Origin of the sequence: Dyadobacter beijingensis DSM 21582, assembly GCF_000382205.1 — a bacterium.
In the GTDB taxonomy this organism is placed as follows: Bacteria; Bacteroidota; Bacteroidia; order Cytophagales; family Spirosomataceae; genus Dyadobacter; species Dyadobacter beijingensis.
Genome location: NZ_KB907792.1, coordinates 115,344 through 230,686 on the forward strand (window position 1 = coordinate 115,344; position 115,343 = coordinate 230,686).

The 115,343-nt window shown below is 53.2% G+C and carries 94 protein-coding genes and 4 riboswitches (2 of these 98 cut by a window edge); of the genes, 63 read left to right on the top strand and 31 right to left on the bottom strand.

The annotated features are described in order from the left end of the window. The 4 genes in view from H144_RS0128860 to H144_RS0128875 are tightly spaced (at most 28 nt apart) and all read left to right on the top strand, a layout consistent with a single transcriptional unit that may run on beyond the window. Positions 1 to 383: the final stretch of a PQQ-dependent sugar dehydrogenase gene (locus H144_RS0128860; protein WP_229208027.1), read on the top strand. 2,293 nt of this gene lie to the left of the window's left edge; 383 of the gene's 2,676 nt are visible here — the last part of the coding sequence; the start codon falls outside the window, past its left edge; it ends in the stop codon at positions 381 to 383. 25 nt (positions 384 to 408) lie between these two features. Next, positions 409 to 1,626 carry a n-acyl-d-glucosamine 2-epimerase gene (locus tag H144_RS0128865; protein ID WP_019945612.1) on the top strand — a complete coding sequence of 406 codons (1,218 nt, stop codon included), beginning with the start codon at positions 409 to 411 and terminating at the stop codon, positions 1,624 to 1,626. Then, a complete protein-coding gene (locus tag H144_RS0128870; RefSeq protein ID WP_019945613.1) occupies positions 1,626 to 2,849 on the top strand; it encodes a sugar MFS transporter in 1,224 nt (407 codons plus the stop codon). The genes H144_RS0128865 and H144_RS0128870 overlap by 1 nt, the downstream gene beginning before the upstream one ends. Positions 2,850 to 2,877: 28 nt before the next feature. Further along, positions 2,878 to 4,083 (top strand): ROK family transcriptional regulator, encoded by a 1,206-nt coding sequence (locus H144_RS0128875; RefSeq protein ID WP_019945614.1) that lies wholly within the window; start codon positions 2,878 to 2,880, stop codon positions 4,081 to 4,083. A 137-nt stretch (positions 4,084 to 4,220) separates the two neighbouring features. Here the strand turns inward: H144_RS0128875 and H144_RS0128880 are convergent, their stop codons facing one another. Together H144_RS0128880 and H144_RS34990 are read right to left on the bottom strand one after the other, a co-directional pair. Continuing rightward, entirely contained in the window at positions 4,221 to 6,611 is a 2,391-nt protein-coding gene (locus H144_RS0128880) for a hypothetical protein (protein WP_019945615.1), read from the bottom strand. A 67-nt stretch (positions 6,612 to 6,678) separates the two neighbouring features. Next, on the bottom strand, positions 6,679 to 6,804 hold the full coding sequence (locus H144_RS34990; protein WP_019945616.1) for a hypothetical protein: 126 nt from the start codon (positions 6,802 to 6,804) through the stop codon (positions 6,679 to 6,681). A gap of 63 nt (positions 6,805 to 6,867) precedes the next feature. Between H144_RS34990 and H144_RS0128890 the strand changes: the two genes are divergently transcribed. Then, positions 6,868 to 7,674 (top strand): hypothetical protein, encoded by an 807-nt coding sequence (locus tag H144_RS0128890; protein ID WP_019945617.1) that lies wholly within the window; start codon positions 6,868 to 6,870, stop codon positions 7,672 to 7,674. A 10-nt stretch (positions 7,675 to 7,684) separates the two neighbouring features. Continuing rightward, positions 7,685 to 9,241, top strand: a complete 1,557-nt coding sequence (locus H144_RS0128895) for an alkaline phosphatase family protein (protein WP_026351078.1) — start codon at positions 7,685 to 7,687, stop codon at positions 9,239 to 9,241. Between the two features lie 32 nt (positions 9,242 to 9,273). Here H144_RS0128895 and H144_RS0128900 read toward each other — a convergent pair whose 3' ends face one another. The 4 genes from H144_RS0128900 to H144_RS0128915 form a co-directional block, all read right to left on the bottom strand. Further along, a complete protein-coding gene (locus H144_RS0128900) occupies positions 9,274 to 9,786 on the bottom strand; it encodes a molybdopterin-dependent oxidoreductase (RefSeq protein ID WP_033403434.1) in 513 nt (170 codons plus the stop codon). A gap of 1 nt (position 9,787) precedes the next feature. After that, the gene (locus tag H144_RS0128905; RefSeq protein WP_019945620.1) at positions 9,788 to 10,906 is read right to left on the bottom strand and encodes a cytochrome-c peroxidase; all 1,119 of its coding nucleotides are present in this window, start codon (positions 10,904 to 10,906) and stop codon (positions 9,788 to 9,790) included. 4 nt (positions 10,907 to 10,910) lie between these two features. Further along, positions 10,911 to 12,893, bottom strand: a complete 1,983-nt coding sequence (locus H144_RS0128910) for a TonB-dependent receptor plug domain-containing protein (protein WP_019945621.1) — start codon at positions 12,891 to 12,893, stop codon at positions 10,911 to 10,913. 81 nt (positions 12,894 to 12,974) lie between these two features. Continuing rightward, the gene (locus H144_RS0128915) at positions 12,975 to 13,319 is read right to left on the bottom strand and encodes a winged helix-turn-helix domain-containing protein (RefSeq protein WP_026351080.1); all 345 of its coding nucleotides are present in this window, start codon (positions 13,317 to 13,319) and stop codon (positions 12,975 to 12,977) included. Positions 13,320 to 13,410: 91 nt separating this feature from the next. Next, positions 13,411 to 13,669: riboswitch (cobalamin riboswitch) on the top strand. 4 nt (positions 13,670 to 13,673) lie between these two features. On the opposite strand from H144_RS0128915, the gene H144_RS0128920 reads away from it, so the two are divergent. Together H144_RS0128920 and H144_RS0128925 are read left to right on the top strand one after the other, a co-directional pair. Then, positions 13,674 to 15,842 (top strand): TonB-dependent receptor, encoded by a 2,169-nt coding sequence (locus H144_RS0128920; RefSeq protein WP_019945623.1) that lies wholly within the window; start codon positions 13,674 to 13,676, stop codon positions 15,840 to 15,842. A 7-nt stretch (positions 15,843 to 15,849) separates the two neighbouring features. Next, on the top strand, positions 15,850 to 17,322 hold the full coding sequence (locus H144_RS0128925; protein ID WP_019945624.1) for a PepSY domain-containing protein: 1,473 nt from the start codon (positions 15,850 to 15,852) through the stop codon (positions 17,320 to 17,322). Between the two features lie 303 nt (positions 17,323 to 17,625). Here the strand turns inward: H144_RS0128925 and H144_RS0128930 are convergent, their stop codons facing one another. Beyond that, on the bottom strand, positions 17,626 to 20,394 hold the full coding sequence (locus H144_RS0128930; RefSeq protein WP_019945625.1) for a TonB-dependent receptor: 2,769 nt from the start codon (positions 20,392 to 20,394) through the stop codon (positions 17,626 to 17,628). A gap of 4 nt (positions 20,395 to 20,398) precedes the next feature. Further along, positions 20,399 to 21,175: a GLPGLI family protein gene (locus tag H144_RS0128935; RefSeq protein WP_019945626.1), complete on the bottom strand. Its 777-nt coding sequence runs from the start codon at positions 21,173 to 21,175 to the stop codon at positions 20,399 to 20,401. Positions 21,176 to 21,407: 232 nt separating this feature from the next. Between H144_RS0128935 and H144_RS0128940 the strand changes: the two genes are divergently transcribed. The 4 genes from H144_RS0128940 (at position 21,408) to H144_RS0128955 (ending at position 26,823) form a co-directional block, all read left to right on the top strand. Then, positions 21,408 to 23,051, top strand: coding sequence for a hypothetical protein (locus H144_RS0128940; RefSeq protein ID WP_019945627.1), 1,644 nt, complete (start codon positions 21,408 to 21,410; stop codon positions 23,049 to 23,051). An 82-nt stretch (positions 23,052 to 23,133) separates the two neighbouring features. Continuing rightward, entirely contained in the window at positions 23,134 to 24,519 is a 1,386-nt protein-coding gene (locus H144_RS0128945) for a sensor histidine kinase (RefSeq protein WP_019945628.1), read from the top strand. A gap of 3 nt (positions 24,520 to 24,522) precedes the next feature. Further along, positions 24,523 to 25,197, top strand: a complete 675-nt coding sequence (locus H144_RS0128950) for a response regulator transcription factor (RefSeq protein WP_019945629.1) — start codon at positions 24,523 to 24,525, stop codon at positions 25,195 to 25,197. Between the two features lie 87 nt (positions 25,198 to 25,284). Then, positions 25,285 to 26,823, top strand: a complete 1,539-nt coding sequence (locus tag H144_RS0128955; protein WP_157505237.1) for a carbohydrate-binding domain-containing protein — start codon at positions 25,285 to 25,287, stop codon at positions 26,821 to 26,823. A gap of 4 nt (positions 26,824 to 26,827) precedes the next feature. Here H144_RS0128955 and H144_RS0128960 read toward each other — a convergent pair whose 3' ends face one another. Genes H144_RS0128960 through H144_RS34670 form a run of 3 tightly spaced genes read right to left on the bottom strand, consistent with a single transcriptional unit; the run spans position 26,828 to position 30,462 of the window. Next, positions 26,828 to 28,543, bottom strand: a complete 1,716-nt coding sequence (locus H144_RS0128960) for an arylsulfatase (RefSeq protein WP_019945631.1) — start codon at positions 28,541 to 28,543, stop codon at positions 26,828 to 26,830. A 57-nt stretch (positions 28,544 to 28,600) separates the two neighbouring features. Continuing rightward, positions 28,601 to 29,353 carry a T9SS type A sorting domain-containing protein gene (locus tag H144_RS0128965; protein WP_019945632.1) on the bottom strand — a complete coding sequence of 251 codons (753 nt, stop codon included), beginning with the start codon at positions 29,351 to 29,353 and terminating at the stop codon, positions 28,601 to 28,603. A 29-nt stretch (positions 29,354 to 29,382) separates the two neighbouring features. Beyond that, entirely contained in the window at positions 29,383 to 30,462 is a 1,080-nt protein-coding gene (locus H144_RS34670) for a phage tail-like protein (RefSeq protein ID WP_019945633.1), read from the bottom strand. A gap of 129 nt (positions 30,463 to 30,591) precedes the next feature. Between H144_RS34670 and H144_RS0128975 the strand changes: the two genes are divergently transcribed. Beyond that, a complete protein-coding gene (locus tag H144_RS0128975) occupies positions 30,592 to 30,963 on the top strand; it encodes an iron chaperone (RefSeq protein ID WP_019945634.1) in 372 nt (123 codons plus the stop codon). A gap of 34 nt (positions 30,964 to 30,997) precedes the next feature. Here the strand turns inward: H144_RS0128975 and H144_RS32755 are convergent, their stop codons facing one another. Continuing rightward, complete coding sequence (locus H144_RS32755) at positions 30,998 to 31,318, bottom strand: antitoxin Xre-like helix-turn-helix domain-containing protein (RefSeq protein ID WP_019945635.1); 321 nt, start codon at positions 31,316 to 31,318, stop codon at positions 30,998 to 31,000. 120 nt (positions 31,319 to 31,438) lie between these two features. Between H144_RS32755 and H144_RS0128985 the strand changes: the two genes are divergently transcribed. Together H144_RS0128985 and H144_RS0129000 are read left to right on the top strand one after the other, a co-directional pair. After that, positions 31,439 to 34,303, top strand: coding sequence for a PVC-type heme-binding CxxCH protein (locus tag H144_RS0128985; protein ID WP_019945636.1), 2,865 nt, complete (start codon positions 31,439 to 31,441; stop codon positions 34,301 to 34,303). Between the two features lie 438 nt (positions 34,304 to 34,741). Next, positions 34,742 to 35,191, top strand: coding sequence for a low affinity iron permease family protein (locus H144_RS0129000; RefSeq protein ID WP_229208028.1), 450 nt, complete (start codon positions 34,742 to 34,744; stop codon positions 35,189 to 35,191). Positions 35,192 to 35,197: 6 nt separating this feature from the next. On the opposite strand, the gene H144_RS0129005 is transcribed toward H144_RS0129000, so the two are convergent. Further along, positions 35,198 to 36,370, bottom strand: coding sequence for a DUF748 domain-containing protein (locus H144_RS0129005; RefSeq protein WP_019945640.1), 1,173 nt, complete (start codon positions 36,368 to 36,370; stop codon positions 35,198 to 35,200). Positions 36,371 to 36,625: 255 nt separating this feature from the next. Between H144_RS0129005 and H144_RS0129010 the strand changes: the two genes are divergently transcribed. From H144_RS0129010 to H144_RS0129060, 11 genes are all read left to right on the top strand, one after another. Continuing rightward, the gene (locus H144_RS0129010; protein ID WP_019945641.1) at positions 36,626 to 39,103 is read left to right on the top strand and encodes a glycoside hydrolase family 95 protein; all 2,478 of its coding nucleotides are present in this window, start codon (positions 36,626 to 36,628) and stop codon (positions 39,101 to 39,103) included. 23 nt (positions 39,104 to 39,126) lie between these two features. Then, positions 39,127 to 41,358 carry a DUF7133 domain-containing protein gene (locus H144_RS0129015; RefSeq protein WP_019945642.1) on the top strand — a complete coding sequence of 744 codons (2,232 nt, stop codon included), beginning with the start codon at positions 39,127 to 39,129 and terminating at the stop codon, positions 41,356 to 41,358. 30 nt (positions 41,359 to 41,388) lie between these two features. Then, a complete protein-coding gene (locus tag H144_RS0129020) occupies positions 41,389 to 43,635 on the top strand; it encodes an outer membrane protein assembly factor BamB family protein (protein WP_019945643.1) in 2,247 nt (748 codons plus the stop codon). A gap of 14 nt (positions 43,636 to 43,649) precedes the next feature. After that, a complete protein-coding gene (locus H144_RS0129025; protein WP_019945644.1) occupies positions 43,650 to 45,014 on the top strand; it encodes an enolase C-terminal domain-like protein in 1,365 nt (454 codons plus the stop codon). A 154-nt stretch (positions 45,015 to 45,168) separates the two neighbouring features. Further along, positions 45,169 to 45,732 (top strand): RNA polymerase sigma factor, encoded by a 564-nt coding sequence (locus H144_RS0129030; RefSeq protein WP_026351083.1) that lies wholly within the window; start codon positions 45,169 to 45,171, stop codon positions 45,730 to 45,732. A 52-nt stretch (positions 45,733 to 45,784) separates the two neighbouring features. Then, a complete protein-coding gene (locus H144_RS0129035) occupies positions 45,785 to 46,795 on the top strand; it encodes a FecR family protein (RefSeq protein WP_019945646.1) in 1,011 nt (336 codons plus the stop codon). Between the two features lie 36 nt (positions 46,796 to 46,831). Continuing rightward, positions 46,832 to 50,230, top strand: coding sequence for a SusC/RagA family TonB-linked outer membrane protein (locus H144_RS32760; RefSeq protein ID WP_169409442.1), 3,399 nt, complete (start codon positions 46,832 to 46,834; stop codon positions 50,228 to 50,230). A 30-nt stretch (positions 50,231 to 50,260) separates the two neighbouring features. Next, entirely contained in the window at positions 50,261 to 51,793 is a 1,533-nt protein-coding gene (locus tag H144_RS32765; RefSeq protein ID WP_019945648.1) for a RagB/SusD family nutrient uptake outer membrane protein, read from the top strand. Beyond that, the gene (locus H144_RS33615; protein WP_019945649.1) at positions 51,780 to 53,834 is read left to right on the top strand and encodes an SGNH/GDSL hydrolase family protein; all 2,055 of its coding nucleotides are present in this window, start codon (positions 51,780 to 51,782) and stop codon (positions 53,832 to 53,834) included. The genes H144_RS32765 and H144_RS33615 overlap by 14 nt, the downstream gene beginning before the upstream one ends. A gap of 61 nt (positions 53,835 to 53,895) precedes the next feature. Then, the gene (locus H144_RS0129055) at positions 53,896 to 54,123 is read left to right on the top strand and encodes a UPF0175 family protein (RefSeq protein WP_019945650.1); all 228 of its coding nucleotides are present in this window, start codon (positions 53,896 to 53,898) and stop codon (positions 54,121 to 54,123) included. After that, positions 54,107 to 54,565, top strand: a complete 459-nt coding sequence (locus H144_RS0129060; protein ID WP_019945651.1) for a PIN domain-containing protein — start codon at positions 54,107 to 54,109, stop codon at positions 54,563 to 54,565. Before H144_RS0129055 ends, H144_RS0129060 begins: the two co-directional genes overlap by 17 nt. A gap of 32 nt (positions 54,566 to 54,597) precedes the next feature. Here the strand turns inward: H144_RS0129060 and H144_RS0129065 are convergent, their stop codons facing one another. Next, positions 54,598 to 55,116 (bottom strand): hypothetical protein, encoded by a 519-nt coding sequence (locus tag H144_RS0129065; protein WP_019945652.1) that lies wholly within the window; start codon positions 55,114 to 55,116, stop codon positions 54,598 to 54,600. A 218-nt stretch (positions 55,117 to 55,334) separates the two neighbouring features. Here H144_RS0129065 and H144_RS0129070 point away from each other — a divergent pair, with 218 nt between their 5' ends. The 6 genes from H144_RS0129070 (at position 55,335) to H144_RS0129095 (ending at position 63,099) form a co-directional block, all read left to right on the top strand. Beyond that, entirely contained in the window at positions 55,335 to 56,183 is an 849-nt protein-coding gene (locus H144_RS0129070) for a CHRD domain-containing protein (RefSeq protein WP_019945653.1), read from the top strand. A gap of 395 nt (positions 56,184 to 56,578) precedes the next feature. Continuing rightward, positions 56,579 to 57,508: a nuclear transport factor 2 family protein gene (locus tag H144_RS35260; RefSeq protein WP_157505238.1), complete on the top strand. Its 930-nt coding sequence runs from the start codon at positions 56,579 to 56,581 to the stop codon at positions 57,506 to 57,508. A gap of 126 nt (positions 57,509 to 57,634) precedes the next feature. Beyond that, positions 57,635 to 60,850 carry a SusC/RagA family TonB-linked outer membrane protein gene (locus H144_RS0129080; protein WP_063826431.1) on the top strand — a complete coding sequence of 1,072 codons (3,216 nt, stop codon included), beginning with the start codon at positions 57,635 to 57,637 and terminating at the stop codon, positions 60,848 to 60,850. Positions 60,851 to 60,861: 11 nt separating this feature from the next. Next, the gene (locus tag H144_RS0129085) at positions 60,862 to 62,346 is read left to right on the top strand and encodes a SusD/RagB family nutrient-binding outer membrane lipoprotein (RefSeq protein ID WP_019945656.1); all 1,485 of its coding nucleotides are present in this window, start codon (positions 60,862 to 60,864) and stop codon (positions 62,344 to 62,346) included. Between the two features lie 58 nt (positions 62,347 to 62,404). Further along, positions 62,405 to 62,890 carry a GNAT family N-acetyltransferase gene (locus H144_RS0129090; RefSeq protein ID WP_019945657.1) on the top strand — a complete coding sequence of 162 codons (486 nt, stop codon included), beginning with the start codon at positions 62,405 to 62,407 and terminating at the stop codon, positions 62,888 to 62,890. 8 nt (positions 62,891 to 62,898) lie between these two features. Then, positions 62,899 to 63,099 (top strand): hypothetical protein, encoded by a 201-nt coding sequence (locus tag H144_RS0129095; protein WP_019945658.1) that lies wholly within the window; start codon positions 62,899 to 62,901, stop codon positions 63,097 to 63,099. 11 nt (positions 63,100 to 63,110) lie between these two features. Here the strand turns inward: H144_RS0129095 and H144_RS0129100 are convergent, their stop codons facing one another. Together H144_RS0129100 and H144_RS0129105 are read right to left on the bottom strand one after the other, a co-directional pair. After that, entirely contained in the window at positions 63,111 to 65,300 is a 2,190-nt protein-coding gene (locus H144_RS0129100) for a TonB-dependent receptor plug domain-containing protein (protein ID WP_019945659.1), read from the bottom strand. A 2-nt stretch (positions 65,301 to 65,302) separates the two neighbouring features. After that, the gene (locus H144_RS0129105) at positions 65,303 to 65,962 is read right to left on the bottom strand and encodes a hypothetical protein (RefSeq protein WP_019945660.1); all 660 of its coding nucleotides are present in this window, start codon (positions 65,960 to 65,962) and stop codon (positions 65,303 to 65,305) included. A 103-nt stretch (positions 65,963 to 66,065) separates the two neighbouring features. Next, a riboswitch (cobalamin riboswitch) is annotated at positions 66,066 to 66,248 on the bottom strand. A 75-nt stretch (positions 66,249 to 66,323) separates the two neighbouring features. Further along, positions 66,324 to 66,451, top strand: a riboswitch (cobalamin riboswitch). Between the two features lie 144 nt (positions 66,452 to 66,595). On the opposite strand from H144_RS0129105, the gene H144_RS0129115 reads away from it, so the two are divergent. The 6 genes from H144_RS0129115 to cbiB are packed head-to-tail and all read left to right on the top strand — an operon-like array spanning position 66,596 to position 77,586. Beyond that, positions 66,596 to 67,960 (top strand): cobyrinic acid a,c-diamide synthase CobB, encoded by a 1,365-nt coding sequence (locus tag H144_RS0129115; protein WP_033403482.1) that lies wholly within the window; start codon positions 66,596 to 66,598, stop codon positions 67,958 to 67,960. Next, positions 67,950 to 72,254, top strand: a complete 4,305-nt coding sequence (gene cobN, locus H144_RS0129120) for a cobaltochelatase subunit CobN (RefSeq protein WP_229208029.1) — start codon at positions 67,950 to 67,952, stop codon at positions 72,252 to 72,254. The genes H144_RS0129115 and cobN overlap by 11 nt, the downstream gene beginning before the upstream one ends. Positions 72,255 to 72,277: 23 nt before the next feature. Beyond that, positions 72,278 to 74,167: a magnesium chelatase subunit D family protein gene (locus H144_RS0129125; protein WP_019945664.1), complete on the top strand. Its 1,890-nt coding sequence runs from the start codon at positions 72,278 to 72,280 to the stop codon at positions 74,165 to 74,167. A gap of 4 nt (positions 74,168 to 74,171) precedes the next feature. Beyond that, a complete protein-coding gene (locus H144_RS0129130) occupies positions 74,172 to 75,647 on the top strand; it encodes a cobyric acid synthase (RefSeq protein WP_019945665.1) in 1,476 nt (491 codons plus the stop codon). A gap of 2 nt (positions 75,648 to 75,649) precedes the next feature. After that, on the top strand, positions 75,650 to 76,672 hold the full coding sequence (locus H144_RS0129135) for a pyridoxal phosphate-dependent aminotransferase (RefSeq protein WP_019945666.1): 1,023 nt from the start codon (positions 75,650 to 75,652) through the stop codon (positions 76,670 to 76,672). Further along, a complete protein-coding gene (gene cbiB, locus H144_RS0129140) occupies positions 76,651 to 77,586 on the top strand; it encodes an adenosylcobinamide-phosphate synthase CbiB (RefSeq protein WP_026351087.1) in 936 nt (311 codons plus the stop codon). Before H144_RS0129135 ends, cbiB begins: the two co-directional genes overlap by 22 nt. Here cbiB and H144_RS0129145 read toward each other — a convergent pair. Beyond that, positions 77,570 to 77,857, bottom strand: coding sequence for a hypothetical protein (locus H144_RS0129145; protein ID WP_063826428.1), 288 nt, complete (start codon positions 77,855 to 77,857; stop codon positions 77,570 to 77,572). The genes cbiB and H144_RS0129145 overlap by 17 nt on opposite strands. A 50-nt stretch (positions 77,858 to 77,907) precedes the next feature. Then, positions 77,908 to 78,088: riboswitch (cobalamin riboswitch) on the top strand. Between H144_RS0129145 and H144_RS0129150 the strand changes: the two genes are divergently transcribed. From H144_RS0129150 to H144_RS0129180, 7 genes are all read left to right on the top strand, one after another. After that, positions 78,088 to 79,290 carry an ABC transporter substrate-binding protein gene (locus H144_RS0129150; protein ID WP_229208030.1) on the top strand — a complete coding sequence of 401 codons (1,203 nt, stop codon included), beginning with the start codon at positions 78,088 to 78,090 and terminating at the stop codon, positions 79,288 to 79,290. It overlaps the preceding riboswitch by 1 nt. Further along, entirely contained in the window at positions 79,291 to 79,875 is a 585-nt protein-coding gene (locus H144_RS0129155) for a cob(I)yrinic acid a,c-diamide adenosyltransferase (RefSeq protein ID WP_019945670.1), read from the top strand. Next, a complete protein-coding gene (locus tag H144_RS0129160) occupies positions 79,872 to 80,384 on the top strand; it encodes a bifunctional adenosylcobinamide kinase/adenosylcobinamide-phosphate guanylyltransferase (RefSeq protein ID WP_019945671.1) in 513 nt (170 codons plus the stop codon). The genes H144_RS0129155 and H144_RS0129160 overlap by 4 nt, the downstream gene beginning before the upstream one ends. Before the next feature lies 1 nt (position 80,385). After that, positions 80,386 to 81,411: a nicotinate-nucleotide--dimethylbenzimidazole phosphoribosyltransferase gene (gene cobT, locus H144_RS0129165; RefSeq protein WP_019945672.1), complete on the top strand. Its 1,026-nt coding sequence runs from the start codon at positions 80,386 to 80,388 to the stop codon at positions 81,409 to 81,411. 24 nt (positions 81,412 to 81,435) lie between these two features. Then, the gene (locus H144_RS0129170; protein WP_019945673.1) at positions 81,436 to 82,242 is read left to right on the top strand and encodes an adenosylcobinamide-GDP ribazoletransferase; all 807 of its coding nucleotides are present in this window, start codon (positions 81,436 to 81,438) and stop codon (positions 82,240 to 82,242) included. Beyond that, entirely contained in the window at positions 82,227 to 82,760 is a 534-nt protein-coding gene (cobC, locus tag H144_RS0129175) for an alpha-ribazole phosphatase (RefSeq protein WP_019945674.1), read from the top strand. The genes H144_RS0129170 and cobC overlap by 16 nt, the downstream gene beginning before the upstream one ends. Positions 82,761 to 82,802: 42 nt before the next feature. Continuing rightward, complete coding sequence (locus tag H144_RS0129180) at positions 82,803 to 83,366, top strand: DUF1572 domain-containing protein (protein ID WP_019945675.1); 564 nt, start codon at positions 82,803 to 82,805, stop codon at positions 83,364 to 83,366. Positions 83,367 to 83,372: 6 nt separating this feature from the next. On the opposite strand, the gene H144_RS0129185 is transcribed toward H144_RS0129180, so the two are convergent. After that, positions 83,373 to 83,717 carry a hypothetical protein gene (locus H144_RS0129185; RefSeq protein WP_019945676.1) on the bottom strand — a complete coding sequence of 115 codons (345 nt, stop codon included), beginning with the start codon at positions 83,715 to 83,717 and terminating at the stop codon, positions 83,373 to 83,375. Between the two features lie 31 nt (positions 83,718 to 83,748). Continuing rightward, positions 83,749 to 84,051, bottom strand: a complete 303-nt coding sequence (locus H144_RS0129190; RefSeq protein ID WP_019945677.1) for an RNA polymerase sigma factor — start codon at positions 84,049 to 84,051, stop codon at positions 83,749 to 83,751. Between the two features lie 242 nt (positions 84,052 to 84,293). Here H144_RS0129190 and H144_RS0129195 point away from each other — a divergent pair, with 242 nt between their 5' ends. Then, positions 84,294 to 84,698 carry a DoxX family protein gene (locus H144_RS0129195; RefSeq protein WP_019945678.1) on the top strand — a complete coding sequence of 135 codons (405 nt, stop codon included), beginning with the start codon at positions 84,294 to 84,296 and terminating at the stop codon, positions 84,696 to 84,698. Between the two features lie 79 nt (positions 84,699 to 84,777). Here H144_RS0129195 and H144_RS0129200 read toward each other — a convergent pair whose 3' ends face one another. Next, positions 84,778 to 87,285 carry a phosphocholine-specific phospholipase C gene (locus H144_RS0129200; RefSeq protein WP_019945679.1) on the bottom strand — a complete coding sequence of 836 codons (2,508 nt, stop codon included), beginning with the start codon at positions 87,283 to 87,285 and terminating at the stop codon, positions 84,778 to 84,780. A gap of 175 nt (positions 87,286 to 87,460) precedes the next feature. Beyond that, positions 87,461 to 88,429, bottom strand: coding sequence for a 3-keto-disaccharide hydrolase (locus tag H144_RS0129210; protein ID WP_019945681.1), 969 nt, complete (start codon positions 88,427 to 88,429; stop codon positions 87,461 to 87,463). Positions 88,430 to 88,621: 192 nt separating this feature from the next. On the opposite strand from H144_RS0129210, the gene H144_RS0129215 reads away from it, so the two are divergent. Beyond that, on the top strand, positions 88,622 to 89,356 hold the full coding sequence (locus H144_RS0129215) for a metallophosphoesterase family protein (protein WP_019945682.1): 735 nt from the start codon (positions 88,622 to 88,624) through the stop codon (positions 89,354 to 89,356). Positions 89,357 to 89,512: 156 nt separating this feature from the next. Beyond that, positions 89,513 to 90,121 carry a c-type cytochrome gene (locus H144_RS0129220; RefSeq protein ID WP_019945683.1) on the top strand — a complete coding sequence of 203 codons (609 nt, stop codon included), beginning with the start codon at positions 89,513 to 89,515 and terminating at the stop codon, positions 90,119 to 90,121. Positions 90,122 to 90,126: 5 nt separating this feature from the next. Here the strand turns inward: H144_RS0129220 and H144_RS0129225 are convergent, their stop codons facing one another. Beyond that, positions 90,127 to 90,423: a hypothetical protein gene (locus tag H144_RS0129225; RefSeq protein ID WP_019945684.1), complete on the bottom strand. Its 297-nt coding sequence runs from the start codon at positions 90,421 to 90,423 to the stop codon at positions 90,127 to 90,129. Positions 90,424 to 90,609: 186 nt separating this feature from the next. Here H144_RS0129225 and H144_RS0129230 point away from each other — a divergent pair, with 186 nt between their 5' ends. Continuing rightward, complete coding sequence (locus H144_RS0129230) at positions 90,610 to 91,266, top strand: T9SS type A sorting domain-containing protein (RefSeq protein WP_019945685.1); 657 nt, start codon at positions 90,610 to 90,612, stop codon at positions 91,264 to 91,266. A 769-nt stretch (positions 91,267 to 92,035) separates the two neighbouring features. After that, complete coding sequence (locus H144_RS0129235; protein WP_019945686.1) at positions 92,036 to 92,800, top strand: oxygenase MpaB family protein; 765 nt, start codon at positions 92,036 to 92,038, stop codon at positions 92,798 to 92,800. Here H144_RS0129235 and H144_RS0129240 read toward each other — a convergent pair whose 3' ends face one another. Next, entirely contained in the window at positions 92,801 to 96,028 is a 3,228-nt protein-coding gene (locus H144_RS0129240; RefSeq protein WP_019945687.1) for an error-prone DNA polymerase, read from the bottom strand. A gap of 54 nt (positions 96,029 to 96,082) precedes the next feature. Further along, positions 96,083 to 97,594, bottom strand: a complete 1,512-nt coding sequence (locus H144_RS0129245) for a Y-family DNA polymerase (protein WP_026351090.1) — start codon at positions 97,592 to 97,594, stop codon at positions 96,083 to 96,085. Positions 97,595 to 97,864: 270 nt separating this feature from the next. Between H144_RS0129245 and H144_RS0129250 the strand changes: the two genes are divergently transcribed. The 5 genes from H144_RS0129250 to H144_RS0129270 all read left to right on the top strand — a co-directional run bounded on the left by H144_RS0129250 (position 97,865) and on the right by H144_RS0129270 (position 100,803). Beyond that, positions 97,865 to 98,206, top strand: coding sequence for an ArsR/SmtB family transcription factor (locus H144_RS0129250; protein ID WP_033403440.1), 342 nt, complete (start codon positions 97,865 to 97,867; stop codon positions 98,204 to 98,206). Between the two features lies 1 nt (position 98,207). Further along, positions 98,208 to 98,717 (top strand): SRPBCC family protein, encoded by a 510-nt coding sequence (locus H144_RS0129255; RefSeq protein WP_019945690.1) that lies wholly within the window; start codon positions 98,208 to 98,210, stop codon positions 98,715 to 98,717. A gap of 128 nt (positions 98,718 to 98,845) precedes the next feature. Then, entirely contained in the window at positions 98,846 to 99,454 is a 609-nt protein-coding gene (locus H144_RS0129260; RefSeq protein ID WP_229208031.1) for an HI_0983 family protein, read from the top strand. A gap of 7 nt (positions 99,455 to 99,461) precedes the next feature. Next, positions 99,462 to 99,851 (top strand): VOC family protein, encoded by a 390-nt coding sequence (locus H144_RS0129265; protein ID WP_019945692.1) that lies wholly within the window; start codon positions 99,462 to 99,464, stop codon positions 99,849 to 99,851. Between the two features lie 79 nt (positions 99,852 to 99,930). Beyond that, a complete protein-coding gene (locus H144_RS0129270; RefSeq protein ID WP_019945693.1) occupies positions 99,931 to 100,803 on the top strand; it encodes a CE1 family esterase in 873 nt (290 codons plus the stop codon). Here the strand turns inward: H144_RS0129270 and H144_RS0129275 are convergent. The 3 genes from H144_RS0129275 to H144_RS0129285 form a co-directional block, all read right to left on the bottom strand. Continuing rightward, on the bottom strand, positions 100,781 to 101,539 hold the full coding sequence (locus H144_RS0129275; protein ID WP_019945694.1) for an ImuA family protein: 759 nt from the start codon (positions 101,537 to 101,539) through the stop codon (positions 100,781 to 100,783). The genes H144_RS0129270 and H144_RS0129275 overlap by 23 nt on opposite strands. Before the next feature lie 104 nt (positions 101,540 to 101,643). Then, positions 101,644 to 102,429 (bottom strand): ATPase, encoded by a 786-nt coding sequence (locus H144_RS0129280; protein ID WP_169409443.1) that lies wholly within the window; start codon positions 102,427 to 102,429, stop codon positions 101,644 to 101,646. Continuing rightward, positions 102,377 to 102,628 carry a hypothetical protein gene (locus tag H144_RS0129285; protein WP_019945696.1) on the bottom strand — a complete coding sequence of 84 codons (252 nt, stop codon included), beginning with the start codon at positions 102,626 to 102,628 and terminating at the stop codon, positions 102,377 to 102,379. The genes H144_RS0129280 and H144_RS0129285 overlap by 53 nt, the downstream gene beginning before the upstream one ends. Positions 102,629 to 102,730: 102 nt before the next feature. On the opposite strand from H144_RS0129285, the gene H144_RS0129290 reads away from it, so the two are divergent. Continuing rightward, positions 102,731 to 103,144 carry a hypothetical protein gene (locus H144_RS0129290; RefSeq protein ID WP_019945697.1) on the top strand — a complete coding sequence of 138 codons (414 nt, stop codon included), beginning with the start codon at positions 102,731 to 102,733 and terminating at the stop codon, positions 103,142 to 103,144. A gap of 24 nt (positions 103,145 to 103,168) precedes the next feature. On the opposite strand, the gene H144_RS0129295 is transcribed toward H144_RS0129290, so the two are convergent. Next, a complete protein-coding gene (locus H144_RS0129295; protein WP_019945698.1) occupies positions 103,169 to 103,891 on the bottom strand; it encodes a 3-keto-disaccharide hydrolase in 723 nt (240 codons plus the stop codon). Between the two features lie 105 nt (positions 103,892 to 103,996). On the opposite strand from H144_RS0129295, the gene H144_RS0129300 reads away from it, so the two are divergent. From H144_RS0129300 to H144_RS0129315, 4 genes are all read left to right on the top strand, one after another. Next, positions 103,997 to 105,085, top strand: a complete 1,089-nt coding sequence (locus H144_RS0129300; protein WP_019945699.1) for a sensor histidine kinase — start codon at positions 103,997 to 103,999, stop codon at positions 105,083 to 105,085. Continuing rightward, on the top strand, positions 105,082 to 105,834 hold the full coding sequence (locus H144_RS0129305) for a LytR/AlgR family response regulator transcription factor (RefSeq protein WP_019945700.1): 753 nt from the start codon (positions 105,082 to 105,084) through the stop codon (positions 105,832 to 105,834). Before H144_RS0129300 ends, H144_RS0129305 begins: the two co-directional genes overlap by 4 nt. Positions 105,835 to 105,959: 125 nt before the next feature. Further along, positions 105,960 to 106,760, top strand: a complete 801-nt coding sequence (locus H144_RS0129310) for a cupin domain-containing protein (RefSeq protein WP_157505240.1) — start codon at positions 105,960 to 105,962, stop codon at positions 106,758 to 106,760. A gap of 109 nt (positions 106,761 to 106,869) precedes the next feature. Continuing rightward, complete coding sequence (locus tag H144_RS0129315) at positions 106,870 to 109,695, top strand: vWA domain-containing protein (RefSeq protein WP_026351094.1); 2,826 nt, start codon at positions 106,870 to 106,872, stop codon at positions 109,693 to 109,695. Positions 109,696 to 109,698: 3 nt separating this feature from the next. Here the strand turns inward: H144_RS0129315 and H144_RS0129320 are convergent, their stop codons facing one another. Then, positions 109,699 to 111,111, bottom strand: coding sequence for a TlpA family protein disulfide reductase (locus tag H144_RS0129320; protein ID WP_019945703.1), 1,413 nt, complete (start codon positions 111,109 to 111,111; stop codon positions 109,699 to 109,701). Between the two features lie 231 nt (positions 111,112 to 111,342). Here H144_RS0129320 and H144_RS0129325 point away from each other — a divergent pair, with 231 nt between their 5' ends. Continuing rightward, positions 111,343 to 112,755: a carboxylesterase family protein gene (locus H144_RS0129325; protein ID WP_033403484.1), complete on the top strand. Its 1,413-nt coding sequence runs from the start codon at positions 111,343 to 111,345 to the stop codon at positions 112,753 to 112,755. A 78-nt stretch (positions 112,756 to 112,833) separates the two neighbouring features. Here H144_RS0129325 and H144_RS0129330 read toward each other — a convergent pair whose 3' ends face one another. Beyond that, positions 112,834 to 113,262, bottom strand: coding sequence for a VOC family protein (locus tag H144_RS0129330; RefSeq protein ID WP_019945705.1), 429 nt, complete (start codon positions 113,260 to 113,262; stop codon positions 112,834 to 112,836). Between the two features lie 215 nt (positions 113,263 to 113,477). Between H144_RS0129330 and H144_RS0129335 the strand changes: the two genes are divergently transcribed. Both H144_RS0129335 and H144_RS34930 read left to right on the top strand, forming a co-directional pair. Then, positions 113,478 to 113,810, top strand: a complete 333-nt coding sequence (locus H144_RS0129335; RefSeq protein WP_033403444.1) for an ArsR/SmtB family transcription factor — start codon at positions 113,478 to 113,480, stop codon at positions 113,808 to 113,810. Beyond that, positions 113,800 to 115,020, top strand: coding sequence for an alpha/beta fold hydrolase (locus H144_RS34930; RefSeq protein WP_019945707.1), 1,221 nt, complete (start codon positions 113,800 to 113,802; stop codon positions 115,018 to 115,020). Before H144_RS0129335 ends, H144_RS34930 begins: the two co-directional genes overlap by 11 nt. On the opposite strand, the gene H144_RS0129350 is transcribed toward H144_RS34930, so the two are convergent. Continuing rightward, positions 115,021 to 115,343, bottom strand: the end of a protein-coding gene (locus H144_RS0129350; protein WP_026351096.1) for an NmrA family NAD(P)-binding protein. The gene runs 583 nt beyond the window's last position; only the last 323 of its 906 coding nucleotides appear in the window; the start codon falls outside the window, past its right edge; its stop codon occupies positions 115,021 to 115,023.

The following is a 115,343-nucleotide window of genomic DNA, read 5'->3' on the forward strand; positions in this document are numbered from 1 at the left end:
AAGATTACCAGGAAGGCAATGTAGGCGTGGTGGTAGCGACGCAGAACACCGGCTTTGCTTCCTACATCGCCAACATCACCAACGGAAAATTTACCCGGTTTAACCAGATAGACCTTTCGCACGTCAAAAACATCCGGTTACGCGTGCAGGAACATGGCACGGGCGGGACGATCGAGCTAAGGCAGGATAGCCGGGAGGGGGCGCTGCTGGGAAAAGCAGCTATTCCGGGCGGACGATTGGAAGATCTCAAAACCGGCTGGAAAGAAGTTCTCCTGCCCGTCAGCGGCGCTGCCGGCGTTCATGACCTGTTCCTGGTTTTTAAAAACGACAAGATCAAAGGCTCCATGTTCCACATCGACTGGATGTATTTTGAAAATGACTAATCCTGAATCCTTAACCTACCTTTTAATGCAACCCGAAAAGTATATTGACCAGTACCGCCGCGCGCTGTTGAACGATGTGATCCCGTTTTGGATGAAAAATTCGCCCGATCACGAGTCGGGAGGCTTTTTTACCTGCCTCGACCGCGAAGGAAAGGTGTTTGACACCGACAAATTTATGTGGCTCCAATGCCGGCAGGTCTGGTGCTTCGCTATGCTGTACAACCAGGTCGAAAGGCGGCAGGAATGGCTCGATATGGCACTTTCAGGGGCGGCATTTTTGCAGAAGCACGGGCAGGTAGGGCACGGAGGGGAAGGGCACGAACGGGACGTTCGCGCCAACAACTGGTATTTCTCGCTCGATCGTTACGGCAACCCGCTCATGCAGCCGCACAGCATTTTTTCCGACTGTTTCGCGACGATGGCTTTCGGGCAATTGTACAAAGCCACGGGTAATGCGGAGTTCAAGGACATTGCGACCGACACATTCCAGAATATCCTGAAAATGCAGGATAATCCGAAAGGCATTTACAGCAAAGCCGTGCCGGGCGCGCGGCCGCTGGAAAGTTTCGCCCTGCCGATGATCCTCTGTAATCTGGTGCTGGAAATCGAGTCGCTGCTTGACCCTGCATTGGTGAACGAAGTCATCGAACGCGGGATCGATACGGTAATGAATAAATTTTACAAACCCGAACTGGGCGTGATCCTGGAAAATGTGCGTCCCGACGGGTCTTTCTCGGATTCCTTCGAAGGGCGGCTAGTGAACCCCGGACACGGCCTGGAATCGATGTGGTTTATCATGGACCTCGCCCAGCGGACAAGCGACGAAAAGCTCGCGCAGCGCGCGGTCAACATGGCCATCCAGCTCATTGAATATGGCTGGGACCACGAGCATGGCGGCATTTTCTACTTCATGGATGTGCAAGGCAATCCGCCCCAGCAGCTCGAATGGGACCAGAAACTATGGTGGGTGCATATGGAAACGCTCATTACGCTGCTCAAAGGCTACCTGCACACGGGCGACGAGCGGTGCGCGCAATGGTTCGAGCGCATGCATGAGTACACATGGAGCCACTTTCCCGATCCTGAATACGGCGAATGGTTCGGCTATCTCAACCGCCAGGGCGAGCCACTGCTGACGCTGAAAGGCGGTAAATGGAAGGGCTGCTTCCACGTGCCGCGCGGGCTGTACCAATGCTGGAAAACGCTGGAAGCCATTCAATCCAAAATAACCCTGAACGTCTGATGGCACTGGCACCCGTCACGCCCGATGCTTCCACGGAAGCCGGGCCGCAGCAGCATTACCGCCCTGCGCTGATTACCCTCGCGGTTTTGTACTTTATGATGGGATTCATCACGTGCATGAATGATACCCTCGTCCCGTTTTTCAAGGATAGTTTCGAGCTAACCTACGCCCAGTCGGCGCTGGTGCAATTTTACTTCTTCCTGACCTATGGCGTAATGTCCATTCCAGCGGGGATACTCGTGGGTAAATTTGGATTTAAGCAAGGAATGGTCGCAGGCTTCGCGGTGGCGGCGGTGGGCGCATTGCTGTTTTTCCCGGCCTCGGTATTTCATCAGTATTACCTGTTTCTGGCCGCATTGTTCGTGCTGGCGATCGGGATCGTGCTCTTGCAGGTGGCGGCCAACCCGTATATAACCCTGTTGGGCCCGGCCGAAACGGCTTCTTCGCGATTCAACCTCATTCAGGCCGTCGGATCGCTGGGCACCACGGTGGCACCGGTTTTCGGGAGTTTTTATATTTTGTCCAAATCGGATGAACTCGCGCGCAGCAGCGAGCCCGTGCGCATGCCTTACCTGGCGCTGGCGGGATTGCTGATATTGATCGCCCTGGTCGTGAGCAGGCTCAGGCTGCCGGTGCCGGTAATGCGTCCGGCCGCCGACGGTGGTCAGTCGCTGTTTGCATTCCGTAACCTTCGTTTTGGCATTGCGGCATTGTTCTGCTACGTGGGTGCCGAGGTTTCCGTCGGGTCATTTCTGGCCAGCTACATTGTGGATGTATCGGAGGCGTCGCTCAACGATGCCGGTACGATGGTCGCATTGTATTGGGGAAGCATGTTCGTGGGCCGGTTTATCGGCGCGGCGATCCTGAAAACGGTAAAAGCGTCCCGCGTGCTCAGTGTGGCAGCTATTGCGGCCATTGTATTGATTATCATCTCCGTGAGCAGCGCAGGGCCGTTGGCGGTGTGGACGATGATCGCCGTCGGGTTGTTCAATTCCATTATGTTTGCCACCATTTTCTCCCTATCCGTCGTTGGGCTGGAATCTTATGCAACCCGCGCATCCGGCTGGCTTTCGACGGCCATCGTGGGCGGCTCCATCGTCTCATTCGGTCAGGGCTGGCTGATCGATCATTACAATTGGCCCGTCGCGTTTATGCTGCCGCTGCTTTGTTATGTCGTCATTCTGTTTTTTGGTTTAAACGGCTATAAAACAAAATGTCCTTAATTTAGCCGCCCCATTTGTTTGAAACTCCATGAGCAGACCCCTTCGCGTTGCCGCCGATTATAAAACCAAAGACCCCGCGGAGATTATCCTCGGTTACCTGGCCAATCATGGCAGCATGACATTGCCGGAGCTGGGAAAGCGGCTGAATATCAGCGTTCCGAAGGTGACCGTTCTGGTGAACGAGCTTCGGAATGAGGGCTTTGTGAACGATTATGGCAAAATAGAATCTTCGGGCGGCCGGAAGCCGAGCCTGTACGGGGTTGTGCCGGACGCGGCCTATTTCATCGGTGTCGACGTCAAGCAGAGCCATGTGACGATCGGCCTCCTGGACCTGGACAAAACATTGATCCTGAATTCCGGCAAATTGCCCTATGAACTGGCGAATACCGTCGAATCCCGCGATCAGCTATGTACCCATATTCTCGACTTTATCAATAGCCTTGCCGTTCCGAAAGACCGCGTTAAGGGGGTGGGTATCAACCTTTCAGGTCGGGTAGATTTTCGTACGGGTCACAGTTACAGTTACTTCCATTTTGATGACCGCCCGCTGAGTGAAATTGTCGGTGAAAGAATAGGTTACCCGGTTTTTCTCGAAAATGACACGCGTGCAATGGCCTACGGGGAGTTTTGCCTTGGCGCCGTGGAAGAGGAAAAAGATGTACTTTTCCTGAACCTCGACTATGGTATTGCGGTCGGTATTCTGATGGAGGGAAAGTTATATTATGGTAAATCGGGCTATGCGGGTGAATTCGGGCATATGCCTGTTTTTAACAACGAATACATTTGCCGTTGCGGGAAAAAAGGCTGCCTCGAAACCGAAGCCGCCGGCTGGGCCCTCGAACGCATGTTTCGCGAGAAAGTCCTCGAAGGCTCCTCCTCCCTGATCACCGCCAGAGTCCCCGACCCCAACCGCATTACGATGGACGACATTATCGAAGCCGCCATCTCGGACGACGTCCTCGCGATAGAGCTCATTGCCCGATTAGGCGACAATATCGGCCGCGGCATTGCGTCGCTCATTAACGTGTTCAACCCCGAGCTGGTAATCCTTGGCGGCAGCCTGCTCGCAACGGGCGATTACATCGGGCTGCCCATTCAAACCGCCATCAACAAATATTCGCTAAGCCTGGTAAGCAACGACACGCAGCTCGCGCATTCAAAACTAGGCGGGGAAGCCGGGTTGTTGGGTGCCTGCCTCCTCGTACGTAACCGCTTCCTCGGCATTCACGATTAGGCCACAGCGTGGCCTCCTGTTTCTTGCAAAAGCGCGTCAGGCACTCATTGCCGACTCCGATAGGAGTCTCCGTCAGGAGACTAAACACCTGGTACAATCATTGTTGCTATAAACAGAACGCTCCTCCGGAGCTGACATTACGGCTGTTTCAGTAACCAGATGTCCGAAATTTTGGACTGCTTCCGCCAGTTCAGCTGCGACTCTTCCGGCCCGTCGAAGGTTACCGAAATTTTCCCGTCCTGCGTCAGCGACAGCGGTACGATCCATTCCTTAAATGTCTCAGGTTCTTTACTATAAATGACCGGAGAAAGGCGGTATCCATCCACGCGCAGGAGCGCATCGCCCTCGCCCGCAACGCGTATCGTGTAGCGCGCACGGGGGTCGAGGTTATCGTAGTCCAACGCAGGCTCCCGCTGGAATAGCTGTGTGGACAGCCGTTTGCGGCTCATCCCATTGTCCCACCAGGCCACGTCGGTCGCGTCGTCCGAAACGGTTTTCACGCGCGGGCCTTTCGCTACGCTGGAAACATCGTCATAATAACTCCCCGGCCCCGGATTTTCCCAGGATGCGATCGTTTTCAATCTTGCCAGCTGTTCGTCAGGACTGGTCATTTTTTTGATCTTCTCGAATTCATCAGCCAGCCACCAGCGGTTGTTGAGCGGGTAGTTTATAAAGTCCATAACCACACCACGTTCCGGGTTACGTGGTGTGTGCTTTTGAGTACTCGTTTGAAGGCCAATGGATTTGTAGAGCGCGTCACTTAGATCAACAATCTCCTTGTAAAGATCGCGATCAACGACATGGTTATTCGCTTTGTTGACGATCGCTAATGCCGTGTCCATTACCTGAATAATATTACCGCGGTTAGCTGCGTCGAGGACTACGTTTGCTTGCTTTTCCAAGTCTTGCTCGTAGATAAGACGAAGGCGGGTATACTGGTCATAGTAGGCCCGGAATACGAGCATTTGCCAGCGCCAGTTGTTTTCCAATCCCTCTTCAACTCTGCGTAACACTCGCCAGTGCAGGTAAGTCATTTCCACAGCACCATTTTCAGCCAAAGGCCCTTTCCAGTTTTGTTCTAAACCCTCGATGGCACTCGCAGCGATTGAGGGCGCTCCTAAGCTGGCAGAAAAGAAGAAATTTGCGTATTCCTCCATAATCCGGTGCACATCCATCTGCGGGTCCCAGCCGCGCATACTCCACAAAACTTTGTTCACATCGTCATGGCTGCCGTCGGAATAGGATACGAAACCGTCCGTAAACGGCGCGTATTTCGCGTGGATTTTGGCAAATGCGTAAGGCCGCGGGTTCACCGACTCGCGCCCGAGCGTCAATGCGTACGCCTGGTCGAATTTTTCGACCGGAAACTCGCAGCGGACCTGATGGGTGATATCGGGGTACTGGCGATGCTGGTATTGTTTCGGGAGGCGGTACCGCGTTTCGGCCATCGGCGGACTACCCGGCCCGGACACGACGCCTTGCAGCCACGTTGGTTTTTCGGTTTCGAGGTATTTGTAAAAATAGTCGATCTGCTCCGTGTCAAATCCTTGCAGCGAGATCCACATCTTGGCTTTTGGATGGTATTTTACCAGTTTGGCCTGCAATTCTCTGAGGAATGGCAGCACCTCCGACGGATGGTTATCGCCAGGGTCGCCACCGGGGAAGAAAATGTGATTGAGGCGGGGGCATTCCTTGTAAAACTGCTCGTGCAGGTCGAGTTCGGCCTGGCGTTTGGCAGGGTCTTTCAATTCAAAAGTAGCGGGTGTCCACACCCAGTAGTCCATGTCATACTTGCGGCAAATCTCGCTCATCCTGATGCGCATTTCCCTGGCCGGAATTTTGAAATGCGGACTCGGCTTGTCGTCCTCGTGAAAGGGAATGCCTTCCACGGCATTGCTCCCGAAAATCGCCAGTTCACGAATGTACTGGTCAAACTGCGCCACGGACCAGGCGTCGTACGTGTTCGCGGTGGAGCGGTACCCGAGCTGATGCCCGCGGATCGCATACGCCGGCGACGATGCCACATTCAACGGCCCGGCCAGTTCGAGCAGCGGCTTGCCCATGAATGCCTGACTCATTTTCAGTTGCCGAAGCAAATACCCCGTCCCGAAAAGGATACCCCGCGCATCCGCACCGATGATCCAGATCGTTTTAGCCCCATTATTTACCTCAGTAACAATGCGGAACCCCTCCGGTTTTGTTTCCGGTCCGCTGCTATTGACAGCAGGTATGTTTCTGTTAAACAGCGTCTTATCAGAAGCCAGCGCAATGGCGATCACCGGTACATTACCTTTCGGCCAGCTATTGCCATTTTTGATTCTAATGCCCGTACGTTTGGCAATCTCCTCCGTCAGCACCGCCGGGGCAGTTTCCTTCATGGGCGAAGGCACGTTAGGAGAAATGATCCAGGAAGCAGTTTTTAAGTCGATATGCTGTGCGATGCTCTGTGCGGAAGATATAGCAATGAGGAGGAAAATGAAGCAGAATGCGTATTTCAATTGCGGGACAAAACGGGTTCGGGCATGCATGACAAATACAATCTTAAATGTTGTATTGGTAGTACTGGCATTCGAATATTATGGGCCAGTACAAGCATCATTTATCCGAAGAAGCAATCCCGAAAAACGCGTCGCGGATCAGCTCGTGATGCGGATTATGGTTATGAATGAGAATCGAACCATAACCTTCACCTGCGAAAGTGCTGTCAAACCCATTGATCACACTCCCGTAAAGTAGAAAATAGCCCGTTTTCCTACTTTTAGCATTTAAAACTTTTGTAACCTCATGTCATTTCGTAAATCGCTGGTTCTCTTTATCTTTTTGGTGCTGCTGAATGCAGTGCAGCCGCTGCGCGCGCAGTCGCTGGCGCCTTTGAAGGAGTTTGATGTAAAAGAGGCGAAACAGGCTGTGGCGGTGGATGCGCAGCATTTTTATGTGATCAATAACAGCACCATTACAAAACATAGCAAGGCCGATGGCAAGCTCGTGGCGACATGGGACGGGACCAGGGAAGGGATCGTGCATCTCAACAGCGGCGTGGTGATCAAAGGGAAAATGTATTGCGCCAATTCCAACTACCCCGAGATCCCGATGACGAGTTCAGTGGAGATTTTTGATGTGAAAACGCTGACGCACGTCGGGACGCATAGTTTCGGCATCGCGCAGCACGGGTCGCTTACCTGGCTCGACCAGCGCGACGGGCATTGGTACATTGGTTTCGCGCACTATGCGGGTAAGGAAGCGAGCGAGGGGCGGGATGTTCGGTGGACGTCGCTTGTGAAGTATGATCCGGAATGGCGGCAGGTCGAGGCGTGGGTGTTTCCGAAGAACCTGATCGATTTGTTTACACCTAAAAGCAACTCCGGCGGCGCCTGGGGAAGTGATGGCTTACTCTATTGTACCGGTCACGATCGGGGTGAAGTGTATGTGTTGAAAATACCAAAATCGGGCTATACGCTGGAATATATACGCACACTTCCGGCACCGATCGAAGGGCAGGGCATTGCGATCGATCGTACGGTGCCGGGCAAGTCGTTGCTGTACGGAATCCGCCGCAGTAAACACGCCGTCACCGTTTCTGAAATTCGCTAATTGATTGGATATGATAAAGTTTAGATTGATTTTGTTGGGCCTTTTGTCATCGGTTTTTACGGCTGTGAACGGGCAGGATACTACTTCCAGGGTAAATCATCGCTTTCGTTTCAAAACGCTGATCGTATTTTTCGACGGCTTGCGGCCCGACTATATCACCGAAGCGCAAATGCCTAACCTTTTCGCATTCAAAAAAGCGGCGGCGTGGGGCAAGCACCATCACAGCGTATTTCCGACGGTGACACGCGTCAATTCGGCTTCCTATGCCACCGGCGCTTATCCCGGAACACACGGGTTGCTGGGCAACTCGATTTACATTCCGGAAGTGGCCGCTAACAAGGCGATCGGTACCTCCCACAGCGATCTGAGCAAAATCCCCGGCGCAACTTCCGGCCCGTTGCTGACCGCGAAATCCCTCGGCGAAGTGCTCGCAGATGCGGGCCAGCGGATGATGGTATTCAGCTCCGGCACGACCGGACAGGCATTTTTGCAAAACCACACCGTAAACGGCGCGGTCGTGAATCCCGACCTGATTCTGCCGGAAGCATTCAAGGCGCAGGTATTGAAGGAGATAGGAGAGGTTTCGAAAGCCGAGCCCGAAGATAATGGCCGTCACAAGTGGATCACCGACGCTCTTTTGAAATATGGCCTGGTCAAAAACGGGCCGCTGGTGAGCGCCATCTGGTTTTCCGACCCGGACGGCGCAGCGCATGAACACGGGATCGGTTCGCAGCAGGCGGTGGATGCGATCAGGTATGTCGATGGGCAGTTCGGCCGGATTATGGCTGCATTGAAGGACAAAGGCCCCGATGAGCAATACAATGTTATCATTTCCACCGATCACGGTTTCGTGACCCACACCGGAAAGCAGGGGCTGGCCGATTTCCTGATCAAACGAGGTTTTAAAAAAGACAAGGATTCGGATGATGTGGTGGTGGCCGAAGGCGCTATTTATGTCAAAAACCATGAGGCCAAAACGATCAAATCCATCGTAGCTGCATTGCACCAGGAGGAATGGGTAGGCGCGGTTTTTACCAAAGGCAGGAACAAAGGCGACATGCGAGGCTGGGTAAAAGGCACGCTTTCCTTCGACGCCATTCATTATAACCATCCCGAACGCACGGGCGACATCCTCGTAGCCCCCGACTGGAACGACGCGAAAAACGACAAAGGCTACGCCGGTACCGACTATTCGGGAGGCGTAGCAGGCCACGGCGGGTCGAGCCCGTACGAAATCAACATCGCATTGCTGGCAGCAGGTCCCTACATTCGCAAAGGTGTGGATTCGACGGCATTACCTACTTCCAATGTAGACATTATGCCTTCCGTGCTGGCTATATACGGGCTGCCGGTACCGGCGAGCGCCGACGGCCGGGTCGTTTACGAAATTTTTCAGGACTTCCCGTACAGGGTCATGAAGCGGCCTGCGCCGAGGTTCAGAAAACGGATCGTCAGCGCCGAAGCCAGATATTCCTGGGGAACCTACCGGCTTTCCGCCGAAATATCCCAGCTGGATTCGAGGCGGTATGTCAATTATGCCAAAACCCAAAGAACGCCGGCCCATTAATGGACCGGCGTTCTGGAATGAGCATTCTAAAATCAGTTTTTGGCAAATGCGATTTTAATACTCCTTACCTCGCGAATCCATCGCGCCGGTTTTTTGTCTTTCGGGGCGATGATGCGGAACGGGCCTTCGCCGGCGGGTAACGGCTGTCCGTCCTTTTCGGTCGCCAGCAAGATCACCTGATCGGCAAATTCCGGGTCGATTTCGGCCAATGCGTAAAGCACCTCGTAGCCGTCCGCTGCGGTGATCAGGGCATATTTGGCCAGATTTTCACCGCGGAGTTTAGCGCCGGTCGTCACGCCCGCTTTTTCCAGCAGTTCGATGAGCGCTACGCCTTTGAACTCGTGCTCCTTGCCGTCGCGGTCCTTCACTTTGTGGCTGATCTGTTTCATCGCGGCCAGGTCCTGCATTTTCAGTTCGAGTGGCGTGGCAACCTCGCCGGAAATGCTGAGGGTGGTTGCGGTTTGCGCGTGCGTGTGCATCGCGAGCCCGCATACAAGCGTCGCGCACAATAGGATTTGACTAGTGAATGTCTTGATTTTTAGCATCTTATTGAGCTTTTGAAATAGGGTTTGAAAATGCAGGATTGGTCATGAATGTCGAATCGGTGAGCATACCGAGGAATGCGATAATGTCCTTTTTGTCTTGCGGCGCAAGGCCTAGGCTTTTGCCGTCCGGCTCATTGGAGATATCCTGTAAAAAGCTGCTCAGCGTCGGACTTTGGCGAATGTGGTCGCTGTAATGGTCGAGCACGGCTTCGATGGTTTTGAACCGGCCGTCGTGCATGTAGGGTGCCGTGAGCAGGATATTGCGCAGGGTAGGGACGCGGAAACGACCCTTATCCATGATTTGTCCTGTGATCTTTTCACGGCCCGCGTCCTCGAACGTGCTGTCGAGGCCGTTGTTGTGAAACAGCTCCTTGAACGTTTTAGGGCCGCCGTGACAGTGTCCGCAATTAGCCCCGCGAATACCTTTTTGCGGGTCGGGGTTGTTTTCGAAGAGCAGCATGCCCCGCATTTCGGCGGCGGTAGGCCGGTATTTTCCGGCCAGGTAGCGGTCGTAAGGCGAGTCGGCTGAAATGAGCGTTCTTTCGAACTGTGCCAATGCTTTTAAAATGTTCTGTTCCGAGATACCCTGTGGGCCGAATGCGCCTTGAAAAAGAGCGGGGTAGGGTGCCGTTTGTTGCAGTTTTCGCACCGATTCCGCCAGCGATTGTCCCATTTCATGTGGGTCTGTGAGCGGGAATGCAGCCTGCGTTTCAAGGCTTTGCGAACGGCCATCCCAGAAAAAATTGCGCACCCACAGCAGGTTGGCGAGCGACATCGAGCTGCGGGGCGTAAAGCTGCCGTCGACGCCGGGGCTCACGGGCCGGCCATCGGTGAATGCCAACCTTTGTTCATGGCAGCTCTCGCAGGAAAGCAGGTTGTTCGCCGATAGTTTTTTCTCGTAGAACAGCATCCGCCCCAGGTATACGCCTTCCTGCGTCGTCGGGTTATCGGCGGGGATCGTGAAACGCGAACCGAAATTTGCCGGGTATTTCAGTTCGTAAGGCGCCGGAGTTTTGCGCGCTATCAGCCCGGCGAAAACGCAAAAAGCGGCCGTCAGGATGGTAACTGCCCATCCCGACGGCCATTGGTGCCCCGTCCGTTTCCCGCGACGTTCCGACATTTGTTTAAAAATAATTGAATACCAGGTTCACGAAGAAATTCCGGCCGGCTTCGGGAAAGCCCTCCACCAGGCTGTAATTCCTGTCGAAAATGTTGTTGATACCTGCTTCCGCGGAAATGAATTTATACAATTTTACAGAAGCTTTCGCATTCACCAGCGTGTATGCGCCCGACCTGGTACCGTAGCTCGTGCTGTAACGGCTGCTGTTGTTCTCCACGCTCGCCAGGAGGTTGGCCACTTTCAGGAACGAGAAATCGGCGTAGGCGAATACCTTGTGCTCAGGCACGTTCGTGAAAAGGATCGCCGGGTTCGTCTTGTTTTTCCGTTTGATAAACGAATAGTTCGAACCGAATTTCAGGCCGTTGATGATCTGATAGTCAAAACCGGCTTCCGCGCCGTAGAAACGCGCTTTCCCTGCATTTTGCAACTGGAAACGGCCCGGCTGTACATTGTCCACCTGCTGGATAATGTCGTCGATGTTGCTTTGGAAAATGCTGGCCTGCAAAGCGAGTTTTTCGGCCACCTTGCCGGAATAGCTCAGATCGTAGTTCAATGCTACTTCCGCATGCAGGTCGGGGTTGGGGATGGCCTGGCCCATCCGGTAGGAATAGCGGTCCTTGATGGTGGCGAAGCGTGTCTTGCGCGCAACGGTACCACGGAGCGAATGGTTGGCTGTAATATCCCAAAACAGGCCTACCTGCGCATTCACGGCATTGTTTTTACTGTCGGCAAAATCTGTCAGTTCCTTCGTGGTCGCATTGTACTCCTGCGCCTGGCTGGCATTACGGACATTGAAGCTCACGCCGGGTACCACGGCCAGCGACGGCAGGATCTGGTATGCATTCTCGATACCGATGGAAAGCGTGTTGTCGACGTACGACTGCACCGGCTCGCCCTTGTCATGCTCGCGGTGGATATCGCGCTTATATTGTACGTTAAATTTGAATACGTTACGATCCCAGCTGCGGGATTCGAACTCCACGTTGCCGCCCAGTGTATAATCGTCGTAAAAGCTCTGAAATGCGTAGCCTTTCGTTTGCGTGGTGTAGGTAGTGTCGTCGTAGCTGAACAGCGCGTTCACGAAAGTGTCGTAGTACAGCCTCGTTTTTAGCTTATTTTTTTCTCCCAAAGCCGTGTTTGATATAAAATACAAGCTCTGCTTGTTCCATTTCGGCCATTTCCAGAAGCGTGTCGTGATTTTGGAATCATTGCCTACGTATGGCGGCGTACCTTTTTCGCCATGCTGGTTCACGTAACCGATCACGTATTCGTCGGTCGCATTGGGCGTGAAACCGGCTTTTACGCTGAATTTCAGATCGTCGCGATGGGCATTCTCCCGGTCGTCGGTCTGCTGGTATTTGCGGGGTTTGAAATCCGCCGAAAGCGGGTAGGTGTCCTGTTTGAGCTGCGAAGCGCCGACCTGGTAAAAGAATTTACCCCATCTCGAACCCGCATTCACATTCCACCGATAGCCGTCGCCGCTGAAAATACCGGCTCGGCCATTGATCTCGAACTTGCTCACGGGCTTGCGCGACACGAGGTTAATGGCCCCGCCCATCGTGTTGGCACCATATAAAATGGATGCGAAACCTTTGGAGACATTCACCTCGGCGAGGTCGAAAGTCGTGAAGCGGCCCATATCCACATAGCCGTCGTAAGGCACGTACACAGGCACGCCGTCGATGTAAACAGGCACCTGGCGCAGGTCGAACCCGCGCACGTATACGACGGACTCGTTACGGGCTCCTACATTGGCGATGCTCACGCCGGGCAGGATATTCAGTGCACTGGACAGGTCGTTCCGGTTGAACTGCTCGATGGTACGGTACGAAAGCCGTGCGGCGAGGCTGTCGCGGTTGCTGATGCCGGACACGCGCACTTCTCCCAGCTGAAAGGTGCGATCGGTGAGGGAGGGCGTTTCCTGGGTTTGCTGTCCCAGGGCGGCAAATGAAAGACCGGTGAGTAGGGGTAATAGAACTTTTCTCATCACAAAGCGATATGTATAAGCAGATATATCGCAAAGATAAAGAGTGCGGGCTTACAGACGCGAAAAAATTGACGATCTGCGTCAGATGAGTGACAAAAGCTCAGGTTCTTCGGCCATTACGGCGAGAAGTTTGTCGTTCAGGCGCTTGTAGGCGTCCATCACATTTCGGGCGGTGTCGGTGAGTACCGTGCCCCCGCCTTTGGTACCGCCTTTCTGCGTCACCACGTAAGGGCCCTTGCCGAGGGAATTGAGGGCATCGACCATCGCCCAGGCTTTTTTATACGACAAACCCATTTCCTTGGCGGCCTGCGCGATAGAGCCGGTTTCAGCAATGTGTTGGAGCAATTCGTAGCGGCCAGGCCCGAAAAATTTCACCTCGTCGACAAACACCCAATGCCTCACCCGCATCTCTACATGTCTTTCCATAAACCGATTTCTTAAATGATGAATCTTCCGTTTTCGATGCTGCAAACTATGATTAAATCATAACTTTGCGCCCCAAACAAGTTCTTTAATTTATTTTCCACCTGGAAAAGGTTTCACATTCAGTGAATTAATAGGGAATCGTGTGCAAATCACGAACTGTCGCGCAACTGTAAGTAACGAGTATAGTTCATGCCGATTGATGTCCACTGGTACTGTAATGTTGAATCATTGAATGACCGAATGACCGAATATTTTATTCAATCATTCAGTCATTCGATCATTCAAAAGGTACTGGGAAGGACGGTATGAATGTTACAAGTCAGGAGACCTGCCTTTTCTGTAAAATGATTTATTATGTTCATTTTTACGACCCGCTGCCCGCGGTATGGCAGAATCGGGGAGGCTTCTCTTTGTGCCCTGCTGGCAGTGGCACTGGTATCTCCTTTAAGCAGTGCTTTGGCACAAACCGCACCTGTACATGCTGCCGACAGCGTCAGAACGCACCATTTGTCGGAAGTAACCGTATCCGGCGCCCATCGCAATGCATTTTCGTCCGTCAATAAGATCGATGTGCCGTTGCGCGACATGCCGGTGACGACGTCGGCTGTTTCGGCCCGGACGATCGAGCAGCGCGGGATCGACGATTTGCAGGAAGCGATGAAAAACACGACCGGTGTGCGTGCTAACAACACCTACGGCGGTTTCCAGCATTTCACGATCCGTGGTTTTTCCAATTTTGTACTCATGGTCGACGGTGTGCGCGACGAGCGGCACAACATCTCCACCAGTGCGCCTAGTACCAACCTCGCCAACGTCGAAAGCGTGGAGGTTTTGAAAGGCCCGGCGTCGGTGCTGTTCGGGCATTCCGCATTGGGCGGCATCATTAACATTGCCCGCAAACGGCCTTCTGCCGATTTCAAAGCCGATTTTTCAGCTGCGTACGGTACTTTTAACACGCGCCGTATCCGAGCGGGCGCCGGCGGACCGATCAACGACAAGCTGCGCTACCGCGTCGATTTCGGCATGTCGGATACCGATGGTTACCGGCATTCGGGCTCGAACACCAACAATGGCTACCTTGCATTGGAATACACCCCCACGGAGCGCGACCTGTTTTACCTCACCATCGGCGCCAATAAGGACATTTACGACACGGACACCGGCCTGCCGATGCTCGAAGGCAGCAAACTGGCCCCCGGCATGGACCGCGGCACGCGCTACAACGATCCCGCCGACTTCCTGAAACATACGCGCTACGACTATCAGCTCAAATATGTGCACCGCTTCAACTCCGGCCTCACGCTTTCAGACCAGCTGTCGTATTATAACGATAATATCAATTACTTCTCGACCGAGGAGCTGTCATTCAACGCCACGCTCGATTCGCTGAACCGGTCGTTTCCGTTCTATTTCAACCACCTCACCAAGCCGCTGCAAAACCAGCTGGAACTGACTTACGAGTTTGATACCAAAGGTATTTCGCACAAACTGCTCGCGGGTTACTCGCTGAGCCTCCTCGATCGGAAGACGTACAACGGCGACGTTTTCGGGCCGGGCAAGAACGCGTCGGTTTCGGTACGTAACCCGATCCTGAACCAGGGTTATATTGATTTCAAAGACACCTACTACCGCGCTACCATGGAAAATGTGCATGGTATTTATGTGCAGGACTGGATCAAAATCAGTGAAAAACTGAAAGGGTTGGTCGGCTTGCGTTACGACATTTTCCGCGGCACCTATTTCACCGACGAGGTGGATACCGACCGGAACGTCACTTCCGAAGGGCCGGAATCGAAAATTTCGAAATCGGCATTGACCTACCGTGCCGGGTTGGTTTACCAGCCATTGGAGGCATTGTCGGTATACGGTTCGTATTCCACCTATTTCAAACCCGCGCGCCGGGTGGCTCCGAACGGCGAAACGTTCGATCCGGAAACGGGTTACCAGGGAGAAATAGGTTCACGACTGGAAATGAATGCCCGCTGGACGGCGAGCCTGGCCTTGTATTATATGCGTAAAAACAATCAGCTCGAAGCATTGCCGGGTGGTGTTTACAAGCGCATCGGCTCCGCGGAATCGAAAGGTTTCGAAGCGGAGATCAACGGGTCGCTGCTGCCCGGGCTGGATTTGACGGCCGGGTATACGTTCTCCAAAGCGGAGTATTTGCCTTATGAAAGTCAGGAAATCAACCCTGTTGCGGGCAAACGCGTCGCTTTTGCGCCTCAAAACATGGTGAATGTGTGGCTGAATTACGAAGCGCAGGGCGGCGCATTGAAAGGCACGAGCATCGGTGCGGGTGTCAATTCTATGGATGAGACATTTACCAACAGCGCAAACACGTTCGTCATGCCTGCCTACACGGTGGCTGATCTTGCATTGGGGTACCGCATCGGTCGTGTTGGTATCAGGTTGAATATCAATAACCTGTTCAACGAGCGCTACTATGCCAACGCCATTTATGCGAACCAGTTTTCGCCCGGCGCGACGCGGAATTTTCTCGTTAGTTTGAGGTATAGTTTGTAGGTATTTGATGAAGAATGTCACCAAACTGACCCTGCTCATTCACCGCTACCTGGGTTTCGCCCTGAGCCTGCTTTTTGTCATCTGGTTCCTTTCGGGTTTTGCAATGATGTACGTGAAGTACCCGACCATGCGGTATCACGAACGGCTACAACGTCTTCCGGCCCCCGATTTCAGCCAGGCAAAGCTGACGGTCACGCAGGCGCTCGGCAGTGCAGGCGTGAAGGATACTTTGCGTTCCGTCCGGCTGGGAATGATGCTGGACCGACCCGTGTACCGCATTGCCACGACCAACGGCGCTCACAAGGCTATATTTGCCGACGACGGAACATTGTTCCAGGGAGCGGATTCGGCATTGGCGGCCAGGCTTGCCATCCGTTTTACCCAAATCACAAAAATCAAAAACGCCGGACTACTCACCGAAATCGACCAGTGGATGGCGGCCGCGCGCTCGCAGGGATACGGCACACCCGTGTACCGCATGCACATGGACGATCCCGCGGGCACGTACGTATACGTAGCCGCGCAAACGGGCGAGGTCGTGCAGATGGTGAATGCGAAGCAGCGCTTCCTGGCCTGGCTGGGGCCGATACCGCACTGGATTTACCCGACGGTATTGCTTCGGAACCGGCCGCTCTGGAACGATATCATCGTATGGTCGTCGACCATCGGCAGCATCATGTGTGCTGCCGGCATTGCGATGGGCTTCATTCGTTACAAGCGCAATCGCGGACTGACATTCAGTCCGTATAAAAAGAAATGGTTCCGCTGGCACCATTATACGGGTTTCGCATTCGGACTCTTCGTATTCACCTGGATTTTCAGCGGATTGCTGTCGATGACACCCTGGGACTGGGCACCATTTACCCGACTGGAACCGGAGGAATCGCTGCAATGGACGGGAGGTATGTTCGACACCGGGAAATTTACGGTACCGCCTGTTGCTGTTGCGGCAAATTGGGGTATTGAAATAAAGGAAATCCAGCTGGTTCAGTGGAATGGCAAGCCTTTTTACCTGGGCTACGCCGACGAGCACCATACGCGCATGATGCCGGCGGATAACGGCGCCGGCGCATTTGAAAGGTTTCCCGTCGCGCCCTTTATTGCCAAACTCAAAGCAATGAATCCTGTTGTACCTGTGAAAGAGGCGGTCATGCTCACTGGGTACGACGATTACTACTATTCCAAAAACCACGAAAAACGGCTACCGGTGCTGCGTGTAAAAATGGCTTCCGTAGATGAGCGATGGTACTACATAGATCCCGCGACGGCCCAGGTGGTGCTGAAACACCAGGATCTGAGCCGCCTGGAACGATGGCTTTACCACGGGTTGCACAGCTTCGATTTCCGGTTCCTGGTTTACAAGCGACCGCTTTGGGATATTGTAGTGCTCATCTTAATGGTAGGAGGGACGGCCGTGAGCATTACCGGGCTGGTTTTGACCTGGGAATGGATTATCAGAAAAGCCGCATTCAACAAATAGCCCGGCATTCTCGTCCATGAAGCAGGGAAATAGCCAGTATGCCCGTCATATCAAAAATTACCATTCAAAGTATTTTTTATTCACATTATAGAACTAATTTTACGTTTAGGCGAATACGTTGCGGACAAGGTTATTTATCTGATGGAAAGGACTATCGCGACTAATAACGGCGCCGGGATGCTGGCGACTCATTCACTGAAACGAAAAGAATAATAAGCCGATAAACGAACAGTAGTGCGGAAGCGTGTTGTGGGCTGCCATGACACGCTTTTTGTTTGGAATAGCCCAACCTGCTCCTCATTCCTACACGCCGAATTTCCGGATATTGTATACCAAACTAAGGAGAAAATACCGTGTCAGCACCCGGCTGCGCACATCCTCGATATAGGCGTCGCCGGCATTGCGGACCAGGCTGCGGTTCTGGTTGAGCAGGTCGAAAACCTGTAACCGCACTTCGGCCTGCCGCGTGCGCAGGAACTGCCGGGCCACCGAAGCATTCCATAGCAGAAACTGCTGATTATAACCCTCCGCGCGGCCGGTATTGCCATTGTAGGTAAGGTCCGAGGTGATCACGACATGGCCGGGTAGTTGCACATGCACATCGGCCGTGGCATATTGCGACCAGTACTGCAAATTTTGTTGGGGCAAAAGCGAATACCGCGCCTGCTGCCATGTAATGCGCGCGCTCAGCCCGTAATCGATCCGCCCATTGTAATCCGATTGCAGCCGCAAGCCCTGCCCGAGCGCCGTGGAAGTCGTTACATTTTCCGCGGAGTTGACCAGGTTGGTATTGCGCGCCAGGCTCCCGTGGCTTGTCAGATTGACCGACAGCCCCCACGGCTGGATCTTTTTCCCTACGGACACCACGCCATTGGCATACACAAAACCGCGCGTATTGATGGGCGTCGTCACCTGTGCGCCGGAATCGTCGGTGACGGTCGAGAGGCCGATGCGGTTATTACTCCGGTTCACGCTTACGAATGCGAACAGGTTATCGTTGCCGCCGCGGGCCGAGGCGTTGAACGTGAGCGTCAAATTGTGGTAGTATTCGGGTTTGAGCCAGGGGTTTCCGGTGTTGATATTCAATGGATTGGAATTGTCGGCAGCCGGAATGAGCTGGGTAATGCCGGGCGGCGTAATGCGTGTCCGGTATTGCATACGCAGGCTCCGGTTGCCCCGGAAAGTGTAGGCTAACAGTGCATTAGGCATGAAATAATGGTAATTCCGCTGGTAATCGATGCCCGTCGAACGGTCGATAGGGCGGAGCGAGCCGCGCTGCAAATCGGCCCCTAATGCGATTGTGTACCTCAACCGCCGCGTTTGAAAAGTGGCGCCGAGCCGGTTCGTCTCGAAGGTGCTGGCGAAGTTCCTGCTCAACAGGCTGTCGGGCTGGTCGTAGGCGTTGGTTTCAATGCGTTTATCGGCCACGTCGCGGATCAGTTTGCCGAAATTATTGCCGTAAGCGTAGCGGAATTCCAGTTTTTGGGTAAATGAAAGCGGCTCCGTGAAGGAAACATTCACCGTGTTCTGGAATGCGAACTGGTCCTGCGCATTGCGCTGATCGATGTTTTCCGAGGTCGTGAGCGTGTCGAAGAATACATTTTCAGACCGGTTGTAGGCTGTCGTGTTCCCGGTAGTGAGGATGGAATTGAGGTTCGCGGAAATGGCGCGGCCTTCTTTTCGGAACTTGCGCATAAACAGGAGGTTATTATAGCCATTTACCCCTTTCCCATTCAAATCGTAATGGGTTAATCCACGGTTCAGCGAGTCGGCGGGCGGCCGGTACGAGCTGCTGTTGGTTTTGTTCAAAAAATCTTTGGTCTGAAAGCTGATATTGGGCGTCAGCCGGAAGCTGGTCAGCGAATCCACCGGGATATCGAACCGGCCGTTGATGCGATGGGTCGTCATGGCATTCCGGGAATAGTTGTTCTGGTCGGTGATGAACGAGCGGCCCGGGAGCACGTTTTCCCGCCGGCTTTGCTGCGCTGTCGTCGTGACGGCGCGGTTGACGAAATAACTGGCCGCTATTTCTGCGCGTTTGCCCCATTTCACAGTATTGCTTTCCGTCCGGTAGTTAATTCCGACAGCGCCAACTTCCGTCACACTGGCCGGCATCGCAGGCCCGCCATCATCGCCGCCACCCGGCTGGCCGATCATCTGCGGCCCGCCCGAGCCCGGCATGGGGAGGTTTCCATTGGGCATCGTGAAGTTCTGCTGGTTCAGGTTGTTGGCCTGGCCGATCAGCGAAATCTGCTTTGCAGGGCCGCCATTCCGGTTGTTGAAGCGGTTCACATTCAAACGTGCCTCATAGCGGGCACTTTGCCCGCCGGCGGAAGGCCCGGCACCCAGCGCATTCTGCCCGAAATAGCCCTTCCCCTTGTCTTTTTTAATGGTAATGTTAATCGTCCGCTCACGGTCGCCGTCGTCCACCCCGGAAAATTGCGACTGGTCCGATGACTGGTCGAACACCTGCACCTTGTCCACAATGTCGGCCGGGAGGTTGCGCGTCGCCATTTTAGGGTCGTTACCAAAGAACGGTTTACCGTCCACCAGCACCTTGCCAACCGACTGCCCATTGGCTTTGATAGATCCGTCCCGCGCTACCTCCACGCCCGGCAATTTGCGCAGCAGTTCCTCGACCTGCGCATTCGGCTGCGTTTTAAAAGAGCCCGCATTGAATTCCAGCGTATCCTGCCTAATCGTCACCGGCGCACGTTCCTGCCGGATGACGACTTCGTTCAGATCGGTGCCTTGCTGCGCCATCCGGATCGTATCGACGTTTGCATCTGCGCCCTGGCGCACGCTCACAGGCAGGGAGCCATTTTTGTACCCTACAAAAGTGATGAGCAAACGGTAAGTGCCCGGCGCGGTTTTGCGAAATATGAAATGGCCGTCGCCGTCCGTGATCGTCGCGGTGACATAGGCGGAGTCGCGCGCTTGCAGGAGCGATACGGAGGCCATGCGCAGGGGCTTTTGCGTCGCCGAGTCGAGGACGGTGCCGGTGATTTCGGCGCCAGCGGGTGTTTTTTGTGCCAATGCGGGCAACTTCGCGAGCAGCAGCAGGCACAGCATGCATTTAAATACCGCCGCCACCGGGACCCATTTTTTGGTGAAAATCAGCCATTGCTTTCTGGCGAATGTCTATCAGTTGTTCGGGTTTTACGGTTTCTGCTTTCACGTCGGGCATTACCGTCGCGGCGTCGACTTTGCCCAGGCTCACCTTCGTGGCGCGGAACTGTTCGCGGGTGCCCTCGATCAGCAATACGGCACCTTTTTCGGGCGTCAGCGCAGGCACGGGTGCGTAGCGGATCGGCAGCTCGGTCGTGAACCAGACGGTGTATGGTTCGTTTTTGTAACTAACGATGGCTTTTTGGCACAGGTAACCGGCTATTTTCTTCGTTTGCTGTGTAAGCTGCCAATCGCCGACAGGCTCGATAGGCGTTTCGCTTTTGTAGGTACGGGCCTCCTGGTCGTGGCCCACCGTCACAAATGTTACGATCTTTTTCCCCGCAATATCGGTCACGAGGTATTCCTCGAACGGCCGGCCGGCATTGGTCGTCTGCGGTACGCCGCCGGGTGTTTGCATGACCTTGATCATCATATTTTCCTCGTCGCGGTTTTCGCGTACGAAATTGCCGGCGAAGAGCACTTTCTGCCCGACGGTGCGTGTGTCGGGCACGTCGGTCGGAAAGTTCGGGTCGCCCTGCCGCACTTCCTCGCCATTGACCATGAAGCGCAGTCGCGACTGGTCGATTTTCCGCACGATTTCATAGTTGATTTGTCCCGACTGCTGTGCGAACGAAAGGGCATTTGCCGCGAAAAGCAGCACGATACTTAGCATAAGCTTTTTCATGTTGTCGCCTTGGTTTGATTGACAGCTCAAAGGTCTGGCGGCGCTTTGTAAGGTTCTGCTATTTAATGTTAAGTAGTGTTAAAATGCAGCTTCCCGGCAGAGTTCAAAAAAACATGTCCCAAATGCCACATTTGGCCCGGAAACTAAAAAAATCACATTCCGCGATGTCTTGGCGAAAACCTTGCTTATCTTGTTTCAACTAATACTATACTCAATAACCCTCTGTTTGCTAATGGTTTATAACTTTTACTTCAAAGCGTTTCTCTTTATTATCTTTTTCCTGTCGAGCTTATGGGTTTACAGGGGTTATATTCAAAACCCTGACCGCAAGCTTTCCGGGCAAAACGCGGCGCTCGGCCTGGTGGCAATGCTGCTGATGGTGTGGGCCGTGAGGCTCCCGTTCCTGCGCGAAAGAGAACACGATATCGATACCAGCACATGGCTCAGCGCCGTCATCGCCATTAACCATTACCCTGATAAACTCTGGACGTTATTGAACTATACCGACGCGCGTCCGCTGACCGTGTTCCCGTTGCTGGCCGGTTCCTGGGTGGGCATGCCCGTCGGCTATGGCAGCGCGGAGATCATCGGGCTCGTGCTGTGGACCGGGACGGTTTTACTGTTATTTCAAATCTGCAAACTCGTTGGCGGGCGCAGTCTGGGCCTTGTGGTCACGTGGAGCCTCGCCGTGTTTCTGGCTACGATCTGCCACATTTTTGCCGCCTATAACTCCGAGCATAGCAGTATTTTCATGGTAACGGCGGGCGTCACGTTGTTTTTCCTGTACATCTACCGGCGATGGACGAGCCGGGCCGTAGCGGTGGCCACCGGTATTTTGCTGGGAAGCCTCATTTACGCCAAGTTCCAGAATGCCCCCATGGGATTACTCACGGGGGCATTTTTATTGTTCAGCATGGCCGGTCGGAAAGACTGGGCGAACGCCGGTGCATTGCTGCTCGGCTGCCTGCTGCCGACGCTTTTCGTGAATGTGTTTTACGGTCTGCGTGGCAAGGTGGACGTGTTTTGGAACAACTACTTCTGGAATTACTTTTACTATTCCTTCACAACGCAATTCTCCTCGATGCCTATCGCCGAGCGGTTTAGTCCGGGGCGGGTGATCCGCTTTATTTTCTATGCGACGAGCTCGGGCATTTACGTTTTCACGCTCTCGGCATTGGCGGTGGCGCTGCCGGTAATCACTTTCAAAAAATGGCGTTCGGGGGTAGGGGAGCAGGGTATCGCGCTTGCGTTTTCGTTTTTGCTGCTGTTGCTGAGCATTTATGCGGTGCTGCAGTCGGGTAACAATTTTGAGCATTACAAGCTTTTCCTGTTCGTTCCGTTGCTCATCTTCAACGCATTTTTCCTGGCCCGAAGCCAACCTGTGGTGCGGAAATTTGCGATTGGTTTCCTGCTGCTGGGCGGCGTGCTGCAAACGGCCGTCAACCTCCGATACCTCGACCGCGACGTGGCGTACGACCCGCGCACCGAAACCGATCGGAAAGTGGTAGGGCACATTCAAAAGCACTCCCGGGCAAGCGATCCCGTGGTGGTGTGGGGCTGGCGCGACGGCCTGCTCGTGAGCTCGCAGCGCCCGATGGGCTACCGCGATGTGCACACCTTCCATTTTTCCATGAAATCGCCCTTGATCCCTAACTGGACGGAAGATTTCCTCGAAGATATGGAGGAGAACAAGCCGAAGATCTTCGTCGAAGCGATGATCCGCAACTACTCCGAGCGGGGGGATTTGTTTCTGCCCCATGACAAAGTGCCGGTCGTGCGCGAATATGTGCGGAAGCATTACCGCCTCGTCAGCGAATTGGATGGTGTGAAAATTTTCCATCGTAAAGAAGTACCGACGATTTCTTTACTGCGCTAGAACAGCCTGCAAATCAGTGCAATTTAGTGTTAAATAGTGTTAACCGAAGGAAATCGTCCGGCCGGAAGCTTAGCTTTGCGCTATGATGAACCGCTGTATCCGCTCCATTTTCTGGCTCATGACTGTTTGCATTGTGGCGATCAATGCATTTCAGGGGTATTGGCTTTGGAACACGTACGAACTGCACCGCCAGCAGTTCGGGAACACCGTGCAGGATGCGCTGTTCCAGGTAATAGAGGGGCATCAGGTGGATCACGCCCGCATCCTGCTGGACAAGCCCGGCCCGGACGGGAAACGTAAAAGTGCACGCGTCGTCCGCCAGGTCGGCGTGAACGGGGCGGGATCGCGTTTTTACTACAAATTCAACAACGATAGTGCCATCATCGCTCCGGCCGATACGCTTGCCAACCGTATTTCGCGGTTTGTCGTGCGGGGATGGATGGACGGCGAGCAGGTGGATATGCGGAAAATTTACGCGGCCTACCGTGAGGAATTACAAAAAAGGAACATCGAAGCGGCTTTTCTGATCGACACGCTCTACATTCTTCCCGAGCCGGGCGCAAATAACGTAATTGTTTTCAATGGCCTGAGAAAGCAAAACGACAGCCGGTTCAGTACCGTGCCGCTGCCTATTAACCCGATCAGACATTTATTCGTACAGGCGACTTTCGAAACGCCCGTCCCGTATTTGCTGAAACGAATGAGCTGGCTGCTGGGCTGTTCGCTCCTGCTGCTGCTGCTGACGACCGGTTGTTTTGTATTGATGTTGAAGACAATTTTGCGTCAAAAGCGGCTCTCGGATATCAAAAACGACTTCATCAACAATATGACTCACGAGCTGAAAACGCCTATTTCGACCATTACCGCGGCGGTGGAGGCGCTGCTGCATTTCGGAGCGTTGAAAGACCCGCGCAAAACGGAAGAATATCTGCACATTTCGCAGAATAACCTGCAAAGGCTGTCGGACCTTGTCGAAAAAGTGCTGAACCTGGCCGTGGAGGAAAAGCAGGAGCTGGAATTTCACAAAGAGCCGGTAAGCCTCGCCGAAATGGTGAGCGATCTGGCTGCTGATCATCGCATTAAATCGGCCAAGACGGTGATATTTAATATGCATATTCCCTTCGGTACGACGGTACAGGTGGACCGGATGCATTTCGGGAATGTCCTCAATAACCTCATCGACAATGCGATCAAGTACTCCTACGACCGTGTCACGATCTCATTCGATTTCCGCAAAGAGCCGGAAGGCTGGCAACTTACCGTATCCGACAATGGTATAGGCATTCCAAAAGCGTATCAGACGTCGGTTTTCGACCGTTTCTTTCGTGTCCCGACGGGCGACCTGCACCAGGTAAAAGGTTTCGGCCTCGGGCTGGCCTACGTGCGGCAGGTGGTAGAGAAGCACGGCGGCAGCGTGAGCCTGGCGAGCGAGCCGGGGAAAGGGAGTGCATTTGTATTAAAATTCTGAAAAATGGCTACGGTACTATTGATCGAAGACGAACCTGCGCTGGGAATGATTGTGAAGGACAGCCTGGCTTTCAGGGGTTTTGAGGTGCTGTACGCCAGCAACGGCGTCGAAGGCCTCGACCAGTTCCGCCGGCATCAGCCCGACATCGTCGTCGCCGACATTATGATGCCCGATATGGACGGTTTCACGATGGCCGAGCACATCCGCCGCGACGACCCGCACATCCCGATCATGTTCCTCACCGCGCGTTCCCAAACTACCGACGTCGTGCGCGGCTTCGAACTCGGCGGTAATGATTATCTCAAAAAGCCATTCAGCCTCGACGAACTCGTCGTGCGCATCAACGCGCTCCTGCGTACGGGCGCCACGCGTGCCCAAGCGACCGCGATCCTTAAAATCGGCCGGTACCAGTTCGACCCGGCCAAGCAGAAACTGGCGCTCGAAGACGAGGAAATCACATTATCCCACCGCGAATCCGAGTTACTACGCCGGCTTTTCCAGCAACGTAACCAGGTCCTCGGGCGCAGCGAGGTCCTCACCGAACTATGGGGCGACGATTCCTTCTTCAACGGCCGCAGCCTCGACGTTTTCATCACCAAACTCCGCCGCCACCTTCGCGAAGACCCCAAAATCCAGATCATCAACATTCGCGGGAGAGGGTATAAGCTGGTGCTTTGAAAATGTTGGGCGCAATGCGTCATACCCGGATACCACTGCGTACTGAGGCGTAAGTAATAAATCTGCGCACCAATTAAATAACTCAGTATGAACCTCCGGTTTTCAACATGGGGGAGGGCGATGTTTGCGGCCATGCTTGTCGGCGCTTGCCTTTCCTGTTCCAAAGACGATGACAGCAATACCGTCGATCCGGGCGGTACCAATGCCGACGGCTCGGTCACCATTGATAGCGTCGCTTTTGCTTCCACAGCGCCCGAGGGTGATACCGGCATCGCCGCCGATGAAGAGGATGTCCTCGCCAATTCTACCTTTTCGAGTGTGGTATCGATCCATTTCGGCTCGACGGTGGCCATCACCAATCCGCTGGAAGGTAACGGCGTGGCGGTGACCGAAACCAATGGCGACGTGGTCATTACGGCTACCGTGGCGGCGGTGGAGTATGTGCTTTCCGGCACGACGGCCAATGGTTCGGTGAAGATTTACAGCGACAAGAAGTTCAAACTTTCGCTGAATGGCGTGAGCATTACCAATGCCGACGGCCCGGCGGTCAACATCCAGTCGGAAAAACGCGCCTTTATCGTTTTGAATGACAATACCACCAATTCCCTCACCGACGGTGGGAGCTACACGGCCAGTGGCGACGAGGACATGAAGGCGACGCTTTTCGGCGAAGGGCAGATGATATTCAGCGGCGCCGGCACGCTCAATCTGAAAAGCAATTACAAACACGCCATTTGCAGCGACGACTACGTTCGCATCATCAGCGGAAACATCGTCGTGACCGGCGCGGCATCGGACGGTATCCACACCAACGACGCATTCATTGCCGACGGCGGTACCGTCAGTATCACGGCAGCGGGAGACGGGATTCAATGCGAGGAAGGTTACATTGTGATCAACAATGGTAATTTCACTGTGAATGTCGTAGACAAGGCCATTACGGCCAGCTGGGATACCGATTCGAGCATCAACCCATTTGTGACGATCAATGGCGGGACTTTCAATATCAAATCATCGGTCGGGGAAGGGATCGAAAGCAAGAGCGTGCTGACCATCAATAATGGCGATTTCAATATCCAGACCGCCGACGACGGCCTGAATGCGGGCAGTTTCATTTACATTAACGGCGGTAATATTTACGTATACAGCACGTCGAACGACGGTATCGATTCCAACGGCCCGATGACGATCACCGGCGGAAGGATCGTTTCCATTGCTGCGGGCGGCCCCGAGGAAGGTTTCGATTGTGACCGAAATACATTCAAAATCACCGGCGGTATCCTCATCGGTACCGGCGGGGCAACCAGTTCTCCCACCGCCAGTGTGAGCACCCAGCCTTCAGTGATCCTCGGTTCCGGCCAGGCCAATCAACTGATGCATATCCGGTCTTCGGACGGGAAGGAAGCGATGACTTTTACGATCCCGCGCGCGTACAATACCATGCTATTTTCAAGCCCGAAACTGAAACAGGGAACTACCTACCAGGTTTATACCGGCGGTTCGGTGGCGGGTACGACGGATTTTCACGGCTTGTACATCACCGGCGTCTACACTGCGGGAACCGCCGGCACCAGTTTCACCACGAGTTCGATGGTAACCAACGCCGGTGGTAGCCAGGGACGTTGAGAACCTATTTTGAAGGGGCCGGTTTCCCCGGCTTCGGAAACACCTGGTGCGTGTTGGCCCATTCGTGCCAGCGGGCGGCCAGGTGTTTTACTTTTTCGGGGTTGGAAGCGGCAAGGTTCTGGGTCTCGGAGCGATCATTCGAGAGATCGTACAGCTGCCAGGTGCTGTCGGATGCCGGAGAAACCAGTTTCCAGTTCTCCTGCCGCACATAACGCGCTCCGAAATGCTCGTTGAACAGCTCCGGATGCCCTTTTGTACTTTTGCCGCTAAACGATCCCACGAAGCTCTTGCCCGTTGTAGGTTTAATAGGATTGTTATTGAACTGCTTCGGATAACTGGCACCCGATAGGTCGCAAAACGTTGCCATCAGGTCCATCACATGGCCCGTATGGTCGCTGTAACTGCCTTTTTTTGCCGTTATACCCTTTGGCCAGAATGCGATCATCGGCGTATTCACGCCCCCTTCGAACGATTCAGCTTTGGCGTAGCGGTAAGGCGTATTGGCTACGCCTGCCCAGCGCGCGCCGATGGACGCGTAGCTCGTTTGCGGGCCGGGCATGACTTGCTTTTCCGTCGCGTAGATGATCTTGCGGCCGTCTCGCGTTTCACTTGGACGGTCGAAGCCCGGCCCGTATTTTGCACAGTTTTCGGGGCTGGCACCATTGTCGGTCAGGAAGAGGATCAAGGTGTTATCCAGTTCGCCGGTTTGTTTCAATGCATCAATAATGCGTCCGATTCCCTGGTCCATCCGGTCGATCATAGCGGCGTGGACGGCCATTGCGGCGGCGTCCCATTCCTGGTCGGGGTTATCCTCCCATTTGGGGGCATTGGCGGGAGTTTCGGGTAATTTTGTCGTTTTGGGGTCGATGAGGCCCATTTTTACCATCCGGTCGTACCGCGCTTTGCGGATCGTATCCCAGCCGCCTTTGTAGGTGTCCTTGTATTTGTCAATATCTTCCGGTAATGCCTGCAAAGGCCAGTGCGGCGCATTTTGTGCTACATACAGGAAAAAAGGCTGGTCGGACCGGGCGAATTCGCGGATGTATGCCACGGTGGTATCGTTAATCGCATCGGTATGGTAATAGTTTTTCGGAACGCTCTTCACCGGTTCCTTCCCGTTCACGAGGCTGAACGGGTCGAAAAAATCGACGACACCCCAGATCGTGCCGAAATACTTGTCGAAACCGCGGCTGGTAGGATATTGTTCCACAGGCGAGAACGGCCCGAAATCTTTCTGATGGTTCAGCCAGGCCAGCTGGTCTTCCGGGGTTTTTTGGGTAAATGTGTTGGAAACGTGCCATTTGCCTACCATGCCGGTTTGATAACCTGCTGTTTTGAGCACCTCGGCCAATGTCACGGTATTTTCCGTAATGCGGCCCTGGTAACCCGGCTGATTTTCCGCTTCGGTCATCTTACCTATCCCTGCCTGCTGGTTATACAGTCCCGTGAGCAGCGAAGCGCGCGTAGGGCAGCAGCGCGAAGTGTTGTAAAACTGCCGGTACCGGAGCCCGTTCTGAGCGAGGTAATCGAGGTTCGGCGTGTGTACCTCGCCGCCGTAGCAGCCCATATCGGAATAGCCCATATCGTCGGCGAGGATCACAAGGATATTCGGGCGTTTGGCCGCCTGCGGCGCTCCGGGCCGGTCTTCTGTTTTTAATGCAACCAGGCCGAGGCCGGCCAGCGCAACGAATGCCAGAATAGATAGTTTGGTTTTAGACATGCAAAGGAATGGTACCAGTTGGGCCGTCAATATACCCAGCATTCCTCTTTGGTACAATTAACGTTTCACAAACCGCGCAGTCCAGATGGGCACAGCCGATGGTCCCGATACCTGGATAATATAGTTTCCGGGCCGGAGTCCGGATAATTTCAGCACGGGACCGTCGGCCTGATGCGCGGTTTGCCGGAGCAGATGCCGGCCGGCCTCGTCATACACAGTGATTTGCAGCGGGCCAAAATTTGTACCAACCGACAAATGCAGTACGTCATCGGCCGGATTGGGATACAATGTAAAACCGGCAGCATCAGTTTGCTGAATATAAATAACGGAAGAGAAGCTAAACGTTCCATCGTAATCGACTTGTTTGAGGCGATAATAGGTGTTCGGAAAAGGCGACGTGTCCGTGGCGTCGTAGGTCTTCCGTACATACGTACTACCGGAGCCAGGTATCCGGCCCATTGGGAAAAAGTGAATGCCGTCGGGCGATTTTTGTATTTCAAAATGGCTGTTTTCGGTTTCTTCCGACGTTGCCCAGAAAAGCGTGTTCCTGCCCTCGCCGGGCTTGCCGTTGAAATAGATGAGTTTGACGGGAAAGATACCGTTGGCGTCGGGCTGTAAAATTCCCTGGGATAATTGACCGGGGCCTGATCCCAGGGTAGTAATGGACGTTTCGCCGACGCTCCATGCCAGCCAGCTGCCGCCAGCATTTCCCTCTCCGCCGCTGCTGTTTACGGCAAATGGAGCAAGTGTTTGCGCTGAGGCCGGAAGGCAGGGCGGTAAGAGTATCAGCAGCAGTACGAATTTTTTCATAAACAAATGGGTGAAAAGTGCATCGACTCCTAATAGACCAGCACGCTCGTGTAGCCCCATTCCGAGTTGGTCCAGTTGGGGCTCGTAGTAACGCCAGCCATTCCAAAATGGTAAGTGCCGGCGGGGAGGTTTTTGAACACGCCGTTGACAGAAAATGTAGACCTGGTATTCGCAGGGACCTGTAACCCGAACATCCCGAGGCCCAATGGCTGGATAGCACCTCCGCCGGATACATGCTGGCATGCCGGATAAATGCCCAGCTCATTCGCCGCCGCATAGCCGCCTAATGCCCTCGAAGCGGTCACAAACACCGTTTGGCCTTCCTGGATGGTGATCTCCTGCGACTTTGTGATAAACGACAGGGTGCTGGAAGGGTAGGGTAAGGTGCCGGCGTGATAATAGCTTTGGATACTGCCCGAAGGACCCTGCGGGCTGGTGCCGCCGAGTAAGAGCCATTCCGGTGCGGCGGGCGTTCCCTTGTTGTAGTAAAAGCCTTCCGGTGCTTCCGTCTGATAAACCAGCAAGCCCGTTGCCGGCTGGGAAAGAGCCGTTCGCTGGCCGGCCGACATTCTGGGCAACAACAGTCCCCTTGAGTCGCTTTTCAAATCGAGCAATGCACTAGGATCGGGATTGACGGTGCCTATGCCTACGTTTCCGGCATTTTTATTGCTAATGTCCAGGCCATTCACCTGCCATTGGTTATCGGCGCTGCTTAGGGCGTACGGAACGCTCACGAGCTGCGTCGACCCAAGGTCAGTAAATGTAGTCCCGCCGTCCGGGTCGAGCTCGGTTTTAAGGTATTTGGTCCCCGTGTGCCAGGGTATAGCGGCCATCGAGCCGGTCACATCCGAGGCGCCGCCGGAGCCGATTGCCAGGCTAAACATGCCCAAAGCGTTGGTGGTAACCGTGCGTGTTTCGCTGTAATGTGTGGTTCCGTCGGGCGCGTCCTGCCGGATGCTCAGCCGGAGCCGGATCGTTTTGTTCGTCAGCGGCGCCCCGGCGGCATTGCGGGCAGCCGCCTGGTAGTTGATCTGCTGAGGTACCTGCGCGCGTGCAACGGACCCGGCGAGTAGTGCGATGAAGGCAATAAGAAGGAAAAACCGCTTCATATGGGTATGGGATTTGGATTTGACGTTCCAAATCTATCTCCCCGAATCTGTTCTGAATCAATCGATTGAGTAGCTTGCATATTTATTGCGTAGCTGGTTATTTTGCTACCTTCTCAATCACTTACCGAAATGGCCGCAGCAAAACCCGTTACCATCGACGAATATATCGCCGCATTCCCGGCAGAAGTGCAGGGTGCATTGCAGGAAATACGCAATACGATCAGGCAGACGGCCCCGGAAGCCGAGGAAACCATTTCCTACGAGATGCCTACATTCAATCTGAACGGCTCGTACCTGATCTATTTCGCGGGTTGGAAAAAGCACGTGGCGCTGTACCCGGTTACGGAAAGGATTTTCGAGACGCTTTCGGCTGAACTGGCTGGTTATAAAGGCAGCAAGAGCTCCGTGCATTTCCCGTTGAACAAGCCGATGCCGCTGGATCTCGTCAAAAAGATTACCGAGCTCCGCATTGCCGAGAACCACCTCGCCGTAGCGAAATGAGTAAGGTGTAATGCCGGTGTTCAGGCATATTTTTTCAAAATCTCTTCAATCCGGGGATCGGGAACGAGGTCGGTGACGTGAGCCATTCAAGCGGCTGCTCGGTCGAATTCCAGAACGGCTTTTGCAGCCAGTAGTTGAACTCGTCGATGAAGCCGAAAAACCCTTCACCTTTTTGAAAGAGCGCAATCAGCTTCAAAAGATGCTCGCCATGCAGCGGTTCCGGCGTTTTTTGGGCATCCTTATCATTACTGATCGTGCGAGCAGACACATTCATAATGGCCGCAAGCCGTTTCTCGGGCATTTTAATGGACTCCGCGAAGTCATAGAAAGCCTTGATGGGCAACCCTTTTTTCAAAATTAAAAACGAATTTTTTCACTTTCTTCCTCCCCCGATATCCCTGAAAATTCCCATCAGTATAATTGCCGTGTTTCCATCCTTTATTCCTCAACTTTCGAAGCAGAATTTCCTAAACAGATGAAAATGATCAGGTTGACACACATTCTCGTACCGCTGGCGCTTGCATTGGTAACGGTGCCCGTGCCAAAGTCCGTCGCGCAGCAGGCAAAGACCACCCAAACCACCGAAAAATTCGATCGCGACTATGCATTGGAAGCGACCATGCTCGGTTTTTTTGCCAAAGACGGCGCCCGAAACCCTACATTGAAAGCGAACAAAGGCGACCGCGTCCGGATCACGATCACGAACGGCGAGCTCATGACCCACGATATCGCGCTCGAAAAACTGGGTATCAAAAGCAAGGTGATCATCGAGAAAGGCACCAGTACCAGCATTACATTCAAAGCCGAGCAGAGCGACACCTATTTCTGCTCCGTACCAGGCCACCGCGCGGCGGGAATGGTAGGAAGTTTTGAAGTGGTGGAAGGCGTTATCTCGGACGAGACCGTGGCCGGGCAGTTGCCGGTGAAGGACGGCCAGCCGTTGAACCTGGGCTTCGAAACGGGCGACCTTAAAAACTGGACCGCTACCGGCGATGCATTCACAAGCGCGCTGTACAGCTCGGATCCTTCGCCCGTGCATGAGAAGGAAATGCACATCGGCTACGAAGGCAAATACTTTCTGAGCAGCGGCGGTACGCTCAATTACAAGCAAACCGGTACGCTTACGTCCGTGCCGTTTACCGTAACCCAGCCGTTTGCGGCGTTCAGGGTGTCGGGCGGGGCATTGCAGGATACGCGGGTGGAGCTCGTGACGACAGCGGATAACAAGGTCATTTACCACATTACAGGCCAGGGCAGGGCTACTTTGCAGCCGGCCGTGGTGGATTTGCAGCCCTACCTGAACAAGGAGATTTTTATCCGCATTGTAGATAACGAAACCGGCATTTCGCAGATCCCCTACATTCCGAACGATAAATGGGCGCACATCAATTTTGACGATTTCCGGTTATATCCTAGCCGTCCCGACTTTCCTAATGAGCTGAAACAAAAGGATATTATCATTCTTCCGCCGCTGGACCCGGTTCTGAATGCCGGCTTGTCGGGCCAGGATGCTGCCAAGGCCATGACACCGCCTCCGGGCTTCAAAATCACGCTGGCCGCTGCCGAGCCGGACGTTATCCGGCCGATCAGCTTCACCGTCGATTCGCGGGGAAGGCTTTGGGTCGTGGAGGGGCATACTTACCCGGTGCGTGCCCCGGAAGGTCAGGGTAAGGACAAAATCCTGATTTTTGAGGATACCAACGGCGACGGTACGCTCGACAAGCGCAAGGTATTTGCCGAGGGCCTCAACCTCATCAGCGGCATCGAAGTGGGTATGGGCGGCGTGTGGCTAGGTTCAGCGCCTAATCTGCTCTTTATCCCTGCCGATTTTAAAAATGACAAACCTGCCGGCCCGCCGCAGATATTGCTCGACGGCTGGGGCCTGGAAGACACGCATGAAGTGCTCAATAACCTCCGCTGGGGTCCCGACGGCTGGCTGTACGGCACCCACGGCGTATTTACGCATTCCAATGTAGGTAAGCCCGGTGCGCCCGATTCCGAGCGGACGAAAATCAACGCCGGGGTGTGGCGGTACCATCCGACCGCGCACAAATTCGAGGTGTTCGCCGAAGGATCGAGCAATCCCTGGGGCATCGATTTCAACGATTACGGCCACCCGTTCATCACCGTGTGCGTGATCCCGCATATGTACCACGTGATCCAGGGCGCGCGCTACCAGCGGCAGGCGGGCAAGCATTTCAACCCATATACCTACGACGATATCAAAACCATCGCCGACCATGTGCACTGGGTAGGCGAGCGCGGCCCGCACGCGGGTAACTTCCGCTCGGCATCGGCCGGGGGCGGCCACGCGCATGCAGGGGCGATGATCTACCTCGGTAACAGCTGGCCGAAGGAATACCGCAACGATATTTTCATGAACAATATCAATGGCGCACGCCTCAATACGGACCACCTGACCCGCTCCGGTTCCGGCTACGAAGCCACGCACAAAAACGATTTCATGGCGATGAACGACTCGTGGTCGCAATGGCTGAATTTCAAATACGACGCCAGCGGCTCGGTTTGGGCGATCGACTGGTATGATAAAAACCAATGCCACAGCCCGAACCCCGACGTGCACAACAAAACGATGGGCCGCATTTTTAAAATCACCCACGACAACGACAAATGGGTGCAGGTCGATTTGTCGAAAGCGTCGGATATGGAGCTGGTGAACCATCAGCTAAACCCGAATGAATGGTACGTCCGCCAGGCGCGCACCATTTTGCAGGAACGCGGCCCTAATAAGAAGGTACACAAGGCGTTGAAGGAAATTCTGGCTAAAAATCCCGATGAAACGCGCAAGCTGCGCGCACTCTGGGCATTGCACGTCACCCAAGGACTTACGGAGAAAGAACTGGCCGATCTGCTTTCTGACGACAGCGAATATATCCGCAGCTGGTCTGTTCAGCTCTTGACGGAAAATAAAGCCGTATCGCCCGAAACGCTCAAAAAGATGGTGGATCTGGCGCAGAAGGACAATTCCAAACTAGTTCGCCTGTACCTCACTTCCGGCATGCTCCGCCTCGATCCGGCGCAGCGCTGGGATGTGCTCGACGCATTGGTACAAAAGGCCGAGGACAAGGACGATCATAACCTCCCGCTTATGGAATGGTACGCCGCCGAACCGTTGGCGCCGATCGACGCAAAACGGGCATTGCAGCTGGCCGAAAAATCGAAATTCCCGAAAATGCTACCTTACATGATCCAGCGCGTGGAAGCCATCGGTACCGAGGATGCGAAGAAGGTGCTGAAAGACTACAATAATAAAGTAGGTAAAGCGGACAACCAGCATGAACATCATGGCCACGCTTCCGGCACGGCGATGAACCACTGATACGAAAAAAGGGCTTCATAAAGAAGCCCTTTTTTAATAACGTTGAGTAAATTGAAATATTTCTACAAATATAAGCGAACTATTTTATTTGAAAACATGACGAAAGTCATATTTTCAAAATTCGGTGTGATTTTTTATAAATTGTTGAAAATGAACACATAATGTGCAGATAATCATAAAAATAGTACAATAGAAGAAGTGCGCGGCCGGCTTTATTTCGAGAGGCGCGACCGTGACCGATCCGAATGAAGATGGCAAACCCGATACGAACGCCGGCTACTACCGGCAGTCGGCCGGACATCGGGATAGTCAGCAGAAACGGCGTATTTTTATTTGGAAATCAATTAAAACAGTAGCATTTCAGGCGTAAACATCGGAGATTGCTTTCCTCAACAACTGTCAATTATGCAAAGGGGAAATGTTAATTTTTTCGAAAAAATGGCTACCCGGATTACCGCCTGGACGGGAAGTTCAATGGCTTTCGGCGTGGCATTAACGATAATCGTCGTGTGGGGCGTCACCGGCCCGATATTCAAATATTCGGACACCTGGCAACTGGTGATCAACACCGGCACGACGATCGTCACGTTCCTGATGGTATTCCTGATCCAGAAATCGCAGAATAAGGATTCGAAAGCCATTCAATTGAAACTCAACGAACTGATAGCCGCCAGCCGGTTTGCCAGCAACCGCATGGTCGACATCGAAGACCTGAGCGAGGCGGAATTGGATGTGTTGCGGAAGTTTTATCAAAAACTGGCGGATATGGCGGAAGCGGACACCGATATACACACCTCGCATTCTATCGACGTGGCTCAGCGGTTGCACAAGCACAAGAAATCGGTCAGGATGGGGATTTCGGCGGGCGATACCGGCTCTCAGGAGTAGCTATTTTCATTTTTTCCTGTCTTTCTTCCCGTCTCCCTTTTGATCGTCATCCTTGGAGAAGATCTTTTGCAGAAAGGTCTTCTTCTCTTTTTTGTCCGTCTTCACCGACGCAATGCTGATCTCATTGTCGATCGACGGCTGAATAGCATGAATGAATGCATTTTGCAGCGTATTCGTGATCGCCAGCCAGATATTCGTTTTTGGATCGTCCAGGCGGCCCTGGAACGGCACTTTCGTCGCGACCTGGTCATTCAATTTGTTGGAAAAGAGCTTTCCTGCGCCGCCCGCGGCGGCTTCCCATATCTTTTGCAGCAGGTTATCCTTCCGGTCTTCCTTCCCGAGAATATCCAGGTCCTTGATCACCGGTTTCACATATCCTTTAAACGCCTGATCCTTGGCCGCCACCTCGGTATACAACCCGAAACGCCCCTTGTTTACATCGATTTTGGCATATGCCTGGAAAAAATCGTTGAGTTGCACCAGGTCCGTATTGTTCAGCTCCGCGCTCATATCGAACGTAGGCGCGTCGGCGAGCGGGTTCAGTCTGGCGTCGAAACGCAGCTTTCCCTCGTATACATCCGCGGTGGCGTGGATATTGGCGGGCAGGATGGTGGTGGAATCGTAGCTGTTCCGCAGATTTTGCGCGACCAAATGCAGGTTCGTCATCGCGATGTCCACATTAGGTTTCGTGCCGAAATCCTTGTACTGGATTTTGCCGTCTCGCAACTCGCACCGGTTAATACTCAACGGCATAAACTTGTCGAGCACTTTCCGGAAGTCCGCGGAGTCCTTCACGACCTCCTGAGGCTCCACTTTATCTTTGGTAAAAAGCAGATAAGGCCCCTGGAAAACCAGCTCGCCTACGATGGAGCCTTTCAGCAACGCATTCCATTCCACCGAGAGATCCACCGTTTGAGAAGCGAAAAAGGGCGTCTGTTTTCCCGAAACTGAATCTGCCTTGTTAATATAAATGCTATCGATTTTGTAGGCTCCGCGGATGATGGCCAGGTCGATGTCTTTAATATGTCCATAATACCCATCCATGCGGGCAAGGCTGCGGTTGGCCAGATGCAGTACGACACACGGCAGCACGAGCCTGATCACGACAATGGCGATGAGGATACCGATCAGGATTTTGGCCGTGCGTCTTTTTCGGGATTGGGTGCGTGTAGCGGTCATTCTACGTGGGTATAAAGCTGATTCCGACGGCGTTCCATTAAACAATCATACCAAACGGTTTCGCGGCTTGCCCGACTGAAAGTGTAGGTTTTTCATTTTTCAAAGAACAATTTTCAGATTTCCTGCCTGCATTAAGCTTTTATTAATGCCCTCGTTAATGCCGCAAGCCTAATTTGCCGGCCAAAACTTGCTGACCCAAGCATTAAAAATCTTCGTTTGTGTCCTCTTAACGCAAAGGACCACAACACATTTTGCATGAAACGCCTATTCCTAAGCCTGACCCTTTTTCTCTTTGCCCATCCCATTTTTGCACAGACTCCCGGTTCGCTGAAACTGTGGTACAAAAAACCAGCCGGAAAAACCTGGACCGACGCACTGCCGGTCGGGAATGGAAGGCTGGGCGCGATGGTGTACGGCAACCCCGAACGCGAGATTCTCAAACTCAACGAATCGACCGTATGGGCCGGCGGCCCCAACCGCAACGACAACCCGAACGCGCTCGACGCATTGCCGGAAGTGCGCAAGCTCATCTTCGAAGGCAAGCACAACGAAGCCGCCAAACTGGCCGCTGAAAAAATTGAATCGAAAACGACCAACGGGATGATGTACCAGCCTGTCGGCAACCTGAACATCGATTTCCCCGGTCACGACCATTTCAACGATTACTACCGCGAGCTGGATATCGAAAAGGCAGTCACCACGACCTCCTATGTGGTCGATGGTGTGAAATACACCCGCCAGGTATTCGCTTCCGTGCCCGACCAGATCATCGCCATCCGCCTCACCGCCGACAAGCCGGGCAAGCTGACTTTCACTTCATTCCTGACCAGTCCCCAAAAGGGAGAAAGAAAAACGGAGAAGGGGCGAACGCTGATTTTTGCGGGCATGAGCGGCGATAAAGAAGGCATCAAAGGGCAGGTAGCATTCCGCACACATGTGCAGGTGGCGCCCGAGGGCGGCCGGATAAGCGAGGGCGATACGGCGCTTACGGTCAGTAATGCCAATGCTGCTACCATATACATTTCCATTGCCACGAATTTTGTGGATTATAAAACGCTGACAGCTAATGCGCAGGCGAAAGCGGACCAGTATCTGAGCAAAGCCGCCGGCAAGCCTTTTGATACCCTGCTGAAAAGCCACATTGCCGCTTACCAGCATTATTTCAACCGTATAAAACTCGACCTGGGCACGTCGGACGCAGCCAAATGGCCTACGGATGAGCGCATTGCGAAGTTTGCGTCCGGTAATGATCCGCAGCTGGTGGCATTGTACTTCCAGTTTGGCCGCTACCTGCTCATTTCGGCTTCTCAGCCCGGCGGAAACGGTATGCCTGTCGGGCAGCCGGCCAATTTACAGGGTATCTGGAACCAGGAAATGAACCCGCCGTGGGGCAGCAAATACACCATTAACATCAATACCGAAATGAATTACTGGCCCGCCGAGGTTACCAACCTGACCGAAATGCACGAGCCGCTCGTGCAAATGGTGAAGGAGCTCTCGGTGACCGGGCAGGAAACGGCGCGGGTGATGTACGGGGCGAAAGGCTGGCTGGCGCACCACAACACCGATTTGTGGCGCATTACCGGGCCGGTGGACCCCATTTTCTACGCTATGTGGCCCATGGGCGGCGCCTGGCTGAGCACCCATTTGTGGGAAAAATACTGCTATTCGGGCAACAAGGAATACCTCAAATCGGTATACCCTGCGTTGAAGGGCTCCGCGCAGTTCTTTGTGGATTTCCTCGTGCCGGAGCCGACACATCAATGGCTGGTGGTGGTACCCGGCATGTCGCCCGAGAATGCCCCGGCGATCCGCCCGAAAACGACGATCGGGGCGGGAAATACGATGGATAACCAGATTGTCTACGACATTTTTACCGCTGCTATCCGGGCTGCGGAAGCTTTGGGGACGGATGCGGATTTTGTTAAAACACTAAAAACCAAACGCGCCCAGCTACCGCCCATGCAGGTCGGGAAGTTTGGCCAATTGCAGGAATGGCTCGAAGACCTCGACAGTCCGGACGACAAGCACCGCCACATTTCGCATCTGTACGGCCTGTACCCTTCGCACCAGCTTTCCGCTTACCGTACGCCCGAACTTTTCAGCGCGGCCCGGACATCCCTCGAACACCGCGGCGACGTGTCAACAGGGTGGTCGATGGGCTGGAAAGTAAACTGGTGGGCGCGCCTGCTCGACGGTAACCGCGCCTACAAGCTTATCACCGACCAGCTTTCGCCGGTGGAAGCAGCAGGCAAAAAGGGCGGGGGCGGCACTTATACCAACCTTTTCGACGCGCACCCGCCTTTCCAGATCGACGGTAACTTCGGTTGCACGGCCGGCATTGCCGAAATGCTCATGCAGAGCCACGACGGCGCCATTCATTTGCTCCCGGCGCTCCCCGACAGCTGGAAAGCCGGTTCCATCAGCGGCCTGCGTGCCCGTGGCGGTTTCGAAATCGTCTCGCTGGAATGGAAGGAAGGGAAAGTTTCGAAACTGGTTATCAAATCCAACCTGGGCGGAAACTGCCGGCTGAGGCTTTCGGATGCATTAAAAGGGAATGGACTGGCATTGGTAGCGAACGGTGCCGCGAATAGCAACGCATTTTACCAAACCCTCGACATACCGAAGGCGCTGATTTCGCCTGCCGCTAAAATTATTTCTTCCAAAATACCCGAAACAGCCCTGTACGACTTCCCGACGGAAAAAGGCAGGACCTATACATTTACCCGGTAACAACCCTTTCTAAACCCATCACCATGAACAAGAAAATCTGGATCGCCGGGGTGCTCGCCGCGACGCTGGTTACCTGCCAGGTATCGCGCCAAAACAGCTCCCAAAGCGATATGCTGCGCACGACCGACGCTTCCGTAAGCGCCATTCCGGCATTCACCGAAAACCCTTCCCCCACACACCTGACGCCCGAGCAGAGCATCAAAACATTTAAACTCCCCAAGGGCTACCACCTCGAACTGGTTGCCAGCGAACCGATGATCCACGAGCCTGTGGCAGTGGCGTGGGACGGTAACGCGCGCATGTACGTGGCCGAGCTTAATACCTACATGCAGGATGTGGAAGGCACCGGCGAGCACGCGCCCACGAGCCGGGTAATGCTGCTGGAAGATACCAACAACGACGGTAAAATGGACAAGAGTTCGGTGTTTATCGATAAAATGCTTTTGCCGCGCATGCTGCTGTGTGTGGGTAATGAATTGCTTGTGAATGAGACGGATACTTACAATGTATATAGCTATAAAGACACCAACAAAGACGGTGTCGCGGATGTGAAACGCCCCGTTTACACTCCCGACAAAAAAGCGCCCGGTAACCTGGAACACCAGCGCAGCGGCCTCGACTGGAATGTCGATAACTGGATCTACATGGCCGTGGACCCTGTGCGGTTCCGCTATACCAACGGCACGCTCAAACCCGACTCCATTCCGAGCGGATCGAGCGGGCAATGGGGGCTCACGCATGACAATTACGGCCGGATGTACTTCTCGTCGGCAGGAGGTGAGACGCCTGCATTGGGCTTCCAGATCAACCCGGTTTACGGGCGGATGGAGTTCGCCGACCAGTACAAGGAGGAATTCAACGAAGTGTGGCCGATCATCAAAACGCCCGACGTGGAGGGTGGTTTGAAAAGATTGCGCCCCGATACGACGCTCAATCACTTCACTGCCAGCTGCGGGCAGCTGATCTTCCGCGGCGATAGGCTACCGGCCGATCTCCAAGGCGACCTGTTGATCAGCGAGCCGGTAGGCAGGCTCATTCGCCGCGCGAAAGTGACGAACAAAAACGGCAAGATTACCCTTGAAAATGCCTATCAGAATGAAGAATTTATCGCATCCACGGACATGAATTTCCGGGCGGTGAATATGTATACCGGTCCCGACGGCTGTCTTTATATCGTGGATATGAACCGCGGGATCATCCAGGAAGGCAACTGGACGGGCCCCAAAAGCTACCTGCGCCCGCAGATCAAGCGGCTCGGTTTGGACAAAAATATTCAGCACGGACGCATTTACCGCCTCGTACATGACGGTATGGCACCCGGTCCGAAGCCGAAAATGCTGGATGAAAGTTCGAAGCAGCTTGTGGGCCATCTTGGCCACTCCAATGGCTGGTGGCGCGATAATGCGCAGAAGGAACTCGTCGTGCGCAACGATCAATCGGTAGTACCATTGCTGAAAGCGATTGCCGCTGGCGAAAGTAACGAGGCGATCAAAACACCGTCGGCGCTGGCGAGGCTGCATGCATTGTGGACGCTGGAAGGGTTAGGGGCATTGGACGAGAAGATTATTGCGAATGCATTGAAAGACAGTGATTTTGAGATACGGAAAGCGGCAGTCCGCATGACGGAACCCTATTTGAAAAAGGACGACGGTATGGTTGAAAAGCTGGCGGTGTTGAAGTCCGATCCGGTTGCCGACGTACGCATGCAGCTGATTTTTTCTTTGAATTACAGTAAATCACCAAAAGCGAAGGCATTGGCGGAAGAAATCGTGAAGCAGGGCAGCAATATGGAAGTGCTCGCCCGCGCGCAGCGGAGCGTCGAAAAGAATGAAGATGCCAGGAAATTCGGTACTAAACTAGGGCGGCTCGACGCGCCCGACCGCACGCTGGTCATGAACGGCTCCGTGATCTACAAATCGCTCTGCGCGACCTGCCACGGTGCCGATGGAAAAGGGTTGATGAGCAAAACGGCACCACCGCTCGCAGGTTCGCGGCGGTTGAACCGGAACAATACCAATGCGTCCGTCCGCATTCTGCTGCACGGGTTGTCGGGGCCGGTCGAGGGCAATACTTACCCCACCGAAATGCCGTCGATGAAAGACAACGACGACGAGTGGATCGCCTCGGTGCTGAGCTATGTGCGCTACGAATTCACCAACTCGCCGCCCGTTCGGCCGGTAGATGTGCAGGCGATCCGCGAACAAACCGCCTCGCGCGACAAGGCTTACACGCTGGACGAGCTGTCGATCCAGTAACTGAAACTTTAAACCGAAACTTGGAAATTAATGGGAAGCGAGCAGTTTTTGCGTTCGGCGCTGTTTAGGAAAGGCGTTGGTCTGTCGGCAGGCGCATTGTGCGTGGCGATGCTTTTGGGGAATGGTTTTTCAAATCAAAATTCAAAAGGTTCGGCAGGGAAGGCGACGCCCGGAGCCGCTATCCCGGGCCCGGGTTCCGATTGGCCGAATTATGGCGGAAACAAGGCCGGTAACCGCTATTCCCCGTTGGACCAGATCAATCTGGGCAATGTCGGGGACTTGCAGGTAGCCTGGATGTACGACGCTTCCGAAAAGCCCGACCCGGCCAATCCCGGCCGCCAGCGCAACCGGGCCATTCAGTGCCAGCCGATCGTCGTGAATGGGGTGCTTTACGGGACGACCCCGGAGTTGAAACTTTTTGCCTTAAAGGCCGGTACCGGCGAACAATTGTGGAAATTCGAACCTTACAAGGACGATCGCCTCAATTCCAACCGGGGCGTGGTTTATTGGGAAGATGGGGATGACAAACGTATACTTTACACGGTAGGGTCCAGCCTGTACGCGGTGAATGCTGCCACCGGCGAAATTATCAAAAGCTTTGGCAAAGCGGGCCGGGTGGATATTCATGCGGGCCTGCAAACCGGCCTGGACCATGACGTGAGCAGGCTTTCGGTAAATGCGACGAGTCCGGGTATTGTGTTTAAAAATACATTCATCCTAGGCTCGGCGGTATCCGAATCGGGGGATGCCGCGCCGGGGCATATCCGGGCGTTCGACGTCGCGACGGGCAACCTGAAATGGGTTTTTCACACCATTCCGCAGCCGGGCGAATACGGCTACGACACCTGGCCGAAGAATGCGTACAAGAAAATAGGGGCTACCAACAACTGGAGTGGCATGAGCCTCGACGAGAAGCGCGGAATCGTGTATTTCGGTACCGGCTCGCCGGCCTCGGATTTCTACGGCGGCGACCGTGCGGGCAGTAACCTTTTTGCCAACTGCATCCTGGCCCTCGACGCCGAAACCGGAAAGCGGAAATGGCATTACCAGACGATCCACCACGATCTTTGGGACCGCGACCACCCCAGTCCGCCCAACCTGACGACCATCACGCACAATGGTAAGCGGGTAGACGTGGTCGTACAAAGCACGAAGGACGGCCTCGTGTACGTCCTCGACCGCGACAAGGGCACCTCCATTTTCCCGGTGGAAGAACGGAAAGTGCCGGTCAATGGCCTTCCTGGCGAACATCCATATCCCACGCAGAAGTTTCCGTTGAAGCCCGCACCGCTTTCACGGCAGGTCTTCACCGAGGCAGACATCACAGATATTTCCCCGGAAGCGCACGCTTACGTGAAGGACCGTTATCTCAGGATTAAAACAGACGACAAATTCGCTCCGCCGAGCACGACGGGTACATTGCTGTTCGGATACAGCGGTGGCGCGGAATGGGGCGGCAATGCCGTCGATCCCGACGGGGTGTTTTACCAGAATGTCAATGAAGAGCCCTGGGAGCTGATCATGGTCGATGCGGCGCAGAAGAAGTCCGAAGCGCCGCGCACGTTGGGCAACTCGCTTTACCTCGCCAATTGCGCCGCCTGCCATGGCCAGGACCGCAAGGGCAGCGGGCCGGAACTGCCTGCATTGGTGGATATCGGCAAAAAGCTCTCGCCGGTGCAGATCAAAGGGATTCTCAAAACCGGTAGCGGCCGGATGCCGTCGTTCGGGCATTTGTCGGACAAGGAGCACGACGCATTGATAGACTTTCTCCTTAACCGTGAAAAAGAAGGCGCGGCACCCGTTAAAGCGTCCAATGCTGCCAAACCCGCTAACAAAGACGGCTTCCCGTACATGCCCGCATACGTAAGCAAAACCTGGCAGCGCTTCACCGATCAGAACGGTTATCCGGGCGTGAAGCCGCCCTGGGGCACATTAAATGCCATCGACCTGAACACCGGTGAATACCTCTGGCGCGTGCCGCTCGGCGAATACCCTGAACTGACGAAAAAAGGCATTCCCATTACCGGAACCGACAGCTACGGCGGCCCGCTGGCGACGGCCGGAGGGCTGGTGTTCATTGCCGGCACCAAAGATGAGAAGATCCGCGCATTCGACAAGAAGACGGGTAAAGCCGTTTGGGAATACCAGCTGCCGGCCGGCGGTTTCGCTACGCCGATCAGCTACCAGGTGGATGGGAAACAGTACATCGTCATCGCAGCCGGCGGAGGCCGCGGGCAGAAGATCGGCGGCAATTACATCGCATTTGCATTGAAATAACTAAACCTGTACATATGTTCAAAAAAGAAAACTCCACCGAAACCAGCCGGCGTAACGTCATGAAAATGCTCGCGGCCGGTTCCACAGCCGGGCTGCTGTCGCTTTTCGAGAGCCCCAAAGCCCGTGCCGAGCGTTATGAGACGCCGCAATATGCCAAAGGGGCTGCCCCGGTGACGATCAAGAAAGTAAGGGCCATTACCACCGCGCCGGGCGGTGCGAACCTGGTGATCGTGAAAGTGGAAACCTCGGAGCCGGGGCTTTACGGGCTGGGCTGCGCCACGTTCACCCAACGCGCGAAAGTCGTAATCCCCGCAATCGATATTTACCTGGACGAATTCTGCGTCGGCAAAGACGTTGATAACATCGAGGATATGTGGCAGTCGGCTTATGTGAGCTCTTACTGGCGCAACGATGCCGTATTGAACAATGCACTGTCGGGCCTGGACCAGGCGCTGTGGGATATCAAGGGAAAACGGGCCAATGTGCCTGTACACCAGCTGCTCGGCGGGAAAGCGCGCATTGCCGTGGATACCTACACGCACGCGAGCGGTCCTACGCCCGAGGCGATTGCCGACAAGGTGCAGCAATATATGTCCGAAGGTTTCCGCCACATCCGCATTCAGCAGGGCGGTTACGGCGGGGTAGGGGCGATGGACGAGATCAAACCGGATTTCAAAGCGGCCGGTTTCGGCAGGGCTACCGACGACTTCTCCGACCAGCGCACGTACCTGAAACGCGTGCCCAAAATGTTTGAAATGGTCCGGAAAAGATGCGGTGAAGACATTGAACTCCTGCACGATATGCATGAGCTCGTGGAGCCGATGGACGCGATCAACATGATCAAAGGGCTGGAAGAATACCGTCCTTATTTTATCGAAGATCCTTTCTCGCCCGAGAATATGGGGTGGTTCAAACAACTGCGCCAGAGCACTACGGTCCCGATCGCGATGGGCGAGCTTTTCAACAATATCAACGAATTCCGCGACCCGATGGCGAACCAGCTGTTCGACTACATCCGCTGCCACATTTCACAGATAGGAGGCATTACACCGGCCATGAAAGTGGCGCGCCTGGGCGAGTGGTTCAACGTCAAAACGGCCTGGCACGGACCGGGTGACACGTCGCCGGTAGGGCATTCGGCCAATAACAATATCGATATAGCCGTCTGGAATTTCGGTATCCAGGAATCGCAGCGTTTCAGCGATAAAGTGCAGGAGGTTTTCCCCGGCTGTCCGACGATCAAGAACGGTTATTATTATGTAAATGAAACACCAGGCCTGGGCATCGACATCAACGAGAAAGAAGCTGCGAAATACCCGATCGGAACGAAGTCGCGGTGGACGGTACGAAAGAGCGACGGTACCCTCTTAAAGCCCTGATAATCAGGTTTTAACGGTTAATGCCCAATTTTTTATAGGAATTGTTTAAAAAAACGGCTGGAAACGGGGCTTGTTAATGCTTTGTTAAGGTTTTTTTAAGGGTGGGATTTTAGGTTTGCCGGACTTATCGATCCATTTTCCGGCACCATTTCCTATGAATGATTCAGACTTGTGGAGAAGTTTCCGAAGCGGGGATGAAACGGCCTTTTCAATGCTTTACAAAACCCATATCGAGGTACTTTACCGGTACGGCCATAAACTCACGGGCGACACCCAACTGGTGGAAGACTCGATCCAGGACATGTTTATCGAACTGTGGAACAGCCGCCAGAGGCTGTCGGACACCGATAGCATTAAATACTACCTTTTCAGGGTGCTGCGACGCAAGATCACGCAGCACCCGCTAAACCGAAACGCAGCCGGTGCCGGGGCGGAGCTTTCCGCTTTCGAGCACCGGTTTTTCTCCCATTCTACCGAAAGTGAACTCATCGACACCGAAAACGAACTCGGCCGCACCCATGCGCTGGGCCATGCCTTAACGCAGCTCCCGCCGCGCCAGCAGGAAGTCGTGAACCTGCGCTACTACCACGAATTCAACCACCAGCAGATCGCCGAGATCATGAATATCTCCCTGCAATCGGTGCATAATACGCTGCAAAAGTCGATGAAAGGGTTGCGGGAACTGCTTTTTCAAAAAAAATCCCAATTGCTGGGGTAATCCGTCCGGGTTTTCACCATTTGTTTTTGGAGGATGAAAACCAGATTTTTCCATGAATTATTTGTCATTTGAGCCGGAGGATTTTGCGACCGATGCATTTTTTTGCAGCTGGGTGCTTCATCCGACATCCGAAACGGAGCAGTTCTGGCTCGACTGGCTGCGCGATCATCCATCCAAGGCACGCGACATCGAGCTGGCCCGGCAAATGGTGCTGCTGGCTTCGTCTGACGAAAGCGAGGTGCCTGGTTCGGAGACGATCGACCGGATCTGGCAGGGGATCGAAGACGGAAAAAACCGGAAGACCATCATCTTTACCAACCGCATGCTGTGGGTGAAAGCCGCGGCCGCCGTGGTATTGCTGCTGCTCGCATTCGGCGGGTATTTCTACCGGCAGGGCCAGAACCGCACCTACCGGACAGCTTTCGGGGAATCGCGGCGGGTATTGCTGCCGGACGGGTCGCTGGTGACGCTCAATGCGAATTCGAAACTGCGCGTGGCCGACCGCTGGGGCAGGCGGACCGAACGCGAGGTATGGCTTGAAGGTGAGGCTTTTTTTAGTGTAAGCAAATTGAAAAAGGCAGGCCGCTCGGTGAAATTTACCGTTCACACGCATGACCTGAATGTGGAAGTACGCGGCACGGAATTCAATGTCAACACCCGCCAGGACCAGACGCGCGTCGTACTCAGCGAAGGCCTCGTGCATTTGCGGCTCAACGACCTTCCGGAAAAGGAAATCCGGATGAAGCCAGGCGATCTCGTCGATTTTTCCAGAAACAGGAAAGAATTGCGCATCCGTCACCTGCCCGACGCCAGCCCGGTGTATTCGTGGAAGAACAACCGGTGGACGCTCAACGACGCCTCGCTGGCGGAAATCGCCGTGCTGATCCAGGAAACGTATGGGGTAACCGTTATCATCGAGGCCGACTCATTAAGACAACAAACCGTAAACGGCATCGTGCCGACAGACAACATGGGTGACCTGTTGAGTGCATTGGAAAGCATTCTGCCCGTCACCATTACACACCAGGAGCGCCGGGTGACGATCCGGGGCCGCCCTGACTAGCAACTGAAATTTTATCGAAACCTTCAATCAATGCGCATGAAAAAGATCAACTTACTCATGATGGGATTGCTATGCGCCGGCGGTTCAGTGGCCCAGGCGCAAACGTTCGCCAGAGGGCAGGCACCTCAGCCCCAGCGCAGCGAGCAGCCATCCTACCGAAGCCTGGACCAGGTGTTGCATGACCTCGAAAAGCGCCATTCCGTTTATTTTATGTACCACAATGATAAAATCAAATCGTTGCAGGTGCAGTACCAGGGGCGCAATGGCGAGGGCATCGAGGAAACGCTCGACCGCCTCCTGAAATCCAATGGTTTGGAATACAAAAAACACGGGAAAATCTACGCTATCTTCCCGAAAGACGCCGATGCGGGGTCGGTGCGGGAGCTGAAACAGAGCTTGCGGCAAACGCAACTGCCGCCCCCCGGTGCGGAATCATCCCTGGAAGTACTGCCCGGCGCGACGACCATCAGCCCTGGTAACGCCCCGAAAGTGATCAACATCCGGGGAAAAGTGACGGACGAAAAAAATGATCCGCTGCCCGGCGTCAGCATTGTGCTCAAAGGCACGCAGCGCGGCACCACCACCAACACCGATGGCGTGTATGACCTGGAAATACCCGACGAATCGGCTTCCGGTGCGGTATTGGTGTATAGTTTTGTGGGTTACGAGAGCCAGGAAGTGATCGCAGGCGGGCGCACGAGCATCGACGTGGGCATGCGTGTGAGCGAGCGCGGGCTCGAAGAAGTGGTGGTGGTAGGCTACGGCGAGCAGCGCAAGAGTGATGTAACGGGCGCTTCCAGCAGCGTATCGGCGAAGGAAATTGCGAAACGGCCCCTTGTGCGGGTTGAGCAGGCCTTGCAGGGCACCACTTCCGGCGTTACCGTGTCGAGTTCGAGCGGGCAGCCGGGGCGCGGACTGAACGTCCGTATCCGCGGCGCCAACTCCATTACCGGTTCCAACGAGCCATTGTATGTGATCGACGGCTTTGTAGGGGGTAATATCGAGTCCATTAACCCGAACGATATCGAGTCGCTGGAAATTCTGAAAGACGCTTCGTCGGCGGCAATCTACGGTTCGCGCGGCTCCAACGGGGTCGTTTTGATCACGACCAAAACCGGTAAGGAAGGGAAGGCGCGGGTCAATTTCAGTACCTGGTTCAGCAAGTCCAGCATCCCCAGAAAGCTCGATCTGATGAATGCCTATGATTTTGCCAGGACTGTAAATGCGCAGTTTGCTTCTACCGGCAATGCGCCTGCGTTCTCGGACCAGCGTTTGGCCGAACTGAAAGCCAATGGCGGCACCGACTGGCAGGACGAGCTGCACCAGGAGCCGTGGATTCAGAACTACCAGCTGGATGTGTCGGGCGGGTCGTCCAATGTACGCTATCTGTTTTCTGCCAACTACCTCGACCAGCCGGGCCTGATTTTGAACCAATATTACAAACGGACGACGCTGCGGGCGAACATCGACGCGAAGCTGAACGACAAAATCGACCTGAAATTCAATGTGGCCGCGATGCTGCCCAACAGCCGCAACAACGGCTACTCCGGCGACCTGACCGACCCGTTCACCCAGGCCACGGAATGGGACCCGACTTCGCCCGTGCGCGACCCCGCCACCGGACAGTTTATCTACACGGCGCCTTACGGTTCTATCCAGTATAACCCCATTTCAAGGGCGACGAACCAGCAGTTTGACAACCGCCAGGCTAATGTGACGGGCACGGCGATTTTGACCTACCGCATCCTGAAAGGGCTTTCATTTACTACCATTAATACCTATGAAATCCGCTCGGGTTTCACGCAGAACCTGTTCGGGCCGGGTACGAGCAACGGGGTGCTGTATGCGGAAGGGAATGCGTCCCGGGGCGGATTTTTCCAGAACAGCAATTTTTTGACCTACAAAACCAACTTCGGCGAACACGCGGTCACGCTCACGGCGCTTTACGAACAGCAGAACGGGAACGGGACATCCATCAATGCACGGGCCAACAACCTGTCGTCGTACGCATTGGGCTACTACAACCTGAGCCTCGGCGCTACCCAGCAAACGAGCTCGGGCTACTCGCAGGATGCATTGCAGTCGTACATGGGTCGGGTCAACTATGCTTACAAGGACAAATACCTGGTCACGGCCAGCGTTCGTACCGATGGATCTTCCCACCTGACCCAGAAATACAGTACGTTTCCATCGCTCGCATTGGGCTGGAATGTGGCTAACGAGGACTTTATGAAGGGTTCCAGGGTGTTTTCGGACCTGAAACTGCGTGCCAGTTACGGGCAAACGGGCAACCAGGCGGTAGGCGCTTATGCGACGATCGCGCAGATCACTACGGGCGGTCCGCAGCCTGCCTATTACTATGACGGGACCACGCAAAGCGTAGCCACGCCGCTCGGTTCGCCAGTGTCGAAAAACCTGAAATGGGAACGCACGGAGCAGTTCGACGTTGGTTTGGATGCGTCGTTTCTCCGCGGCAGGTTGACATTCACCGCCGATGCCTACAAAAAGAACATTTCGGACCTGCTGTACAATTATCAGGCGCCATTTTACATGGGCGGGGGCGATTATCTGCGCAACATCGGAAGCGTGGAAAACCGCGGTATCGAGTTTTCGGTAGGAGGGACGCCGGTGAGCGCGGGCAAGCTGCGCTGGACGACCAATTTCAATATTTCGTTTAACCGAAACAAGGTAACCGACCTCGGCGGGCTCGACAATGTGATCGTGAACGGGATCGGGTCGGCGGGTAACAGCGCTTCTATCCTGCGGGTAGGGCGGCCGTTGGGCGAGTTTTACGGTTACCAGTTTCTCGGTACCTGGAAAACCAGCGAGGCCGAAGAGGCTACCAAATACGGTATGAAACCCGGCGATGCCAAATACACCGACCTGGACGGCGACCATGCCTATACTGCCAACGACCGTATGCCGATCGGCAATGGTACGCCCAAGTACTCTTTTGGGTTTATCAATGACCTGAGCTATGGTGATTTTACGTTGAGTTTCATGTTTCAGGGCACGCACGGCAACCAGATTTATTCGCAGACGCTGGCTTACCTCTGGGGTGGCCTCGGCGACCAGCGCAATGCGACTACGCAGGACGCGCTCAACATCTGGACACCGCAAAATGAGACCGATAACCCGGCTTTCAGCAATACCAGCAAGAACTTCAACAACAGCAGCCGCTATGTGTACAATGCGAGCTATATCAAGCTGAAAAACGTGTCGCTGGCCTACAAGCTGCCTGCCGTGGTTTTGAATAAAATCAAAATCCGTAACCTGGAAGTGTACGTGAGCAGCCAGAACCTGTTCATGATCACGAAATACCCCGGCTACGATCCCGAGGTTTCCAATGGGTTCAATGCCATTACGCAAGGATTGGAAATGGGTGTGATCCCGAATGCCCGGACTTACACCGCCGGTTTGCGGCTGGGATTGTAACGGTTTCATGACATTTTTTAAAAGAGCATTATGAAAATCAAATCTTCAATATTATCGATTCTGATGGCTGCCGCGGCGTTTTCCGGTTGCCAGAACCTCACCGAAGACCCCAAAGCCAACCTCACGCCGGGTACGTATTTTAAAACGCAGTCGGACCTGGATGGTGCGGTGGCAGCGATTTACATCCAGTTTGCGCGCGATGGCGCGTGGGGATTTACCAACCGCAGCACATCCTATTTCGGTTCGGACGATTTTACGACGGACCCGGGCCTGAACAAGGAGGATTTCCGCCTGTTCGACCGGCTCAGCGGCGGGAGCGGCAACGGCAGTATGGTGGCGCAATGGCAAGGCCCGTGGCAGGGCATTTACCAGGCCAACAACGTGATCGCGAATTATGCCAAGGTGAATTCAACCGACGAGCAGAAAAACCAGTCGGCAGGGCAGGCCTATTTCCTGCGTGCACTGGGCTACTATTATCTCGTTCGCACATTCGGGCCCGTGCCGGTGATCCTCACGCCGATTGACGTGGACGACCGCCCCGACCGTGACCCGATCGAAAAGGTGTACGAGGCCATTATCGCCGATTTGCAGAAAGCAAAAGAAATGCTGCCGGTGAAGTTCGACAATGCCCCCGGCAAAGCCGATCAGATGGCGGCCCGTTCGCTGCTCGCCGACGTGTACCTGACGATGTCCGGATGGCCATTGAACCAGACCAGCAACTACGCGCAAGCGGCAGCCGAGGCCGATGCGGTGATTAAATCTGGCCAGTTTAACCTCAGCACGCCCTATGCGCAGGTTTTTACGACGAACAATGGTCCCGAATCGATTTTTGGGTTGCAATACAACGTCAATGGCGGCTTGCCATTACGCAGCGCGGGCTCGTCGTGCGTGCCGCTGGATGAAGTGGCGGCGAATGGTTCGAGCGGCTGGGACGACTATTATCCCGAAATCAATTTTTACAAAAAGGCGCCCAAATGCAAGCGTACCGACGATACTTTCTATACGACTTTGAAGCTGCGCCAGCCCGACGGCAAAACGTTCAAACTCGTGCCTTGGGACTCGCCGGAAACGCACGCACGGCATCCCTACTACAAGAAATTCCGCGCCGGGCTGAATGGCGACGGCGTATCGGAGACGGAGACGACGATCAACTCGATTAACCCGAGTACCAACAAGGTGTATGACATCATCCGCTATCCGCTCGTATTGCTGGCCTATGCCGAAGCGTCCGCCATGTCGGGTGGCGGCCCGACGGCGGCCAGTTACGCGGCGATCAACGAGGTGCGCAAGCGGGCAGGGCTGCCTAACCTCACAGCAGGCCTTTCGGCCACGGCATTCCGGGATTCTGTCGTGTACGAGCGTGCGTACGAGTTCGCGGGCGAGTTTGGCGTGCGCTGGTTCGATATCGTCCGTTTGCAGCTGCTGCCCAAGATCGTAGCCGAGCGGAGCAGCGAAGAGAACCCGATCCCGGCGAATGTAAACTTCGCGCAAAAGTACCTGGCGCCGATTCCGGTCAACGAAATGGCGCGTAACCCGAAGTGGCTGCAAAATGACGGGTACTGATCCGAAAAAAGCGAAACGGGGCCGCACGCTGGTGTTCAAGATCATCAGCGTGGCGGTGCCTTTTTGCCTTTTAGCATTGCTGGAATGCGGGCTGCGGCTGTTCCATTACGGCCACGACCTCCGCCTTTTCATCGAATATCCCGAAGACAAGAACTTGCTATACCTAAACCCTGACGCATCCAAACGATACTTCATCAACCAGAAGAATGCGACGACCGGTAACGTGGAGCCATTTCGCAAAACGAAGGCTCCCGGTACCCGTCGCATTTTCGTTTTGGGTGAGTCTACCACCATCGGTTACCCGTATTTCCACAACGGCTCCTTTCATCGCTGGCTGCAATACCGGCTGGCGCGTACATTTCCGGAACAGCATTTCGAGATCGTCAACCTGGCGCTCACGGCCGTGAATTCGTACACGGTACTCGGTTTCGCCCGCGAAATGGTGGATTATCAGCCTGATGCCGTGCTCATTTACACGGGGCACAACGAATATTACGGCGCAATGGGCGTCGGCTCTACGGAACAACTCGGCGGGAATCCAGCGTGGGTGAATGCGTTGTTACGAATGCGTTCTTTGAAAATCATGCAGCTGGGGGCCGATTTGTATCAAAAAATGCGGTCTGTATATGCAGACGGTCAAAATGACGGTACCCGCATGCAGCGGATGGTGGCCGGGCAGGGGATTCCCTATCAATCGGAGCTGTACCGGCGCGGCGTGGAGCAGTTCAGGTCGAATATGCATGCGGTGCTGGATGTGTTTTCAAGGAAGCGTATACCCGTGTTTATCAGTAACCTTGTCAGCAACGAGCGGGACCTGCGGCCGTTTGTGAGCTTTCCGGTGGATAGCACCCGCTTTCCCGATTTTACACGTAATTACAAAGTTGCGGTTGATTACCTGAAAGCGGCGGACAGTTTGCAGGCGTATCATTATTTCAAAAAAGCAGCGGAAAGTTACAAGGCCCATGCGCTTTGTAATTACTATTTGGGAAAGCTGGAATTCGCCCGTGGCAATGTGCAGGCCGTCCGCGAATATTTTTCCAAGGCAAAAGATCTTGACGGACTGCGTTTCAGGGCACCGCAGGAAATGAATGCGATCGTGGGTCAGCTGGTAGCGAGTCATTCCAATGCACATTTGGTGGATGTGCAGGCTGTTTTTGAAACACATTCGCCAGGTGGCGTTATCGGCAGTGAGCTCATTCTCGAACACGTCCATCCCGATTTGAAGGGCTACGCGTTGATGTCTGATACGTTTTACGAAGCATTGAAAAAGGCACGGTTTATTCAACCGGAGGCTCATCAGGAAATGTCCTTCGCAAAATTGCAACAAAGCATGCCGGTACCCGCCATCGACTCGCTCGGAGGTATTTACAAAATCGCTAACCTGAAAAAGAGCTGGCCGTTCAATGCGGCATTAGAGCAGGATTCGGTGCCGGTGGAAACATTCGAGGAACGGGTCGCATTCGACCTGGCCCATCGGCGCATTACCTGGGAAACAGCGATGGATCAGGCGTACAACCATTATATCGAAAGGAAAAACTACCGCGAAGCCCGGAAGATCGTGGAATCGCTCATATTGGAAAACCCGCTGGACGCGGCTTTATATAACCAATCGGCCATGCTCAGCGGCCAGCTGGGCGACGAGCGAAATGCATTGTTCAATTTTCAAAAGGCATTCCATCTAGCACCGTCATTTGAAACGGCGCGTTACCTCTTCGTCCTGCACCTGAAAATGGACGAACCCGAAAACGCCATTCCTTACCTCGACTACGCGATCCGAAACAACACATCCGGCCTCAACCTCGCGGCGGTGCGCACACTCGTGCAGGAGGTGGTGGCATTGCGGGCCGGGTTTCCATCCGACTCTTTGAATGCTTCGGTGCTGCGGCGCATTGCCGCGGCTTACTATCAAATGGACAACCGGGACGGCGCGCTGCGCTACGCGCGGAAGGCGTTAAGCTTGAATGCGGGGGATGCGGAGGCATTGCGGCTGGTTACAATGCTGAGACAAGGAGGTCATGTGCAGGCGACGGCGGCACATTAACCCGGGTAAAGCTTAAACTCCGTTGTTGGGTTAGTCAGCCGAAAACCGTATATTTACTATCATGACAACTATCACACTACAAGTACCCGACAGCCTCGGGGAACATCAGAATGACACAATCCGGTTCATAGCTGCCAAGCTATACGAATCGGGAAAACTTTCGTTGGGACAGGCGGCTGAAATGGCCGGGGTCACGAAGCGAACATTTGCAGAGCTGCTTGGAGACTATGGGGTATCGTTGTTGAACTACCCGGTTTCTGATATGATAGCCGATGCAGAAAGAATATGAAGTAATTATCGCTGACACCAGTTGCCTTATCCTTCTTGAAAAAATAGGGAAGCTGGATCTTCTGCAGTCAATTTTCGGAACCGTAACGATTACGGACACAATCGCCGGTGAATTCGGAAGCCGACTGCCGGAGTGGATTTCCATTCGGATTGCAGCCGATTCGGGCGCCGAATACACCTTTGATCTTGATCCCGGAGAGGCTGGCGCCATTGCCTTCGCCATGACATTAGATTCCGTCCTGCTTATTCTAGACGACTACAAAGCGCGAAAAGTAGCGCAAAGATTGGGGTTGGAAATTACAGGAACGCTCGGCGTGTTATTAAAAGCCAAACAAATGATGGTAATTTCGTCAATCACACCGATTTTGGAGGAGATTCAGCAAACCAATTTCCGGTATTCTCAGAAAGTTTTTGAGCAGATTCTCTTGCTCGCCAATGAGTGAAAAATCAATCACCTACCGGCCAACCAACCCCATCACCTCCTCCCGAAAATTCCTCCCGATCGGGATCTGATATGCGCTTGTCGCGGAATAGCGAGCCGTCCCATTGATAGGTCGTCGGCTTTTCGTCTGCCGGTCGTAATAGAAAGTAAAGCCCATTTCAGTTTTTCGCAGTTGTGGCCGACAGCCATGTCAGTGGTCCATTTACCGGAAAGCTCCTTCGTGAAACCGTCGTCTTTAAAACCTTGCGTGCCGGGCCTGGTCATGCCGTAGGTATACTGCAATTGGAAATCGTCGCGGCCGGGATTGCGCGGGTCGCGACGGAGCGTGAGCCGCCATTTGATCATTTCGCAATCCAGGTTGGCCGGAATGCCCAGCATAGCCCTCGGAACGGCATCGCACGGCGTAGCGGCGACGAAAATATCGGGATCAGGTGACGTAACGCGGCCTGGGACCAAAATCCAGTAACACATGTGCACGAGCGCATATTTGACCGTCACAGAACGGTTTGAAAGCGGAAACCGGCTTTGTCTTTCCAGAAAGGGAGTCTCCATAAGCGCGATTCGAAATGATGCAGTAAATGAACGGAAAAGCCGCGAACCGGCGAAATTATATCGACGAACGCGCGAAAAAGTAGAGCAAATGCAGCAAATGGCTAACCCTTTATTTCTTAATGTTTTATTGATACGATTTCCCCCAAACTCTGCTTAAATAATTGTAATTTTAAAGGAATAGCTTATAAAAATCTTTCAACTCAACCCAATAAAGCAAAATGATGAAAGTTCTATGCAAGTTCGGAATGGTATGCCTGCTCGTTATGCTCTTTGCCGGGTGTGAAGATCACGAGACGCCGCAGGATGTTGTGAGGCAAAACGGATTGCCGCTGAGTGGTTCCCAGGAGTTCCCGGCCAGGCAAACCGGCGCATCCGGCTGGGCCGACGTATCCTACAATAAGACGACGCACATGCTCACGTTTACCCTCAATTGGGCCAATCTCACGGGAATTCCTACGGGTGCGCACATTCACGGAACGGCTGCGCGGGGCTCAAATGCAGGCATTAAGTTCGATTTCTTTAAAGACATTCCGCAAACGCAAAGCGGCTCTTACTCCACATCGGTGCTGGTGGACGGCAGTAAAATCAACGAGGCCGATTTGCTCAACGGGCTCTACTATTTCAATATCCATACGCCGATGAATGGGGGCGGGGAGATCCGCGGGCAGATCGAATTTTACGACCAGCCGCATATTGTCGTCAAAAAAGGGCTTGTGCTGACAGGCATGCAGCAGGTTCCGGCCGTCTCGACCAACGCTTCGGGGACGGTGGATGTGATGTACAACAAATCGACGCATTTGCTCAGCTATTTCATCAAGTGGAAAGACCTGACGGGTACGCCGACCGGCTCGCATATCCACGGAACCGCCGCCAAAGGGGCTAATGCAGGCATCCAGCACGACTTTTTCCCGAATTTCCCCAGAGACCTGGCGGGTGAATATTCCAATTCCGTGATGGTGGACGGCGTGAAGATCAAGGAAACGGAACTGCTCAATGGGCTTTATTACTTCAATATTCACAATATCATTTATCCTGGGGGCGAAATCCGTGCGCAGATCGAATGGTGATTTTGGAAGGCGTTTAGCATGAAAATCCCGTCCTCAACGCCTGAGGACGGGATTATTATTACAACAACTGTACTACACCATTATTACCCTGTCGGTATTTCCGAGGAAAGTGGAAAAAGTAATCGGTTAAAAACTCTCGATACAAAGCTGCCGATATTTGGCTTGCCTGTAAATGGCGATTTGACAGCCTTTATTGTATAAATGCTGGTTTTGCTAAGTATTTGATTGATAATGTAATAGACCAGCGGCGCAAACGTGTGTAAACTGGCTGGTTGTGTTCGATCAGCGCATTTGGGCGATAATTGACGTCGTCGGTCGACAGCGCGCCGGAATGCTTTTACTTTTTCATAAGATGCTGTATCATTGTGTGATAACTCCTAACCAGATCACTCCGCATGCCCCGACCTGTACTCAGTTCCGATCGTTCGCTCAACAGGCATTCAGGCAAATGTATGTGGCTCTGCGCGATATTGCTGATGACATGCGTATATACAGCACAGTCACAGCAGACCGATCCTGATCTGGCACTGCTGATCCGGGAAGAAAGGGCATTTGCGGCGAAGGCGGAGGCAACGGACGTGCCCACGGCATTTCTCGCCTATCTGGATAGCGCCGGTATGATTTTCAACGGCGAAGCGGCTGTGAACGGCATTGCCGAATACAGCAAGTCGCCCAAAGGCGAGGCATTGCTGAAATGGTACCCGCTGATCGGGCATGTTTCGCAGGCGGGCGACCTCGGGTTTACGGCCGGGCCGTTTCAATACATCGCCGAGCGCGGGCAGGATGCGGTAGGTTCGGGGTATTTCTTTTCGGTTTGGAAAAAGAATGCGTCGGGGGTGTTCAAGGTGATGCTCGACGGCGGTGTGATCCATTCGCAAAGCCGAAACCCGGCAGAGGCGTTCCGCCGCGACCCGGAGCCGCAAAGCAACACGGATTACCGCTATATTACGCCCATTCCGAAAGTGAAAGATCCCAATGCGCAGCCCTGGACTGCGGAAGCGGCCTTTCTGGAAGCGGCCGGAAAAGACGTTAACCAGGCTTACAAGCAATATTTAGCGGAGGAAGTAGTGCTGCTGCGCAGCGACCGCCCGTTTGGTAAAACCAAAGCACAAGCGCTCGCAGCCATTGCACAACCGGACATTCAATCATACCAATTTATCAGATCAGGAGAAGGGATTTCCAAAGAAGGTGACCTGGCTTACTGTTTTGGCAAGGTCAAAGCCATGAAAGGCGGCAAACCGGTCGGGGGATTCTTTACGCGCGTCTGGCAACGGCGGCCCGAGGGCTGGAAAATCGTTGCAGAGCAGGTAAGCCTGTTTCAATAACCGTTACGCGAACCATTTGTCACGCCGACCGTCCAGCCGGTAACGGATGCATTGTGCCCTTCCCATGCTGCCAGCGCCCCTCTGCTGGTGACGGATACCGCATTTTTTTACCAATCCATATATTCCATGAAAAATATCTATTCACTATGGTGCATGCTGTTGCTCCCGGCCATGCATGCGATCGCACAGGAACGGACGGTGACCGGCTCCGTGCTCGGCAAGGATGACGGTACCGCACTCGCGGGCGTGAACATCCAGATCAGGAATGCGAATGCAGGCACGCAAACCGACGCCGATGGTAAGTATTCCATCAGGATAGCGAACGACAGTACGGTGCTGGTTTTCAGTTATATCGGTTTTGAAACACAGGAAATGAAGGTCGGTGGGCGTTCCCGGGTGGACGTGACGCTCGCGCAGGATTCGCGCCAGCTCGGGGAAGTAGTAGTGACGGCATTGGGCATCCGGCGAGAGGAAAAATCGATCGGTTTCGGGGCGCAGAAAATCGATGGCTCGGAGCTAAGCAATGTACGCGAGACGAACCTCGTACATTCGCTTTCAGGCAAGCTCGCGGGCGTGCAGGTGGCGGGCAACACGGGCTCGATGGGCGGCTCGGCGAAGATCAATATCCGCGGTATCAACTCCATTTACGGGAACAACAACCCGTTGTTCGTCGTCGATGGTATGCCGATGGAAAATCGCAATACCAACTCGCTCGAACAGCAGCGCGGCTCCGGCGGTTATGATTTCGGCAACTCCATCCAGGACCTGAACCCCAACGACGTCGAGAATGTGACTGTCCTCAAAGGCGCCGCGGCGACGGCATTATACGGCAGTCGCGGTTCCAACGGGGTGATTGTGGTCACGACCAGGAAGGGCGGCAAATCGCGCAAGCCGAACCTGTCTTATTCTTTTGGTTACAATATTGATAAAGTATACAAACTGCCCCGCTATCAGAATAAATACGGCGGCGGGTACCGGTTCAACAAACTGTATTATGACGAAAACCCCGAGGCGTTTCCGGCCGACCGCCAGGGTACCTACAACGACAACGACGGTCGCGGTACATATGATTTGATGCCGCAATACGCGACGGACGAATCGTGGGGGCCGAAATTCGAAGGGCAGCTGTACCGGCCTTATTGGAGCTGGGACAAAGACAGCAAGAACCCCGATTTCGGGAAAGTGGTGCCGTGGGAGGCCCAGCCGAACAATATTCGAAGCTTTTTCGAAACGGGAGGCACATTCAATCACAACGTGTCGCTCGACGGTGCTACCGACAAAGGCTCCTACCGCATTTCCTACTCGAATCTGGATCAGAAGTTTATTCTGCCCAATTCCAGGCTCGTCCGACACAATGCGGGTATTAATGCCAGCTACGAAGCGCTCAAAAACCTGACGATCTCGGGTTCGGCCAACTTCGTGACGCACTCGGCGAAAGGGAGGCCCGGCACAGGCTATGGCGACGACGGCGCCAACGTGATGGTGCAGTTTACGCAATGGGGCCAGCGGCAGGTGGATTTTAACAAAATGAAGGAGTACGAGCTCCCCGACGGCACCCAGCTCACCTGGAACCGGACTTCATGGTTCAATCCGGCACCGCGCTATTCCAACAATCCCTATTGGGTGCGGCACAAGAACTACGAGACCGACGGCCGCACGCGGTTTTTCGGTAACCTCGCCGCGAGCTACAAGCTGACCGATGGGCTGACCGCGGAGGTGAAATACATGACCGATACCTATTTCGAAACGCAGGAGGAAAGGGTGGCGATCGGCTCGCAATACACGCCGCAGTACTGGCTGAGCAAGTACGGGCACCTGGAAAACAACTTCCAGGGACTCGTGTCTTACAATAAGCTGTTTAACAAAGACTTTTCATGGAATGCAAACGTGGGCGTCAACCGGATGACGCGGACGGGCTCGTCGCTCATTTCCAAGACGGTGGACGGGCTGAGTTCCGACGTTTTCAGCCTCGAAGCATCGATGGGCCGGCCTGATATTGTCGATTTGAAGACCAAAAAGCGGATCAATTCCGTGTTCGCGAGCTCGTCGCTGGGTTTTAAAGACATGCTTTTCCTGGACCTTGGCGCGCGTAACGACTGGTCGTCGACCTTGCCGGTGAAGCATAATTCTTACTTCTATCCGTCGGGCTCGGTTTCCTGGGTAGCGTCGGGTGTGATCGACGCCAACTGGCTGAATTTCCTCAAATTCCGCGCGGCGCTCGCGCAGGTGGGGAACGATACCGATCCGTACAACACCGTGCTTTCGTACCTGCTCTACCAGCCATTCGGTTCCGATCCGCGTGTTTCGGTGCCTAATACCTTGCCCAATCCCGACCTGAAACCGGAGATTACCTCGGAATATGAGTTGGGTACGGAAATGAAAGTGTTCAATAACAGGCTGGGGATCAATTTATCCTACTATAACCGCCGCACGCGCAACCAGATCATCCCGCTGAGCCGGTCGGCCGCTACGGGTGCCACATTTAAATATATCAATGCGGGTTTGCTCGAAAATAAAGGCATAGAGATCAGCCTGAATGCGACGCCGATTGTTAACGGGGATTTTAAATGGGACGTGACGCTCAACTGGGCGAAGAACAACAACAAAATCGTGCGGCTCATGCCCGACCAGAAAACGATGGTGCTCACCAACGCGCCGTTTGCCGTGCAGCTGGAAGCGCGGGAAGGGGAGTCGTTCGGTTCCATCGTGGGGTATGATTTCGTGTACAATGAAAAGGGACAGAAGGTCGTGAACGAAGAGGGTATTTACCTCCGCTCCGACGATCAGAAAGTGCTGGGGTCGGTGCTGCCGTCGTTTACCGGCGGACTCATCAACGCATTCCGCTACAAAGGTTTCAACTTCTCCGCACTGATCGATTTCCAGAAAGGCGGCAGCTTTTTCTCGACGACCCAGATGTTTGGCCGTGAGACAGGTATCCTCGAAGAAACGGCTGTGGGCAGCGTTCGGGAGGACGGCGTTATCGCGGAAGGGGTGCGGCAGGACGGCACGCCGAATACTGTGGTTATCCCGGCCCGGACGCATTTCAGCAGCAATGGAAATGGCGGCTACAATATCAACTCGATCGACGTGATTGACGCGAGCTACATTTACCTGCGCGAAATCAGCCTCGGTTACAGCCTGCCCACGGAATGGATCGCCAAAACGCCGTTCAGCAAAGTCCGGCTCTCGCTTGTCGGCCGCAATCTGTGGCTCATGAAATCGAATTCCAGGCATGTCGATCCGACGGCGATCACCAACTCCATTTCCAACTGGCAGGGACTCGAAGGGGGCGCCCTACCGTCGGTCCGCTCGATGGGCGTCAACATTTCTTTTGGATTTTAATTGAAACAGCTATGAAAAACATGAGGAAAATCACCACCGCATTGCTCATGACGTCGGTGCTGGCCTGTACCGATGGGTTTGAGGAAATGAACAAAGATCCTAACCGGGCGGAGCACGCTACGTCGGCGCAGCTGCTCACGAATGCACAATACAATTTTTCCACCAATATTACCGACGAGTGGAACAATGGTCGTTTCGGAATGTACTATGCCCAATACTGGTCCTCGACGTACTATTCCGACGAAAGCCGCTACCAGATCCGCGAGAATACGAACCAGATCATGTGGAATGTGTTTTACACGGACGTGCTCAATGAATTGCAGGAATCGCAGAAGGTTGAGAAAGTGTCACAATGGCCTGGTTATCAGAATCGTATCGCGATTTCGGAGATTGTGAAGGCCTATACTTATCATTTTCTGACCGACATTTACGGCGGCCCGATCCCGTACGCCGAAGCGCTGAATGCCGACGATGTGACGCCCGAATACAATACCGGCGAGGAAGTGTACGCGGGCTTGCTGGCGACGCTCGACGAACAGGTGAAGACGCTGGATGCATCCGCGCCGAGCTATGCTACCGGCGATGTACTTTATGGCGGGGACGTGAATGCCTGGAAGCGTTTCGCCAACTCGCTTCGTCTGCGTATCGCGCTGCGGATGATCGATGTAAAACCGGCGGAAGCCACCGAGGCCATCAAAAAAGCACTCGATCCGGCGAATGGCGGCATTATCAGCGCGCAGGAGCAGAGTGCGTTGTTCCGTTGGCTGCCCTCGCCACCGAATAACAACCCTATCAACCAGTCGTTCAAAGTCAGGGTCGATTTCTCGATGTCAAAGCCTTTTATCGATTATCTCAAACAATACGACGACCCGCGCCTGCCCGTTTTCGCCCAACCATTGCTAAACACGACGGAGTACGTGGGGGAAACATACGGCCTCGAAAACAGCGATGCCAGCTCGAACGGTGACCCGACGCTCGTGAGCTTACCCGCCAGCTACGCCGTAGGCGCCACCGCCCCGACGATCTGGCTCGACCTGGCCGAGGTGAAATTTATGCTGGCGGAAATCCAGGCCCGCGACCTGAAAGTGGGCCTCACCGGCACCGCCGCGCAATATTACCAGGAAGGCGTGGCCGCATCCATGCGGTTCGCGGGCATACGCGAGGAAAGCATTGCGGCATATCTCAAAAAGGTACCCTATCATGCAGCCAAATGGAAAGATAGCATCGGTTCTCAGAAGTGGGTAGCTATGTACACCCAGGGTATCCAGGGCTGGCTCGAACGCCTGCGTCTCGATTTCAAGGACCCGATCACCGGCAAGGCCATTTTCGCCCTCCCCGCCGACGGCTCCCTCGATCCGGACGTTGCCGACATCTCCAAACGGATGAGCTACCCGCTCGTAGAAGCGTCCCTCAACGGCGCCCACTACCGCACGGCATTGGAAAAGCTGGGCGGCAGAAACAGTAAAGCGGCAAGGAACTGGTGGGATAAATACTAATTATCAGGCGGTCGCAACACGAACCGTTCGTTGCGGCCGCATTTGGTAATTTTGGTGCATGGGGGGAATATACACACTATCATCTGCTTTTACTTTTAATGCTACCGGGGAAAAGGTAGATGCGATCGCGTCGCAGGCGACATTGAGCGAACTTGGAGCGTCAAGGGGGCATTTTAACTTTGATTTTTTGAAGCTAGTCAGGCAGTATGTTGTGTACAAACTGCAAGTAGAGGCGAATCCGGCCGTTCAGGGCTTGGTTGCGTGGAGGCCCACGCCGGGAATACTGGAATGTACAAGTATGGAAATCAGCAATGCCAATAAGCATGGAAATCCGGTTTACAATGGAATCGGGAAGGCGATGGTAGCCTTATGCTGCAAAGTGTCCTATGATGAGGGGATGGATGGGTTTATTTATTTCGATGCTAAAAGCAGATTGATGCCTTACTATGAGCGAATGGGCGCGAGGAGGCTGTTTGGCATCCGGATGATTGTCGAACCGAGAGAGGCCCTGAAATTGATTGATTTGTACTTTAAAAATGCCTAACTTCCATTATGAAAGAAGCACTGAAAAACATCGAAGAGGAAGATATTTGGGATAAAAGCTGGGCCGATGATCGTGACCCGGTTGGCCCTATGATGCATTGGGAAGGCGAGAGATCCGAGGAGGACAGACGTTTTATGAGCGAATGGGCATGGAGGCAACGCGAAATTCGGGCCAGAGAAAAAGCCTATTCGGAATCTAAATCCGAATAGGCTCTCAAAACTTAGAAACTCTTCGTATATCTTACCGAAACCGACCTCCCCGGCAGGTTGTAGCCCCGCTTTTCGTAGTAGTTTTCATCCGTTACATTGTTCAATTTCAATGCAATGGAGTGCCCGCCTGCGATCCTGAACTGCGCCGCGAAGTCCAGCACCATGTATTGCGGATATTCGATGTCCGGATTAATAGGGTCTGTGTAATCAATATCCTTCCGCGTTCCGATGGCTCTGCCCGATAGCCGGAGTTGCAGCCAGTTCAAATTGTCGTACGCGATGCCGAAGTTGAATGTGTTGCGCGCCACATTCTGAATGTCGCGGCGGATGGAGGAGGCGTCCGTGCCGACGATGAGCTCGTTGGCGCTCATAATAGAATTACCGTTCCAAAATGCTTTGAGTGAGTAACGGTAATCGTTGCGTGCGCCGAAATCGTAGGACACTTCCGTTTCGAGGCCCGTTATTTTCGCGTCGGCGGCGTTGACGAACGTGGCACGCGAAGTGATCACGTCGCCGTTTTGCAAAGGCTCATTCACAACCTGGATAATTTTCGCGATCCGGTTGTCGACTTTTGTCGAGTAGAATGTCACATTTGCTGCAAAGCCCGACTTTGGCTTATTGAATTCCAATCCCAGATCCCAGCTGACGCTGCTTTCATTTTTCAGATCAGCATTGCCGGCCGTTACAGCAATGCGCCCTTTTGAATCACGGACTTCATTGTAACCCGCCACGCTGTACGCGTCCGTCGTCACGAATGCGCGGCCGATGTTCGCTTTTGCGCGCAATGCAGGTGTAAGGGCATAGGTGATACCCAGGCTTGGGCTGGTAAATGGCGTCGATTTTTTGCCGGCCTGGTAAGTTGGCAGGAGCGGTGTTTCGCGGACGTCGAAGGTGATGTGGTCGATGCGGATGCCGGGTTGCAAGGTTAGTTTACCCAAAGTCACCAATGCCTGCCCGAAAAATGCGCTGGAAACAAGGGCGTATTCCGGCTGGGTAGGCGCACGCTCGGTGGTGTCGTTGGTCCAGCGACGGCTGGCGGTGGATGCATGGAGATAGTCATAGCCCAGTATCACCGAATGCTTGCCCAGTTTCCAAACATCTTTGACCTGGATACCCTTCCACGCATTATGCCCTTGCGCCGAGCGGAATGGTATGACCGGCTTGCCTGATACGTTTTGCGTGTAATTTTTGGTGTTTTCCTCCGAAGCATACACTTTAATGCTAGGACTGTGCTGCCCGATCCGGCCGCTCAGCGACACGTCCAATGCCTGGCGGTCAACGTCCTTGGTACTGGACTCGGTGCTTCCCGAGGATATTTCGCCAGGAGATTCCACGTCTTTCGCCTGGAATTGCTCGCCGCGGACGTCTACACGCCACCGCTCGTTGATCTGATAACCCAGCCGCAATGCACCCGAATAATAATGCAGTTTCGTAAACTGCCTTCTCGCACCATCACTGGTCGTTTCATCGGTTTGGGTAGCGGGCCGGTCGGCGTAGTTTTTCGTAGCGTGCTTATAACCGAAGGCATTGCGCAGCCAGTTGTTTTCTCCGATTTTGTAATCTTTCGAACGTTCGAGATAGCTGAACGACAGGTCGTAATCCAGTTTGGAAGTAATATTTCCACCCGTATTCAACCCGGCCTGGACGGTTTTGAAACTACCGTATTCGAGGAATGCATTGCCCGCCGGCGCACCTTTCGAACGCTGGGTTATCACATTGATCACCCCGCCCATCGCCTGCGAGCCGTATAGTGACGACGCCGGGCCTTTCAGTACTTCAATGCGCTCGATGCCATTCAGGTTGATCTGTGAGAGATTGGTTGCGCCGGCAGGTCGCCCGTCGATCAGCAGCAGCGTGCGTTGGTTCAGGCCTGAAAACTGGGGCCGGAAACCGCGAATGCCGATGCCGGAAGACAGGTTAGGATATTGAATAACGTCCACCGCAGCCGTTTTCCTCACAATGTCGGTCAGGTCGTTGGCGGGCGTCATTTGAATGTCTTCTTTGGAAATAATGTCCAGCTTTTGGGCGATTTTCTCCTTTCGGGCCTCAAAGCGGGTTGCGGTAACAACTACCGGGTCCAGCAGTTTGCGCCCGGACGAGTCGGGAGCGCTATCCTGCGCGCAGGCGGCTGAACAGGCGAGCAGTGAAAAAAGTAATCCGGCGGCAGGCACCCGGGCAATCTGGTAAAGTTGGGTATGCATTGTTAGAATTGAAATGATTCATAGAGAGTTACCGCGCCGATGACGATTGAAAACGCGCCGACGAGGTAGTTGACCACCATCAGAAAACGCTCCCGTTTTCCGGCAAAACGGCCGATCGAAAACGCGAAAAAGTAGCCGTAGGCCGACATGGAGAGGATAATGCCGATGCTTTGCAGAATGATGATCCACACGGCCGTCATCGCATCCCGTGCGGCGAGTGTCAATGCGACGGCACACGCCCCGCCCGTTCCCGCGAGCCCGTGCACCATCCCCACCCAGAAGGAACGGCTTACTGTCCGTTCACCCTGGAATTCCGCTGCCGCGGCCTTTTTGAAGTTCCGGCGGATAGCCAGAATGCCCAGCCATATCATCAGCGGCCCCACGAGCATTTCAACCTGATCGGCGATTTGCAGCGAAAGCGTCGATTTGAGCAGTAGTACCAGTGTGGCAAAAAGAATGAGGGTAAATGAGTGCCCCAGTGCCCAATGCGACGACCGCCAGATCAATTTCCAACGGAGGGCCGGGTCCCGGAGGACGGTATTCTGCTGATTTGCGCCGTTTTTGTCTTCGGTAGCGAGTACCGACACGGCGGCCATATGGTCGGGTTCGAAGGAATGCTGCACGCCGAGTAGCAGCGAGTCAATAAGCAGGTACTGAATCATTTGGATTTCCGCATAAATTAGAAAACAACTTATGGGAGAATGCAGGGAGTAGCGCGGCCGCGACGCAGCCTGCCGTTTCCTCTTGCCTTTCTTCCCGAAAGCAAAACCGGATCATTCAACGGCAGGTCTTCTGGCTCGTTCAGCCCTTGCGCCTTCCCGGGGTTTCCCAGTGACATCTTACAAGAGCATTACTAATGAACTTACAGCAGCGGGTACTGCTCCGGATTTACACCGGATTCCCTTTTAATCACGCCGCGGGGCGCGAACCAATGAATGCACAAAGCTATGGGTTTTTGTTTGACATAAACCCAAAAAATAGCCGAATACCGCTAACTTTACTGCACAAAGAGTTCTTTAACATACTTCTCCAACAGGAAAAGGTCTTGCGTATCAACGCATTTCAGGGGAATCGTGTGAAAACCACGAGCTGTCGCGCAACTGTGAGGGGTAACCCAAGCCAGAGCACCTGTCCTTTCCTTGTTGACAATGCTTTCGCGGTATGAAGCAGGGTCTGGTTTGGATATTTTGTCGGGTCACTTCCCGACTTGCCGGGTAGCGTCGCCGCCCGGGTATGCCTTTCTTTTTTCTTGACCATCGATGCATTGGAAGTTAAAATCAACCGATGGTTTTATCATGTCCATTCCAAAATCCAGTTTCCTCATCTCCGCTCCTTCGAGCAATTCGGGTAAGACGACCTTGACCCTGGGATTGCTGCGGGCGTTGCGGAACCGCGGGTATGGTGTGCAGCCGTTTAAATGCGGGCCTGATTATATCGATACTGTTCACCATTCGGCGGCGGCGGGGCAGCCAAGCCTGAACCTCGACACTTTTATGGCTTCCGGGGCGCATGTACGAGCGGTATATACGGATTATGCGTCGCGTGCGGATGTGTGTGTGGCCGAGGGGGTGATGGGGCTTTTCGACGGGGCCGACAAAATGCGGGGGAGCAGCGCGGAAATCGCGGCGTTGCTCGATATGCCGGTGGTGTTGGTCATGAATGCGCAGTCGATGGCGTATTCCGCGGCGCCGTTGATCTATGGTTTGAAGAATTTTTATCCCGGTATCCGCGTCGTTGGGGCCATTTTCAACTGGGTCAATACTGAATCGCATTACCGTTTTTTACAGGATGCCTGCGCGGATGCAGGTGTGGAAGCGCTGGGGTATTTGCCTAAAAATGAAGCATTGCACATTCCTTCCCGACATTTGGGACTGCACATATCGGCTGAAACGGATTATGAAGCAATTATCGAACGTCTGGCGGATATTATTCCCCGGACAGTGAACATCGGACGGCTCCTGGAAGTTACTGCCCTGAATGCGTTGGTGGAAGGTGTTGAAAATCGGCGGGAACATTTACTGGTACCAACGAATACCACCCGCGACCTGCACATTACCGTGGCGCGCGACGAGGCTTTTTCTTTTGTTTATCACCAAAATATCGAAGCGCTGAGGGCATTCGGGGAGATCCGGTGGGTTAGCCCGCTGAGCGACAATGCATTGCCGCCGACCGACTTGCTGTACCTGCCCGGCGGCTATCCGGAGCTTTTTGCCCGACAACTGTCTAATAACCAGCCGATGCTGGCCAGCATTCGCGAATACTGCGAAAACGGCGGATTGGCCTATGCCGAATGCGGCGGGCTGATGTATCTCGGAAAATCGATTACGGCCGGCAATGGGACGGCATTTCCGATGGCGGGCGTGCTGGATTGCGAAACGACCCTGCAAGGCTCGCGGATGACGCTCGGATACCGCAATGTGCATTGGAATGGCCTGGAAATCCGGGGGCACGAGTTTCATTATTCGGTGCTCAAATCGCACGCGATGCATGCGGAGGATGCCTTCGTTACGAATGCGAAAGGTATGCCGGTCGACACCCCGTTTTTTAGCAGAAAAAATACATTTGCTTCATACACACATCTTTACTGGGCAGATAATCACGGGTTTATCCAACACCTCATCGACCAGACACGCAAAACACCCGACAACGATGGCAGATAGTCCAGCGCCCAGAATGAAACGCCAGCGCGTGACGCGATCTGACGGAAAGGCCATTAACCTCGTCCAGCGGCGGGGGCACCTTTCGTATTGCTACAATGCATGCTGTTGCGGGCGAGTAGACCGGGGATATGCCCCGATTCCCGTGGAACTGTATAAAAATGAATGGCTGAGGAGAAAGCTGCGCAATGTGGTGCATATGACCAAAGGCGGCTGCCTGGGCCCGTGTACACTCGCGAACGTGGTGACGCTGCTCTTCGACGGGCATTCGGTGTGGTTCCATTCTATCAATTACGATTGGCAGATCATCGCGATTTTCGACTATATCGAAAGCATGGTAAAGGCCGACCGATACCTCGTGCCGCCGTCGGACCTGGCCGAATATGTGTTTCAATTTTATACCTGGAAAGGTTCCGAAACCGCCACCGAATTGGGCCAGACCGCCGTTCCTGCCGACGGGATCGTGTTTCTCACGCACGCGGACACGGACCTGCTCACGCTCGACCGGGCATTGCAGCTCCTGCCGGAAGATTTTCCCAAAACGACGGGTATCAGCCTGATGGCGATCAAAAGCGAGGAGCAGATGCAACAGCTTTTGCAGCGGGAAATCGCGGGGGCGCGGATCATTGTTATCCGTATTCACGGGCGGCTGAGCACCATTCCGGGCTTCAATGAGCTGGTAAAACTGGCCGGCCAGCGCGGGCAGCACCTTATCGTGGTAAGCGGTACGGGCGAAATGAACCCTGAATTTGCCGCCGTTTCGACGGTGTCGCCAGCGATCCTGCACGAAACGCTGGCCTATTTGCAAGCGGGTGGTTATAATAATCTCATCGGGCTGCTCAGCTACCTGTCCGACCATTTGCTGATGACCGGCTTCGGCGCAGACGCACCGACGAATCTGCCCGAACACGGCATTTACCACCCCGACCTCCCCGAATTCTCCGATGCTTCCGACTGGCTGAAATACCGCGATCCGGCGTTGCCGACGATCGGGATAACTTTCTACCGGGCACATTGGTTGAGCGGAAATACGGGGTTTGTGGATGCGATGATCCGCTCGCTGGAAGAGCGCGGCGTGAATGCGCTGCCTGTGTTTACTTCCTCCCTTAAATCAACCGATCCGGCCACAGGGAAACCGTTGGCCTTTGGTTATTTCAACCGCGAGGCAGGTATGGGTATCGACGTGCTGATCAATACTATTTCGTTTGCGATGACGGACACGGGGCCGTCGGGACATGCGGCGGGCACTGCGGGCGTGTTGCAGGAATTGAATGTGCCTGTATTTCAGGCAATCACTAGCGGGATGAGCCGCGGGCCGTGGGAATCGTCTTCGCGGGGACTTAACCCGCTCGACACGGCGATGAATGTGGCGATACCGGAGTTTGACGGACGCATTATTACCGTCCCCGTTTCTTTCAAGGAAAAAGGGCGTGATGCGCGCGGATACATGCCGTTGGATAACCGGGTCGACCGGGTAACAGGCCTGGCGATCCGGTTTGCACGATTAAAATACCTGCGCAATGCGGACAAGAAAGTCGCATTCATTTTTACCAATTCCAATACAAAAGCTTCTCAAATCGGGAATGCGGTGGGGCTGGACGCACCGGCATCGTTGCTAAACATCCTTCGGGCCATGCAGGATGAAGGTTATCGCATCGATGACCTGCCCGAAACGGGTACCGCGTTGATCCACAAGCTGATTGATCTTTGTGCGTATGACGAGGATTTCCTCACGCCCGGCCAGCTGGCACAGGCGGCCGCGCGTGTGCCGGCGGCACAATATGTGGCCTGGTTCGAAGAATTGCCGGAAGCGGCGCGGCAAAAGATGCTGAAACAGTGGGGACCGGCCCCCGGCGAGACTTATGTGCACGAAGGCCACATCGCGCTCGCCGGCCTCGACCTGGGGAATGCCTTTGTGGCATTGCAACCGCCGCGCGGCTATGGCATGGACCCCGACGCGATCTATCACCAGCCCGACTTGCCGCCCACGCATCATTATTATGCATTGTATCGCTGGCTGCGGGATGGCTGGGGTGCGGACGCAATCGTACACGTAGGCAAGCACGGGACGCTGGAATGGTTGCCCGGAAAGGGCATTGGCCTGTCAGAAAGCTGCTTTCCGGATGCATTCCTGGCCGATTTGCCGCTGTTCTACCCGTTCATCATCAACGATCCCGGCGAGGGCTCCCAGGCCAAACGCCGCGCACATGCCGTGGTGGTGGACCACCTGACACCGCCGATGACCTCGGCAGACAGCTACGGCGAACTCGCGCAGCTGACACAGCTGGTGGACGAATATTACCAGGTCGAAAGCCTCGATCCTTCCAAGCTGCCATTGCTGCAAAGGCAGATCTGGGACCTGATCAAACAGACGAACCTCGACGCCGACCTTTCGGCCATGCTCAGCCGCGATCACGGCGACCATAAACACGATTGGGACGACGAGATGACGCCGGAAGGCGTGCCGGTGAGCCTCACGGAAATGGACGGCAAGGATATCGCGCATTTGATCGAAGACATCGACGGCTACTTGTGCGAGCTGGGCGCGGCGCAGATCCGCAACGGCCTGCATACGCTCGGCGAAATGCCCGCGGGCGAAGCGCTGATCGATATGCTGCAATCGCTGACACGCCTGCCGAACGGCCCGGTGCCGGGTATGCAGGCTGCATTGGCTGTATTATATGGTTTTGATATTGAAACACTTCATCAACAAAAGGGACAAAGGCTGACTGCGCCCGCGGATGCACTGGCATCCTGGGCGGGCAGGCCGGTAGTAACCTATGCCGATGCAGTGGAGACGCTGGACGAAATGGCGGCACACCTGATCCGTCTTTTCGAGCATTACCAGTTTGACGAAATGCACATTAACCGGGTTATTTTCGAAGCCATTGACCAAAACCCGGAATTGCCCGCATGGCAACACCTGCACTCGATCCTGACATTTATATCCGCGGAGCTCGTGCCCAACCTCTGCCGTACGGACGAGGAGATTACCAACCTCCTGCGCGGGCTTTCGGGCGGGTACGTGCCGGCGGGCCCGAGCGGCGCGCCTACACGTGGGATGGCGCACATCCTGCCTACGGGCCGGAATTTTTACGCCGTCGATCCGCGGGTATTGCCTTCGAAAGCAGCCTGGGAAGTGGGGCAGCAGCTGGCCAAAGAGGTGCTGGACCGGCATTGGAAGGAAACCGGCCGGTACCCGGAGAGCGTAGGGATCAGCATTTGGGGTACCAGCGCCATGCGCACCCACGGCGACGATGTGGCCGAAGTGCTCGCATTGCTGGGCGTGCGGCCCGTGTGGCAGGCGGAAAGCCGGCGCATTACCGGACTGGAAATCATTCCGTTAGCAGCGTTAGAACGGCCTCGTATCGATGTTACGACGCGGATCAGCGGCTTTTTCAGGGACGCATTTCCGCATTTGATCGAGCTGATGGACGAGGCTGTGCAGCTGGTGATCAGCGCGGACGAACCGTTGGAAGAGAATTTTGTGAAAAAGCATTACTTAAAGGCGCTTTCCGAGCTGCAACAGGACGACGCATTGTCTGTCGAAGAGGCTGAGGAACGGGCGGCATACCGCATTTTCGGGGCGGCGCCGGGGAGTTACGGGGCAGGGATTTTGCCTTTGATTAATGAAAAAAACTGGGAAACGGACGGCGATTTCGCCCAGGCGTACATCAACTGGGGCGGTTATGCCTATTCTAAAAACGCTCAGGGTGTTGATGCGCGCAAGGAATTTACCCAGCGATTGGCCGGTGTGGAAGTAGCATTGCACAACCAGGACAACCGCGAGCACGACCTGTTCGACAGCGACGATTACCTGCAATTTCACGGCGGAATGATCGCGACGATCCGCAACCTGACCGGCCAGCAGCCACGTCATTATTTCGGCGACTCCCAGGATCCGGCGCGGCCCGTTGTGCGGGATTTGAAGGAAGAAACGCTGCGGGTTTTCCGGTCGCGGGTCGTGAATCCCAAATGGATCGAAAGCATTAAAAAACATGGCTACAAAGGCGGCCTGGAATTGACGGCGACGGTGGATTATCTCTTCGGATATGATGCCACCGCGAATGTCGTCGCCGACTGGATGTACGAGAAAGTGGCCGAAACTTATGCATTGGATGCGGATATGCAGCAATTTTTCGAAGCAAACAGCCCCTGGGCGCTGCATGCCATTGCAGAACGGTTGCTCGAAGCGGCACAGCGCGGACTTTGGGAAAACCCGTCGGAACGGGCGCTGGAAGGTTTGAAGAATTTGTATCTCAAAAGTGAAGCGCTGCTCGAATCGAGGGCGGAATAGGGATTATCTGAATTGACATTGAAATGACATCATACCCGTTTGCCGCGATTGTTGGGCAGGAAAAACTGAAAAAAGCGCTGCTTCTGTGCGCGATCAATCCCGGGATCGGCGGCGTGCTGATTAAAGGCGAGAAGGGCACGGCGAAAACGACGGCCGTGCGCGGGCTGGCTTCGGTAATGCCGCACCCGGAGAGCGCTGACGAGCCGGTACCGTTTGTCGACTTGCCGCTCGGGGCTTCGGAAGACCGCGTGCTCGGTAGCCTGGATATCGAGGCGATTCTTGCGAATAAAACCAAGAAACTATTGCCGGGCCTGCTTGCAGGTGCGCACGAGGGTATTTTATATATAGATGAGGTGAATCTGCTGGCCGATCATTTGGTGGATGTGCTGCTCGACGTTTCGGTTTCGGGCGTGAATACCGTGCAGCGCGAAGGCCTGTCGGTGAGCCATCCGGCCCGGTTTGTGCTGATCGGCACGATGAACCCTGAGGAAGGAAACCTGCGCCCGCAGTTCCTGGACCGCTTCGGGCTGATGGTGGAAGTAGGTGCCCAGGCGACTGTGGACGAGCGAACGGAAGTTGTCCGGCGCAGGATTGCATTCGAACGGGATTCGAAAGCATTTGAAAAGCAATGGGATAATGGGCAGGAGGCGATCAGGATGCAGATTGCCCGCGCGCGAAAGTTGCTGCCCGGCGTGCAAATGCCCGACGGGTTACTGAAAATGATCAGTCAGCTTTGCATCGAATGGGGCGTAAGCAGCCTTCGGGCAGATATTTTCATGTATAAAACGGCGATCACGATCGCGGCATTGAACAGCCGTGACAGGGTATCGCCCGATGATGTGCGGGAAGCAGCGGAGCTTGTTTTGATGCATAGAAGGGGTAGGAATGCGCTGCCGCCATCACCAGGTAGTTTGCCTGAATCGCCTCATTCAGATAAAGATAAGCTAAATGGAGGGGGCGATCATGCCAAGCCGACCATGCGAGATGATGCAAGCGCTTCAGAGCCTGATATGAATGGGGATGATCGTAATGCCGACGGATCCCCGGATGATTCAAAAGGCGAATGCGGGGAGGGGAATTGTAGCGACAAGCAGGAAGAATATGTGGCAGGCGTTTATTCTGGAATGGTCGTTCCGGAATTGCTGCCTGATAGGTTTGTGGAACGCCCGGAGCTGACGGTTGGAACGGGTTCCAAGGCAAAACAAACGATCAAGGGATTCCAGGTGCGTGCCGTAAAAACGGATGTGATTACGGATTTGGCCGTGAATGAAACCATTTTGCACGCTATTGTCCGCAATCCCGAACAACCGTCGGTCGTGCGCGGGGATCTACATCAGAAAATCAGAAACGGGAAGGCCGGTCATTTGATCCTTTTTGTCGTAGATGCGTCGGGGTCGATGGCGGCGGGACAACGGATGGAGGCCGTAAAAGGCAGCGTGATGAGTCTTCTTGAGGACGCTTATCAGAAGCGTAACAGTGTGGGAGTGATTGCATTCCGCGGCGTGGAAGCGAATGTTTTGCTTGAACCGACCCGAAATATCGACCTCGCGCAGCAGGCATTGGAAAAGCTGCCGACCGGGGGGCGAACGCCGTTGCCGCACGCCTTGCAGCTGGCAGGAAAAGTACTAGGAAGCCATCCGGAAACCGCGCATATGCAGCCGCTGCTCGTGCTATTGAGCGATGGCAAGGCGAATGTGCCGCTACCCGGCGGTAATGGTGACGCTTGGGGGCAGTCGTTGCGACTGGCCTCCGAGATACCATATCCGGCATTGGTGCTGGACACGGAGAGCGGCTATATTCGCTATGGAAAAGCGCGTGAGCTGGCGAATGCATTGCGTGCGGAGTATGTTTCGCTGCACGAGCTCTCGGCGAATGGATTGACGGAAACGATATTGGATCGGATTGTAATTTAATAGAATGAACCATCAGAAACTGCGGCCCATTATGTTTGTCGGCACTGGCTCCGACGTGGGAAAAAGCGTGATAACAGCCGGTTTTTGCAGGATTTTTAAGCAAGACGGTTACCATCCGGCGCCGTTCAAGGCGCAAAATATGTCGCTCAACAGCTTCGTGACAGCCGACGGCCTCGAATTGGGGCGGGCGCAAGCCGTGCAGGCCGAGGCCGCGCAGGTGCCGTGCGAGTCGGACATGAACCCGGTTTTGCTGAAACCGACCAATGACAAATCCTCGCAGGTGGTATTGAACGGTAAGCCGATTGGCAACCAATCGGCTTACGAGTATTTTATGGAGAACGACCGCCGCGAATTGTTTTCAGCCGTGAAAGACGCATTCGACAGGCTTGCCGGTAAATATGCGCCGATCGTGATGGAAGGTGCGGGGAGTATATCGGAGTTGAACCTTAAAAACCGCGATATTACTAATCTAAGAATGGCGGCCCATGCAGGCGCAGCCGCTTACCTGATCGCCGACATCGATAAAGGGGGTGTTTTCGGCAGTGTTTACGGCACCATCGCATTGCTCACGGAAGAGGAGCGGGCGTGCATGAAAGGTATTATTATCAACAAGTTCCGGGGTGACGGGCGACTGTTTGAAGAGGGGAAACGTATGCTCGAAGAGCTCACAGGCTTGCCGGTAGTGGGTATTTTGCCCTATTTTCGGGATATTCATATCGAGCAGGAAGATTCGGTGTCGCTGGAACTGAAATACCGGTCGGCGGTGGAAGGGAAGGTAAATGTGGCTGTCGTCCTGTTGAGACGCCTGTCCAACTTCACCGACTTCGACCGGCTGGAAAAGGACCCTAGGGTGAATTTGTATTATACCAATGAACCTTCTGAAATTGAAAGGGCTTCGGTCGTGCTCATTCCCGGTAGCAAAAACACCATCGCGGATATGCTGGCGATCAGGAACAGCGGCGTGGCGAGGGCCATTTACAACGCGCACAAGGCCGGGAAGACTATTATCGGCATCTGCGGCGGCTATCAAATGCTCGGCGAAAGTATTCTTGATCCCTGCCATGTGGAGGGCGATATCGAGGAAATACCCGGGCTTGGTTTGCTACCGGTTACAACTATTTTGCAGCCGGAGAAAACGACATTGCAATGCACATTTAGGTTCAGGGACAATACGGAGCCTAGTTCGGGTTACGAAATCCATATGGGAGAAACCACATCGCTCGAACCCGGAGAGCCGGTGGCGGTTTTTGCCGATGGCAGGAAGGATGGCTATTACCGTAACGCCTACACGTGGGGCACCTATCTGCACGGGATCCTGGACAATGCGGCGGTGATAGAGCATGTCCTCGCGCCTTACACGCGAGAGCAGGGCACGCCGTACGACTACCGGGAATTTAAGGAGCAGCAGTACGATAAATTGGCCGATTTGCTGCGTGCACATATGGATATGGATTTGATTTACAAAAGTTTAATAGAATAAGTATGCTGCACGGGCATGGGGATGATGGCTACCGGTATGGAACGCGCATCATCGCGGATTTCAGCACAAATGTCTGGTACGGGGGCGAACCGGCCGGCCTCAAAGCGCACGTTTTCGAGCGCTGGGCCGACATCAACCGCTATCCCGAAGTACTTGCCGAGAGCTTGCGCGAGAAAATCGCCGGCCATCACCAGGTCCCGGCGGGCCAGGTGCTCGTTTGCAACGGCACCACGGAAAGCATTTACCTGATCGCGCAGCTTTTTACGGGCAAGCGGACGACCATCGTCGCGCCGTCGTTCGCCGAGTATGAAGACGCCTGTCTGAGTTTTGAGCATGAAATCAGAAGTATGTCCTGGCAGGAAGCGCTCGAACTCCCGAGATTGAAGACCGACTTGCTGTTCATTTGCAGCCCTAACAATCCGACGGGACTCATTTTCCACGACCTCCTGTATTGGCTCAAACTGAACCCGCAATGTCTTTTTGTTGTAGATGAAGCTTTTATCGACTTCACAGCCAATGCTGAATCGGCCGTTTCTCTGATGACACGGTTCCCGAATCTGCTCATTATGCGTTCGTTAACCAAAACGTACGCGATACCTGGCCTGAGGTTGGGTTACCTGCTTGCACAGGAAGATATCGTGGATCGATTGACAAATATCAAACAACCCTGGACGGTCAACACGTTGGCGATTGCAGCGGGGCATTACATTTTCGACCATTTCGAAAGCGTTCAACCGCCGGTTCAGGAGTTGTTGAAAAATAATAGAACGTTTGTTCAAGAATTAAAAAAACTGGAATGCCTGGAAGTGTTCGAAAGCGGCACGCATTTCTTCCTGGCCCGGACGCTGGTACGGAATGCGGCGCAACTGAAAGAATTTCTGCTCGAAAAACACGGACTGCTAATCCGCGACGCGGGCAATTTCCGCGGACTCACCCGCCAGCATTTCCGGCTCGCTACCCAGCGCCCGGCCGATAATGAAACGATGGTCAATGCATTGAAAGAATGGCAGAGCCTCTACTATTAATTATTCCGTTGCTCGGCGGCTACCTGCTGGATCTCTGGCTTGGTGATCCCGACCACTGGCCACATCCCGTGCGGGTTTACGGGAATGCCATTGCCATGGGCGAGAAGCTGCTGAACCGCGGGCGGTACAGATTCTGGAAGGGTATGCTGCTGAGCATTATATTAGTTGTCGCAGCATTTTTGTTCTTCCATCAATTGAATGCGCTGCTGTGTCATTTCCGTTATTTATTTCTGATAGTCAATACCATGTGGGTTTACTACGGGTTAGCCAATCATTCATTGATCGCAGAAGGCAAAAAGGTATATGCAGTATTGGAAAATGAGGGGTTGGAAGCGGGGAGAAAGCAACTTTCGCGCATTGTGGGCCGGGATACATCTAACCTCAGCGCGCAGCAAATCCGCATTGCCGTGCTGGAAACGATGTCCGAAAACCTGAGCGACGGTGTCATCGCGCCGTTGTTTTATTACGCGGTCGCGGGCGTACCCGGTATGATGGTATACAAAATGATCAACACAATGGATTCGATGCTGGGTTACCGCAGCGAGCATTATGAGCAGTTCGGAAAATTCGCCGCGCGCCTGGACGATGTTGCCAACTTCATTCCCGCCCGGCTGACGGCGCTATTGATGGTAGTCGTGACCGGAAGCAAGCGCGGATTAAGATTCACTTTACAATTCGGAAACAAACACAAAAGTCCCAACGCCGGTTACCCGGAGGCCGCGTTGGCCGGTATTTTAGATTGTCGCTTCGGCGGGCCGAATGTGTATCACGGGAAGTTGGTGGAGAAGCCGTTTATCGGGGAGCGCGAGCGGGTGGTAGGAGCGAATGAGATCGATCGCGTCGCGAGGATCAATCATTTCACATGCTTGTTGATAATCGTCTTGATTGAAGCTTTTCTCACATTAGCCCTTTAAGACGACCGAGCCTAACCTTATGGATCAACTCAATGGGCTCACCCACAATATTCGCAATTTCTTCCAGCGGGCATGCACCTATAAATTCCCGGTAGTATTCACAGGGCCGGAAAGAACGATTTGCGTCGGTGAAAATGGCAAAAGCGGTGATCGGCTTGTCGTATTTGTCGAGAATGCGGGAATAGTATGTGAACATCCGGCGGCTGAAAACCAAGAAATCGTCGAAAATATCTTCCAGAATGGATTTCCGGAGGGTGTCGTCCCGTTTCATGCGGCGTGTGTGGAATTGAATGTTTGCAATGATAAGCAATAAAATATTGCTAGTTTTGCGGCCATCCAGGTGCGCGCATTGTGCGTGATTAAAAGGGAATCCGGTGTAAATCCGGAACAGTCTCCGCTGCTGTGAGTTCATTGTGAGGCTCTTGTAAGTTGCCACTGGGGGAACCCGGGAAGGCGCAAGAGTTGGACGAGTCAGAAGACCTGCCTGCAAACGCTGTTAATATGGCTTTCGGAAGAAAGGCCGATGACTACATGAACCGTACAAAATTACTTGCAGTCCTTCTGCTGCTGAGCCTGATGGCCGGGTGCAGCACTTCGTCGTCCATTTACGAGAGGGGCGATTCGCATTATTCCGGTAAAGACCTCTTCCCTGAAAAGGTGAAAGTGGCGCACGCCAAAGGCTTCACAATCAGCTATCACGGCCATTATAAGGTGGTCAAAATCATGAGCCCGTTCGAAAAATCGACGGACACGCTTTCCTATGTGCTCGTGCAGCGCGGGACGCCGCGACCGATCGGCTACAAAGACAGCCAGGTAATCGAGATCCCCGTGCGGAGCATGGTCGCGATGTCGTCGCTGCATATCGGGTTGGTGGGATTTTTGGGTTGTGAGGATATTCTTACGGGGATGGGCAATCTCAAATATGTGTCTTCGCCGAGGGTCATCAGCCGCATTCAATCCGGGAAAATCGTAGAAGTAGGGAAGGACCAGGGCCTGAACGAGGAACTGCTCGTGGGTATGCACCCGGACCTGATCATGGCGACGGGCAGTCCGGTATCCAGGGTCGCCCGCTACGAATCACTGCATCGGGCCGGGATACCCGTGATGGTCAATTCGGAATGGGTGGAAACGACGCCGCTCGGCCGGGCGGAATGGGTGAAGCTGATGGCCGCACTGATTAACAAGGAAAGCGAAGTAAACCGCAAGTTCGCCCGCGTGGAGCAGGAGTACGCGCGATTGAGGCAGTTGACCAGTAAGGTAACCAACCGCCCGACGCTGATTACCGGCATGAACTCCAAAGACGCCTGGTACGTGCCGAATGGCGATAGCTATGTGAACCGCTTCTTCCGCGATGCCGGTGCATCCTATCATTGGTCCGACACCAGGGCGACGGGCAGCTTACCGCTGAGCTTTGAAACCGTATACCCGGTGGCACTGGAAGCAGACTTCTGGCTGAATGTGAGTATCGGGAATGTTCGTTCCAAAAAGGATGTCCTCGCGCGTGACGTGCGCTACGCGGACTTCAAGGCATTCAAAACCAATCACATTTACAGTTATAACAACCGCATGAATGCCCAGGGAGCGAATGATTACTGGGAATCGGGTGCGGTAAATCCGCAACTGGTACTGGCCGACCTCATCCGAATTATCCATCCCGAATTATTGCCCAGACACGAGCTGATCTATTATAAATTAATTGATTAAATGAAAATATATACTAAAAAAGGCGATAAAGGCACCACGGGCCTTTTCGGCGGAAGCCGGGTGAGTAAGGACGACGTGCGGATCGAGTGCATCGGCACGCTCGACGAGGCTAACTCGACGATCGGGATGCTGCGCGTGAAGCTCGGGAATGGGCACGAATGGCAGCCGAACCTGCACAAAATCCAGAAGGACCTGATGGATATGATGTCGCACCTGGCCCGGCCATCTGATGCCAAGAAGGAGAATAAAAACCCGATGCCTGAGGATGGCGCCGCTTTTTGTGAAGAGTGGATCGATGCGCTGGAAGCTGCTATGACTTCGCCATCGGATTATTTCCTGCTGCCCGGCGGGAATGAAGTTTCGGCGCTTTGCCATATGGTGCGCACCCAAATGCGCCGCGGCGAGCGCAGGCTGGTGTCGCTCATCAAAACCGACGAGGTGCATGAGGCCATTCCGGCGTACATCAACCGTCTGTCCGACCTGTTTTTTACGCTGGCCCGTGCCGAAATGGACAAGGCTGGTGTGGCGGAAGAAAAGTGGCAGCTGTTCTTGTACAAGCGTTTCAAAAGCGCGGAACCTTCATGATTACCTACGTCACAGGCGGTGTGCGCAGCGGGAAAAGCAGGTTTGCGATGGCGCTGGCCTTGCAAAAATCGCCCAATCCGATCTATGTGGCCACTTCCCGCATTTGGGACGAAGACTTTGCCGAGCGCGTGAAAAGGCACCAGGACGAACGCGGGCCGGAATGGACGTTGCTGGAAAGCGAGCGGGACATCCACCGGTTGCCGCTGGCGGGTAGAGTGGTGGTGATCGATTGCGTTACGCTGTGGCTCACGAACCTGTTCGTCGCATTTGAATACGATATCGAAAAATCACTTACCGCATTCAAGGCGGAGGTCGATGCGCTGGCGAAAATCGATGCGACGCTCATCATCATTTCCAACGAGATCGGCATGGGCGTTCATGCGGAGACGGAGGCGGGCCGGAAGTTTACCGATTTGCAGGGTTGGGCCAATCAATATGCGGCCGCCGCTGCGGACGAAGCCGTTATGCTGGTTTCGGGTATTCCATTTACTTTAAAATCAATCAAATAATATGTACACGGCCACCCTTACCGAACAGGAAATCCAGGCGAAGATCGATTTGAAAACCAAGCCGCTGGGCGCATTAGGCGCGCTGGAAAAGCTGGCATTTCAGATCGCTTCCGTGCAAAATACCTTGTCGCCGCAGCTCTTGAATCCCCATGTCATCGTGTTTGCGGCGAGCCACGGCATTGCGGCGCAGGGCGTGAGTGCCTACCCGTCGGAGGTGACGCCGCAGATGGTGCTCAATTTCATAGGTGGTGGTGCGGCGATCAACGTTTTTACGCGACAGCACGGTATTAACCTGCTGCTGGTCGATGCGGGTGTGGATTATGATTTTGGCCAAAACGAAAAACTGATCGACGCAAAAGTCGGATTCGGTACGAAAAGCTTTGCGCAGCAGCCCGCGATGACGGCAGCCGAATGCCGGGAATGTCTTGAAAAAGGTGCTGAACTCGTACGGAACGTACATCAAAACGGCTGCAATGTAGTCGGTTTCGGCGAAATGGGCATCGGTAACACATCAGCTGCGTCGGCGGTGATGAGCCGGTTGCTGCATATCCCTGTCAGCGAATGTGTCGGAAAAGGTACGGGACTGAACGATGCCCAGCTTTTACAAAAAATCGAAATACTTACCCGCGCATTGGAACTGCACGCGCATGCGGGCAACGACCCGGAATCGGTACTCGCGACATTCGGCGGCTTTGAAATGGCGATGATGTGCGGCGCCATGCGCGAAGCGGCGCGGCTGGGAATGCTGGTGCTGGTCGATGGATTTATCGCGTCGGTGAGCTATTTGTGTGCATTTCAAATGGAACCGTCTACCCGCCGGTATGCGGTTTTCTGCCACCAATCCAATGAAAGAGGCCACCGTTTGCTGCTCGAATCGCTGGAAGCCGAGGCGATATTGAAACTCGATATGCGCCTGGGTGAAGGTACGGGCTGCGCGCTGGCCTATCCGCTGCTGCAAAGCGCCGTTGCGTTTCTGAACGAAATGGCAAGCTTTGAAAGCGCCGGTGTGAGCCAGAAAACGGACTAATAACAACAATAGCCGCTCTATCCGATGTCGCACATTCGCCAGCAATTCACGCTCTTCTTTACGGCATTACAATTTTACACCCGGCTCCCGGCACCGAAATGGGTGGTGTACAAGCCTGAAAATCTCAGCCTGGCGACGGGCTACCTTCCGTTTGTGGGGTGGATGGTCGGGATGGCAGCTGGCGCGACCTGGCTTTTTGCAGGCTATCTCACAAACCCTTCGATAGCCATTCTCTGCTCGATGATCATTTCGATCTTACTGACCGGTGCTTTTCACGAGGACGGTTTTGCCGATGTGTGCGATGGCTTCGGCGGCGGCTGGACGCGCGAAAAGATCCTCGCAATCATGAAGGATAGCCGGGTAGGGGCGTACGCTTCCGTCGGGCTGATATTGATTTTAGCATTAAAATTCACGCTGCTTCAGTCCATTGGGCTGCAAATTGCAGCAACGGATACTTTTCAAACAGGCATTATCAGCTTGCTGGTGACCGGACATGCATTAAGCAGGCTCATGCCCGTATTTGTCATTTACATGCTCCCCTACGCGCGCGATACCGATAGCAAAGCAAAGCCTGTTGCCGAAAAACCACCTTTTTCGGTATTGGTTACGGCTATCGTTTTCGCCGTCATACCATTGCTGGCCCTGGCCATGAGATGGTCGCAACCATTGCTTTTTGCTGTTATACCCGTTTTGGGAATTATCACCATTTTGTTGGCGCGTTATTTCAAAAAATGGATCGGCGGCTACACGGGCGATTGCCTCGGCGCCATTCAGCAGGTTTGTGAAATTGCATTTTACTTCTTTGTGACCGTATTATGGAAGTTTGCCTGATCCGTCACACCACGCCCATTACCGAGCCTGGACTTATCTACGGGCGCAAGGAATTACTGCTTCATGCCGATTTTTCCAATGAACTGGAAGCAGTAAGGTCGCAACTGCATTTGCATTTTGACAAGGTTTATTCAAGCCCTGCGTTACGCTGTACCGAACTCGCGAAGGCGCTGGATACCGGTTTTGAAACAGATCCCCGTTTGCAGGAACTGGATTTTGGCGAATGGGAGGGCAAAACCTGGGATACGGTGGACCAGCAGGCGTTACAGGCATGGATGGACGACTTCGTACACGTATGTACGCCCGGCGGCGAGAGCATGATGCAGATGCACGCACGCGTGAAAGCATTCTGGCAAGAGCTCATTCGCTCTGAATATCAAAATGTTGCAATTGTGACGCATGCCGGCGTGATCCGGCTCATCCTGTCGATCGTACGGGGGATAGATTTGAAGGAAGTTTTCAATATCAAAGTCGGATACGGCGAGCTGATCCGTATTTCGGGTTCTTTTAATGGGTAACAATTTGTAATTTGGTTATATAAATCAACCCGATCACCGCGCATGAACCAGGAATATCTCGAAAGCGTCAGGAAGCAGTTTGAGTACTATCAAATGCTGGGCGAAAAGACGATCGCGCAGCTCGGCGACGACCAGCTGTTTTGGAAATATAATGAAGAGAGTAACAGCATTGCCAGCATTGTGAAGCATTTGTGGGGCAATATGCTTTCCCGCTGGACCGATTTCCTGACCACCGACGGCGAAAAAGAATGGCGTAACCGCGACGCTGAGTTTGATAACGATATCAACGGTCGAGAAGACCTGCTCGCCAAATGGAACGAAGGCTGGAACTGCCTTTTCCAGGCGCTGGATTCACTTAACGAATCGAATTGGAGTACTGTTATTTACATCCGAAACCAGGGGCATTCGGTGATGGAGGCGATTAACCGGCAGCTGGCGCATTATCCTTATCACGTAGGGCAGATTGTGTTTATCGGAAAAATGGCACTGGACGAGCGATGGTCGTCGCTCTCGATCCCTCGTGGCAAATCACAGAATTACAATGCCGACAAGTTCGCCCAGCCGAAAGCCAGGACGCATTTCACGGATGAATACATTAAAAAATAGGAGATTCTACGCCAGAAAGCGGTAAAGCAGGAAGGCAATGAGTAATACTACAACGCCCGCTGCACCTAAAATGAAGTTTCTGTTGCGATAGAATGGCACGGGTTGCTGCAAGGTATCGTCTTCCGGCAGCATGCTTTTGTGCAAGCGCCCGAGCAACCGGTTTGAAACCGCCGGTTCTATTTCTTCCTTATTTGTAAAGATTTTCCCGGCTTCGGAGGTCATTACCTCATCGAAAACCCATTTGCCGGCCGGCGTTTGCAGGTGACGGAGCAGTTCGTCCTGCTCGTGACCGTTGCATTGGTTCGAGATGTATTTGTAAACGAGATTTCTGATATGAATTTCCTTATCCATGCATCCGCGCTGGTTTTCGGTCAAGGGATTATCAGACTTGCAGCATGGCCTGTTCCTTACCTGCCCGCGTGAGCACCTGGAAAATGTGGCTTTTGCAGATTTTAAGCAGGTAACCTTTCAGGGAGCATTCGTTGTTGAGGCAATCGCGGTTCTCCCACAATTTCAGGAACACGTCGTGTACAGCTTCTTCGGCATGCTCGGTGGATTTCAGGAAGCGTAGTGCAAAGCGGAACAGATAAGCGTGGTAGGTTTCGTAAACCCTTGTAAATGAGGGTATATCTCCATTACGGATGCTTGAAGCGAGGATGTCATCCTGCATAATCGGTTCTTTCATATTTCAGTTTTTGCGGGCTACGTTGGAATTTCAGTTATAAGCAAGTTACTAATAATTTCTACTTTTTGTAACCTACAACGGAATAATTGTGCGGTAATTGCAGGAAAGCCAATAGAATCGTTCTGGAGGTGGCGCAAAAGCCCCCTAACAATGCCGTTTTTACACAGCGTTTGTCCATCCTGCACCCATTAGTTTTGTATCAGTCAATCAGTCAAACAAAAAGATATAAACCAAAGGAAATCATGGAAGCTACATTCGTCAATCCGGACACCAAAAGCAGCGGCAGCAAAGTTGCGTTAGCCGGCAAAATCATCAGTGCATTGTGCGTTCTGTTCCTGCTTTTCGACGCGCTCGGCAAAGTTTTCAAAGAATCGCATCACATGGAAGGCTCCACGGCGCTGGGCTGGCCCGCGGACCAGGTGCAGAGCATCGGCATCGCGTTGCTGATTTCCACCATCATTTACGTTATTCCGCGAACCGCTATACTGGGCGCGATCCTCATTACCGGCTATCTGGGCGGAGCCATCGCCATTATGGTGCGGGTGGGGCAACCGTTGTATTTCGCAGCCATTTTCGGTGTGCTCGTATGGGCGGGCTTGTACCTGCGCGACGAGAAGCTTCGCGAACTCATCCCTTTCAAAAAATAGGCTCGAATTACACTTCATCAGCAATGCAAATGGCCGGAACGGGGATCGTTTCCGGCCATTTTTCTATTGATAATCGATGCTATACGATGCCACCCATCAATGGGTCGGTTTTCGTGACAGCCCCGGTTTCGACGTGACCGGCAAACCGCTCTTCATAGGCGTCGTACCCTTTCACTTTCACGCTGAAATCGTACCACTGGAAGGATTTGCCCAAATCCAGCACGAGCGATGCCTTGCCGCCGACCGCAAAGGCCTTCGTTTTTAGGCCGGTCTTGTAGCTTTTGTCTTCAATCGTCACGTTATGCGCCTTCGAATCGAGGTTTTCGATCGTGACGAGGACATTGCCTGTCGGTTTCGACGATTTTACTTCATATTCGCAGCTTACTTTCAGTTTCGGGTTGCCTGCATTGCCCAAAAACTCGCGGTAGAACCCGTTCGGTCCGTAAACCCGCAGATGGTAAGCATTGTTATCGAAACCTGCGAGCTGCCAGTGGTCGGAAAGCGTGTCGCCGGCGGCTACGCTGTAATCCCATGAGCGTAAAGTTTCGTTTTGATAAGGCTTCATCGCGTATACACGGTAGGGTATGCCGCTCGACTTTGTACCAAAAATGCGGTTACCCGATTGGAATGTCACCTGCAGCGCGTCGCCCGTTTTGCTGAGCTGTGCATGGACGAAAGCTTCGTACGGCAATGCGCAAGCCGGGCGGACGCCTTTTTCCTGAACGGGAAATAGTGCAGATGTAGCCGGATTAGCATTCAATTCAGCAAGCTCCGCGGCGCCCAGCTTTCTGAAATTTTCAGGGGCCTGTTTAAACTGCGCCTGGTGAATGCTTTCGATAAATGGCTTCTGCTGCAGGAAAACCGGCTTCTCGATTTTCTCGCCATTGTAAGGCCGGAACGCCGACGTCAGGTCGCCGCAGATCGTCCGTCGCCAGTTGGTGATATTTTCTTCATACACCTTTTTGTTAAACTTCTTTTCCAAAAAGTTTTCCAGGAATTGCAGGGAAGAGGTATGGTCGAAAACTTCGGAATTGACATAACCACCTCTCGACCAGGGTGATGCGATGATCATCGGCACGCGGTAGCCCAGCCCGATAGACCCTTCGCGAATACTCGCCGGGTTAGCCGAGGGGTTGGTCTGCTGATCTGCCAATGCGAAATCAAGCTTCGGATCGATGCCCGCGGATACTTTTCCCGTGTTCTCTTTATAGGGATTAGGGACGGTAAATGGTGGTAAATGGTCGAAATAACCGTCATTTTCATCATAAGTGACAATGAAAATGGTCTTTTTCCAAACCTCCGGGTTTTGCAGAAGAATCTCCATCGCCTCGCTCACATACCACGGCCCGAACCACGGCTCGCCGGGGTGATCGGAGAAATGCGCGGGGGGCATGAGCCACGAAACCGTCGGCAAAGTCCCATTCTTCACATCCTCCCGGAACTGGTGGAATACGTCGCCTTTCGGAACATTCAATGTGCGTTCTGTACCATTGTCGGCGTACGTGAGGGATGTCAGTTCGTGGAAATGCGGATCGCTGATGTTCGTCGTGAATGCCTTGTCATTCAGCTTCTTATCTTTATCTGTCAGACGTCCCTGTGTTTCCTTGTTAAACTTCGTCTGGGCGGTTTCAATGTTTTTCAGAAGGCGTTTGGCCGCGGCCATTCTGGTAGCGGCGCGGGAATCGGTAGTCGCCTCTTTTTCCAGGTCAGCGATTGTCTGGATCACCGTTTTCCGCTTGTTTTCCAGGTTCGCGATCCCGCCTTCGTGGAATCGGACATTATATGCTTTGAAATACTCCAGCACATTGGTGCCGAAGTTGCTCAGCCACGCGCTTTCTTCGCCTTTCAGGCCGTAACCCATCGTGAGTTCGTTTTGGTAAACCTTCCAGCTGATGCCGTTTTCTTCGAGGCGTTCCGGGTAGGTTTTCCATTCCAGCTCGGGATATTCATAATTGCTTATATTCCACAAATGCGCGAGTCCGGCCGGTTCGTTTTTCTCGCGCACGGTGCCCGTCATCCAGTAATAACGGTTCGGGTGCGTGCCGGTGATGCTCGAACAGAAGTTATGGTCACAAACGGTGAATGCGTCGGCCAGGGAATAGTAAAACGGGAAATCGGAGCGGTCGCAATAGCCCATCGTGAGCGGGATGTGCGCGTATTGTTTATTTCTCGGCGCTTTCACATCCAGCCAGCGGTCATATTTGCCATTGTTCATGGCATCGGTCTGATCCGACCAGCCGTGCGGAATGGAGCCCATCCAGGCCACTTTGGTATCTTTGACATTGAGGCGGAAAGGCCCGTAGGTTTCGCCCGCCTTGTTGGTTTGGAACCATACCTTATTTTTATCGGCGAGGTCGATCGCCCGCGGGTCGTTGAAGCCGCGGACACCCTGCAACATGCCCAGCTGATGGTCGAACGACCGGTTTTCCTGCATCAGGAATACAATGTGCTCGGCGTCGTAGAAGGTACTGCCCGGCGCCGGGTCGATCGCCAGCGCTTTTTGAATAACCGGTGGAAGCGTGTTCGCCATTGCGCCCGTACCTGCGAGCAGGGCGGCTTTTTTAAGAAAATCTCTTCTCGAATCCATTAATGTTGGTGAGTTTAGGACTTCAAAATTATTCCCGTGGGCACTATCGACTGTTACCCGAGGGTTATCATTTGTTCCATGGGACAAAAAAATGCCGCTACCATATTCCGGGCATTGCTGCAAGGTATGATAGCGGCTGTGGCTTGGGACTGGCTAAGCGCCGTCGCCTGGCGGATTATTTCGCAGGTGTGATCACGATATTGCGGTATTCGACCGGGCCGTGGTCGCCCTGGATGTAGAGCGGACCGGCCTCGCCTTCGTTGCTGTCGAGCGCGCCGCCGGTGATGCCTGGGATTTCCTGGTTGCTGATCACCGTTTTGCCGTTCGCAACGAGCGTCAGCATGCGGCCGATCAATGTAATGTCGAACGAATTCCATTCGCCGGCTTCTTTGGCCACCATTTCGCTGGGTGTGATGAAGCCGTAGATAGCGCCCATCTGGTCAAGGGCAGGTTCCATGCCTTTGCCGTCGGTGATTTGTACTTCGTAGCGGCCGCGGAGGTACACGCCGCTGTTGCTGCCTTTCGGAATACGGAATTCAATATGCAGTTTGAAATCGCCGAATTTCTGGTCGGTTACGAGGTTGGCACCTGATTTAGGGCTGCGCAGGATGCCGTTTTCAGCTAACCACTGGTTTTCGCCCGTCGCATGCCAGCCTTTAATTTCGTTGCCGGCCGTCAGTTTGATAGGCGTGCCCCATGCAGGCGTCGCTTTTCCGCGCAATGACGGGGCGCGTACGCCTTTGTAGCTGTACGTTTTTCCATCGGGCGTTGTCAATGAGCCGGTGATCGCGTCGCCGGAAACGGTACCTTCCACTTTCAGGTCGCTGTCGCCGCGTTCCCATTGCGGCGGGATCGCGAAATCGAACTTTCCATCTTTGAAATGCACAACGGAAATAGGCCGAGCGCTGCCGGAAAAGCCGGTAAACTGCCCAACGAGCGTCGCATTGCCCGAGTGGCGCACTTCCAGCCAGGAAGGCAGCACTTTGCCGTTTGCGTCGACGGAAATGTCCCAGCGGCCTTCTAGGGGAGATGCAAGGGGCGCATTGGCTGCATGGGTCGAAAAGGTAGCCATCAGCAGGGTGCCCGCTGCGAGCATCAAGCGCCGGGAAGCCCGGTACAGGTTGGTTTGGAATATTGTCTTCATAAATTTTTTAGGTAATTAAAGGTCGGGAAAGTTAGAGATAAAAATCAATTGTTGCTTGGGAGATCGGGAGCTATTCGGCTCAAAGTTTCAATTGGCACATCGACCTTCCACCGATTGGATCAGTTATTGCAGCGATTTTGTCGTGAAATTTAAGGTGTTGGAAGATTATGTTCGAATCAAAAAAGGAAGGCTATGAAACGTATTGCGCAGATTACGGATATTCATTTAATGGAAGAATGGTCGGCCAAAAACGGCGCCGATACGGATACCAATTTGAAACTGATTTTGCAGGACGTGGGCGCGCGAGGTATCAGGGATGTGATTTTCACGGGCGACATCGGCCATTCCGACGCGTATGAACGATTTTTTGCATTGCTGAAAGGCTTCCGCTTCACTGTCATTCCCGGTAACCACGACAAGTTCGTCGATATCAAACCCCACTATCATCCTTCCTACCTCAGTACGAAAACTGAAATGTACCATTCGGAAGAAGATGCGCATTTCAAATACATCTTCCTGGATTCCTCTTCCGACTCCATCGGCGATGTGCAGTTGCAATGGCTGGCACATGAGCTCGTTACGACGAAGAGAGTGCTGCTATTTGTCCATCATCCTGTTTTGCAAGTCTTTACGGCGGTAGATTTTAGATATCCGCTGCTGAATCGCGAAGCGGTGAAGGAAGTGCTCGTTCGCAGCGACCGTGAGATCGTCGTTTTCAGCGGCCATTATCACACCGATGATTTTACCAAAGAAGAAAATATCATGCAATACGTAACGCCCGCCTCCTCGGTGCAAATGGAAAAGAACCCGTCGGAAATCGTCATCCACGCCCGCTACTACGGCTACCGCATCATCGAGCTCGATGGCCGAACGGTGCGGACGGAAGTGGTGCTGAATCATGGAAGCGGCTTTGATGTGGTCAAATAGAAAACATCAAATGGCTGGCGCGATTTACCCAATGCCTGGTGACGCATTTTCGGGAAACTTATCCAACGGTTTTGCTGCCGGTTACTAACAACAAATTGCATTAATGCATTGACATGTAGGTAATTTGTCGGCAGATAAACTTAAAATCTATTCACCATGAAACTTGTTTACCTGGCCGTCGCGACGGCCGTATGGTCTGTTTGTGCATTTAACAAGCAGCCTGAAAATTCCCGAGCGGTAGTTCGCGATTTGTCTTCGGACGTTGTGGATGAGCAGTCGGTCGCTTCGAGTGATGATGTGGTTAAAAGAGGGGAATACCTGGTCACCATTATGGGTTGTGCGGATTGCCACGCGCCCAAGAAACTGACGCCGCAGGGCCCGGCGCCGGATATGGACCGGTTCCTGTCGGGATACAATGCCAGCCAGCCGTTGGGTACATTCGATAAAAGTATCCTCAAAACCGGCGAATGGGTTGTGTTTAATGGACAGAGTACCGCATTTGCCGGCCCGTGGGGCATCTCTTTTGCCGCGAACCTGACGCCCGATGAGACGGGGATCGGGACGTGGACGTTCGAGCAGTTCAACACGGCCATGCGCAAAGGCAAGTTCAAAGGCCTCGAAAACAGCCGGCCGCTGCTGCCGCCAATGCCGTGGTTCAACTACGTAAATCTTGCGGACGGTGATATGCGCGCCATTTTTGCCTATTTGAAATCCATCAAACCGGTATCGAATGTCGTGCCGTCGCACATTCCGCCGGCGCCGTGATCCATTCAGGATTGCCTGACGGTCAGCACTTTTAAAATCGACTCTTCTTTGAGATAGAGATTTTTCTCGCGGGTCTGGTCCGACATGTATGCGGCCAGGTCCGCGTCCGACCCGAAACTAACCAAATGTACTTCATAGGGCGCTTCCAGCTCGCCTTCGATCAACTGCTCCGGGCCCAAACGCAGCCTCAGGAGCAGTTTTCCGTTATATCGAGGAATCAACGGCAGCACCAGCGACTCGAATTGCTGGAAAATTTCCTCCTTACCTTCTTTGACATACACAAACTGCGTGACCGTAACCATAGGAATCCATTGTTTTGGTCGCCAATCTCGAAAAGATTTTGCATTTACTGCAACTTTCATTTTCGAAATATTCTCATTGTAACAAATTGATGGCCATCAAGATATTGGAATGAAATGAGTGGGAAAGTCTTTCCCATTGAGCAGGTTTTGTGTCGTTTGTTCACATATTTCCACCCTTAGATAGCCATGAAAATCAAGAGAATCCGAACCCTTTTACTTGTGCCGGCATTTTGCCTGGCCGCTCTTCTGCCGCTTTCGGCACAGTCGTACGTCGAGACCGATAAAGGTTACTGGCAGGTCCACACCGATCCGAATTCCCGGAACACCGTCGTGCAGTTTTTTGACGGAAGTAACCATTTGCTGTATCAGGAGTCGATGCCGCGTAAGTATATCAAGCTCACCAAACGGAATGTGCGGCTGTTCGATGAGCTGTTAGGCAAGCTGATGGCGCGCGAATTGTTGTCCGAAAAAGTAAAAGCCTATGATCTGGTGGCCGACAGCCGTACCGATTTCAGAAGTGTGGCGGTGCCGGAATCGCATTTGCCGGCGTCGGAAGTGAATCTGAAAACGGCGATGTCGAACGTGTATGTCGTGCAGAACGGAAAAATGAAGGTCATTCTCAAAAACCCGACGCAGGAAGCTTACGATATCCGCATTATCGATACCGATCTGCGCACCATTTATTACGAAAAAACCAGTGATCCGACGTATGGGCGGTGGTTCGACATGTCGAAACTGGCGCAGGGAGCATACAATGTCCACATCAGCAGCCCGAGGAGGAAATTGAACTACAAGCTGGTCGTTGATGATTACCTCGGTTATCGTATCGAAAACTTAAAATAACTTTTTAACAGCCAGGTTTCCGATTTGTGTAAATAACCTCCGAGTTTTCGGAGGTTATTTTTTGTGTGCGCAGTGTGATCATTATTGTGATGCGTTGAATATGAATATAATTACAGTTATGTAGTATGTCGTATAGGAACCAGCGTCATATTATTTGGAAGGTGCTGAAAATAGGAAAAAGACCGGTTCTTAGCGCGATGAATAAATAGTTATGAAAATGCATTTGGCTTGAATAGAAGTGATTTATATTGGTTTAGCGATGGCAGGTTACTTTTGATCTTTTGTCGTGACGTGAACCCCTTCTCTCTAAAATTATATATGTAAGATGTTTATTTTCAGTATTTTAATTTACGCGCTTATCGTATTTTTCCTGATTAGATTTATCCGTTTTTGTGTGAGGTAATCCAAATGGAATGTAGAATGATTTATGGCCTTCAATACTTTTTAGTTTGAAATACTTTACTTTTTAGTTTTAGCTAAATGTAGGTTTGTGAACGGGCTATTGTCTCACTTTTTTAATCCACGATTTGCTGTGTAAGGATTAAAACCGGTGTTATCCCTTCTTCTTGCGCGAGCGCATCGTGTTATCTGGCATTATGCGCTCGCCTGCTGTGTGTACGACTTCTTGAAAAGTCCGGCCAATTCCGCGTCGGGTGAAAACGTATGTAATTTTTCAGTAACCGCGCGCGAAAACTGTTGTTTAAATGTAGATTTTTAATTTACTTTGAATTGCAAAGTACTTTATATCTGACGAATAAAAACGGTAACGATGAAATGGTTTGTGCAAGAAGGTTCCATTGTGCGGGAGATTTGGGGGAAGGCGGATACGATCCTGTTTATTTTTGCGGGGGCTTCGGCCGAATTTGCATTGAACAAGTCGGTCGACTGGCTGTACTTTACCGGGAAATTACCGGCTGATCCACTTGGCAGGCTGTTTTCGACCGTTTCTTATGCGCGACGGATCGTTTTCTCGGAATATGACGATGCCATGCGTGCCATTCACCAGATCGCGGCTATACACGCGGGGGTCGAGCGCAGCCGCCATGCACGCATACCTGACAGCGCGTATCGCGACGTGCTTTTCATGCTCATCGACTATTCGATCCGCTCCTACGAACTGCTCGAACGTACCCTCACCCGCGCTGAAAAGGAAGAAGCTTTTGCCGTGTTCCAGGCCGTTGGCGAGGGAATGGGCATAGCCGGGCTACCTGTCAGCCTGCGTGAGTTTGAGCGGATGCGCGCGGAACATTTGCAGGAAAATCTGCACAAAAGCGATTTTACCGTCGACTTGTACAGGCAATACCGGAAACATCTGGGCTGGTACCGCTATTTTTTGCTTCGGCAAGTGCAAACCCGCCTCGTTCCCGAACGCGTGAATGCATTGCTCGGGCTTGGTAGCGCCTGGCTGGTGGATGCGTTGCTGCCGTTTTACAAATTCGCCGGTATGCTGGGTTTCGGGATGTTTTTACGCGATGCCCTTTTGCCTGAAAACTACAAGACACAGGTGACCGAGCTCGATGTAGTGGAGCAATAATCACCGGAAATCCCGCGATGACGGAAATATTTCCGCTTGCAGGTTTCTGCGCTGAGTTTTCCGGGCCTTGGCCAGCGAGTCATATTCATCCTTTTCATCTGCCCGCGACAAGGTGAGTACGTCCGGCTCCTGTGCCTGGGTGGGTCCGAGTTTCCGCAGCAGTCCCGACATGTTGAAACACCGGCTCACTACTACGTGGATCACCTTGCCTTCCTTCTGAACCTTCCCCTCGACCATCAAGAGCTTCGATCGCAGCACCTCTTTACGATACGTATCGAACAGGTTCTGGAAAACGACGAGGTTCGCCGTGCCGGTTTCGTCTTCCACGGTAATGAAACAAATGCCGCTGGCCGTGCCCGGGCGCTGCCGAACGAGCACCAGCCCCGCTACTTTCACCATTTTTCCGTCGGGAATATGTTCCAGATCGCAGCTTCGGGCCACATCCAGCACATTCAGCTGTCCGCGGACAAAGCTCACGGGATGCGCTTTCAACGACAGGGATGTGGAAGCATAATCGTGAATAACGTGCTCAGAAAGCGTCATTTGCGGCAATTCTACACCGGGTTCGGAATCGCTTGCGGGGGCCAATCCTTCGAAAAGGCCGGTGGGCCTGTCGGCCAATGCGGAGGCTTCCCAAAATGCCTGCCGCCGGTCGAAGCCGATGGAGCGGAACGCATCGGCGTCGGCCAATTTTTCCAGTGCGGAAGCGGAAATACCGGCTTCGAGCAGTTGGTGAATGTGGGTAAAAGGCTGTGTGCGTGCGTCGATCAGCAGCTGCATTTCCTCTTCCCTTAATCCTTTGATTTGCCTGAATCCCAGCCGCAGCGCGCATTGTTCGTCCGGGATGTTTTCAAGCGTATTGTCCCAAAAAGAATGGTTAATATCGATTTCCCGCACTTTAACCTTGTGATTCCGTGCATCGATCACGATCTGCGCAGGACGGTAGAAACCCATTGGCTGGCTGTTGAGCAGTGCAGCGGCAAAAACATCGGGGTGGTAGCATTTAATATAGGAGGAAACATACACCAGCAAGGCAAAGCTGGCGGCATGGCTTTCGGGGAAACCGTAACTTCCGAAACCTTCGAGCTGCTTGAAAATACGCTCCGAAAAATCCTTGTCGTAGCCCTTTCTGATCATCCCGCTCACGAGTTTATCCCTCAATTTTGACACAACACCTTTGGCCTTGAAAGTGGCCATACTCCGTCGCAACTCGTCGGCTTCGGTAGGCGTGAAGTCGGCGGCTACAATAGCAATATTCATAGCTTGTTCCTGAAACAAGGGAACGCCCTTTGTCTTTTCCAGGATTTTTCGAAGTTCCTCACTTGGATATTCTTCGGCTTCCGAGCCGTCCCTTCGCCTTAAATACGGATGTACCATATCCCCCTGAATGGGTCCCGGCCGCACGATGGCAACTTCAATTACAAGATCATAAAACTTCCTCGGTTTGAGCCTGGGCAGCATGGATTGCTGCGCCCGGCTTTCAATCTGAAAAACCCCGATCGTATCCGCCTCGCAGATCATATCGTATACTTTGCTATCTTCCGGCGGAACGGTCGCAAGATTATAATCGATGTTATAATGCTTTCTGAGCAGGTCAAATGCCTTGCGTATGCAGGTAAGCATACCGAGCGCGAGGATATCTATTTTGAGGAAACCCAATGTATCGATGTCATCCTTATTCCACTCGATGCAGGTCCGGTTCTCCATTCGGGCATTCAGTATCGGGCAGAGATCCGATAGCTTGCCCTGGGTGATCACAAAACCGCCCGTATGCTGGCCCAGCTGGCGCGGAAAGCCTATGTATTGCCTTGTAAGGTCCAGGATTTTGAGCAAATGAGGGTCCTTGGGGTTAAAACCATGATCGGAAATGATCTTCCCATCGAACCACTCGTCTGTAAACTCCCATAGCGAGCCCGAAAGGCGGTTGATGGCGTCCATCGACATGCCCATGGCCTTCGCCACATCGCGTACGGCGCCTTTCTGGTGCACCTGTGTCACCGTCGCGACAATGCCCGCCCGGTCGCGGCCGTACTTGTTATAGATGTATTGCATCACCTCTTCGCGCCGTTCGTGCTCGAAATCCACGTCGATATCAGGTGGTTCGTTGCGGGAAGAGGAAATGAAGCGTTCAAAAAGAAGATCGATTTTCAGCGGATCGACGGCGGTAATGCCGAGGCTGTAACAAATGACCGAATTGGCAGCCGAACCGCGTCCTTGGCAAAGTATATTCTGCGACCTTGCAAACCTGACAATGTCGTGAACCGTCAAGAAATAGGGGGCATAATCCATTTCCTGCACGAAAGTCAGCTCGTACTCGATGGCTTCTTCCACCTGCTCGGGGATGCATTCGCCAAACCGCTCGGCTGCTCCCTGCCATGTCAGTATCTCCAATTCCCGCAATGGCGTCCGTCCTTCGGTGGTCAGTTCCTCCGGGTACACATATTTCAAACTGCTCAATGAAAACTGGCAGGCATCGACGATTTCCTGGGTGCAGGCAATGGCTTCCAGGTATCTGGAAAATAGCCGCTGCATTTCAGCGGCGGGTTTCAGGTAGCGTTCGGCGTTTTCGTGCAGGCGGTAACCGGCATTGTAAATGGTGCATTTCTCACGAACGCAGGTAAGTACGTCCTGCAACTCGCGCCGTTGGAGATTGTGGTAGTGCACATCATTGGTAGCCACCAGCGGAATATCCAGCTTTTTCGAGAGCTGGTCCAGCCGGTAAAGCTTCTTCATATCGTCGCCCTGGTAGGATCGTACAGCGCTCAGGTAGAGGTTTGTGCCCAATTTTTCGCGGTATTCTTTCAGGTTTTGGGCAAATGAAGGGTCAAAATCGAATGCTTCGTTCAACGCAGCCGGGGCTACGGCTATGAATTTGATTCCCCCGGCATGGCGGTACACATCGGCTTTGTAGAGGTCGCATTTGCCTTTTTCGGTCCGTAAATTTCCTTCGGTGAGCAGAGATGAGAGCCGGCTGTAAGCCTCCCGGTCGGTCGGGTAGGCGAGCAGGCTGGGGCCATCGAGCAGGTCGAGGCGGCAGGCGGGGATAATTTTGAAATCCGTGTTTTTCGTGGCTGCGTGGGCACGTACGATACCTGCGAGCGTATTCCGATCGGTAATGGCAATGGCCTTGTAACCCAGTGCAATGGCCTGGCCAACCAGTTCTTCGGGGTGCGATCCGCCCCGGAGAAAGCTGAAATTGGTCGTGACCTGTAACTCCGTATAATTCATGTTGATGAAGTGTAATTTGCTTTCTGACAAAGCTTGTTTCCCCCAAGCGTTGATTCAGGCGAAAAAGCCGTGTATGAACCATTCTGCCTGTTTTTCTTCTTTTTCTTCCACAAATGGCCCCAGCCTGAACAGCCAGTACCGCCGGCCTTCCTGGTCTTCTACCGTGTAATAATCGCGGTACAGGCCCCGTTGGAGCCACCATTCCTGCTCAATGCGCTCCGGCCCCTCGGATTTATCGATATAATGTACCTTATCCTTATACCTGAACGCGGTAGGCGGATAATCGGGGACCGGGGCGGTTACGAAGATCATTTCCGGTTTCGGGAGTAGGAAAACGGGCCTCTGCCGGTCGGTACGCCACCCGATTTTAGGTTTTTCCTGCAATGAAGCGACCATTTTGACCGACCTTTCCGGCCAATGGTGTTCATCGGGTAAATACCTTTGGATCACCCCGGTTCCGACCCGGCCGGAAACCGTGTCCAGCAACTCCGCAATCGCCGTGTTCTCAAAGCCTCCCGTGGTATCCCACATTGTTTCCTGGATAGTGTTAATCTCCTCCACCTCAGGTGCTTCCAGTATAAATAGTTCAATGCCGAATCCTGGCGCAATGGTTTTGATTTTCAGTTCGAAAAGCCTGAAGAGGTGCCTGACATGATGGGAGGCGCGGTTGGTAACGATGTCGATCTGCTGGGTTTTGCCGTCCACCCGAAAACAGGTGAGCATGCCGCTGCGAAGCCCCTTTCCTTCCTTGGCCAAACGTTCACAGAGCATTTCCAGCAGTTTTTGCAGGGCTATTTCAATGCCCGTAGCCGTGACGATCGGTTCGAGGCACGGTAGCCGCTCCTGGTAGGGTACCGCCTGCCGGACCGGTTCGATAAACTCCTGCAAATAGCCGAGCGCTTTGCTCAGCTGATCGATCAGTTCCTGTCCAAACCGCCTGCGCAAGACCCTGGGTGGTATTCCGGCAAAATTTCGGATCTGGTAGAATCCCAGTTTCTGCATCTTTTCGAGGATTTCAGGCGAAAGCCGGAGGCTGGCCGGTGGCAGCTGCAACAAGGCATTGTACTGTGCGCCAGCGGGTATGATCGTGCCCGGGCGCCCGTAATGCGCATGCGCCCATGCGACCCCGATCGTCTCCGCCATTGCAGCACGCACCTGGTAGCCGCCCTGGTGCAGTTTGGTCATCAGGTCGTTCAGGTAAGCGCGCTCGCCTCCCCACAGGTATGCGCATCCGGTGACGTCGAGAATCAGCCCGTCCGGTGGGTCCAGCGCTACCGTTGGGGTGTAACGTATACACCATTCCGCCAATGCCTGCAAGGCTTCCCGTGCGGCATCCGGGTTATCATCGAGCACCACCAGTGCGGGGAAAATAGCCCTGGCGTCGGCCACTGCCATGTTGGCCTCAATGCCCATCGCTGCCGCCGCCTCATTCAGGGCTTTTACCACCATCCGCCCCCGCTCAGGTGCCGCCAGGGCGAATTCAATCCCATACAATTCCGGCCTGACACGAACCCAATGATCCGTCGCCAAACTTGGAAACCATATCGAAATGAAGCGGTTTGACATTTTGTTTTTATCTGATTACAAGTATGTTGTGTAATGAATGGTATTTAAAGTATCTGAAAACAGATTACAATAATATCAAAAAGCTTCGATTATCGCCAAAGATTTTTTTGCTTTGTTTAAATCATTTTACACACCAGAATTTTAAACCAATGACTACACCACAAGCGCCATCGCTCAAAAAGATTTTAGCCAGGTTTTGAAAAAATCTCGCTGAAAATTTGCGTAAGTATTTACTTACATTTAATATTGTGTAAGCAAATACTTACATATATGTCCGTTGAAGCAAGAAGAGATGTTTTTCAGGCCATTGCAGATCCAACTCGTCGGCAGATCATTAACCTGATCGCGTATCAGTCGATGAACCTGAATGCCATTGCCGATAATTTTTCGATCAGCCGGCCGGCTGTTTCCCAGCATATCAAGGTGTTGATCGAATGCGGGATGGTGTCGGTGCGGCAGGAGGGAAGAGAACGGTTTTGCGAGGCTAAGCTGGACACTTTGAAAGAAGTCGCCGGTTGGGTGGATCAGTACCGTCAGTTCTGGAACACGCAGTTCGACTCGCTTGATCATTATTTGAACCGAATTCAAAACAATACTCAATCCGATCAATAGTATGGAAAACCAGGCAACCTCAAAGTCGTCATTGCAAATCGTACGCCGGTTTAATGCGCCTCAATCGCTCGTTTTCAAGGCATTTGCCTCCCAAGAAGCCTTTGCAGAATGGTGGGGACCTTCGGGTTCGCAATTGACGCTGATAAACTTCGATTTTCGGGAAGGCGGCGTGACACATTACAGGCTGGATAGCGGCGGGATGGTGATGTGGGCGCTGTTTCGCTACCGGGAAATCAGGCAGCCGGATTCGATCACGTTCATCAGCGCTTTCGCCGATGCCGGGGGCAATATCCGGACGTCGCCATTCCCGTTCGATTTTCCTTTGGAAGTGCATAACAACATTACACTGACCGAAACCGGCGGCGTTACCACGCTCAAATTGTACGCGGAGCCCGTCGACGCGACGCCGGAGCAGGAGAAAACCTTCCGTGAGCTGAATGCGAGTATGAACCAGGGATATGAAGGTACTTTCAAACAACTGGATACTTATCTGTTGAAGTTGCAGGGTTAGCGGAACCGTTAACTCAAAATATTGTGGCCCAGGGGAATTGTGTGCGGGTTGCGGATCATTGCGCATTGTGTTTGGTGGCATGAGATGATAAGTTTGCGGGCAGGTTTATCTCCAAACTACATACACGCATGAAAATGTTATTTCAAATGATTCCGCTGGTTGCAGCGTCGCTTTTGCTGGCCTCGGTTTATAGCTTTGGTCAGAATAAGCCGGCCGTCAATTATATGGGTATCACAGGTCCCATTGTTTTTCAGAAGAAAACTTACCAGCTGGCCTGGTCGGCGCACCCTGATGCATCGCTGTATAAGCAGGAGTACCTCGTTCCGGGCGATGCTTTGCCCGGTTACAAGTCGATGATCACCATCGATTTTGCAGTCAGCCCTGCCAGCGTCGATGATGCCGTGCGCGCCAAGTTGCGCGAATTGGAACAGTTGAAAAAGACATTGGATGTTAATTATGAGGTGATCGGCAATGCTGCGACGGGTGAAAAAATCATCGATTGCCTGCTCGGGCAGACGGCCGCCGACGATGCAAAAAGCATTTACGAGCACGATGTATACCGTTTCAAGGCGGTCACCGCGAAGTCGGGACAAAAAGGTATTTTGCTGTATGCGCTCAGCACGCGTGCTTACGGGAGTGAGATCAAACCTTTCCTGTCAGGACTGAAAACGGGACGGAAAGCCGTGATCGCGGATGTTGCAAAGGTATCGTTACCGGAAATCAATATTAAAAAGTAGTATTAGCATGGCAGCTACCCCCATTTTTGCCCCCGAACTTTTCATTCCGAATGGTGTGAGGGATGTCGATTTTTATATCAATGGCCTTGGTGCCAGCGAACTGCGGCGGTTTAGTAACGACGACGGGACTATACATGTTTCCGAACTGTCGATCGAAGGTGCCGTATTTCATCTGCATGAAGAGACGCGGAATCCGAGGTCGTTCAGTCCCGTGCGCCATCAGGGGTCAACGGTCACAATCGGGTTGTTTGTCGACGACGTCGACGCCTACATGGCCCGCGCCATAGAGGCGGGAGCGCGCATTGGTTCTCCGGCGCAGGATTATGATTATGGCTACCGGCAAGGCGATGTGGTTGACCCGTTCGGGCATGTCTGGATGTTTGAAAGCCGGATTTGAGAATAATTGCAAGGTATTTGAGGAGGATTTCGTGCCGCTATGTAACTTGCATGGACGATATAATCCCAAATTAAGGCCCATGTTCAAGTATCTCCTTTCCGCTTTCCTGCTCGTTTCCGCATTCAGTGCGCAATCGCAACACGTGCTCGATTCCTTGCAAATCGACGGGTATTACCGTGTTTTTGCTTACAATCCCGCTGTCAAAGTAAAGCCGGGAGCGAGTTTGATATTTGTCATGCATGGCTCGGGAGGGGAACCGATGGGTATTGTGCGGCGGGGTGCTAAACTGGAATCGCTGGCTGAGCAGGATAATTTCCTGGTTGTATATCCCGGAGGCTATAAGCGGTACTGGAATGAATGCCGTAAGGCTTCCACGGCAGTCGCTAATGTGCAGAACCTGAATGAAGAAGCTTTTTTTGAGGCATTGATCGATTTGTTTGCGACCAGGTATAAAATCAACAGAAAGCAGGTATTCGCGACGGGCTTTTCAGGTGGAGGGCATATGTCCTACAAACTGGCATTAACGATGCCGGGCAAAATACGGGCCGTTTCGGCAGTAGTGGCCAATCTTCCTACGGATGCAAATATGGATTGCGCACCGATGAACATACCCATTCCGGTGATGATCACGAACGGAACGGCGGATCAAACCAACCCGTACAATGGCGGAGAAGTGAATACGCCGGGCGTGACGCTCGGAACGGTACGGTCGACCGACCAATCGTTTCAATACTGGGCCAAACTCGATGGATATTCGGGCGAGCCGGTGAAGTCGGTCATGCCGGATGGTGATACCTCCAACAACATCACCGTCGAGAAATATACCTACAAGCAGAACGGGAAGCCGGAGGTAACATTGCTGAAAGTCGTCAACGGCAAGCACGAGTTTGTGACCGACTTCGATATGTTCGAAGAGTCGTGGAAATTTTTCAAGAGGCAGTTGGGTAAATGATATTGGGTAACTGGTAAACAGGCGTCTCCGCCGGCTCGTCTTTGCGGATATATGCGAAGCCGCCGGTCAGCCACTCCATTTCCCATTCGCCGGGTTCACCATTACGGATTTTTTGTAGTTGCACATGCCAGCGCGGATGGCCCACGCCGGGCATGCCTTCTTCCAGTTCGCTTTTCATAGGCGTGATTTGCCAGCGCGACACGCACGCGAGCGTATTCACAGCGCGCGGGCTTGTGCGGTGCAGGAAACCCGTCACCCGGCTTTGCTCCACGGCCAGTTGCAGCCGGCGCGATTCGGTAAATGTGATTTCGCGCAGCTCGCCCACGACCGCAGCCAGCGATTCGCATTTCAATGCTTCCTCTACGGCCCAGATCACATCTTTCTCTTTTGGAAGATCCAGGAAAATAAGCCGATGCGGTTCGATACCGAATATTTTCAATGCTGCCGGAAACACGACCGGTTTGACCCCGATCCAGATGCAAATTCCAAATTCCCCCATCAGTTTCCCCAGCAACCCGGCCATAAATCCGGTGGTGGCGGCCGCCGTTTCCGGGCTCGTGCTGATAAATTCATGCACCGCACCCGTCGGAAAGGCCGCATTCGGGAAGGCCGCATTCATTTCCCCCAACCCAAAATCAACCTGCCTCGCCCCGGCAGGCGTTCTAAGCCCCTGCAATGCAAGAATATCTTCTTGCAGCCTATCGAACAAGCCGTTTTTCGGGGCAGTAAGGCGCATGGGGGAACGTTTAGCTGTTGACTTTTGATATTTAAAATACCAAGAATGTGATCTCAAAAATAGCTAATATTCGAATTTGAAGCAAAGAGAATTAGGGGATATTGCTATTCAAGAAGAAATTCTTCCACCCAGTTTGGCAGGGTTTCACTAATCTGGGTAACAACCTGTCCGTTCTCAACTTCGAGAATCAATTCAGGAGTTAACTGTGAGTTGTCCCAAATGAAGGATCGGAAAGTGTTTTTTACAGCAGGCTTCAACAATTGCAGGCAGGATAGATAACGTTTCCTGATCTTTTCTTCCATTACATCGTGCCCGCCCTGGCCAACCCGCTGACAAACCCGGGCAACATTGATATCTGCCGATTGCGTACAGACAAAATACAGATACACCCGATACCCATTATCCGCTGCATAACGAAAAATATCCAGTTTTGAAGAATGTGACATGACCGTTTCGAAAGTAAGCTTCTTGCCTCTTTCTATTAGCTTGATCCGCAGAAAGTCTGCAATCAGAGCCGCCTCATATGAATATGTGCCTAAACTTTGGTTCAGGTTAATAATGGAATTTTGCTCAATCGAATAGCTCAGATTGAGGCGGAAGCCGCTTTGGGTTGCTTTTTGTAAGATGGAATGCCCGTGCTGAAAATGTTCGAATTCAGACGGCTGCAAATCGGTCAGGCCGAAGGGCGTGAGCTCAACTTGTTTTGTATTGACTAATTGAATTTCCAATTCGTCGGCATTGATGTAATATCCAATGTCGAACTTTTCGGCGATTTGCTTGAAAATGGTGGTTTTCCCGGAACCATTAGGACCTGCAAAAACTCTTAATCGCCGTCCTTTAAGGTAGTCGGAATTTGGCACCGGGCCTTGTTTTTCGAGGGAGCTTGTCAATTTTAGAAACCTTGATTTGATTACCTGTGGCGTCCTCTCGAACAATCCAGCCATCTTCCACGAAAGTTACCGGCAAATTATGGGCCTTGGCACTGGTAACAGCTTTCGACGCAGCTATTTTGGCCAGATCCCGCAGCTCGCTGTAATGCTTGGGAGTTTCCTCTATATAGCTTAAATATTTCGTTTTGCCCTGTTTCATAATGACCGAAATTAAAGATAATTGTTGAAATTAGCAATTTGCCGGAGCGGCACCGCAACCATATAATTTACACGTGGTGTCATCCGCTAAACCCATCTGCCCATGAAAAAAATCCTGATCCTGGCCGCTGTTATGCTGGCTTGTAGCGATAAGAATGTTGATAAAAGAGATAGCTGCCTGCAAGTGGAGCAGGTGTCGGTTCCTACGGATTGTTATACGGGGAATGGCGGGCTTGTTTTGACGGCCGATACGCCTTCTTCCATTGCGCTGGATTGGGTGATTGCCCCTTTGAAAGATACCACCGGTGCGCAGACCTACGTGCCCTATTACGTAAGCAGCCCGTCCAACCAGATTACGCTGCCGGACAGCATCGTGCGAAAATATCCGAAGATCGGGGTGACGTATGTAGGCGTGCTCGGATGCACATCCGATATGTATTTCAGCTTCGTACGGCGCGTGGGGGCCGACTCCTGCGTACGTTGGGTACAGCAGGAGCGGTTTTTAAAAGGTGGTTGAAAAGCGGAGCACGTGTCCCGCTTCTTACAATTTTCTCAGTTTAATGTTACGGTACCACACCGTGCTGCCCCAATCCTGCAATCCGATGCGCCCGTTGTAGTTGCCATTAGCGATGGGCGCCGCCTTTAAGCCGCTGTTCGCGACTTTCTGCTTCCAATCTTCTCCATTCAGGTTGTGTTCCTGCACGATGAATTCGTTCTGATAAACCGTCAGTTTGCCTTTTTTGACAATAAAATGAATCTTGTTCCATTCTCCCTGCGGATTGCCTTCGCGCAGACGTGCGTTCGCGATGCCGAAAAAGTCGCTGGCACGGTGGGTGTTTTCGCGGGCGCCTTCATAAATCTTATCGTCGATTACCTGCAATTCCAGCCCGGTATCGTGCATATTTTTGTTTTTGGGTGATTCTTGTACAAAAAAGAAAATGCCGCTGTTGGCATATTTGCTCACTTTCCATTCTGCTTTGAACTCGAAATCGCCGTTCACCACGTCGTCGATCACAATGTCGCCGCCGTTTTTGGCTTTGTTACCAGCCCTCTCGGGTACGTTCAGCTTGATGGCCCCGTCTTCGATAATCCAGGCGGAACCCGGCGTTTTGCCGTTATAGGCATGCCAGCCTTTGAGGTCCTTCCCGTCGAAAAGCAGCTTCCAGCCTTCCTTTTTTTCGGCGGCAGTAAGTGTGTTAAGGGCTTGTGAATAAGTGCTGAACGAAAATAACACCGCCATTGCAGTGATGAAAAAACGGGTCATAGGGTTTAATTTTAATGTTTCCGGGAAGTTTCTGTCCTGCAAAATACTGATAAAATTTCATGAAATTGCCTTATTTTTAGGGCTTCCAAATCTCACTACCTAACTATGCGGCCTTATCTTTTCGGGCAAAAATGGCTGTTGGGTTTCGCCCTTGCACTCGTTTACATTCCGCTCCGGACATTCATTAATGTCCCGCCGGAATATTACTATACGATCCCGCGCAACCTGCCCCTGTTTTTGCTGGAAATCCTGATCAGCACGGTTTTCTATACGGCATGGATTTACCTGATGGACTGGTTCCTGGGCAAGCAGGCCGCTTTCACCGGGGCCGATAAGAATCCCGCATTCAGCATCCGCGACCAGCTCATCGCGCTCATTCCCGCCGTCATTCTCGCTTTTATTTTTCACATGATCCTCATTCGTACCTGGGGGCTGATGAGCCAATGGTGGAATCCGGTGCCCAGGCCGGCATGGGGCAGCCTTCGGGCGCATGATGTGATACGTACGCGCTGGCGAGCAGGCCAGGCACTCACGATCCTCGCGCTTATCGCGGCGTACTACCTGTGTGTGAGCAACCAGGTGCAGGAAAAAATGAAGAAGCTGCTCGTGGCCTCGGAGCGATTGGAGAAGGAGAATCTGCATGCGCGGTTTCAAGCCCTGAAAAACCAGGTCAGCCCGCATTTCCTTTTCAATAACCTCAGCGTGCTGTCGTCGCTCGTGGAGTCGCGGCCGGAGCAGTCGGGGGAGTTTATACAGGAATTGTCGTCGGCGTACCGGTATATCCTGGAACAATCGGAGCTGGATAAGATCAGTTTGAAGGAAGAAATCAGATTTTTGGATACCTATATGTACCTGCTGCGCACACGGTTCAAGGAAAAGGTAGTGCTGGAATCGGATATTACGGCGGCGGACCAGGAAAAGTATTCCATTATCCCGCTTACCTTGCAGCTGCTGGTCGAAAATGCCGTGAAGCATAACACCATGTCGCTGTCTAACCCTTTGGTAATCAGTATTAAAAAGGAAGATCAGTCGCTGGTCGTCAGTAATCCGTTACAGCTCAGGCAACAGGATCAGCAGACGACGCGTCTGGGTTTGAAGAATATCGTCAGCAGGTATAAACTCTTGCAGGACAAAGACGTGGTCGTTGAACAAACTGCCACGCATTTTACCGTGAAAATTCCCTTGTTGTCATGAATGTACTGATTGTGGAGGATGAAGAACTGAGTGCGGAACGGCTGCAAAACCTGATCCGCAATATCGATCCGTCCATTCAGGTGCTGGCCATTATCCCCTCGGTTTTCGAAACGATCTCTTACCTTCAGAATGCCTCTCTCACACAGCCGGACCTCATTTTTCTCGATATTCACCTTGAAGACGACAACGGTTTCCGCATTATCGAGAGCCAGGACCTGATGATCCCCGTCATATTCACCACCGCATTTGACGATTATCTGCTCCGCGCATTCAAAACGCACAGCATCGATTACCTGCTGAAACCCGTGAATCCGCTCGAATTGCAGGCTTCTTTGAACAAATACCGGAAAATCAAGGCATTGAACGGCACCGGACACGGGGAGTATGCGCATGCGGAGCCGGTGGAAAAATACAAAGACCGCTTCCTGGTGACGGCGGGGGCACGGATATTCAGTTTTAAAACCTCCGAAATCGCCTATTTCACGATCGAAGAGCGCGCCACTTTCCTGCGGCTGTTCGATGGCCGGCATTTCGCGGTCGAGTACAGCCTCGAAAAACTGTCTCAAATCCTGGACCCGGCCGGGTTTTTCCGGGTTAACCGCACGATGCTGCTTTCGCTGCGCGCCATCCGTGAAATGCACGCGATTTCGGCAGGAAAGCTGAAAATCGATCTTAGCCCGGCGGCCCCGCAGGAGATTTTCGTGAGTTCCGAGCGTATGACGGAGTTCAAAAACTGGCTCGGTAAATAACCTTTCGTTGACTTCCGCATTTAAAATTGCCGTTTCAACGCCCGAAAACGGGCGTTCCGCAACTTGTATTTTCATTCCAGGGCCCGGTTGGCCAAATTGTACACAAACAGCAGGAGGTTTGTGTTATGTCCGTCATCCAGTTTAATGCCCACAAAAAGTACCATTTGCTTCAATGCAAAACCCGCGTTTGGGAAACCCACAATGAATTGACCCCGCATTACCGGGTTATTTTCATCCGCGCGGGCGAGGGGCATTTCAGTCTGGACGGCAAGCTTTACCAATACCGTCCCCAGGGCGTGATTCTGCTCCGGCCGGGGCAGCATCCCATTTTCCAGGAGGACGACAATGCCGAGATTTTCCTCATCGCATTCGACACCTGGCTCGCCGACGATTTTTTGCAGAAAAAAGAATCCAGCCCCGATTTCGCCGACATTTACAAGCAGGCCGAGCATTTGTGCGAAAGCGCGCGCCTAACGCAGGGTAGCCCCTTGCAGAATGAGCGCGATGCCCAAACGGCTACTTACCTCATTAACCAGATCCTTTTTGAAGTTACGCAGCAGCCGACCTCGCATAATAAGCTCATCAGGGGCAGCATTGATCTGATCGTCACCATTTTAGCGCGTAATAACTTTGAAACCAAAAAGGTAGAGGCGCGTCAGCACCTCGCCGGGGCGATCATCGATTACCTGCGCGAAGAACTGCACCAAAACAAGAACATTCGTGTGCCGGAGCTGCTCATGCGGTTCAATATTTCCGAGGATGTGGCTAACCTTTGTGTGCTCAACCAGACGGGCATGTCGCTGCGCAACTTTATCTTCAAATACAAGGCCGATCTCTTCAAAAGCCGCATGTTGAAAGTTGATATTTCGGAACTGACGGGGTATTTGCAAAGTGCCGGGAGGCAGGCGCCGCGTTTGTCTGTTTAGGAAACCGACATGTTGATTTATTTTACGGAAGTATGCGTTGCGCCGGTTTTCGGGTAAAAATCCCGACCTTCGCGCATTCGGTAACACACATACTTCCAGTAAATTACATATGAGGCGATTCTCCATCCTGACCATTCTTTTTGCATTCATCATCAGCCCGGTGGCCGCGCAGCAGGAAGCGCCGCAGACTTCGCTTAACCATTACATCGAATTTCTGAGCCAGTCGTCGGAACAGGTTATCCGGCGGTTCAAAATGCTTCAAAGCTACCAGGAAGATGTGGCGCGCTACCGTAAAAGGACCGATTATGGCCTGCGATTGCCGTCGTCGGGACCTTTGGAAGAATATTACTACAAAAAAGCGCAACGCGGCCTCGGGGTGGAGGCAGGGAAGCGGAAGCAGCTCAATGCGGGGCTCGAAAACGTCTGGAAAGTGCTGAACAACCTGGACGAGACCTGCAAAGCGCTGGAAACCTATGTGCGTTTGAAGGACTACGAACGCGATAATCTCAAAAGGTCCGACGTACTGGTCAGGGAAATGCAGGCGCTTTTTGAGCGTTATGCGCATGATAAGAATGCGCTTTACATGCAAATCAAGGCCATTTATACCGACATTCATTACCGTCCGGCTACCGATCCCTACATGGTGACCGAGCGGGCAATGGGGGAGGTGATCGCTTCGCAGCAACGGCTGTTGGAGGCATTGCCTTTTTATTTGAATGCAGAAACAAAGGCCGAATGGCCCGCTGCCCTCGTGCGGCAGAGCATGCTCGACGACGAGAAGGCACTAGCCACCATCGGAAACACTGCATCACAGCTGGAATACCCGGCCTCGGATATGGTAGGCTCTTTTAAATCGGCGCTCATTGCCATGCAGGATATCAAACGGCGGGCATTGGACGATCACAATTTCGCGGCGCAGCAATCAGCGGAACATGGGAATGCGGTCTATTTGTCGCTGGTAGAGCAGTTTAACCATGATATGCTGGAATTTTACAAGGCATTTGTCGGGTATAGCAAACCGAAGTACCTACTGCTGAATTATCCTTTTTTCAGCCCGGTCATGAAAGCGGAAAATGCCGGCGTGGCCGCTTCATCCGCGAAGGGCACGCCGCCGTTTCAGGACAAAGCTTTTCAGCCGCTGAATGTCAAAAACGCGAACGCGCCCGCCAGTGCCGCATTGATCAAGACTTTAAATCAATACATCGACTGGATCAACGAATCGCTTCGGCAAATGCATTTGCTGCAAATGATCGTCCGCAATTACCAGGGCTCGGCGGAATACTACCGCGATCCCGCCAGAGCACAGAAGCGGGCGACCCTGAGCTATTCGCATGCGGACTTCAAAGTGCCATCATCGGAATATGCATTGCTGCTCGCCGGGAGCAGTGTGTTGCCGGAGCCTTACCGCAAGCAGGTCACCGGCCAGGCGGAGGTATTGATGAATGTGATGCAGGAAATGGACGGCCTGAGTATCGAGCTGGTCCGCTATACTTCTGAAAAACAATACCTTCAAGACCAGCTGAGCCGCTCCGACGCCATTCTGGACCGCTATGTCGTCCTTTTTGATATCATGGATAAAAAGAAGGAGATGCTCTACAACGACATTCGCCGCATTCACGAAAGTTACCCGAATGCAACGCCGGCGAGCTCCTGGTACATCGCCGGTAGTGCCATGCTGAAAACGATGGACAACGGCCACGACGCCATGTTCGGTGTGCGCGACTACCTCAAAGGCGAAGCGGCCAAACTGCCCGAAACGGCCGATCTGGAAGCCAATAGCCGCCGGCTCATCGCCGATGAATACAAGAACATGAAGGGCCTGCAACGTTACGGGCGGAGCAACGGGCTTTGTCCCTACACCCCATATGAGGATCTGGGCGCCAATGCAGGCCGTTTTGCGCAGAAAGTGCAGCAATACAAGCCTGCTTCTCCCGGTTACGCGGCGCATCCGTATGAATCGTTTTATTACTTCTACAACAATGAGCTGGTGTATCAATACAACAACTTCATCGAGCTCTCGAAAGCGGGGCTTTTGAAGACCATTAACCAGCCTGACGTGTTTGCATTTCAACGCACCAAACCGCCAAAAGCAGCGGTGCAACCGCCAGTAAATGAGCAGCCCAGGATCGAGAAGCCGGCTGCCCCGCCCGTTGAAAATACAGCCCGGGTACAGACGGGCAATGCCGAAATAACGGCCGCGCCAAAACCTCCCGTACGCGAAGACACGCGTCCGCTCACGAACGAGGGCGCACCTGCGACCATCCCCGCGAACACATCCGCAGCGCAGGCGAAACGAGATACCGTATACGTGGAGCGCGTGCGCGTGGATACCGTGTATGTGGACCGCAATGCGCAGCTGCAAAACGTGACCCGCTCGCTGGAAGGGTTCGCTCCGAACAATATGGTGCTGCTGCTGGATGTGTCGTCGTCGATGAACTCGCCATTTAAAATGCCTTTACTGAAACGCTCGATCAAATCGCTGCTGACGCTGGTGCGGCCGGAGGATATGATCTCGATCGTGCTCTATTCGGGCAAGGCTCGGGTGGTGCTGAAACCGACGTCGGGAGCCAAAGCCGCCGAGATTTCGCGCATGATCGACCTGCTGCAATCCGATGGCGATACGGACGGGAACGAGGGCATTAAGCTTGCCTACAAAACGGCCAACAAGCAATATATCCGCGCCGGCAACAACCGCATCGTGCTCGCCACCGACGGCGAATTTCCCGTAAGCGACGAAGTGATGGATATGATCTGTCAGAATGCCCGGCAGGACGTTTACCTGAGCGTTTTCACTTTCGGCCGCAACGAACACACGGGCCAGAAACTCAAAAAACTAAGCGAACTCGGCCAGGGCTCCTACGCCCACGTCACCGACTCCAGCGCCGATCTGCAACTGATCCTCGAAGCCCAGGCGAAGAAACTGGCCGGGAAATAGCGGTTAGAGATCGGTGTAATGCTTTACGAAGCTGATCCAGTCGGAGTCCGACGGTATGACAATGTATTTGCCGGCCGGGGTGATCAGTAGTTTCGTAGGATAGTGCGGCACTTTGTAAGCCAGCTCAACTTTATTGTCCGACATGGCCACAGGGAATGAAAACCGCTTTTCGGCCATGTACTTTGTCACTCTCGCTTCCGTATCCCGACAGGCAATGGTCATGAGATCGATTTTGGACGCATTGTTTTGAATGGTCGACTCATAGAATTTTTGCAGTTCCGGGTGCTCTTCACGGCATGGGCTGCACCAGGTGCCCCAGAAATCGATCAAAAGCCATTTGCCCGTACCCGTTTTATGCTCAAACCTCGATTTGCCAACCATAGCAAGTGAAATGGGTGGTGCAGCTTGTGCACTCGCATTTACATGATCCATCCAATAAGTCCCGAAATCGCTGCGGGGTTTCGATTTTGCATAGGCTGCTTTCAGTTTTTCCTTAAACTGCGGTTCCTGCAATGCAATTTGCAGCAAGGCATTCAGTACCTCGTCTTCATCCTTTGAATTCTGGGTTAGAAATGCCAGATAATCCTCCTTGAAAGACACCTTTTCTTTTTTTAATATTAAATACATATCATAGAAATACGCACTGCCAATGTCCTGATCCTTCAAATTCGGACTGTAATCAAATGCTTTTTTTAAGAATAATTTCTTTTTCGAAAGGTCTTGTTCATCCTCTGCTTTTACAAAATTGGCATAGGCAAAAAGGTATTTGTGCCAGGCATTACTTTCGGATGCTTCCGATAAGCTGGTTTCAGAAACGGATGTTAAGTTGCTTTGCAGATGATGATATATTGTTTCAAACAGTTTATCTGACAACGGCTTTAACTTCGCCCGCGAACGAAGTGACGCGTGCATCATTAAGCCATATCGGCCGGACAGGTTTGAATAAATATCCGGACCTGCAAGTTCTACCTGCATAAAACGGTTGACGCTGTTTGTCAGCTTTGCATCGTCATCGAGTGCGTCCTGAAACTGGCTAAAGAAAATCATTGGCCTTGCCGTATGGACAAGCAACTGGTTAGTGTCCGAGACAATTTTGCTGAGCAGCAGTTTATTAAATGCCTGTACGCGCAGGAATCTGTTGACTTTCAGGCTGTCTGTGCCCGGTGGAAAAGAACGGACTACCAACGTTTGACCGAAGTTGTTATGCAGCACATCTTTGAGCATTCCGGCATACATTTTATTGGCTGCCAGCTGCCGGATGTTAAATAATGCCGAATCCTCATTGAGTTTCGTATTGGTAAAATCAGTGAATTGATTGTAATAATCAATCGGCGATTTTACGGACGGTTGCTGTGCGGCCGATTTTTTATTTACAAAAAGAATAGCAAATGTGACAAATAGCAGGACGTTTTTCATGGCTGTAATTTTAAAATGAAGATTTCTGTTGAAACTGCTTTCACTTTTGGGTATTACGATATTAAACCCGGAAACTGTTGCAATCTCATGACTAATTCATGATTTATTTGTAGAAAAAGAATTGCCATCCAGGTAATTCTTTTTGCCAGTCATGTAAGAGCGATGCAAATCGTTGGGGAAGTTTGCTTTATTCAATACTGCAAACCGATCCTTCACCAAACGCCTTCGCCCATGAAACCCAAGCCGCTCAGCAAGGATTTTTATTCCTTTCTTATTTTCTTTTCGTCGGTTTCCTGCATTATCGCGCTGATACAGTCCGTGGCGTTGGTCGTGATCGGGTCACAGATGATCGGCCTGCAATCCTTTGATTCGTGGATGTGGCTCGTTCTCTGCGTGATTGCGGTTACCAATGTAGCCTTCATCCGGTACCTCGCGCACGTGGGCTACCGGTGGACGGCATACGCGTGCGCGGCTTCGAGCCTGGCCGTATTTTTCCAGTATACCCTCATCCTCGACCGGGAATTGCGGGTGTTCTACCAGGAACATTATCATGCCGTGGCTTCCATTCTTTTTGGGTCCGCATTGCTCTGGGGACTAAGCCTGACATTCACGAAGGCAAGCGAAAAACGGTGGCTGCGGCTCAGCGGCAGCCTGACAATCATCATCGCCATTTCGCTGGCAACGCTTTTCTTTCTCTATTTCCAAACCGGCGAGGGCAGCACAAAACTGTTGATAGACAAAACGAGCAGGTGGGTTTCCCTTTTCGGTGTTCTGCCGTCGGTTTGCCTTATCATCCATTTTTACCAGGAAAACGAGCAACTGTCGCCCACCGGCCATGCACGGGCACACACCTTTCCGGCACTCCTGAAACTGGCGGCATTTGTCGGGTTGCTGTTTTTTGGGTTCCGGTTTTCTGTCGAAGCAGTTGGGTATAGCATGCCTTACAAGCCGTCAGCGAACGATCTGCGGCGTTCGAAGCTTGTGGATGCCTATCATTTCGTTGATAAAAGCGGCGATTCCCTGCATTACCGGTTGCTCAAACCGGTCGACTATGATTCGACGCGGCAATACCCGCTGATCGTGTGCCTGCATCACGGGGGCGCGCACGGGAAGGACAATATGCAGCAGCTATCCGCCGATCCGGCCCCATTTCTCATGGAATTGCCCACCCGAACGAAATATCCTGCATTCATATTTATGCCACAGAGCCCGAAAGGACTGGGTTTCAGTGGCGCCTATGGGAGTGCAAGTGTAGATTCGCTCGTTTTCAGGACAATCAGGCAGTTAGTGGGCCGGCTGCCGATCGACCGTAAACGCATTTATGTCATGGGCATTTCCGGCGGCGGTTATGGCTCATGGCACTTTATCAGCATGCACCCCGAACTCTTCGCGGCAGCGATCCCAATTTGCGGCGGCGGCGATCCCAAATATGGCCCTCAACTTGTAAATGTGCCGATTTGGGCATTCCACGGCGCACGCGACAGGCTGGCGCCGGTGTCGCATTCACGCGATATGATCAATGCCATTCGGAGAGCCGGTGGAAAACCGAAATATACCGAATACGAATTTGCAGGGCATGGGATCTGGGATAAGGTGGGGGAAGAGGAAATAATGGAATGGATGTTCGCCCAACATAAAGAATAGCGCGGAGCGCATAGGAGTTAATGCAAAAAGGCCGGCCCGCATCTTCGGGAACCGGCCTTTCGACATTACAACTGTACATTATGCGCCTTGCTGCGCGGGGAAATTGATCATCCAGTTTACACCGAATTTATCCTGGAAAGCGCCGAAATAGTCGCCCCAAAATTGGTCTTCCATCGGCATTTCGATCACCCCGCCTACTGAAAGGCCATTGAAATACTCGTCGGCCTGCTCGCGGCTGTCGGGAAAAATCGAAATGTAATTATTGTTGCCCACTTTGAGTGTCTGGCCCATCGAAGGCATAATGTCAGACGCCATCAGCAGCTCGTCGCCCACCGGCAATGAGATGTGCATGATGCGGTTGCGTTCGTTTTCGGGCAGATTCTCAGTGCCGGGAGCACCGTCCATTCGGTGTACGCCCTGAAATTCACCGCCAAATACGGATTTGTAAAAGTGGAAAGCCTCCTCCGCATTTCCGTCGAAGTTGAGGTAAGGATTGATTTTGGGCATAGCTAAAAGATTTAAAAGGTGATTGGACTTGATTCTAGATTGTTGACTGAGACAAAAGTAGCGCATCCGACCGCGAAGCATGCGCCCTAAAAAGGACAATTGCAGGGGGCTGGTGCGACAAAGTGAAAATCTTTTTAATACGCTTCAAAATTAAATAATAACAATTGCGCAAGTAAATACTTGCATATATATTTGCAAGCAAATACTTGCCTATTATGAGAGCACGAAGAGATGTATATCAGGCTATTGCGGACCCGACGCGCCGGGCGATCATTGGTATGCTTGCCCAGCAGCCGCAGAATGTGAATGCCATTGCCGAGCATTTTGACGTAACGCGGCAGGCGATTTCGCTGCATGTAAAAATTCTGACCGACTGCGGGCTGATCTTTATCCGAAAAGAGGGTAGGGACCATATTTGTGAAGCCCGCCTGGACCAGCTGAGCGAAGTTTCGGTGTGGGTGGAGCAGTATAAAAAACATTGGGAAGCGAAGCTGGACTCATTGGAAGTTTATCTGGAACAACTTAAAAAAGAGCGATATGGAAAATGAAAAAAGCAGTACGCACGATCGCGAGCTGATCATTACCCGAAGACTCAATGCCCCCGTCGAGCTGGTGTGGGAGGTATGGACGAAGCCTGAGCACATTGCCAAATGGTGGGGCCCGACGGGTTTTACCAATACGATTACAACCATGGACGTGGAGCCGGGCGGCACTTGGGAGCTCGTCATGCACGGTCCCGACGGGAAAGATTACCAGAATAAGAGTGTATTCAAGGAGGTTGTGCCCTTTGAGAAAATTGTATTTCAGCACTTCGCGCCCAATTTTGTGACCACCGTAGAATTTGAAGCGCAGGGCGACAAGACTTTTCTGAAATGGCATATGCTGTTCGAGTCTGCTGAGCAAATGATCCGGATCGTCAAATCCAATAATGCGGCGGAAGGTTTGAAACAGAATGTCGATAAGCTGTCTGTGTATTTGAAAGAAGTAAAAACCAGTGGCTATGCCCCTGTCAACGGTCTGAAAATGTACTACGAGATCCACGGAAGCGGTGAAATGCCACTCTTGCTGATCCACGGCGGCGGTTCAACGATCGAAACGAGTTTTGGCAATATCCTTCCGAAACTGGCGGCATTTACCAAAATTATCGCCGTCGAATTGCAGGCGCACGGACGCACGAGCGACCGCGATACGCCCGAGTCGTTCACGCAGGATGCCGATGATGTGGCTGCATTGCTGCGGCATTTGAAAGTCGGCAAGGCGAACGTGCTCGGTTTCAGCGATGGCGGCTGCACGACGATGCAGCTGGCGGGCCGCCATCCGGAACTGGTCAACAAGATCGTGGTCGTGGCATCGAACTACACCCGCGCCGGTATGATCGACGGGTTTTTCGATATGATGGAAAATGCTTCGCTTGATAATATGCCTGCACCATTGAAGGAAGCTTACCTCAAAGTCAATCCCGATCCGAATGGGCTGCAAACGATGTTCAACAAGGATCGCGAACGCCGCCGCACATTCACCGACTGGCCGCAATCCGATCTTACACGCATTCAGGCACCGACGCTGATCATGTCGGGCGACCAGGACGTGATCAAAACCGAGCATATCGTTGAAATTTCCCATCTCATCCCGACAGCGCGGCTGGTGATCCTGCCCGGCATTCACGGCGCATTGCTGGGGGAAATCTGCACCAACAAGCCCCATAGCAGACAACCCGAAGTGACCGCCTTGCTCGTCCGGGAATTTCTTGCAGAATAGCTAAGAAAGCACTTCGCGAATCTTCGTCCATTTTATTTCCGGGTAGCGAGCATTATCCAGCGGTTCCAATTTGGGCAAGCCGCTGAGCATATTGTGCAAATACTGCATGCCCTGCCACGGCGGAAACACCTTGTTCCTGGCTGGTGCAATGGTGCGCATAATGCGGATCATGGTTTCCAGGAACCCCAGCCCGCCGACCCTGAATAGCCCGAATTCTTTCCCAAGTGCCTGGCTGGCAGCCCGCTGCACGTCCCGGATCGTAGCCACTTCGCCGGCAATGCGCAAAAACCGGGGCGCCTGACTGTCCATAGCGGCGGCGGCGG

Excerpts from the sequence above, each read along its gene's own strand:
- H144_RS0129275 (WP_019945694.1), bottom strand. The coding sequence starts at position 101,539 with ATGCGCCTTACTGCCCCGAAAAACGGCTTGTTCGATAGGCTGCAAGAA.
- H144_RS0129095 (WP_019945658.1), top strand. The coding sequence starts at position 62,899 with ATGAAAGAAGCACTGAAAAACATCGAAGAGGAAGATATTTGGGATAAA.
- H144_RS0129035 (WP_019945646.1), top strand. The coding sequence starts at position 45,785 with ATGAATTATTTGTCATTTGAGCCGGAGGATTTTGCGACCGATGCATTT.
- H144_RS0129170 (WP_019945673.1), top strand. The coding sequence starts at position 81,436 with ATGTCGCACATTCGCCAGCAATTCACGCTCTTCTTTACGGCATTACAA.
- H144_RS35260 (WP_157505238.1), top strand. The coding sequence starts at position 56,579 with ATGCCCCGACCTGTACTCAGTTCCGATCGTTCGCTCAACAGGCATTCA.
- H144_RS0129200 (WP_019945679.1), bottom strand. The coding sequence starts at position 87,285 with ATGGATTCGAGAAGAGATTTTCTTAAAAAAGCCGCCCTGCTCGCAGGT.
- H144_RS0129300 (WP_019945699.1), top strand. The coding sequence starts at position 103,997 with ATGCGGCCTTATCTTTTCGGGCAAAAATGGCTGTTGGGTTTCGCCCTT.
- H144_RS0129235 (WP_019945686.1), top strand. The coding sequence starts at position 92,036 with ATGAAATGGTTTGTGCAAGAAGGTTCCATTGTGCGGGAGATTTGGGGG.
- H144_RS0129330 (WP_019945705.1), bottom strand. The coding sequence starts at position 113,262 with ATGCCCAAAATCAATCCTTACCTCAACTTCGACGGAAATGCGGAGGAG.
- H144_RS0129115 (WP_033403482.1), top strand. The coding sequence starts at position 66,596 with ATGTCCATTCCAAAATCCAGTTTCCTCATCTCCGCTCCTTCGAGCAAT.
- H144_RS0129320 (WP_019945703.1), bottom strand. The coding sequence starts at position 111,111 with ATGAAAAACGTCCTGCTATTTGTCACATTTGCTATTCTTTTTGTAAAT.
- H144_RS0129020 (WP_019945643.1), top strand. The coding sequence starts at position 41,389 with ATGGGAAGCGAGCAGTTTTTGCGTTCGGCGCTGTTTAGGAAAGGCGTT.
- H144_RS0129160 (WP_019945671.1), top strand. The coding sequence starts at position 79,872 with ATGATTACCTACGTCACAGGCGGTGTGCGCAGCGGGAAAAGCAGGTTT.
- H144_RS0129065 (WP_019945652.1), bottom strand. The coding sequence starts at position 55,116 with ATGGAGACTCCCTTTCTGGAAAGACAAAGCCGGTTTCCGCTTTCAAAC.
- H144_RS0129220 (WP_019945683.1), top strand. The coding sequence starts at position 89,513 with ATGAAACTTGTTTACCTGGCCGTCGCGACGGCCGTATGGTCTGTTTGT.
- H144_RS0129305 (WP_019945700.1), top strand. The coding sequence starts at position 105,082 with ATGAATGTACTGATTGTGGAGGATGAAGAACTGAGTGCGGAACGGCTG.
- H144_RS0129215 (WP_019945682.1), top strand. The coding sequence starts at position 88,622 with ATGAAACGTATTGCGCAGATTACGGATATTCATTTAATGGAAGAATGG.
- H144_RS0128900 (WP_033403434.1), bottom strand. The coding sequence starts at position 9,786 with ATGCTAAAAATCAAGACATTCACTAGTCAAATCCTATTGTGCGCGACG.
- H144_RS0129270 (WP_019945693.1), top strand. The coding sequence starts at position 99,931 with ATGTTCAAGTATCTCCTTTCCGCTTTCCTGCTCGTTTCCGCATTCAGT.
- H144_RS0129155 (WP_019945670.1), top strand. The coding sequence starts at position 79,291 with ATGAAAATATATACTAAAAAAGGCGATAAAGGCACCACGGGCCTTTTC.
- H144_RS0129080 (WP_063826431.1), top strand. The coding sequence starts at position 57,635 with ATGAAAAATATCTATTCACTATGGTGCATGCTGTTGCTCCCGGCCATG.
- H144_RS0129210 (WP_019945681.1), bottom strand. The coding sequence starts at position 88,429 with ATGAAGACAATATTCCAAACCAACCTGTACCGGGCTTCCCGGCGCTTG.
- cobN (WP_229208029.1), top strand. The coding sequence starts at position 67,950 with ATGGCAGATAGTCCAGCGCCCAGAATGAAACGCCAGCGCGTGACGCGA.
- H144_RS0129195 (WP_019945678.1), top strand. The coding sequence starts at position 84,294 with ATGGAAGCTACATTCGTCAATCCGGACACCAAAAGCAGCGGCAGCAAA.
- H144_RS0129090 (WP_019945657.1), top strand. The coding sequence starts at position 62,405 with ATGGGGGGAATATACACACTATCATCTGCTTTTACTTTTAATGCTACC.
- H144_RS0129250 (WP_033403440.1), top strand. The coding sequence starts at position 97,865 with ATGTCCGTTGAAGCAAGAAGAGATGTTTTTCAGGCCATTGCAGATCCA.
- H144_RS0128915 (WP_026351080.1), bottom strand. The coding sequence starts at position 13,319 with ATGGAAAGACATGTAGAGATGCGGGTGAGGCATTGGGTGTTTGTCGAC.
- H144_RS0129190 (WP_019945677.1), bottom strand. The coding sequence starts at position 84,051 with ATGAAAGAACCGATTATGCAGGATGACATCCTCGCTTCAAGCATCCGT.
- H144_RS0129055 (WP_019945650.1), top strand. The coding sequence starts at position 53,896 with ATGACAACTATCACACTACAAGTACCCGACAGCCTCGGGGAACATCAG.
- H144_RS0129185 (WP_019945676.1), bottom strand. The coding sequence starts at position 83,717 with ATGGATAAGGAAATTCATATCAGAAATCTCGTTTACAAATACATCTCG.
- H144_RS0128890 (WP_019945617.1), top strand. The coding sequence starts at position 6,868 with ATGTCATTTCGTAAATCGCTGGTTCTCTTTATCTTTTTGGTGCTGCTG.
- H144_RS0128865 (WP_019945612.1), top strand. The coding sequence starts at position 409 with ATGCAACCCGAAAAGTATATTGACCAGTACCGCCGCGCGCTGTTGAAC.
- H144_RS0129290 (WP_019945697.1), top strand. The coding sequence starts at position 102,731 with ATGAAAAAAATCCTGATCCTGGCCGCTGTTATGCTGGCTTGTAGCGAT.
- H144_RS0128930 (WP_019945625.1), bottom strand. The coding sequence starts at position 20,394 with ATGCTGTGCCTGCTGCTGCTCGCGAAGTTGCCCGCATTGGCACAAAAA.
- H144_RS0129105 (WP_019945660.1), bottom strand. The coding sequence starts at position 65,962 with ATGATTCAGTACCTGCTTATTGACTCGCTGCTACTCGGCGTGCAGCAT.
- cobC (WP_019945674.1), top strand. The coding sequence starts at position 82,227 with ATGGAAGTTTGCCTGATCCGTCACACCACGCCCATTACCGAGCCTGGA.
- H144_RS0129145 (WP_063826428.1), bottom strand. The coding sequence starts at position 77,857 with ATGAAACGGGACGACACCCTCCGGAAATCCATTCTGGAAGATATTTTC.
- H144_RS0129100 (WP_019945659.1), bottom strand. The coding sequence starts at position 65,300 with ATGCATACCCAACTTTACCAGATTGCCCGGGTGCCTGCCGCCGGATTA.
- H144_RS0128910 (WP_019945621.1), bottom strand. The coding sequence starts at position 12,893 with ATGAGAAAAGTTCTATTACCCCTACTCACCGGTCTTTCATTTGCCGCC.
- H144_RS0129225 (WP_019945684.1), bottom strand. The coding sequence starts at position 90,423 with ATGGTTACGGTCACGCAGTTTGTGTATGTCAAAGAAGGTAAGGAGGAA.
- H144_RS32765 (WP_019945648.1), top strand. The coding sequence starts at position 50,261 with ATGAAAATCAAATCTTCAATATTATCGATTCTGATGGCTGCCGCGGCG.
- H144_RS0129030 (WP_026351083.1), top strand. The coding sequence starts at position 45,169 with ATGAATGATTCAGACTTGTGGAGAAGTTTCCGAAGCGGGGATGAAACG.
- H144_RS0128870 (WP_019945613.1), top strand. The coding sequence starts at position 1,626 with ATGGCACTGGCACCCGTCACGCCCGATGCTTCCACGGAAGCCGGGCCG.
- H144_RS0128985 (WP_019945636.1), top strand. The coding sequence starts at position 31,439 with ATGAAAATGATCAGGTTGACACACATTCTCGTACCGCTGGCGCTTGCA.
- H144_RS0129315 (WP_026351094.1), top strand. The coding sequence starts at position 106,870 with ATGAGGCGATTCTCCATCCTGACCATTCTTTTTGCATTCATCATCAGC.
- H144_RS0129255 (WP_019945690.1), top strand. The coding sequence starts at position 98,208 with ATGGAAAACCAGGCAACCTCAAAGTCGTCATTGCAAATCGTACGCCGG.
- H144_RS0129060 (WP_019945651.1), top strand. The coding sequence starts at position 54,107 with ATGCAGAAAGAATATGAAGTAATTATCGCTGACACCAGTTGCCTTATC.
- H144_RS0128960 (WP_019945631.1), bottom strand. The coding sequence starts at position 28,543 with ATGTCTAAAACCAAACTATCTATTCTGGCATTCGTTGCGCTGGCCGGC.
- H144_RS34930 (WP_019945707.1), top strand. The coding sequence starts at position 113,800 with ATGGAAAATGAAAAAAGCAGTACGCACGATCGCGAGCTGATCATTACC.
- H144_RS0128945 (WP_019945628.1), top strand. The coding sequence starts at position 23,134 with ATGATGAACCGCTGTATCCGCTCCATTTTCTGGCTCATGACTGTTTGC.
- H144_RS0128920 (WP_019945623.1), top strand. The coding sequence starts at position 13,674 with ATGTTCATTTTTACGACCCGCTGCCCGCGGTATGGCAGAATCGGGGAG.
- H144_RS0129025 (WP_019945644.1), top strand. The coding sequence starts at position 43,650 with ATGTTCAAAAAAGAAAACTCCACCGAAACCAGCCGGCGTAACGTCATG.
- H144_RS0129310 (WP_157505240.1), top strand. The coding sequence starts at position 105,960 with ATGTCCGTCATCCAGTTTAATGCCCACAAAAAGTACCATTTGCTTCAA.
- cobT (WP_019945672.1), top strand. The coding sequence starts at position 80,386 with ATGTACACGGCCACCCTTACCGAACAGGAAATCCAGGCGAAGATCGAT.
- H144_RS0129265 (WP_019945692.1), top strand. The coding sequence starts at position 99,462 with ATGGCAGCTACCCCCATTTTTGCCCCCGAACTTTTCATTCCGAATGGT.
- H144_RS0128940 (WP_019945627.1), top strand. The coding sequence starts at position 21,408 with ATGGTTTATAACTTTTACTTCAAAGCGTTTCTCTTTATTATCTTTTTC.
- H144_RS0129245 (WP_026351090.1), bottom strand. The coding sequence starts at position 97,594 with ATGTCAAACCGCTTCATTTCGATATGGTTTCCAAGTTTGGCGACGGAT.
- H144_RS0128975 (WP_019945634.1), top strand. The coding sequence starts at position 30,592 with ATGGCCGCAGCAAAACCCGTTACCATCGACGAATATATCGCCGCATTC.
- H144_RS0128950 (WP_019945629.1), top strand. The coding sequence starts at position 24,523 with ATGGCTACGGTACTATTGATCGAAGACGAACCTGCGCTGGGAATGATT.
- H144_RS0128905 (WP_019945620.1), bottom strand. The coding sequence starts at position 10,906 with ATGTCGGAACGTCGCGGGAAACGGACGGGGCACCAATGGCCGTCGGGA.
- cbiB (WP_026351087.1), top strand. The coding sequence starts at position 76,651 with ATGGCAGAGCCTCTACTATTAATTATTCCGTTGCTCGGCGGCTACCTG.
- H144_RS0129070 (WP_019945653.1), top strand. The coding sequence starts at position 55,335 with ATGATGAAAGTTCTATGCAAGTTCGGAATGGTATGCCTGCTCGTTATG.
- H144_RS32760 (WP_169409442.1), top strand. The coding sequence starts at position 46,832 with ATGAAAAAGATCAACTTACTCATGATGGGATTGCTATGCGCCGGCGGT.
- H144_RS0129240 (WP_019945687.1), bottom strand. The coding sequence starts at position 96,028 with ATGAATTATACGGAGTTACAGGTCACGACCAATTTCAGCTTTCTCCGG.
- H144_RS0129180 (WP_019945675.1), top strand. The coding sequence starts at position 82,803 with ATGAACCAGGAATATCTCGAAAGCGTCAGGAAGCAGTTTGAGTACTAT.
- H144_RS33615 (WP_019945649.1), top strand. The coding sequence starts at position 51,780 with ATGACGGGTACTGATCCGAAAAAAGCGAAACGGGGCCGCACGCTGGTG.
- H144_RS0129000 (WP_229208028.1), top strand. The coding sequence starts at position 34,742 with ATGGCTACCCGGATTACCGCCTGGACGGGAAGTTCAATGGCTTTCGGC.
- H144_RS0129130 (WP_019945665.1), top strand. The coding sequence starts at position 74,172 with ATGAACCATCAGAAACTGCGGCCCATTATGTTTGTCGGCACTGGCTCC.
- H144_RS34670 (WP_019945633.1), bottom strand. The coding sequence starts at position 30,462 with ATGAAGCGGTTTTTCCTTCTTATTGCCTTCATCGCACTACTCGCCGGG.
- H144_RS0129285 (WP_019945696.1), bottom strand. The coding sequence starts at position 102,628 with ATGAAACAGGGCAAAACGAAATATTTAAGCTATATAGAGGAAACTCCC.
- H144_RS0128935 (WP_019945626.1), bottom strand. The coding sequence starts at position 21,175 with ATGAAAAAGCTTATGCTAAGTATCGTGCTGCTTTTCGCGGCAAATGCC.
- H144_RS0129150 (WP_229208030.1), top strand. The coding sequence starts at position 78,088 with ATGGCTTTCGGAAGAAAGGCCGATGACTACATGAACCGTACAAAATTA.
- H144_RS0128955 (WP_157505237.1), top strand. The coding sequence starts at position 25,285 with ATGAACCTCCGGTTTTCAACATGGGGGAGGGCGATGTTTGCGGCCATG.
- H144_RS0129335 (WP_033403444.1), top strand. The coding sequence starts at position 113,478 with ATGAGAGCACGAAGAGATGTATATCAGGCTATTGCGGACCCGACGCGC.
- H144_RS0129295 (WP_019945698.1), bottom strand. The coding sequence starts at position 103,891 with ATGACCCGTTTTTTCATCACTGCAATGGCGGTGTTATTTTCGTTCAGC.
- H144_RS0128925 (WP_019945624.1), top strand. The coding sequence starts at position 15,850 with ATGAAGAATGTCACCAAACTGACCCTGCTCATTCACCGCTACCTGGGT.
- H144_RS0128895 (WP_026351078.1), top strand. The coding sequence starts at position 7,685 with ATGATAAAGTTTAGATTGATTTTGTTGGGCCTTTTGTCATCGGTTTTT.
- H144_RS0129230 (WP_019945685.1), top strand. The coding sequence starts at position 90,610 with ATGAAAATCAAGAGAATCCGAACCCTTTTACTTGTGCCGGCATTTTGC.
- H144_RS0129005 (WP_019945640.1), bottom strand. The coding sequence starts at position 36,370 with ATGACCGCTACACGCACCCAATCCCGAAAAAGACGCACGGCCAAAATC.
- H144_RS0128965 (WP_019945632.1), bottom strand. The coding sequence starts at position 29,353 with ATGAAAAAATTCGTACTGCTGCTGATACTCTTACCGCCCTGCCTTCCG.
- H144_RS0129010 (WP_019945641.1), top strand. The coding sequence starts at position 36,626 with ATGAAACGCCTATTCCTAAGCCTGACCCTTTTTCTCTTTGCCCATCCC.
- H144_RS0128880 (WP_019945615.1), bottom strand. The coding sequence starts at position 6,611 with ATGCATGCCCGAACCCGTTTTGTCCCGCAATTGAAATACGCATTCTGC.
- H144_RS0129085 (WP_019945656.1), top strand. The coding sequence starts at position 60,862 with ATGAAAAACATGAGGAAAATCACCACCGCATTGCTCATGACGTCGGTG.
- H144_RS0129260 (WP_229208031.1), top strand. The coding sequence starts at position 98,846 with ATGAAAATGTTATTTCAAATGATTCCGCTGGTTGCAGCGTCGCTTTTG.
- H144_RS0129125 (WP_019945664.1), top strand. The coding sequence starts at position 72,278 with ATGACATCATACCCGTTTGCCGCGATTGTTGGGCAGGAAAAACTGAAA.
- H144_RS0129325 (WP_033403484.1), top strand. The coding sequence starts at position 111,343 with ATGAAACCCAAGCCGCTCAGCAAGGATTTTTATTCCTTTCTTATTTTC.
- H144_RS0129135 (WP_019945666.1), top strand. The coding sequence starts at position 75,650 with ATGCTGCACGGGCATGGGGATGATGGCTACCGGTATGGAACGCGCATC.
- H144_RS0128875 (WP_019945614.1), top strand. The coding sequence starts at position 2,878 with ATGAGCAGACCCCTTCGCGTTGCCGCCGATTATAAAACCAAAGACCCC.
- H144_RS0129015 (WP_019945642.1), top strand. The coding sequence starts at position 39,127 with ATGAACAAGAAAATCTGGATCGCCGGGGTGCTCGCCGCGACGCTGGTT.